Consider the following 87,500-nt stretch of genomic DNA (forward strand, 5'->3'; position numbering starts at 1 on the left):
GGCAGTGTGCATTTCGTTCATGACCTGGTAGTTGTATCGATATCGGCTGTGCGGCAACGGATTCCGTGTCACATCGACGACCGTGCCCATAGAACTATGGGCAGCTCACCTCTCGGGGTCGCGGCTAGTTTGGCCTGGCGTGTTAGCGCGATCACAAGAGAGAGTTGGTTTTCATGACACGATCGATAGTGCACGTCGGCGCGGCGGCATTCATCACCCTGGGCATCGTATTGTCCAGCGGCGCTTCGGCTTTCGCGGCACCCGCGCCGACTGCCGCGCCCGCCTACATCGATGGATCGACGGGCAGTTCGACCGGTTCGGTGCAGGGTTTGCCCGCGATCGCGCGCGGGTTCGTCTGCCTGCTCAAGACGATGTCCGGCGGGGTCGGCAGCATCTGCACGGTTTAGCGCACATTACGAGCAGGGGCCGACGGCGTACGCCGTCGGCCCCTGCCTTTATCTCGTTGCCTCAGTACCGCTTTCGCAGCAGCGTCCGCACCATCGTGCAGGTGAGATCGGACGGCGGGCGAATGCCGATCACCTCGGCGGTGTGCCGGATGCACTTGTTGTTCGCCGCACTCGGGTTGTACACCCCCGAGTCCAGCAGTGCGATGGTCAGCCGCATCGCCTTGAGTTTCCGATTGTGGCGGACATACCACGACCGCGGGCGCCCCGCGGGCAGCCGCTGCTTCTCCAGCGGTGTGTAGGGACGATCGATGAGGACGGTCTTCGTCGCGGGCACAGGCTTCCCTCCCGTTGCGATCGGGGACTCGGCGAATCCCCTCGAACACTGTTTCGATTATACCAACGAACACCGACAAAAACCGCTGGCCGCAAGGGGTTCGGCGACCCATCGGATCCGGCGGGCGCGTCCAGGATCGCCGCACGTTCGGGGCCCGATCGCTTAGATGTCGTGCAGCAGTTTCAGTGACTGCGGGTGGCCGAGGGCGGCGGCGCGTTCCAGTAGGTGCCTGGCCTCCTGCTGGGCCGGTGTGCGGCCGGTGGCGATGGCGGCGGCGGCGCGCAGGACGCCGGGTTCGGCGAGGTCGCCGGTGAACGGGATGACGTCTTGTTCGCGCAGGAACAGGGCGAGGTGGAACATCGAGTCGGGGTCGCCGGCTTCGGCGCCGCGGCGCAGCCAGTGCTCGCCCGCCTCGGTGTCGCCGTGATCGAGGTGCAGGGAGCCGAGGATCGCCATGGCGTCGGTGCGGCCGCGGCGCACCGCTTCGGCGAGTAGCTCGACGGCCCGTTCGGTGTCGCCGCGCCGGGCCATGTAGAGCCCCAGAGTTCGCATGGCCGTGGGGTTTCCGGCGCAGGCCGCACGTTCGTACCACGCCTCGGCCTCGTCGTTGCTGCCGCGCCGATTGGCGACAACGCCCATGTTGCACAACGCTTCCGGCGATCCCGCCTCGGCCGCGGGACGCAACCACCGCTCGGCCGCATCGATGTTGCCGCGCTCCAGATGCAGCAGCCCGAGTTGCAGGTCGGCGCCCGCGCAGCCCGCGGCGATCGCGGACTCCAGCCAGTGGACCGCGTCGGCGATCCGCCCGTGCGTGCCGAGCAGCAGGCCGAGATCGGCCATCGCGCTCGCGCTGCCCCGCTCGGCGGCCGTGCGGAACCAGTGCTCGGCCTCGGTCAGCTCGTGGGCGTCGCGCAGCAGATGCGCGAGCTGCTCCATCGCGCCGAGGTCACCGCGCTCGGCGATCGCGCGCAGCGTGGCGCGCCTGCGTTCGTGCGCGGTGGGCGCGGGATCCGGGCGCGGGTCGCGGAACAATTGCAGGCCGAACGCATCCACCGGATGGTCGTCGTCGGGCAGCTCACCGCGTTCCCGGCTGGCGATCGAGGCGCTCCACTCGGCGAACCGGTCGTCCTCGGGCCCGATCTCGATCATCCCGTTGGCGATGGTCCCGTCCGGCTGCTTGCCCTGCCACGGAATCAGCAGCCGCCCGTCGGGCAGCCGGCGAGCGCCAGGGGCAGGCTGCGTCATCGCGCATCACAGCGGGTCATCGCGGGCCTTTCACGCCGGGTCGGGTGTGCCGTGCCGATAGCCGTTGGCCTCGGCGTACTCGGCGAGTTGCGACTCGTAGCTGCTCAGGCTGTCGAGCAACCAGGTGTCTCCAGTGTCCTTCACGACCACGATCGGCCCCTTGGTGCCCGGCGAAAGGGCCGGTGCGGTGCCGTCGGTGTACCAGGACGTGGTCGACCACGGAAAGACGAACGCCCAGCCGACATCGGAGACGTGCCCCTGCGGACCGAGCTGGAACGGGTCGACCGGAACCGCGAACCGCGCGCTGTGCTGAGCGAGCAGATGCCGGGCGCTGTTGCGCGCGATCCGGATATCCAGCGGCCCGGTGGTGGTGTTCGGGAACGGCAGCGTCGCGTCCGGCATCGCGCTCAGCTGCCGTCCCGCGGCCACCGAGACCTGGCACGGCCTGCTCTGCAGCCGCAGGAAGATCGTGTGTGCGGTGTCGGAGAAGCGCAGCTGCACGGTGGCGTCCTCGGTGTGCCCGACCAGATGCCTGCCCAGGCTCTGGGTCAGCTCGCGCTCGTCCGGCGTCATGCCCAGATCGTCGAAGGCGCGCCGGGCCACTGTCATCAGCTCCGGCTCGGCGAGCTGGCGCGCGATGAACTCGACGCGGAAGATCTGCCCGCTGCCGTCGGCGGCCCGCCACGCGCGCAGCGTCGTCGCCGGTGCCGTGAGTCCGCCGGTGAGCACCGGCCACCAGTCCGAAAGCAGTACCGCGACCCACGACTCGAAGTCGGCGGCTCGGGCCAGCGAAATTTCGGTGTGCGGTTCGGTCATGCTGTCCCCCAGGGGGTCTCGCCCTCCTGTCGGAGTATGCGCCATCGGCCTGCGCGGCAGGTGTGATTTCGCACACCGTTGCGCGCGATCCAGGGTCGATCCGCGCGTTTTGTGCATGCTGTCCAGGCGCGCCGGGCTAGTGTCGTGGCGAAACGTCCAGCTCCGGTGCGGCGGTGCCGAAGCACCCGCCCGCCCAGGCGACGGGTGCTCGCGACAGCCACCGGCGCCGGGCGTATCGTGCGGTTATGACCGGATTGGACCGCCCGCGGCGGTTGCGCCGTACCCCCGCACTGCGTCGTCTCGTAGCCGAAACCACGCTCGAGCCACGGCAATTGGTGTTGCCGATGTTCGTGGCCGACGGCCTGGACGAGGCGCGGGAGATCAGCTCGATGCCCGGCGTCTACCAGCATTCGATGGACTCGCTACGCAAGGCGGCGGTCGAGGCGGTGACCGCGGGCGTCGGCGGCCTGATGCTCTTCGGCGTGCCCCGCCACGAGGACAAGGACGCCACCGGCAGCCAGGCCAGCGACCCGGACGGCATCCTCAACCGCGGCCTGCGCGCGCTGGCCGACGAGGTCGGCGAGTCGACCGTGATCATGGCCGACACCTGTCTCGACGAATTCACCGATCACGGCCACTGCGGCGTGCTCGCCGCCGACGGCTCGGTGGACAACGACGCCACCCTGCACCGCTATGTGGAGATGGCGCTGGCCCAGGCGGCCTCCGGCGCGGACCTGCTCGGCACCAGCGGCATGATGGACGGCCAGGTCGGCGCGATCCGGCGCGGGCTGGACGCGGTCGGCCGCACCGACACCGGCATCCTGGCCTACGCGGCCAAGTACGCCTCGGCGTTCTACGGCCCATTCCGGGAGGCTGTCGCCTCGTCGCTGGAGGGCGACCGGCGCACCTATCAGCAGGACCCGGCGAACCGCCGCGAGGCGATCCGCGAACTCGAGCTGGACCTGGCCGAGGGTGCGGACATCGTGATGGTGAAGCCGGCCATGTCCTACCTGGACATCCTGCGCGACGTCGCGGACCGCTCGCCGGTCCCGGTTGCGGCCTATCAGATTTCCGGTGAGTACTCGATGATCACCGCGGCCGCCGAGCGCGGCTGGATCGATCGCCGCGGCGCCATCCTCGAGTCGCTCATGGGCATCCGGCGCGCGGGCGCGGATTTCGTGCTCACCTACTGGGCGACCGAAGCCGCGCACTGGTTGTCGTGACGAATCCGCCGGGACCGATCGGCGCCGCGCCCGCACCCGCGCCGATGCCGGTGGACGTCGGCACCGCGCGGCAATTGTGGTGGGGCGTGGTCGGATTCGGCGTGGTGCAGCTGATCGCGTCGGTGGTGGCGGCGCTGTCGCAGCGGCACACCTTCGCCAAGGAGGTCTTCGACCAGGCCAGGGAAAAGGACCCGCAGGTCACCCTGGCCAGCGCCGAGCTGATGGTCGCGCTGGTCTACATCGTCGTGGTGTTCATCGGACTCGGCGTCGCCGCGCTCGCGCTGCTGATCGTGCACCAGTTCGCCCGCGGCAAGCTGTGGGCGCGCACCATGCTGACCATCGCCGGAGCGTGGCTCGTGGTGATCGGGGTCGGCGCGCTGTTCGCGTTCGGCTCGGTGACCGGCACCGCCTCACTGGTGGCCGGGGGTGCCGCGATCGTGCAGGCGGTGCTCGCCGGCGGTGCGATCTACCTGGCGCACCGGCCGGAATCGACGGCTTATTTCCAGGTGAGCCGACGATGAACGGTTGGTGCCCGAATTTGTCGGGGCAACGCCGGCATGTATCGTGAGGGTTGTCACAGTGGACATGGGAACCGGTAGTTGCTTGTCAGACGTTGTCACACCTCGCGTGCGGGAACTCGTCGAAAGGCTCCGGGGAATCGGAGGCATCGATGCGAGTGGTGATCCAACAGCCGCAGAGCATTCGGCGGGAATTGGCCGTGTTGAGCCTGCTGATCCTGTTCGGCGTCGTCACCGTCGCCGTGTTGCTGTTGCCCGGACTCACTCGCTGATTTCCCGTTCCGCCTTGCCGATTCGCGACGCGGTGGGCGTCGCGTGAGCGAGCGGCCGGACGATTCCGGCATTCTGTTCGCCGAACCGGGCGCGCGCTGGCGCACCGTCGCCTACGGCCCCGTGCTGTGCCTGATCATCTTCCTCGTGGAACTGGCCACCGGTAGTTCCGTGCACTGGTTCGCGCTGCTGTTCTGCGGCTCGCTGATCGCCATGTTCGTTGTGCTGCAAGTGATCGCGGGCCGGCGCCACGTCAGCGTCGAGCTCACCGCCGACACCCTGCGCGAAGGCACCGAGACCCTCCCGCTCGGCTCGATCGGCGCCGTGCTGCCCGAACGCGACGAAGACGCCTGGGACGAGGAGGACTGGGAACAGGCCCGCGCGCTCGGCGAGCTGAGCGGCGTACCCCGCCGCCGCACCGGCATCGGCCTGCGCCTGACCGACGGCAGCCTGGTGCAGGCGTGGGCGAAGGACCATCGCACCCTGCGCGCCGAATTGACCACGGCCATCGGCCAACCGCCCGAAGCGGACGAGCCGGCGACCGAGCCCGACGACAAGCACAGCGAGAACGGAGTCGACCGATGAGGGGATCGATCACGGTGGCCGCCACCGAACTCGGCGTGGTGGTGCTCGGGCTCGTCGCCGCGGTGCTGAGCTGGCGGCAGGGCATCGAGAAGACCACCTTCGCCGCCATCGGCCAGGCGCCGGAGTTCGTCGCGACCCGCTACGTCACGCCGTGGCTGCTGCTCGCCGCGGTCCTGGTCGCGATCGCGGGGCTGTGCGCCATCGACGCGGTCGGCCGCGTGGTGCGCGTGCGCCGAGACCGCTGACGCCGCACCCGTTTCGGTTCGCCGATCGCGGGAATATCGGAGCCATGAAACCGACAGTCACCTTCAAGCGGACACTGCTCGGTGCCGCCGCCGTCGGCATGATCGGCGCGGCAACGGTGGCCCCGGCGGTCGCCGCGCCCGCCGAGGTTTCCCCGGCGCCACCGGCCGCGGTGGTGCCCGCCCTGGTCCAGACACCACCGGCACCGCTGCTGCACGCGCTACCCGCCCCGCTGGCCTGCCTGGTGACCACCGGGTTCGCCCTGTGGTGCATCGGCATCACCTGAGAAATCGGTTGATGCGGAGCAGGGTCGGGCCGGCGTCGACTAGCGTGCAGGGCGCCGGGCGGCCCACTCGCGGCCGCCCGCGCGTTGTCAGGATTGTCTCTGTGGCCGTTAGTATTTCGGCCGTATTCGTGTGCCGACCAAGGAATAGGGATTGATGAACCGGCTTGCTGTGAAAGTCTGTGCCGCACTGGCGATATCCGCCGCGATCGGGATCGGCGCCGCGCCGGCGGGCGCGAACCCCGGACTTCCGCTCGAGCCCGCGGGCGCGGTCGACGTATCGACCGGCCAGGTCGACGCGCCGGTGCTGGTGCCCGACTCCGGTTCCGCGGGCCCGTACAACGCGTTCATGTGTTACCTGCACACCATTTCGGCCCAGGCGCCGTGCATGTACAGCTGAGCCCCGCTCAGCTCCAGTTCTGATACATGTCGAGCACGCGGCCGTTGCGGGTGCCAGGGGCATTGACGAAGAGGGTGATCGTTCCGTCGGAATGGTTGGCCGCTTCCATGATCGCCTGCCGCAGCGACGCGTGCACGCCGCCGTTCTCGTCCTTGTAGATCCCGGTGTCCGCCTTGAGGCCGACGCCGATCCGGTTGAGCGGCACGAACATGGTGACGATGGCCGGGATGGGCCCGTCGGCGATCGTCTGGGTCTCCTCATGACTCAGTTGCAGACCGATCCGGTCGGGCTGCGCGACCGGTTCCACCGCCGCGGCGGGGCCCGCGCCGAACGCGACGGCCGCTCCGACGAGCGCGGTGGAAACAGCAGCACTGAACAGGGCAAACCGCATAGAAATCCTCCGGGGCAGATGAATGGTGACGCCCGAGATTACGCATCGGCAATCTCACGGCGATCGAATACGGCGTAAACAGCTTCTCGGCGTGTTGCGGTCTGCGTCACCACCACTACACCCTGTCGTCGACTCGTTTCGACGGGGCTGAGACACTGGAGGTCGTGAGTTCTTCTCCGCGCGTGACCAGCGCATCGGTGCCGGTTTCCGCTCAGCTCTTCGACCGGGCTTGTTCGGCGATTCCGGGGGGCGTCAACTCCCCGGTGCGGGCCTTCAACTCCGTCGGCGGCACACCGCGATTCATCGCGTCCGCCCACGGCTACACCCTCGTCGACGCCGACGGCAACGAGTACGTCGACCTGGTGTGCTCGTGGGGCCCGATGATTCTCGGGCACGCGCATCCCGCGGTGGTCGACGCGGTGCAGCGCGCCGCGGTCGGCGGCCTGTCCTTCGGCGCGCCCACCGAGGCGGAGATCGAACTGGCCGAGGCCATCATCGACCGGGTCGCTCCGGTCGAGCGGGTGCGCCTGGTGAACTCGGGCACCGAGGCCACCATGAGCGCGGTGCGGCTGGCCCGCGGCTACACCGGCCGGGCCAAGATCATCAAGTTTTCCGGCTGTTACCACGGCCACGTCGACGCGCTGCTCGCCGACGCGGGCTCCGGCGTGGCAACCCTCGGGCTGCCGACCTCGCCCGGCGTCACCGGCGCACAGGCGGCCGACACCCTCGTCCTGCCCTACAACGACCTCGAGGCCGTCGCCGCCGCGTTCGCCGCGCATCCGGACTCGATCGCCTGTGTGATCACCGAGGCCGCCGCGGGCAACATGGGCACGGTGGCCCCGCTGCCCGGCTTCAACGAGGGACTGCGCACGCTGACCGCCGAGCACGGCGCGCTGCTCATCATGGACGAGGTGATGACCGGGTTCCGGGTGAGCCGCGCGGGCTGGTTCGGCCACGCGGGCGTCACCGCGGATCTGTACACGTTCGGCAAGGTGATGAGCGGCGGGCTGCCCGCCGCCGCGTTCGGCGGCCGCACCGAGATCATGAATCACCTGGCCCCGCTCGGCCCGGTCTACCAGGCCGGAACCCTCTCCGGTAACCCGGTGGCGGTCGCCGCGGGGCTGGCCACGCTGCGGGCCGCCGACGACGCGGTGTACGCCGCGCTGGACCGCAACGCGCAGCGCCTGGGCGCGTTGTTCGGCGAATCGCTCAGTGCCGCGGGCGTCGAGCACCAGGTCCAGTTCGCAGGCAATATGGTGAGCGTGTTCTTCGCCGAACGCCCGGTCACCGACTACGCCACCGCCAAGGCCAGCCAGACCTGGCGCTACCCCGCGTTCTTCCATGCCCTGCTCGACGGCGGCGTGTACGCGCCGCCGAGCGCGTTCGAGACCTGGTTCGTCTCCGCGGCGCTCGACGAGGACGCGTTCGACCGCATCGCCGCCGCCCTGCCCGCCGCCGCACACGCGGCCGCGGCCGCCACTCCCGAAGGATCCCGCGCGTGAGCTCCGATCACGATCAGCCCGAGGCCGACCCGCGCGAGCTAGCGCAGCCCGCCACCGATTCCGCCGTCATCGACGCGGGCGCGCAGTTCGCCGCCGCCGCGTCGGGCCCGGCCGAGCAGATTCCCGCGCTCGACGAAAATGCCGGTGCGGCAACGATTTCGGAGTCGAAGCCGAAGCCGGCGCCGGACGGCGATCCGGTCGAGACGATCGTGCACGTGCTGCGCCACGGCGAGGTGCACAACCCGAACGGGATCCTCTACGGCAGGCTTCCCGGCTTCAGCCTGTCGGTGACCGGTCGCTCGCAGGCAGGCGCGGTCGCGCGGGCGCTGGCCGATCACGACATCGCCGTGGTCATCGCCTCGCCCCTGCAACGGGCCCAGGAAACCGCGGAACCGATCGCGGCCCAGCATCAGCTGATCGTGCGCACGGACGAGAACCTGATCGAGGCGGGCAACACCTTCGAGGGCCTGCGGGTCTCCGTCGGTGACGGCGCGCTGCGCAAGCCGCGGCACTGGTGGAAGCTGCGCGACCCGTTCACCCCGTCCTGGGGCGAGCCGTACCTGCAGATCGCGCACCGGATGCTGGCCGCGGTGAACAAGGCGCGCGTCGAGGCCGCCGGGCGCGAGGCCGTGCTGGTCTCGCATCAGCTGCCGGTCTGGACGCTGCGCCGGTTCCTGCAGGGCCAGCGTCTCTGGCACGACCCGCGCCAGCGGCAGTGCTCGCTCGCGTCGCTGACCTCGCTGGTCTACCACGGCGACACGCTCGTCGACATCGTGTACTCCGAGCCCGCGGGCGGTTCGGACCCCTCGGTACACGGCGCATGATCGACCGCACCGCGTCCGCTGCTCCGCCTGCCGGTTCGGCCAGGCGGGCCGCCACCGTTCTGCTCGCCTGTGCCGGCCTGGTCGCCGCGCTGGCCGGCTGCTCGGGCGGTAGCGACGCGGTGGCGTCCGGCGGCACCTTCGAATTCGTCTCGCCCGGCGGCAAAACCGAGATCTTCTACGACCCGCCGAGCGCGCGCGGCACCATCGGCAAGCTGTCCGGGCCGGATCTGATGACCAAGGGCAAAACCACCTCGGTCGAGGATTACCCGGGCAAGGTCGTGGTAATCAACCTGTGGGGGCAGTGGTGCGGACCCTGCCGCGCGGAGTCGCCCGCGCTCGAAAAGGTTTATGCGGCAACGAAAGACAACGGCGTCGCCTTTCTCGGCATCAACGTCCGCGACCCGCAGCAGGACAAGGCGCAGGATTTCGTCGTAGACAACAAGGTCGAATATCCGTCCATCTACGACCCGTCCATGCGCACCCTGCTCGCCCTCGGTGGGAATTTCCCGACCAGTGTCATTCCCACCACCCTGATCTTGGATCGTCAGCACCGCGTCGCCGCGGTGTACCTGCGCCCCCTGCTGGCCGACGATCTGCAACCGATTGTTCAAAAAATCGCCTCGGAGGAAGCACAGTGAATCGCGATCGTCGTACCCGTAGCCTGCGTGCCTGTCGTCCCCGGCAGGGCGCCCGCCGAATCGGTGGCGCCTGGGCCGTGGACGACCGATGGAAGGGCATAGCCACGGTGCCGCGCAGTGTCGCGGCGGACTCGCTGCTCGACTTCGGTGTGCTGTTCGAAGAGACCACGGAACAGCGCGTCGTGCTGCGCGGCGACACCGACCCGGCCGCGGAGACGCCGGAGGGGGAGGGCGTGTGAATCCCCGCGTGATCGCGGTGGCCGCGTGATGGTGCTGGCCGCCGTAGGGGATTCGTTCCAGCAGACCGCCGCCACCGGACCGTTGTTGCTCGCGCTGGGCGCCTGCCTGCTCGCCGGCCTGGTGTCCTTCGCCTCGCCGTGCGTCGTGCCGCTGGTGCCGGGTTATCTGTCCTACCTCGCCGGGCTGGTCGGTGCGGAGGCGCCGCCCGCCACCGTCGCGCAAGCCCAAGGGGCGCAACCGAGTTCGGTCGCCGTCAGCTCGGCCGCGCAGGCCGCGCGGACCGGACGCATGCGGGTGGCCGGCGCGGCGGGACTGTTCGTCGCCGGGTTCACCGTCGTGTTCGTGCTCGCCACCGCGACGGTGTTCGGCGTGATCCAGACCCTGAACGTGAATCGTGAACTGCTGCAACGCATCGGCGGCGTGGTCACCATCCTGATGGGCCTGGTCTTCATCGGCCTGATCCCGGCGCTGCAACGCGACACCAGGATGGAACCGCGCAGGCTGACCAGCATCGCGGGGGCGCCGCTGCTCGGCGGGGTGTTCGCGCTCGGCTGGACGCCGTGCCTCGGGCCGACGCTGTCCGGCGTGATGGCGGTCGCCGCGGGCACCGACGGGACCACCGCGGCCCGCGGGGTCGCGCTCATCGTCGCCTACTGCCTCGGCCTCGGCCTGCCGTTCATCATCCTGGCGTTCGGGTCGGCCAGCGCGCTGCGCGGCGTCGGCTGGCTGCGCCGCAACTCGCGCACCATCCAGATCATCGGCGGCCTGCTGCTCGTCGCGGTCGGCGTCGCGCTGGTCACCGGGGTGTGGGATCAGTTCGTCGGCTGGGTGCGCGACGGGTTCGTGTCCGGGGTGACGCTGCCGATATGACCGTCACCGAAAAGCCGATGACCGCGCCGGCGCCGCCGCCCCGGCAGTCACCGCTCGGCAAGGCGTGGGCATTCGTGCGCAACACCTGGCGCGGGCTGACCAGCATGCGCACCGCGCTGGTGCTGCTGTTCCTGCTCGCGCTGGGCGCGATCCCGGGCGCGCTACTGCCGCAGCGTAGCCTGAACGCGCAGAAGGTCGATCAGTACATCCGGAACCGGCCGACGCTCGGCCCGTGGATGGACCGGTTCGAGCTGTTCGACGTGTTCGGCAGCTTCTGGTTCACCGCCATCTATGTGCTGCTGTTCATTTCGCTGGTCGGCTGCATCCTGCCGCGCTGCCTCGATCACTACCGCGCCCTGCGCACCCCGCCCGTGCGCGCGCCGCGCAACCTCACCCGGCTGCCGCACCATTACACCGGCAGCGCCGAGCGGACGCCCGACGAGGTGATCGCGGGCGTGCGGAAGGAGTTGCGCGGCTGGCGAACCGAGGTCCGGCCGGGCACCCGCGACGGCGAGATCACCCTCGCCGCGGAGAAGGGCTACACCCGCGAGCTCGGCAACCTGGTCTTCCACCTCGCCCTGGTCTGCCTGCTGGTCGCCATCGCGGTCGGCAAGCTGTTCGGCTACGAGGGCAACGTCATCGTCATCGCGAACGACGGTCCCGGCTTCTGCACCACCTCGCCCGCGGTGTTCGACTCGTTCAAGGCGGGCAACGTCAACGACGGCACCGGCATGGCGCCGATCTGCGTGCGGGTCAAGGACTTCAAGGGCGACTACCTGGAGAACGGCCAGGCGGAGATGTTCACCTCGAACATCGAATACCAGTCCGGCGCCGACCTGCAGACCGACACCTGGCGCTCGACCCGGATCCAGGTCAACCACCCGTTGCGGGTGGCCGGTGACCGGATCTATCTGCAGGGCCACGGCTACGCGCCGACCTTCACCGTCACCTTCCCGAACGGGCAGACCCGCACCGAGTCGCTGCAGTGGCGGCCCGAGGACGCGCGGACCTTCCTGTCCAGCGGCGTGCTGCGCATCGACCCGCCCGGCGGCATGTACCCCACCGACGAGGAGCGGCGGAAGAACCAGATCGCCATCGAGGGCCTGTTCGCGCCGACCGCGCTGTTCCACGGCAGCCTGCTGACCTCGTCGTTCCCCACGATGAAGGATCCGGCCGTCGCCGTCGATATCTATCGCGGCGACACCGGGCTCGACACCGGCAAGCCGCAGTCGCTGTTCGCGCTGGACCCCGAGCAGGTCAAGCAGGGACGACTGAGCAAGGAGGCCAGGGTGAACCTGCGCCCCGGCGAGTCGACCAGCCTGCCCAACGGCACCAAGGTGACCTTCGACGGCGCACAGGAATTCGCCAACCTGCAGGTGTCGCACGATCCGGCGCAGCAGTGGGTGCTGGTGAGCGCGGTGACCATGATGCTCGGCCTGCTGGTGTCGCTGCTGATCAAGCGGCGCCGGATCTGGGTGCGGGTCTACCCCGCCGAGAACGCAGCCGGTACCGTGGACCAACGACGCACCGTAGTAGAAATGGGCGGGCTGGCTCGGACCGACCAGGCGGGCTGGGGCAGCGAGTTCGACCGGCTACGCGCGCGCCTGCTCGACGTGCGGCCCGGCTCGGCGGCCGACACGAAGACCACGGGAGAGTAGACATGCCGATCAACGAGACCATCGCGCGCTACAGCGATTTCTCGTTCAAGACCGCGATCGTGGTCTACGCGCTGGTGCTCGTGCTGCTGATCTGGCAGTACGCCACCGCGCGCGGCCGTCAGGTCGCGGAGCGCGACCTCGTCTCGGCCGGCGGTCCCAGCGATCCCGCGCTGCCCGGCCGGGTGGTCGGGGCGCCGGAGAAGCCGCTGTCCGAGCGACTCGGCAACATGGCGTTCTCGGTCCTGGTCGTGGCGATCGTGCTGCACATCGGCTCGATCGTGCTGCGCGGCTTCGCCACCCACCGCTTCCCGCTCGGCAACATGTACGAGTTCGTCACCATGGCCACCGCCGCCGCGGTGCTGATGGGCGCGCTGTTCCTGCGCGAGCAGAAGTACCGCGCGATGTGGGTCTTCCTGCTCGTGCCGGTGCTCATCCTGCTGTTCCTCGCGGGCACCATCCTCTACGCCGACGCGGCCCCCGTGGTGCCCGCGCTGAAGTCGTTCTGGCTGCCCATCCACGTCACCATCGTCAGCATCGGCAGCGGCGTCTTCCTCTTCGCCGGCGTCTCCAGCCTGCTGTTCCTCTACCGGCTGCGCCAGCCCGAGGGCGAGGAGTCGAGCAACATCCTCGGTGTCATCGCCCGCCGCCTGCCCGACGCCCGCACCCTCGACCGCCTCGCCTACCAGGCCACCATCATCGGCTTCCCCCTCTTCGGCGCCGGCGTCATCCTCGGCGCCATCTGGGCCGAGGCCGCCTGGGGCCGCTTCTGGGGCTGGGACCCCAAGGAGACCTGCTCCTTCATCGCCTGGGTCCTCTACGCCGCCTACCTGCACGCCCGCGCCACCTCCGGCTGGCGCGACACCAAGGCCGCCTGGATCAACGTAGCCGGCTTCATCGCAATGCTTTTCAACCTCTTCATCATCAACATGGTGATCAGCGGCCTGCACTCCTACGCCGGACTCAACTGAGCCGGCTCGGCCGCCGCGCGCGGTCAGGAGTAGTCGCGGAAGGTCATCACGAATCCGACCAGTGCCATCGCGAGTAGGGCGAGGTATGCGGCTACGCGGAGGACGAGCCAGGGCAGGTCGGCCACGCACAGGCCGGTGATCATGGCGGTGAGCATCATCAGCATGCCGTAGAACGGTGTCCGCTGTGGATGGCTACCCATGCCTGCCGGGTACCCCGTGGCGCTGTGTCCACTCCGGCCGCGAGATCGTTCGGGTGCTCGCGGTGTGGACCCGGCCTATTCTGGAATCGATGGGTTGGGGATCGTCGGAGAGCAGGGGTGCGACGCCGTCGGGTCGGTCGAGTCGATGGTGGGTGGTGGCTGCTGTCGTTGCCGTGGTGATCGTCGTGGTTGTGGCGATTGTGGTTGTTGCGCAATCGAATCGGGGTGCGGGCGGTGGGGGCGCGGACAGCTCCACGGTGGATCGGCCGGTGGATACGACGCCGGTCTCGGCGGTGTGGAGTATCCCGAAAGCCTTTCTGGGGCAATGGGAAGGCGTGGTGCAGGACGGGGTGCGGGCGTTCGATGTGGAGTTGATCGTCAAGCCGGGCAAGAACTCCGAAGAACTCGTGCTGTGGGCGCAGACGGAGGAAGCGTCGGGTAGCCGGTGCACCCGGGTCGGGCGGGTGGTCACCGTGGACGAGGCCGAGCTGACCCTGGCCGTGCGGCCGACCGGTGGCGCGGATTGCGCGGCAGATGCCGCGACCTCGGTGATCCGGCTCCAGCCGGACGATTCGATGCAGTATCGCGCAGGTGCCGCCACCGGCATCCTGCATCGGGCGTAGCCGACGACGGCAGCCCCGCGCCTCGATCGAGATCGGGCGTGGGGCTGCCGAATTCGGGCTCCGGTGCCACCCAGGCGATGGCACGCGGCGCGGACGAGCTACACCTCGAGGTCTTCCTCGATCCCCTTGAGGCGGTGGCGGGCGAGGGCGAGGTTCGCGCGGTTGCGATCGAGGGCGAGGTAGAGGAACAGGCCCTTGGATTTGCGACCGGTCATCGGACGGATGATGTGGTACTGGCCGGACAGCGTGATGAGGATGTCTTCGATGGCGTCATTCAGGCCGAGCTGATCCATGGTGCGCATCTTGGCGCGCATGACCTCGGTATTGCCCGCCGCGGCGACCTGGAGGTCCAGCGTTTTGGAACTGCCAAGGGTGCCTAGGGCCATGCCGCTGTTGTAGTCGACGACGGCGGCGCCGACCGCGCCGTCGATCACCATCATGTCCTTCAATGACAAATCCAGGTTGGACATGTCTGTTCCTTTCATTCGGATTTCGGTGCCTGGTCTTTGCCGATGTTCGCGATGGACGCCAGATGATCGGCGATGGTGCGGGCTACCGGCCGGGATTCCAGGTGGAGCCGGCCGACGTTCACCTCGGGGCCGGCCAAGACGGTCAGCGAGGTCCAGCCCGCGGCGTAGACGACCACGTGCCCCTCGGTGCCGTGCACGACGACCTCGTGGAATCCGCCGCCGTTCGCGGTGGTCACCAGCCGGTAGGACAGGGATAGCTGGGCCGCCGCCAGCGCGGCCATCCCGGCGGGTTCGATATGCGGCGGTAGATCGTGCGCGACGAGTAGTCCGTCGCCGGACGCGACCAGCGTGCCGGTCAGCCGGGGAACCCGTCCGCGTAGTGCCTTCAGCTCCGCGAGCACCGCCGCGTTCGGTTCAGGTGCGGACATCGACACCTTGGTCAACCTTCCCATCAGATCGCCGAGCAGTTTCTTCCGCGCGGTCACGCATCCTCCAAAGCCGCCCGTAGGCGAACGAGCAAGTCGGCGTCGGGTTTCCAGCGATCCGGCGCCGGAACCGGCGTGGCCTGCCGCACCCGGCGCCGACGCACCGGTTCGACCGGTTCCGCCAGGCGAGGCAGCGGCTCGGTGGTCGCGACGGGTGCGGGTGGTTCGATGAGCCCGGCGGCGGTCAGCTCGCGCACCGCTACCAGACACCCGTAGGTGGTTCGGCCGAGATACTCGCCGATCCCGGTGACGCTGCGCCGGGCGTCGGCGGCGGCGAGGACTTCGGCCTGCCCGCCGGTGAGGACCACCCGTCGTCGCGGGCCCCGGCGGACCGGCGCGACGGGGGCGCGATCGACGAGCCGTGCGGGCCACGGCGGGGAGTCGGGATCACCCCGGCGCGCACACTCCCGGACGAGCACATGCGGCGGGATCCGGCAGACAGCGACCAGCCAATGCGGAGGCGCGGGCCGGAATTCGGGAATCGACGGGGAGCCGAGCAACAAGTACGCGGCATCGAAGACCGACAGCAACGCCAGGGTTTCCAGCCGCGGCCGGGACAGCAGACGATCGGCGTCCCCGGCCTCGGCGCGCCGCCAGTCCTCGTCGGTCGCCACGCCGGCCTCCAGGACGAGCCGGGCCAGGCTGCTGGTGCGCAAGCAGTCCGCCGAGGTGATCGCGCCGTCGGTGAGCTGGAATGCGCCGTCGCCGACGAACAGCACTCCGGTGCATTTCTCTATTTCCAGTCGCGAAAGTTCTTCGGTCAGCTCACTGATCATGGCCTGCTCCGGCGAATTCGGCGAGAATTCCGCGGAGCTGGATTCGAGCCAGCGCCAGATTTCCGGCGTCGTCGTCGAATAGCGCGTGCAGGAAAAGCCGGCCGTCGAAGTCGCCGTGCACCGGGTTCAGCAGATGAAATCCATTGGTACCGTACACGATCAGCTCGGTGATGTTCTCGCCGTCCCGGCCGGTGGTCAGCGCGGGGCAGTCGAGCACGGTACGCATGACGTCGGTGGTCGCGGCCGCGTCCTCGTGCTGGTCGACCACGTCGTGCCGGCCCGCCGCGGCGATCGCCAGGCCGCTCGCGCCGTCCACCAGGGTCGCGCAGCGCGCGCCGGGGATATGCATGATGCGTTCCAGACAGCCGTCAACACCGATCACCACGTCACCACTCGTCAAATCCGGGGTCCAAGAATTCCGAAGGCTACACACTGGCGATGGGTAACACGCGGTAAATGCCGCAAAGTTCTGCTCTAAATAATTTCGGTAAAAATACCTTTCTGTATTGAATACCCAGCGGTTTCTGTTAATCGGCCGCACCGGTCGGATTTATCTGTGCCGCCGCATTCCGTCGGCGTGCTGTTCGCCGGTCCTGCGCGGGGGTGCGGCTCGGCCGAGCCGGCGCCGGTGCGGCAATCGGGTCCGCCCGCAAACGGATGGTTAGCTCGGCTAACGCTCGGCGAGAGCCGCGGGCGTCCTACTGCCCGGCTCGACCTGTGGTCGGCGGGTGTGTTCAGTTCCGCTACATCGGAATAAGTTCGGCTCAACCAAGGGATCGCAGGAAAGTGACCGGCGTCACTTCGTCACTCGGGCGATAGGGAAAACGGCAATAGTGGTGCAGATCACGTGGTCAACGGCGTGCCGTTCGGCGAAACGCCGTGTCCTGTCTATATGCGATGCGTCTATCCGGCGCACAAACGGTTGAGGAGACGGGCCTTTGGATTCCGATTACTTCACCTATCTCCCGGCCGCGGTGGTCGACGCGGACGGGAGGTTGGTCGAGCAGTTGAACGACGGCGGACTGCGCAAGCTGGTGCAGACGGCAGCGGGGCTCTCCGTGGAGGCGCAGCACTATCTGGCGATGCTCGCGAATCGACTGCGCGCGAGCGAAGGGCTGCACGCGCGCAACCACGCCGAGGGTGAGATGTGAGCCGCGAGAGCGGGATCCGGGCCGAGCGCTCAGCGCTCGGTGGAGTCGGAGTCTCCGTTGCGGTGCTGGCGGGATAGCCGCCAGAGGAACTCGGGATCGTCGTCCGGTCCGACGACGCGCTTGCGTTGCGGTGATCGCGTGTGGGTAGCGGTCGGTCCGGCAGATCTCTCGGGGCCGAACGCCTTCCAGCACAGCACCGCGACTGCCACGACCGCGATGAGTGCCAACAGGTACGTCACGTCGCTCACCTCCTGGTTACGAGGGTAGTCCCGTGCGTAGCTCTCGCACACCGCTGACGTGAAATCGGTACGCCGGGTGGGCGCGGGCCCCGGCACGATGGGCCCGCGCGGCCCGCAGTCAGCGTGCGGTCGCCTCGGTGGTGAGCGACTTGAGCAGCTGCATTACCTCTGATTCGCGGAACCGGCGATGTCCGCCCGGTGTGCGCAGCGAGCCGAGACGCCCGGCATGCGCCCAGCGGGTGACCGTCTTGGGATCGACGTGGAACATGGCAGCAACCTGCCCTGGTGTCAGCAGGGTGTCCTGGCCGCCGACGGTGATCGCACTCATAGCAAACCTCTCCGTTCTCGACAGTTCCCTCATCAGATGGCGACATCGTTGCACTGAAACCCCTAGGTACTCGAACCACCTACTGTTGGTAAAGGGGAAGTAATAGACAAATCGGATATGCTCCCGACCTCGGCAACGGGCGCGCGCCGCGGGCGGGCAACAGCTTCGCATAGGCTGAGGCACGTGAGTGACGCAACTCCACCAGATGGTGTTCCAGGACAGCAAACCGCTGGCGCGGGCCGTCGGCTCGCCCGCAACCTCGGTCTGTACACCCTGGCCAGGCTGGTCCTGGTCGTGCTGATCACCGTGCTGATCGTGCTGGTCGCGCGGCTGGTCAAGGTGGACATTCCGCTGGTGGTGGCCGCTTTGTTCGCGCTGATCATCGCCATGCCGCTCTCGCTCACGCTGTTCAAGCGGCTGCGCGTGCGGGTCAACGAGGACATCGCCGTGGTGGACGAACGCCGCAGGCACGACAAGGCCCAATTGCGGGCTCGGCTGCGCGGCGAGACGCCTGAGGACAATCAGGGGGCATCGTGAAGTCCTGTGATCGCAGCACCCCGCGCGACTGGGTCGACAACGCGGTGCGGCTGATCGACGCCGATGCCCAGCGCAGCGCCGACACCCACCTGATCCGGTACCCGCTGCCCGTCGCGTGGAACGTCGAGCTCTATCTGAAGGACGAATCCACCCACATCACCGGCAGCCTCAAACACCGGCTGGCCAGGTCGCTGTTCCTGTACGCGATCTGCAACGGCTGGGTCACCGAGGGCACCACGGTGGTGGAGGCGTCGTCCGGCTCGACCGCGGTCAGCGAGGCGTATTTCGCCAAGCTGCTCGGCCTGGATTTCGTCGCGGTGATGCCGGCCAGCACCTCGCCGCAGAAGATCGCGCTGATCGAGGCGCAGGGCGGCCGTTGTCATTTCGTTCAGCGCCCACCCGACATGTACACCGAGGCGGCCCGGCTGGCCGCCGAGTGCGGCGGGCACTACATGGATCAGTTCACCCACGCCGAGCGCGCCACCGACTGGCGCGGCAACAACAACATCGCCGAATCCATCTTCGAGCAAATGACTTTGGAGTCGCACCCGGTACCGGAGTGGGTGGTGGTCGGCGCGGGCACCGGCGGCACCAGCGCGACCATCGGCCGCTACATCCGATACCGCAGGCACGCAACGAAATTGGCCGTGGTCGACCCGGAGAACTCGGCCTTCTACGGCGGCTACGAGACCGCCGACGCTGGCTACGAGACCGGAATGTCTTCGCGCATCGAAGGAATCGGCCGCCCGCGGGTGGAGCCGTCGTTCGTCGGCCAGGTGGTCGATCGGATGATCGGCGTGCCGGACGCGGGATCCATTGCGGCGGCCCGGTATGCGAGCAAGGTGCTCGGCCGCCGGGTGGGCGGCTCCACCGGCACCAATCTGTGGGGTGTGTTCGCCATCGTCGCCGAGATGCTCGCCGCGGGCCGCGGCGGCAGCGTGGTGACGCTGCTGTGCGACGGTGGAGATCGTTATGCCGGAACGTATTACGACGATGCCTGGGTCGAGTCGCAGGGGCTGAGCCTGGCCGAGCCGACCGCGATCCTGGACAAGTTCGCCGCCACCGGCGAGTGGGCGGGCTGACCGCACCCCGTCGCAGGGCCGATCGAAGGCCGCCGTCATCCGGGACGCAGCACCCGGCGACGGCGGCCTTCGTGTTTCTTCGCCGAGCGCGAACAGCCTCGTCGTCAATTTTTGTTGACATTTACCCGCCTCGTCAATCAAAATTGACGACATGACGGAAGCGACCACTCTGGCGGCCGCCGCGGGCAGCCCCGACCCCAAGGTCGGGTTGCGCGCGGTGCTCGCCCTGCGTCGGCTGCTCGAACGTCTGGAAGCGATCCAGGTGGCCAATGCCCGCGAACAGGGCTGGTCATGGCAGCAGATCGCCGAAGCGCTCGAGGTCAGCAAGCAGGCAGCCCACCAGAAGCACAATCAGAGAGGCAGGAACCGCTGATGTTCGAACGGTTCACCAAGACGGCGCGCAAGGCCATCGTGCTGGCTCAGGAAGACGCGCGGGAACTGCGCTCGCCGACCATCGAGGTCGAGCACGTGCTGCTCGGCCTGCTGTCGCAGAGCGAAGACGAGCTGAAGTCGTTGCTGGCCGACGCGGGCGTCACCCACACCGGCGTGATGAGCGCGCTGGCGGCGCAGCGGCAAGGCGATCCGCTCGGCGGCGAACCGCTGGGGGAGGAGGACGCCGCGGCCCTGCGGTCGATCGGCATCGATCTCGACGCCGTGCGCGAGTCGCTGGAGGCGAGCTTCGGCGAGGACGCGCTCGACCGTGCGATCCCGGAGGGCAGGCGCAGCCCGTTCGGCTGGGGCCGCGGCGGCAACTTCGGCCACATCCCGTTCACCAGGGACTCGAAGAAGGTGCTCGAGCTGTCCCTGCGGGAAGCCTTGGCCCGCAAGGACAAGACCATCGAATCCGGGCACGTGCTGCTCGGCATCCTGCGCGCGCCCAATCAGACCACCGTGCGTCTGCTCGGCGGCGCGCAGTCGGTCCACGACCTGCGGCCCAAGGTGCACGCGCTGCTCGATCGCGCGGCCTGAGCCGGTGGACATGGGTCGGCGGGGCGGCCACGAATCGCGTTTCGAGTCGACACATGTCCACCTAGCCGCCTTAGCATGGGCGCATGCAGCTTCTGATTCGGTTGATCATCAACGGGGTGGCCATCTGGCTGGCCGCCGCCTGGGTCGACAAGATCGACATCATCAGTCCGGCGGACAACGGCAACGTCGGCAAGGTGCTCGTCGTGCTGGCCGTCGCCGCGGTGTTCACGGTGGTGAACGCACTGGTCAAGCCGATCGTCAAGCTGCTCTCGCTGCCGCTGGTGATCGTCACGCTCGGCCTGTTCCTGCTGGTGATCAACGCGCTCATGCTGTGGCTGACCGCGAAGATCACCGAGACCACCGACTACGGCCTGCGGGTCGACGGCTTCTGGGCCGCGGTGGTCGGCGGCCTGATCGTCTCGATCGTCAACTGGGTGCTCGGCATCCTGGTTCCGGACGGCGACGACTAGCCCGCGCGGCTACCTCAGCCGAAGCTGATGGCCACCGCGGTGAGCGCCGACCAGGCGAGCATCGCGAGGCCGGAGTCGCGCAGCGCCGGAATGAGTTCCAGGCCGCCCTTGCCGGAGCGGACCGGCGCGTTGGCCCGCACCGCGAGCGGAATGGCCAGCAGCCCGACCAGCGCGAACGGGGTGCGCGCCAGCAGCAGCAGCGTGCCGATGAACGGGACGGCGAGCAGCGCGAGCTGCAACGTCCTGGTCCGCGGGTCGCCCAGTTTGACCGCCAGGGTGACCTTTCCGGACTGCGAGTCGGTCGGGATGTCGCGCAGGTTGTTCGCCACCAGCACCGCGCTGGAGAACGCGCCGACCGAGACCGCCAGCACCACACCGGCCCAGTCGATCCGCTCCGCCTGGACGAACTCGGTGCCGAGCACGCCGACCAGGCCGAAGAACACGAACACCGCGATCTCGCCGAAGCCGCTGTAGCCGTAGGGCTTACTGCCGCCGGTGTAGAACCAGGCGCCGGCCAGGCAGGCCACGCCGACCAGCAGCAACCACCAGGCCGTGGTCGCGGCGAGCACCAGGCCGACCACCGCGGCGATGCCGAGGCTCAGGATCGCGGCATTGCGCACCGCGGCGGGCGAGGCCAGCTTCTGCCCGACCAGCCGCACCGGGCCGACCCGCACGTCGTCGGTGCCGCGAATGCCGTCGGAGTAGTCGTTGGCGAAGTTGACGCCGATGATCAGGGCCAGCGAAACCAGCAGCGCGAGAAGGGCTTTCCACCACACGGCGCCGTCGAGCGAGGCGGCGGCACCGGTGCCCGCGAGCACGGGGGCGATTGCGTTCGGCAGGGTGCGTGGACGTGCGCCCTCGATCCATTGCGCTGCTGTAGCCATCCCCGCAGCATAGTGTCGCGGTCGGACAATGGCCGCTCAGCGCCCGTCGGCCTCCGCGACCGCCTTCAACCGGGCCAGGCCCTTCTCGAAATCCTTGCCGACCAGTTTGTCGGTCGGCAGGATCTTGGACAGCACCTTCATCAGGCCCTGCTGCTCCCCGGTCATCCGCCAGACCACCTCGGTGGCGCCGGACTCGGTCGGGTTCAGCTCGAACAGCACCTGGTTGGTGGCCTTCCACGGCTTCTCGAAGACCAGCCGGATGCCGATCTCGCGATCGGCGCTGGCGATCACCTCCATGCTGCCCGCACCGGCCTTGCGGTTGCCGACCCAGGCGTACGTGGCCCCGACGCCGGCGTCCGGGCCGGTGTAGGTGCGTTGCAACTGCGGGTCGAGGTCCTCCCAGGGGGACCATTTCGTCCACTCGTGCAGGTTGTCGATCAGCCCGTGGATGCGCGACGGCTCGGCCGAGATCACGGCCTGCCGGACCACTTCGAACTCAGCCATGCGGACAGCGTAGGCGACCGACCACCGGAAATGGAGTAAAAAACCATGTCGGCTCGACCAGCCCTGCTCGCATACGATTACCGCGGGATGTTGGCGGAACAGGGCGGCCAGGACGGTCGCGGTCACGTGGTGCGCGCGCCCGCAGGTGAACCGGTCGTGGTCGCCCTGCTGGGCGAGATCGCGCTGCGCCGCGACGGCACACTGACCGCGCTGCCCGGCGCCCGGTCCCGGCTCCTGCTCGCGGCCCTGGCGCTGCACCCCGGCCGCAGCCGCAGCGCGCAGTCGCTGATCGACGACGTGTGGGGCGAGCAGCCGCCGCGCGCGCCGATGAACGCGCTGCACACCCAGGTATCGCGGCTGCGGTCCGCGCTACCGGACGGCGCGCTGGAGATCGGCCCGGCCGGGTACCGCCTGACCTTGCCCGCCGACCAGGTGGATCTGACCCTGGTGGCCGACCTGGTCCGCCAGGCCCGCGCGGGCCGGACCGCCGGTGACGACGTGGGCTGCCTGGACGCGATCGCGCGGGCCCGGACGCTGTGGCGCGGCGAGCCCGGCGCGGATCTGCCGCCGGGCGCGGTGGCCGACGCGCTGCGCGCGGTGGCGACGAGCCGGCTCGCCGAACTGGACGCACTCGAACTCGTGGCTCGCGAGGCGACCGGGGACCTCGACGGCGCACTGCGGATCGCCCGATTCCAGGCGGGGGCGAACCCGCTGGACGAACCCGCGCAACTCACGCTGATGCGGTTGCTCGCCGTGGCCGGTCGGCCCAACGAGGCACTGGAATCGTTCGCCGCCTTCCGGTCTCGGCTGGTCGAGCAGCTCGGCGCGGATCCGGGTCCGGCGCTGGTCGAGTTGAACACCGCGATCCTGCGCGGCGATTCGCTCGGCCACCGCGCACCCGCCGGGACGGTTCCGCCGCAGGGCGGCGTGGTCACCGCCGCGGGGCACGGCACCGAAAGGCCAGGCGCGACCACGGATTTCGGCATGCCCACGGCGATCGGACTGCGTGCCGCGCCCAACGCGCTGCTGGGCCGCGAGGCCGATCTGACCGCGCTCGACGAGCTGCTGCGCACCTCGCGGGTGGTCACGGTGCTCGGTCCCGGTGGCTCCGGCAAGACCCGGATCGCCAACGAGGTCGGCGCGCGGCTGGCGCGCAGCCGCTCGGTGGTGCTGGTGGAGCTGGCATCGATCCGCGCGGAGGACAGCGACATCGTGCTCGAGATCGAGGCCGCGATCAGCGCGGTCCTCGGCCTGGGCGACACGTCGATGGGGGCGGCGTCCGCCCTGCGGAATCGCGAGGTCGTGGCCGCGAGCAGGCAGCGTCTGCGCAATGCGGTCGCGTCGCGACCGATGACACTCGTCCTGGACAACTGCGAGCATCTGATCGACGCCGTCGCGGTCGTGGTCGCCGACCTGATCGGCGTGGCTGATCTGCTGACCGTGCTGACCACCAGCCGCGCGCCGCTGATGATCACCGCGGAGGCGGTATACCCGTTGCCGCCGTTGACCATCGACGCGGCCGGGTCGCCCGCGACCGAACTGTTCGCGGCGCGGGCCAGGTCGGTCCGCCCCGGCGTCCGGCTCGATCCCGAGACCGTCGCGCAGCTGTGTCACACCCTCGACGGCCTGCCGCTGGCCATCGAGCTGGCCGCCGCGCGGGTCCGGGTGATGAGCGTCGAGGAGATCAATCTGCGGCTGACGGATCGGTTCGCGCTGCTGCGGCACGGCGATCGCAGTTCGCCGGAGCGGCATCGCACCCTGCACGCGGTGATCGACTGGAGCTGGAACCTGCTGGATGCCCCGCAGCAGGTGGCGTTGCGCCGATTGTGCCGATTCCCAGCGGGTTTCACGCTGTCCGCCGCCGAGGCGTTGGTCAGCGGGCCGGAGGTCGCCGACGTCGCGGCGGCGGTCGACGGCCTGGTGAACCAGTCGCTGCTCACCATGCTCGACGACGAGGTCCTCGGCACCCGCTACCGGATGCTGGAGACGGTGCGCGAGTACGGCGACGAGCAACTGGCCGCCTGTCCGTCCGAGTCCGACCTGATGGCCGAGCGGTTGATGGTGTGGGCCAAGAACTATTGCGCCGCCGCGGCGGCGCGCTACCTCACCGGCGATCAGGTGGAGCTGGCCCTGTCGGTGGCCACCGAGTTGGACAATCTGCTCGCGGCGCTGCGCTATGCGCTCGAACGGCGCGATGCCGGTACCGCGTACACGGTGTTCCCGGTGATCAGCATGCTGTGGGTGCTGCGCGGCTCGCACCTGGAGGTGATCGCCTGGGCGCCGCGGGTCGCCGAGCTCTACCCGGCCGATACCGGGCCGGACGCGCCGCCCGGCGACCTGGTGTTGATGAGCTATCAGACGATGTTCATGCATCTGGCCTTCAGCCGGGCCGACCCGCGTGCGCTCGCCCGGCTGCGCACCAGGGTGCGGCGGTTGCTGCGCGACCGAACCGATCTCAGCGAGGCCAACCGCTTCGTCGGCAACATCGTGCTCACCCGCTCCGACGGCCGGGGCCTCGCGCGCTACATCGCGCATTCGATCCGGGCGAAGGATCTCGAAACTCGTTCTACCGCTTTGCTGTTGCGCGCGAATATCCGGGAGAACCTCGGTGACGTGCGGGGGTCGACGGTGGACGCGGTGCACGCGCTGGACATTCTCGGCGGGGAGAATGTCTGGAGTGTGGCCATGGTGTGCAGGCACCTCGGCCAGGTGTACGGCCAGATCGCCGAGTACGAGCGGGCCGTCGTCCACTACCGCCGCGCGCTCGGCATGCTACAGCGGCTGGGGGCGTACGAGGACACCGTCGAGACCAGGGCCATGCTGGTCGCGTCGCTGCTCGGCGCGGGACGCCTGGACGAGGCGCGGCGCGAACTGGCGCTCGCGTTCGAATCGTCCCACCTCGACGGCGTGGTGGGCGGGCAGAACCATCTGCTGGCCACGATCATGCAGAGTTCCGCCGAGACCGCGCTCGCCGAAGGGGACATCGAGGGCGGCCTCGACCGCTACCAACGGGCCTTGGAGTTGTCCGGCTGGCCGGAGGACGAGGCGAATCCGGGGCCGAGCGGGCTCATGCTCGGCGCCACCGTGGTGTCCGCGCGCGTGCTGCACGACGCGTTGGATACCACCGACGATCTGATCACCAGCCTGATCGAGCTCGCGTTGCCGACCATGGCCCAGTTCCGGGACCTGCCGCAGGTCGGCGCCGTCGCCGCCACGGTCGGGCTGTATCTGGTCGCGACCGAGCAGGAGCTGGCCCGCGGCCTGGAGTTGTTCGCCCTGGCGCCGAATGCCTTCTGCCGCCAGGACTTTCCGTCGATGCGCTGGTCCACCCAGGCCGAATTGGTCGACCGGCGGCTCGGTGCGGGCCCGTTGGCCGAGGCCAGGACGAAGGTGGGGCGCATGCGCCGGAAGGACTCGGTCGACCGGATCATGCAGATCCTGGGGGAGTTGCGCGACGAGCTCTGAGCGGCACGCGGCAACGCCGGTCGACCCGTGGCCGACCGGCGTTGCGTTGCCCCTCATCGGGTTTCGGTACTCACGCCCGGCGCATGTACGCCTTCACCGCGAGCGGGGCGAAGATCGCGATCACCACGACCGAGCCGATCAACGACCAGGCCAGGTTGCTGCCGTAGCTGTTGCTGTTCATCAGCTCCTGGGCCGCGTTCACCATGTAGTAGACCGGGTTCACGTGGTTCAGGCCCTGCAACCAGCCGGGCATCTTGCTCACCGGAGCCAGCGCGCCGGACATGAAGGTCAGCGGGAACATGATCATCATCGAAATGCCTTGCACGCCGGAGGCGCTCTTGCCGGTGACGCCGACCAGCGCCCAGATCCAGCTGACCGCGAACGAGCACACGATGACCACCAGTCCGGCGGCCACGACGCCGACGAAACCGCCGCCGGGCCGGTAGCCGAGGCACAGGCCGACCACCACGGTGAGCACCGTGGCGAGGGTGTAGCGCACCATGTCGGCGATCAGCGCGCCGGCCAGCGCCGAGATGCGGGCGATCGGCAGGGATTTGAACCGGTCGAAGACGCCCTTGTCCATGTCCTCGCGCAACTGGGTGCCGGTGACCACCGAGGTCAGGATCACCGTCTGCACCAGGATGCCGGGGATGAGGGTCGGCAGGTAGTCGTGCACGGACCCGCCGATCGATCCGCCGAAGATGAAGGCGAACAACGCGGTGAACAGGATCGGCTGCACGGTGACGTCGAACAGCTGCTCCGGGTTGTGCTTGATCTTCAGCAGGCCGCGGTAGGCCATGGTGAACGAGGTCTCGATCGACCTGCGCAGGCTGATGTGATTGCTGACCTCGGGAATGTTGACGGGCGCGGCCCGGCGGGCGGGGGCGGGAGCGGTGATGGTGGTCATGCCGCGCTCCTTTCGGTGTCGGTGTCGTCGGCCGGGCGACCGGTGATGGTGAGGAAGACCTCGTCGAGGCTCGGCTTGCTGACGGTGATCTCGTCGATGCCGATCTGCCGCTCGCGCAGGCGGATCAGCAGATCGGCGGTCAGGCCCGCGTCCTGCAGCGGCGCGGTCAGCCGGCCGGCCTCCGGCGTGATCACGGCGTCGGCGGCCAGGAACTCGCTGACGATGCGGCGCGCCTCGTCGAGCTGATCCCGCTCGACCAGGGTCAGGTGCAGCGAGGAGCCGCCGACCGAGGCCTTGAGCTCGTCGGCGGTGCCGTCGGCGATCACCTTGCCGTGGTCGATCACCGCGATCCGGTCGGCGAGCTGATCGGCCTCGTCCAGGTACTGCGTGGTGAGCAGCACCGTGGCGCCCTCCCGGACCAGCCTGCGGATGGTCGCCCACATCTGGGCGCGGGTGCGCGGGTCCAGGCCGGTGGTCGGCTCGTCGAGGAACAGCAGCGGCGGGGTCGCGATCAGGCTGGCGGCCAGGTCGAGCCGGCGCCGCATGCCGCCGGAGAAGTTCTTGAGCGGCTTGGTCGCCGCCTCGGTCAGATCGAACTCCTCCAGCAGCTCGGCCGACTTGCGCCGGGCGTCGGTGCGGCTGAGCCCGAGCAGGCGGGAGAACAGGATCAGGTTCTCGGTGGCGGACAGATCCTCGTCGACCGAGGCGTACTGCCCGGTGACGCCGACCAGCGACCGTACGGCCGTCGGCTCGGCGACCACGTCGTGGCCGAAGATGCGGGCGCTGCCGCCGTCCAGGCGAAGCAGGGTGGCGAGCATCTTGATGGTCGTGGTCTTGCCCGCGCCGTTCGGTCCGAGCACGCCGTACACCGAGCCTTGCGGCACCGCCAGGCTCACACCATCGACGGCGCGCTGTTCCCCGAACACCTTGACCAGCCCGTCCGCCTCGACGGCGAGTGCTGAAGTGGGTGTGAAAGAAGTCATGGGTATGACTGTGCGGCACGCTTCTTGCACGGTCCTTGCACGACGATGACGCCGTCGCTGGCGGGCGTCAGCGGGTCGAGTCGGCGAGCAGGCTCTCCCGCAGCCGGGTGCGGTCGGGCTTGCCGGGGCCGCGCATGGGGATCTCGTCGACCAGGGTGAGTTCGCGCGGGGCGGCGATCGAATCCAGTTCGGCGATCACGTGTTCGCGCAGCTCGTCCAGGGTGGGGGTGGCGCCGGGGGCGGGGACCACCACGACCGCGACGCGCTGGCCGAGGCGTTCGTCGGGTAGGCCGAGCACCACGCATTCGCGGATGGCCGGGTGGTTCATCAGCACGGCCTCGACCACCTGCGGAATCACCAGCAGGCCGCCGGTCATGATGGCCTCGTCGAGCCGGCCGGTGATGCTCAGCCTGCCGTCGGCGAAGGTGCCCGCGTCCTCGGTGCGGAACCAGCCGGGCTCGGCGAAGGCGGGGTGGTCCGGCTGGCCGCGGTAGCCGGAGGCGATCATCGCGCCGCCGAGCAGCACCCGGCCGTCCTCGATGCGGATCCGCGTGCCGTCCAGCGGGACGCCGTCGTATACGCAGCCGCCGCAGGTCTCGCTCATGCCGTAGGTGCGAACGACGTTGATCCCGGCCGCTTTCGCGCGTTCGTAGATCGGTGGCGGGGTGGCCGCGCCGCCGACCAGGACGCCGTCCAGCTGGGCCAGCGCCGCCGCGGCGACGGGCGCGTCGAGCGCCTTGATCAGCTGGGTCGGCACCAGCGCGGTGTAGCGCCGCTCGCCGCGCATGCCGGACACGGCGCCGGCCAGCGCCTCGGGCAGGAAGCCGCCGGAGACGTCGAGAATGGTGGGCTGGGTGCCGGCCAGGATGCTGCGCAGCAGCACCTGAATGCCCGCGATGTGGTGCGTCGGCAGGGCGAGCAGCCAGCTGCCCGGGCCGCCGAGCCGGTCGTGCGTGGCGGTGCCGCTGGCCCGCAACGCGGCGGCGCTCAGCATCGCGCCCTTGGGCACGCCGGTGGTGCCGGAGGTGGTCACCACGAGGGCGACGTCGTCATCGATGGTCTCGCCGGGTGCGAGGGCGTCGCTGAGCCGCCGGGCCTCGCGCCGGTCGCTGGTCGGGATCGGCAGCCACGCGGGGCCGTTGCCCTCGAGCGCCTCGCGCAGATGCGGAAGTACCTCGCCCGCACCCGAGCCGGTCGGCATCGGCAGCGTGCGAAGGGTGCGACTCACGATTCCACCTCAGTGCCAACCCCCGCCGCCCGCGGAACAGTCACGACTCCACCTCGCCGTTCGGCCCCATCGTTCCCAGAGGCGCTGTGCCTACGGCTCGCCCACTGCGCTTGCTCACGGTAGCGATCGTGTCATGGCCGCGTCGCCGAACGCGGAACGGGTGGTCGGTTTGCCGGGGTGGCGCGAGACATGTGCGGCCACCCCCGGGAAATGGGGCTCAGGTACGCCAGGCATCGAGACTGCGATTCACTCGTCGGACGGGTTACGCACGGTGGCCTGGCCGGACATCGGCGGTCGGGGGCCATCCGAGCGCTATCGTCCTCGCCGCAGCGGCCCTTGGCAACTCGGCTCCGCCGCCCGACGGGCGGGGCGCCGCCGGTATCAGTCCTTCGACCTGCGTGTGTCCCGGCGGATCGGGTGATCGGCGGGCACTTCGACGACCACGATCGGCACCCCGTCCGGGTCACGCACCCACATCTCGATCAGCCCCCACGGCTCCCGCACCGGCGCCCGATCGATGACGATGCCCCGCAGGGCGAGCTCCGCCGCCGCGTCCGCCGCGTCGCGGACCTGGAGCCAGATGGCGCCGTCGAACACCGACGGTGTGTCCGATCCGCCGTGCGCGGCGACCTCGATCAGCGACTGTCCAGCGAAGAAAACGGTGCCGCCCGGATACTCCCGCGCGATGGCCAGGCCGAGCCCGTCGCGGTAGAAGCCGAGCGTCCGCTCGTAGTCGGCCGGGCGCAGAATGATCCGGCTGCTCAGCACGTCCATGTCAGAAATACCAGGGGTAGGGGGTCCAGTCGGGCTTGCGCTTCTCCAGGAACGAGTCGCGGCCCTCGACGGCCTCGTCGGTCATGTACGCCATCCTGGTCGCCTCGCCGGCGAACAGTTGCTGGCCCACCAGTCCGTCGTCGAGCAGGTTGAACGCGTACTTCAACATGCGTTGGGCCTGTGGGGATTTGCCGTTGATGTCGGCGGTCCACTCCAGCGCGACGTTCTCCAGTTCGGCGTGATCGACGACCTTGTTCACCGCGCCCATCTGGTGCATCTCCTCGGCGGTGTAGGGGCGGCCGAGGAAGAAGATCTCGCGGGCGAACTTCTGGCCCACCATCTTCGCCAGGTAGGCGCTGCCGTACCCGCCGTCGAAGCTGCCCACGTCGGCGTCGGTCTGCTTGAACCGGGCGTGCTCGCGGCTGGCCAGGGTGAGGTCGCAGACCACGTGCAGGCTGTGCCCGCCGCCCGCGGCCCAGCCGTTCACCAGCGCGATGACCACCTTCGGCATGAACCGGATCAGCCGCTGCACCTCGAGGATGTGCAGCCGGCCCGCGCGCGCCTGGTCGACGGTGTCCGCGGTGTCGCCGCTGGCGTACTGGTAGCCGTTGCGGCCGCGGATGCGCTGGTCGCCGCCGGAGCAGAAGGCCCAGCCGCCGTCCTTCGGGCTCGGTCCGTTGCCGGTGATCAGCACCGCGCCGACGTCCGAGGTCATCCGCGCGTGGTCCAGGGCCCGATAGAGTTCGTCGACCGTATGCGGGCGAAACGCATTGCGCACCTCGGGACGATCGAAAGCGACACGGACCGTGCCCTGTTCGATGTGCCGGTGGTAGGTGATGTCGGTCAGATTCTCGAACCCGGGGACGGGTCGCCACAACTTCGGATTGAACGTCACCCTGGTGATTATTGCCCTCGGCTCTCAGTCGGCTCGAGCTGCGTGCGAAAATCTGCCACTTGACGGTGTAAAATAACGGGTTACCGTGCATATATGAGTGATCGAGTGAAACCGGTTATCGACCGTAGCGCGGTGGATGAGTCCCGGTATGAACGGCACGGGGGATTTCCGAAGGCGTCCCGCGCGAAGATCGGGCCCCACTTCGGGCCGTTCGTCGAGGCCATGCGGACCCTGCAGGACCTCGCGGTATCCGTGGACGCGCCGGACGAGGTCTTCGGCGCCGCGCTCACTCAGGCCGAACAGCTCATCGCGCTGCTCGCGCCGCACCGCGCACCCGAACTCCAGGGCCCGGCCGGCCGGGCGGTCGAATTGCCCGGCCGCGGAAGCCTGTTGCTGCCGCCGTGGCAACTGGCCGAGGCGGGTCCGGACGGCATCCGGATGACCGGTGAGTTCCGCCGGTACCACCTCGGCGGCAATGGCGCGGTGCACGGCGGCGTGCTGCCGCTGCTGTTCGACGAACTGCTCGGGATGATCGTGCACTACGCCGGCCGGCCGATCAGCCGCACCGCTTTCCTACATGTGAACTACCGCAAGATCACTCCGCTGGAAACGCCGCTGACGGTGCGCGGTCGTGTCGATCGCATCGAGGGCCGAAAGACCTTGATCACCGGCGAATTGCTCGATGAGCAGGGCAATCTGCTCGCGGATTGTGAAGGATTGATGGTGCAATTGCTGCCCTGGCAGCCTTGAGCAGGTGAGTGCCGCGACCAGTCGCGCGGGGATGCGTATAGTTGCGCCTGCTCGTTCATCGAAACCTATTCCGGAGGACCTGAAAGTGGTTGCAGCACTGTCTGAATCCCTGCTCGACGACGCCAAGCGCCCGGCTTTCCTTGCCGATGCCGTCGAGGTTCTTGATGCCGAGGTCTCGGACAAGGGTGGTGCGTCCGGCCTGGCAGTGAAGGGTGGCTACGCGGCGGTCAAGAAGATCAGCCCGTCGATCGTGCCCGACGGCCTGGAGTCGTTGGCGCCCAAACTGGTTGCGCAGCTGGACCCGTTCTGGCAGGAATTCACCGCGGCGGGAGCGTCGGGCAAGTTCGGCGACCTGCTGGTCGCCAAGTCCGACGAGGTCGCCGAGGCGCTCCTGGCGGTCACCGACGCCCGCGCCGAAGCCTCCACCCGGCCCGCGCTGAAGAAGGTCTACTCGTCGATGCGTTCGTCGGCGAAGAAGAACGTCATCGAGGCGCTGCCGCGCGTCGGAGACCTGATTCAGAAGCACGCCAACTGAATTAACCTCGTGCACGTCGAACGCGTCGCACATCGACCGGCCGCTCGCGGCCGGGCTTTCCGATGTGCGGCGCGTTCTGCTGTCCGGCCGCCCCCGGTCGACCCGCCCGGTGTGAGCAGGGTGACGAAGACGCGGGGCGCACTGTCTGAGAGGCTGGAGGCGTGAACCCGTCTACAGCACAAGCGCAGGTCGTGGTGGACGAACTCGCGCGCGGCGGGGTGCGGGACGTCGTCCTGTGCCCCGGCTCGCGCAACGCCCCGCTGGCCTTCGCGCTGCAGGCCGCCGACGCCGCGGGGCGGATCCGGCTGCACATGCGCATCGACGAACGGACCGCGGGCTTCCTCGCCATCGGTTTGTCGGTGGCCAGCCGGCTGCCGGTGCCCGTCGTGATGACCTCGGGTACCGCGGTGGCCAATCTCGGCCCGGCCGTGCTGGAGGCGAACTACGCCCGCATTCCGCTGGTGGTGCTCAGCGCCAACCGGCCGTACGAGATGCTCGGCTCCGGCGCGAACCAGACGGTGGAACAGCTCGGGCTGTTCGGCAGCCAGGTCCGCGCGACCATCAGCCTCGGCCTGGCCGAGGAGGAGGCCGCGACCGCCGACTGCGCGGCCTACGGGCATCAGAACAGCCAGTGGCGCTCGGCCGTCTGCCGGGTCCTCGCGGCGGCCCGCGGCACCCGTTCCGGCAACGCGGGCCCGGTGCACTTCGACATCCCGCTGCGCGAACCGCTGGTGCCGAATCTCGCGCCAGGGGAACTCGCCCCGGCCGGACGCGCGGACGATCAGGCGTGGACCAAGACCCAGTACGCCACGCTGGACGTGCCGCTCGACCTCGATCTCACCCCCGACACCGTGGTGATCTCCGGGCACGGCGCCGGGCTGCGGCCGGAGCTGGCCGACCTGCCCACGGTCGCCGAACCGACCGCGCCGATGCACGGCCCCGCGCTGCATCCGCTCGCGCTGCCGCTGCTGAAGCCGCGCCAGGCGATCATCACCGGGCGACCGACGCTGCATCGTCAGGTGTCCAAAGTCCTTGCCGATCCGGCGGTTCGGGTCTATGCGCTGACCACCGGGCCGCGCTGGCCCGATGTCTCCGGCAACGTGCTCGGCACCGGAACCCGGGCGGTCACCTCCGGCGCGCCCCGGCCGGAGTGGCTGGCGTACTGCCGGGAGCTGAACGCGAAGGCGCAGCAGGTGGTGCGCGAGGAACTCGACGCCCACCCGAAGCCGACCGGCCTGCACGTGGCCGCGGTCGTGATGAACGCGCTGCGCGACGGCGATCAGCTGCTGCTCGGCGCGTCCAATCCGGTGCGGGACGCGGCCCTGGTCTCGCACCCGCGGCCGGGCATCCGGGTGCTGTCCAACCGCGGGGTCGCGGGGATCGACGGCACGGTGTCCACCGCGGTCGGGGCGGCGCTGCGGCACGAGGGCCGGACCGTCGCGCTGATCGGCGACCTGACCTTCCTGCACGACGCGTCCGGGCTGCTGATCGGCCCCGGCGAGCCGCGGCCCACCGACCTGACCATCGTGGTGGCCAACGACGACGGGGGCGGCATCTTCGAGCTGCTCGAGCAGGGCGATCCGCAGTACGCGGGCGTCTTCGAGCGGGTCTTCGGCACGCCGCACGGGATGGATCTGGCCGCGTTGTGCGCGGCCTATCGGATTCCGCACAAGCAGGTCGATCCCGCGCGGCTGGCCGTCGAGCTGGCCGGGAACGCGCACGGGACGCGGGTGCTCGAGGTGGCTACCGAGCGGTCCAGCCTGCGTGAGCTGCACGCCACGGTGCGCGCGAAGATCGCGCCCTGACAAGCGCTTTCGTCGAGCTCAGGCGTGGTCGGCCTCGTCGTCGAGGGGAACGGTGATCGATTGTTCGATCACATCTGCCGGATCGGCTTCCCAGGTCTGGGCGATGTCCGGGTCGTCCCGGTCGTCGGTGTACTCGTCGGCGCTCGGGTACGCGGGGATCGACTGCTCGGCGAGGTCGGCCTCCGGAACCGGGTACAGGTCGTCGGACGTGCTGCGATCGGTCATTGTGCGCTCCTCTCGGCAGTGGGCCTCGGTCCAGGGCGTACCCGCGCGGGCACGCCGTAATCAAGGCGGACAACGCTTCGGCACTTCGAGCATGCGCCTCGTCCGGTGCCGGAGCAACCCTGCCGGGCCTGGTTACTCGCCCGCGCGCGCCCCGTTTCCGTCGGCCGGGAATTCGACCAGCGCCAGCGTGCGGCCGGCCATGAATCGCGCGGTCCGCACGGGTGTCCCGGTTCGGGTCACCTCGGTCACCTCCACGACTCCGCGCGCGATGCGCACCTCGACTCGCCGCCCGGCTCGGGTAGCGACCACTTCGTAATTGCGAGACCCGTCGCCGAAGTCGACGACGATCTCCACTCGATCACCCTTCATCTACCAATTGTCCTCTTTTCCAGCGCTTTTCGCTGTCACGACTTGGTCGCGGCGCGGTCGCGCGGGCGGCGTCGGGCGACGGTGGCCGGGCGGTGGATTCGCTCGGGGGGCGCGGGCCCGGCTTCGATCCGGGCGGGCACCGATGAATCCCGTCGCACTGCGTCGTCTGTATCACCAGACGTCCAGCGCGCCCCCAGGAGTACCGATGAATCAGGATTTCGATTTCGAACCGGCCGCCACCGCACTCGAGACGGTGGTCTGCCGCATCGCCGACGATCAGCTCGGCGCGCACTCGCCGTGCGCCGACACCACCGTGCGCGACCTGCTCGCGCACGTGCTCGACCTGACCGAGGCGTTCCGGCAGGCCGCGACCAAGGAGGCGGTCGGCGGGTCGGTCGCGCCGTCCATCGGGGCGGAGCGCGCGCTGGCCGGCGATTGGCGCACGCGCATTCCCGCGCAGCTGAAGGCGCTCGTCGAGGCCTGGCGCGAGCCGGGCGCGTGGGCCGGGGTGACCGAGGCGGGCGGGGTCAGCGAGGCGGCGCCGGTGATGGCCAGGATCGCGTTGGACGAACTGGTGGTGCACGGCTGGGACCTGGCCAAGGCGACCGGGCAGCCGTTCAGCGCGACCGCGGACGATCTCGCCACGCTGCTCGACATGCTCGACGGGGTGCCGCCGGAGGGGACTCCCGGGCTGTTCGGTCCGGTGGTTCCGGTGCCGGCCGAGGCGTCCGCGCTCGAGCGCGTGCTCGCGCTCACCGGACGCAGCGCCGACTGGAGCGCGTAGGCGAGCGGGCCTGCGCGCCGGCGCACCCGGAATCGGCGGCGAATTCCGGTGCGGGACATCAGGAGGCGTGCGTCGATGCCGCGGTGGCGAACGTGCCCGCGGTGACGGCGTCGACGGCGGCGCGGGCGGCCGCGGTCGCGGCGTGGTCGTCGATCGGGTCGCCGCTGGCCAGCAGGCGGTAGTACAGCGGGGCGGACACGGCCGACAGGACGGCGCGCGCATCGGTGCCGGGCGGCGCCTCGCCGCGTTCGATGGCGCGCTCGACGCAGGGCGACCATTCGGTGAGCCGGACGTCGTAGAACCGGCGCAGCGCCGTCGCGGCTGCCTCGTCGCAGGTGGCGGCGGCGATGACGGCCTGAAAAAGCCTGCCCTGCCGTGGATCGGTCAGCGTTTTCGCGACCAGGCGGGCATTGGCGGTGAGGTCGCCGAGCAGCGATCCGGTGTCGGCATGCGCCACGGACTGCTCGGCCATGTCGACCAGCAGATCGGTGACCAGGCCGGTCGGCGTGCGCCAGCGCCGGTAGACGGTGGTCTTGCCGACCTCGGCGGCGGCGGCGACCTCGGCGAGGTCCAAATGCGCGAAGCCGCGCTCGGCAAGCAGATCACCTGCGACCCGCAGCACGGCCTCGCGGACGCGAGCCGTGCGTCCACCTGGGCGAACCGAACCCGGCGCGGCGTCATCTTCAGTCATAATGGGTCTCCGGTTTCATTTAGTGTCGATAGGGTGTACCGTTCGACGGGTTAACGGAACTATAGACCCTTTAGGAGTCACGATGGACTACCGGCGGCTCGGCGCATCAGGTCTGCTCGTCCCGGCCCTCAGCTTCGGCGCGGGCACGTTTGGCGGGCGCGGCGAACTGTTCAGCGCCTGGGGCGATACCGATGCCGGGCAGGCGCGGCGGTTGGTCGACATCAGCCTGGAGGCGGGCGTCACCATGTTCGACACGGCCGACGTCTACTCCGACGGCGCCTCGGAGGAGGTGCTCGGCGCGGCCATCAAGGGCCGCCGCGATCAACTGCTCCTCTCCACCAAGGCTTCGCTGCCCACCGGACCCGGTCCGGCGCAGGCCGGTTCCGGGCGGGCGCGGCTGATCACCGCGGTCGAGGCCGCGCTGCGCCGGCTCGGCACCGACTACATCGACCTGTTCCAGCTGCACGTCTTCGACGCGGGCACCCCCGTCGAGGAAGTCGTTGCCGCACTGGACGATCTGGTCCGCGCAGGCAAGATCCGCTACCTCGGCGCGTCCAACTTCGCCGGCTGGCAGCTGATGAAATCCCTTGCCGCGGCGGACAAGCACGGCCTGACCCGCTACGTCGCCCACCAGGTGTACTACTCCCTGGTCGGCCGCGACTACGAATGGGAGCTGATGCCGCTCGGCCGGGATCAGGGCGTCGGCGCCGTGGTCTGGAGTCCCCTCGGCTGGGGCCGCCTCACCGGCAAAATCCGTCGCGGCCAACCCATTCCCGCAGGCAGCCGCCTGCACCGAACCGCCGAGGCGGGCCCGCCGGTCGACGACGACAAGCTCTACGACGTGGTCGACGTCCTGGACGACCTGGCCGCCGAAACCGGCAAAACCGTCCCCCAGATCGCCCTCAACTGGCTCCTGCGCCGACCCACCGTCGCGACCGTCATCGTCGGCGCCCGCGACGAGACCCAGCTCCGGCAAAACCTCGGCGCCATCGGCTGGGAACTGACCTCCGACCAGATAGCCCGCCTCGACAAGGCCAGCGCCACCACCCCGCCCTACCCCTACTACCCGTACTACCGCCTCCCCGACTTCACCCGCCTCAATCCCCCTGCGGTGTAAGCGGTGTCGGGTCACGAAGCATGGAACCTCCTGCGTAGCAGGGTCAATCCTCGGCAGCCGAGGTGACGGTAAATCCGGTCCGGCCGATCGTGATGGCACACGGTCGGCCGACCCGCCCCAGTTCGTCCAGAGCCTCGACCAGATGCGTCGACATCAACGTCATCCACCAATCCCAAGGCCCTTCCGGCGCGATTCCCCGCTCGGCCTCATCCGCGATCCGCCGGTAGTACTCCAGGATCTCGTCCTCGGTGAACCTGATCTCTACCGCCGGTTCCACCGCAACCTCGCGCCGCCTGACGATCCGCAACACCCCGTCGGCACCCGCAGTCACCTCCACCCCCCAATCCCGCCCAGCCCGAATCACGGAATCGGCCAGTTCCCCGCTCGTCGGCTCGGTCATCGGCACCCACCTCCCGGATAGGCCGTCAGGATAGTTCCGTCGCCGCCGACAATGATGGTTGGCTGAATGGTCTTGGCGATTTGTCCGGTCACATGGTTGACGAGATAGATCTGACCGGAATAGCAGGTCTTGCTGCCGCCTGCGGGCCCGCTCTGATCCGGTGCGTCGAGTGACTTGGCGATCGCCAGATCAGCGATGTCGCGCCAGTTCCGATTCTCGATGGCCCCCAACGCTTCCCATTCGGTTTGATGGCGTTGCTGGATGTGTCGGTAGCCCCAGTTGTCGGTGCCGCACTGCAACCGCGCCTTGCTGTAGGTCGCAACTACTTTGGTCTCGGATTTCGTTCGCTCATTGGGTTTGATGCGGTCGGCGGTGCAACGGTTCCAAGGTGTGACTGCGGTCACTTCAGTAGACGTCGCGGACGTAGCGTTTCTGGGTGATGAGGTGTTTGCGGAAGGCGTGGGCGGCGGGTTCGTCGAGGTTGCCGTGGACGCGGGCGATGCGGAGGAGGGCGTCGTCCACGTCCTTGGCCATTCTGGTCGCGTCGCCGCAGATGTAGAGGTGGGCGCCGTCGGCGAGCCAGGACCAGAGTTCGGCGCCGTGCTCGATCATGCGGTGCTGCACGTAGATCCGTTCGCGCTGGTCGCGGGAGAAGGCCAGGTCCAGGCGGGTGAGGAAGCCGGAGCGGAACATGTCCTCTAGTTCGGTGCGGTAGTAGAAGTTCCGGGCGGCGTGCTGTTCGCCGAAGAACAGCCAGTTGCGGCCGGTGCAGCCGAGTTCCCGGCGTTCCTGCAGGAAGCCGCGGAACGGGGCGATGCCGGTGCCGGGGCCGACCATGATCATCGGGGCGGCCGGGTCGGCGGGCGGCCGGAAGTGCGGGGCGCGGTGCAGGAAGATCGGCACGGAGCCGGGGTCGGCGCCCGCGCGGTCGGCCAGGAAGGTCGAGCAGACCCCGCCGCGCCGGGCGGCCGAGCCGGTGGCGGCGGGATCGCCGTAGCGCACGATGCCGACGGTCAGCTGCACCTCGTCGGGGCTGACCAGCGGGCTGGAGGAGATCGAATATTGGCGCGGCTGTAGCTTTTTCAGCGTGCCGAGCCAGTCCACCAGGTCGGCGCGCACCGGGAAATCGCGCAGCACGTCGACGGCTTGGCGGTCCCACAGGTAGTGGTCGAGCTCGTTGCGGTTGTTCTGCCGCAACAGTTTCGCCAGCCGGACGTTCGCATTGCGTTCGGCGACAAAGCCGAGCAGGTCGTTGCTCACCTTGCTGATGTCGTAGTGCGTGCGCAGCGCCTCGGCCAGCGGCAGTTCCCGATCGTCGACCTCGATGATCCGCCGGCCGTCGAGGCCGGTGGCGGCCAGCCATTCGTCCACCAGCATCGGGTCGTTGGTCGGCCAGACGCCGAGGGAATCGCCGACCTCGTAATCGGCTTCGAGCCCGCGCAGGTCGAAGCCGAACTGCCGCACCTCTTTCGCGGATCCGGCGCGGGTGAGCGCTTCGTTGCGCACCAGCGGCGCCGGCACCGGCGCCTGCCGGGTGAACGGCGCGATCTCCCGCCGGGTCCGTCCCGGCGCGGGGGCGGCGGCCCTGGCGAGCACCGCCGTCAGCGTGCTGCCCCGGGTGCGAGCCGTCCGGTCCGGCGGCGCGGGTCTCGGATCATCCTCCGGCACAACGCCTTCCATCGACTCGCCGAGCACGCCCACGATCGAGTCGAGCCAGCGTTCGGCGGGCTCCTGAAAATCGGGTTCGCTGTCGACCCGCGCGAGCAGCCGCGTGGCACCGTATTCGGCGAGCTTCTCGTCCAATCTGCGGCCGTGCCCGCAGAAGTCGTCGTAGGCGGAGTCGCCCAGCGCGAACACCGCGTAGCGCACGCCGGTGAGCCGAATCGCGGTGCCGTCGAGCCGGTTCCAGAAGTCGGCGCCGTTGTCCGGCGGCCCGCCGTCGCCGAAGGTGCTGCTGATCACAAGCACGTCCCCGGCCAGCGCGTCCACCGCACACGAATCCATGTCGAGCAGCCGTGGCGCGAAACCACATTCGGCCAGCCGCGCGCCGACCGTCGCGGCGAGTTCCGCCGCGGACCCGGTCTGTGACGCCCACAGCACGGTCACCGGGTGCGCGGGCGCGACGTCGGCCGCGGCCCGGGAGTACATCCCCGCGAGCACGCCGTCGACCCACAACCTGCTCTGCGCGGACATCGGCGCGGCGGCGGGCAGCACCGGCAGCCCGGTCACCGGAATCGCCTGTAGCGCGGCGAGATACCCGCTGAGGTAGATCCGTTCGGTCTCGGTGAGCGTCGGTGTCGCGGCCGCGTCCAACCCGAACGCGGCGGCCAGCGGATGCGCGGCCGCCATCGAGGGCGTCGGCACGGCGGGCGAGCGCGGCGCATCGGTCTCCGGCACGGCCACCCGGCGCAGCGACACCGCGCACGCCTTGAACTCCGGCTGCAAGGAGGCCGGATCGACCGCGTCATGGGTGACCGCGTTGATCGTCAGATACTCACCGTGCTCGTCGTTCCAATGGAACGGCGCGAAGCAATCACCCGGCCGCACCCGATCGCTGATCTGCACCGGCAGCACGGCCCGCCCACGCCGCGAGGCGATCTCGAGCTGATCACCCACCCGCAGCCCGAGCCGTTCGGCGTCGGCCGGATGCACCTCGACGAACGGCTGTCCGTTCAGCTTGTTCAGCTTGTCGATCTTGCCGGTCTTGGTCATGGTGTGCCATTGATGCTGCAACCGGCCGGTATTGAGCAGGAACGGGAAATCGTCGTCGGGCATTTCCGCCGGCGGCAGGTGCGGGCGCGGCCAGAACACGGCCCGCCGGCTCGGCGTGGCGAACGCCAGCCGCGGCCGGTGACCGTCCGCGTCGACGTGCAACTGCTGGCTGACCCCGTCGTTGACGTACCTAATCGGATTACGCGGGCGCGCAGCGTCCGGGCAAGGCCACTGCATCGGCCCTTCCCGCAGCCGCTCGAAATCCATGCCGCGCAGGTCATATCCGGTGGCCGGATTGGCGAACCGCTTGATCTCGGCGAAAACCTCGGCGCTGGAGGCGAACTCGAACCCAGCGAAGCCCATCGCGGTCGCGACCTGCGCGATCAGCTGCCAATCCGGGCGAGCGTCACCCACCGGATCGACCGAGCGCTGCAACAACGTGACGTTGCGCTCCGAATTCACCATCACCGCATCGGCTTCGGCCCACAGCGTGGCGGGCAGCAGCAGATCGGCATACGCATTGGTGGCGGTCTCGAGGTAGGCGTCCTGGGCGATCACCAGCTCGGCGGCCTCCAGCCCGTCCAGTACCGTCTTGCGATTGGCCACGCTGGCAACGGGATTCGTGCAGATGATCCAGGCGGCCTTGATCTTGCCCGCGGCCAGTTCGCGGAACATCTCGATGGTGCCCGGCCCCACCTCGTCGCGCACGGTCCCCGGCGTGAGCCCCCAGGCGGTCTCGACGAACGTGCGGTCGGCGGGGGAGAGCACGCTGCGCTGGCCGGGCAGTCCGGGCCCCATGTAGCCCATCTCCCGCCCGCCCATCGCATTCGGCTGCCCGGTCAGCGAGAACGGCCCGCTGCCCGGACGGCTGATCGCGCCGGTGGCCAGGTGCAGATTGCAGATCGCGTTGGTGTTCCAGGTGCCGTGGGTGGACTGATTGAGCCCCATCGTCCACAGCGACATCCACTCGCCCGCCTCGCCGATCCACTGTGCGGCCGTGCGGATATCGGCTTCGGCGAGTCCGGTGAGCGCGGCGACCCGCGCGGGCGGATAGTCGGCGAGGAACTCGACCATCCCGTCCCAGCCCTCGGTGTGCTCGGCGATGAAATCCCGGTCGATGTCACCGTTTTCGACAAGCAGGTGCAGCAGGCCGTTCAGCAGCGCCAGATCGGTGCCCGGCGCGATGTGCAGGAACAGGTCCGCACGCGTCGCGGTGTCGGTGCGCCGCGGATCGACGACGATCAGCCTGGCGCCTGCCTTGAGCCGATCGGCCATGCGCAGGTACAGGATCGGATGGCAGTCGGCCAGGTTGGCGCCGATCACGAAGAACAGATCGGCGTGCTCGAAGTCGTCGTAGGAGCCGGGCGGCCCGTCCGCGCCGAGTGACTGCTTGTATCCGGTGCCCGCACTCGCCATGCACAGCCGCGAGTTGGCCTCGATGTGCACGGTCCGCAGATAGCCCTTGGCCAGCTTGGTGGCCAGGTATTGCGCCTCGAGCGACAGCTGCCCGGAGACGTACAGCGCGATCGCGTCGGGTCCGTGCTCGTCCAGGATCGCGCGCAACCGATCGGCCGCCTCGCGCACCGCGTCGTCGACCGGCACCGGTATCGGTTCCCGACCGCGCTCGGGTCGCCGGTACGCGGTCGCCATCCGGCCGGGCGTGCGCATCAGTTCCAGGTGGGTGGCGCCCTTGGTGCACAGCCTGCCCGCGTTCGCCGGATGCAGCTTGTCCCCGCTGACCTTGGCGATGACCGGCGCTCCGTCGGCGCCCGCCCGGGTCTGCACCGTGATGCCGCACCCGACGCCACAGTACGAGCATGCCGTCCGCGCGGTGCCGACCGCGGTTTTCGTGCCTGCGTCCACCATGCTCCCGATCATGGCCATCGCCGATTGCGGCGGCTTTACCGCGCGTTATCGATAGGTGACAATGACCCTCACCAGCGGAAAAGCTGTCGGTGAGGTGCGCTGCGGAGCGCTGCTCAGCCGAGCTTGTACGCCCGGTGCAGCGCGACGATCCCGCCGGTCAGATTACGCCACTTCACCGACGACCACCCGGTGTCGGCGATCCGCAGTGCCAGCTGGCGCTGATTCGGCCAGGCCCGAATCGATTCGGCCAGATAGACGTACGCGTCCGGATTGCTGCTGACCGCCCGCGCCACCTTGGGCAGCGCCTTCATCAGGTACTCCATGTACACCGTGCGGAAACCCGGCACGATCGGGGTGGAGAACTCGGCGATGACCAGCCGCCCGCCCGGCTTGGTGACGCGCAGCATCTCGCGCAGCGCGGCGTCGGGATCGGCGACATTGCGCAGGCCGTAGGAGATGGTCACCGCGTCGAACGACTCGTCGACGAACGGCAGCGCCATCGCGTCCGCCGCCACCATCGGCACCTTCCGGTGCTTACCGGCGGCCAGCATGCCCTGGGAGAAGTCGGCGGCCAGGCACCAGGCGCCGGACTTCGCCAGGTCGACCGTGGACACCCCGGTGCCCGCCGCGAGGTCGAGCACCCGCTCGCCCGGCCGCGGCGCGAGCGCCTTGCGCACCGCCCAGCGCCAGTAGCGATCCTGGCCACCGGAGATCACCGTGTTGGTCAGGTCGTACCGGCGTGCGACACCGTCGAACATGGTCGCGACCTCGTGCGGCTGCTTGTCCAACGAAGCCCTGGTCGTTTCTGTTTTCGCCACGCTTGACCCTAACGCTCGCGGTATGCCGTGCCGAGTCAGGTGCGGGGAATTCCCGGTCACATTCGAGCGCGGGCGGACGCGCCCCTCATGCGGTATGCGGTAACCGCATTCGGGTGCCGGTCACGTCGGCGTAGTGCCCCATCAGCTCGGTGCAGATCGCCGGCCAGGTGCGGTGCAGCACCGATTTGCGTGCGGCTCCGGCGAATCGGGCGCGCAGCACCGGATCGTGCAATGCCGCAACGGCACTCGGCAGCAGTTCGGCGAAGCGGTCGACCGGGAGCAGATATCCGTTGCGGCAGTGCGCGATCAGGTCGCGCGGGCCGCCCGCGTCCGGCCCGATCACCGGGATGCCGGAGGCGAGCGCCTCCTGCACGCCCTGGCAGAAGGTCTCGTGCTCGCCCGCGTGCACCATCACGTCCAGGCTGGCATACGCCGCGGCCAGGGTGTCGCCGCCGAGTTCGCCGGTGAAGACCGCGGTCGGCATCATGCGCGCGAGCCGATCCCGCTCCGGCCCGTCGCCGACGATCACCAGCTGGATGTCCGGATCGCCGTCGAGCACCGCGAGCCGCTCGACGTGCTTCTCCGGCGCGAGCCGCCCGACGAAGCCGACCACCAGCTTGTCCTCGGCCCGCCAGGCGTCCCGCAGGTCGGCGCGGCGCGCGGCCGGGTTGAACCGGGCGATGTCCACGCCACGACCCCACCGGTGCACCCGCGGAATGCCGTGCTGGGCCAGGTCTTCGGCGGCCGCGGTGGAGGGGGCCAGCGTCCTGGTCGCGCCCTCGTGGATGCGCCGGGTCCAGGCCCAGGCGGCCCGGCTGGCCAGTGCGAGCCCGTAACTCTTGGCGAACCCGGCGACATCGGTCTGATAGATCGCCACCGTCGGCAGGTCCAGCCGCATCGCCGCCCCGAGACCACCGGCGCCGAGCAGGAACGGCGAGGCCAGATGCACCACGTCCGCGTCGAAGTTCTCGATCGCCGCGACGATGCCCGGCTGCGGCAACCCCACCGGCAGCGAACTGATCTTCGGCACCATCACCGCTGGCACCCGGTGCACCCGGAACCGCTCGTGCCAGCGCGCGGCCGGCGGCAGTCCGCGCGGGGTGTCCGGCGCGATGATCAACGCGTCGTGGCCGTGCCGGTCCAGGTGTTCGACCACCCGCAGCACGGAGTTGACGACGCCGTTCATATTCGGCAGAAACGACTCCGCAACGATCGCTACACGCACCCGTTCAGGGTGCCGCCCGCAGCGCGCCGAGTCGCCACACGAGCGTGAAGGACACCTAAAGATCGAGCGAACACCTCGGGCCGGGCGGCGTCGCTCAGCTCGATGCCTGCCTGCGCCGGCTGAGCCGGGCCAGCAGGTACAGGGTCGGCAGCGCGATCAGCCACACCACGACGATCACCGACAACGCGGGCGGAATGGCAACGCGCACATCGCGTCCCTCCACCCGCACCAGATCGGGATCCGCGCGGTTGTACTCGACCCGGATGCGCTCACCCGCGGTGAGATTGGTCGGGTACAGCACGCCGACCTTCGGGTTGTGCGTCTCCCCGTCCGGGGTGACGTACATGACCGCCGAGCGCAGCCGCCCGGCCGAGAGCACCTCGGCGCTGGTCACGCCCTTGTCCGAGCTGATCAGGTAGTCGTTGCGCCAGGCGGCGAAGACCAGCAGCACGACCAGCACACTGATCACCGTCGCAGCCGTGAGCACGCCGATTCTGGCCCGCCGCAGGCGGATAGACCGCCGATCAGACTGCGTGGTTTCCAACACCGCAACAAGCCTACTGACCGTCTCGGCTACGGTGTCGCGCATGTCCCGAAAATTCAGCTTCACCGTGCCTTATGCCGTCCCGGTCGAAGATCTTCACCGGGCACTTACCGACGACAGGGTCTGGCAGGCGCGTTTCGCCGACGCCGAGACCGCAACCCTGGACCTTTCGCACCCCGAGGGCGAAGGCACCATCCGCATCCATATGACCGAAAAAGCCTCGGAAGACAAGATTCCCAGCGTGGTGAGCAAGGTGCTCAAGAGCCAGCTCACGCTCGCCCGCACGGACAACTGGCAGCCCCTGGTCGGCGAGGTCGCCAAGGGCACCTTCGCGGGCGAGACCACCGGCATCAGCACCGAGATGTCGGGCACCTACGAGATGCGCTCGACCGCGGAGGGCTCCGAGATCGAGGTGGTCGGCACCGTGCAGGTCAAGGTGCCGGTGGTGGGCGTCGCCATCGAGCCGCTGGCCGAGCAGCTGCATCACCGGGTGCTCAACAGCGAGCGCACGTTCGTCGAGGAGTGGGTCGCCGCGCAGGCGACTGCCTGATCCCCGTCCCGCCCCGTCGTTCCGGTGTCCGCCGGAGCGACGGGGGCCTCGGCTAGGCGAAATCCGCGAGGTCGCGCGCCCGCCGCGGATGCGGCAGCAAGGACAACGCGGGCAGTCCACCTGCTGGTTGTCCGCCCATGGCCGGTCACCTGTTCCTCGCTCGGTAAGGCCGGTGCCAGCGTACCGCCCGGGTGGGCGAAACCGCAGGTCCGAGGCGTCAGGCGAAGGGCGCGAGCTGGTCGGTGCGCATCGATATCCGCCCGGCGGCCCGCCAGGCCCGCGCGGTCAGGTCGACGTCCTCGTCGGTGACCAGGTTGCCCATCACCCGAACCGCCGTGCGCTGCAAGTACTTCGACCGCATCACCGGCGGCCCGCCGATCGGCACCATCCGCGGATGGGTGGCCAGCGCGGCGATCCGCCTGGCCACCGAGAAGGTGCGGCCGTATTTCGCGCGCAACAGCTCGGGCCAGACGCGGGTGAGATCCGGCTCGTCGAGGAGTTCGGCGAGCATGTGCCCACCCTCCAGGCCGTAGTCGATGCCCTCGCCGTTCAGCGGGTTCACGCAGCCCGCGGCATCGCCGACCAGCACCCAGTTGCGTCCCGCCACGTTCGACACCGCGCCGCCCATCGGCAGCAGCGCCGAGGCCACCGCGCGCAGCGAGCCCTCGAACTCCCACTCGTCGAACCGCAGCTTCGTGTAGTGCTCGAGCAGCGGCTTGAGCGCGATGTGCGACGGGCGCTGCTCCGTGGCCAGCGAGCCGACCCCGATATTGACCTCGCCATTGCCGAGCGGGAACACCCAGCCGTAGCCGGGGACCAGCTCGCCGTCGGCGTTGCGCAGTTCCAGATGCGAGGTGATCCACTGATCGTCGCTGCGGCCGGACCTGATGTAGGCGCGGGCGGCCGTGCCGTAGGCGTACTGCCGGTGCCAGGTGCGGCCGAGCAGCCTGCCGACCGGCGAGCGCACCCCGTCGGCGACGATCAGCGTCGCGCATTCGATGGTGTGGCTTCCGGCCGATGTCCGCACGATCACACCGGTGATCCGATCACCCGCGCGGGTGACATCGACCACCTTGGCGCCGTCGATCATCCGCGCGCCGGACTTCATCGCGGTCTCGCGCAGCTTGTCGTCGAGTTCGGTTCGCGGGACGGCACTTCCATAGGTCGGGAAGGAACCGGCGGGCCACGGCAGCAGCGCCTCCCGGCCGAAGCCGGTCATCCGCAGGCCGTGGTTGACCGTGTGCGCGCGCAGCCAGTCGCCGAGCCCGAGGTGTTCCAGCTCGGCCGTCGCGCGCGGGGTCAGCCCATCGCCGCAGGTCTTGTCCCTGGGGAAGACGGCGGAGTCGAGCAGCACCACATCGCGGCCCGCCCGCGCGGCCCAGGCCGCGGACGCCGAACCGGCCGGGCCCGCGCCGACGACCAGCACCTCGGCCCTGGCGGGCAGCGCGTCCCCGACCGCGGGGGTGACATCCGGAGAACCCATGCGCTCAATACTTGCAGGGCAATCTTGTTCGTGTCGACGGCGGGCGACGCGGGCGCGCCGAGGCACGCGGGCGACGGCGTGCAAAAGTGTCTGATACACCGCATAGTGATGGTGTTCATGGGCCATCGGCTGGGGACACGCTAGGTTCTCTATCGTGGGGTCGGACGGATCGGTGGGAGAAGAAATGAGCACATCGGCTGTGAAGGACGAGAGCACGGTGGTGGCCGGGGTCGACCTCGTCGACGCCGAACTCGCGGCGACCGTGCGCAACGGCCTGGAAGAGGTCGAAAAGCTCCTGGTCACCGAGCTGTCCGACGGGGAGGAATTCCTGCAGGAGGCGGCGCTGCACCTGGCCAAGGCCGGCGGCAAGCGGTTCCGTCCGCTGTTCACCATTCTCACCGGCCAGCTCGGCCCGAACCCGACCGATCCCGCGCTGATCACCGCGGGCACCGTGGTCGAACTCGTGCACCTGGCGACGCTGTACCACGACGACGTGATGGACGAGGCGACCATGCGCCGCGGCGCCCCGAGCGTGAATTCGCGCTGGGGCAACAACATCGCGATCCTGGCCGGGGACTACCTGTTCGCGCATGCCTCCCGGCTCACCTCCACCCTCGGCCCGGACGCCGTGCGGATCATCGCCGAAACCTTCGCCGAGCTGGTCACCGGCCAGATGCGCGAGACCATGGGCGCGCGCGAATCCCAGGACCCGGTCGAGCATTACCTGCGCGTGGTCTGGGAGAAGACCGGCTCGCTGATCGCCGCGTCCGGCCGCTTCGGCGGCACCTTCTCCGGCGCGGACACCGAGCACGTCGAGCGGCTGGCCCGGCTCGGCGACGCGGTCGGCACCGCCTTCCAGATCTCCGACGACATCATCGACATCTCCTCGGCCGCCGAGCAGTCCGGCAAGACCCCCGGCACCGACCTGCGCGAGGGCGTGCACACGCTGCCGGTGCTGTACGCGCTGCGCGAGGACGGCGCCGAGGGCGATCGCCTGCGCAAGCTGCTCGCGCACCCGCTGCAGACCGACGCGGAGGTGGAGGAGGCGCTCGACCTGCTCGCCCGCTCCCGCGGCATGGTGCTGGCCAAGGAGAAGCTGCAGGGCTTCGCCGACATCGCCTACGCCGAGCTGTCGAACCTGCCCGCGGGCCCGGCCAACGACGCCCTCGAGCACCTCGTGCGCTACACAATCGAGCGTGTCGGCTGAGTTGAGCAGGAACTTTGGTTCGTGCTCCTATCGTTGACCTGTTGTCAACACTCATCGATCGGGGAGTGGGCAAAGGAGACGTATGCACGGGCACGGGTATGCGAACGGGCTCAAGACGTTCGGTTTGATGGTCGGCCTGTCGGCGCTGATCGTGGCCGCGGGCGCGTTGTTCCGCAGCCCGACGATCCTGATCATCGCCATCGTGCTGGCCGTCGGCATGAACGCGTACGCGTACTTCAACAGCGACAAACTCGCGTTGAAGGCCATGCACGCGCAGCCGGTGAGCGAGCTGGAGGCGCCGGTGATCTACCGGATCGTGCGCGAACTGGCGACCACCGCCCGCCAGCCCATGCCGCGGCTCTACATCAGCCCGACCACCGCGCCCAACGCGTTCGCCACCGGCCGCAATCCCCGGCACGCCGCGGTCTGCTGTACCAGCGGCATCCTGCAGATTCTCGACGAACGAGAGCTACGCGCGGTGCTCGGCCATGAGCTATCGCACGTCTACAACCGCGACATCCTGATCTCCTCGGTGGCCGGCGCGCTGGCCGCGGTCATCTCCGGTCTGGCCAACCTCGCCTACTTCGCCTCCGCGTTCGGCGGCAACCGCAACGGCGAGGGCCCGAACATCCTCGGCGTGCTGCTCATCTCGCTGCTCGGCCCGATCGCCGCCAGCCTGATCAAGCTGGCCGTCTCCCGGTCCCGCGAATTCCAGGCGGACCAGTCCGGCGCCGAACTCACCGGCGACCCGCTGGCCCTCGCCTCGGCCCTGCGCAAGCTGGAGCGCGGCGTGCAAGCCGCCCCCTTGCCCCCTGAGCCGCAATTGACCGCTCAGTCACACCTGATGATCGCCAACCCGTTTCGCGCGGGGGAGCGCGCCGCCCGCTGGTTCTCCACCCATCCGCCGATGGCCGAGCGCATCGCCAGGCTGGAGGAAATGGCCGGCGGGCGAAGGGACTACTGAGCGTCCTCGCCCGCCAACTCCGCCTCGAACGCGCGGAAGGTGTCGACGAACAGCCTGCGCTGTTCGGGCGTCAGCGGTTCGAGCACCCTGCGCCACGCGCGGGCGCTGCCGCCGAGCCATTCGTTGACCGAATCCGTATGTGCCGCAGCGATTCCCACGAACGTGCGGCGACGATCCCGGTCGTCCGCGGTGCGTTCGAGCAACCCGCTGCGACTGAGTTCGCCGACCATCAGGCTCACCGTCGTCGGTGCCACCTCCAGCCGTGCGGCGAGGTCGTTCACCGTCTTCGGACCCTCGAAGACCAGGATCGCCAGCAGCGACAGGTGCCGGGGCGCGAGCGAGAACTCCCGGAGCTCGTCCGGAACCCGTAATCGCTTGGCGCGCCCGACCACCCGCGGCATGAGCAGCAGCAGGCTGCGGATCCCCTCGTCGACGCCGAGCCCGGCCCGCTGCTGTTCGGACGACATCGCCGGAACTCGCGAGCCCGCTATCGGTAGTTGACGAACTGCAGGGCGATGCCGAAATCCTCGCCCTTCAGCAGCGAGATGACGGCCTGCAGGTCGTCGCGCTTCTTGCTGCTCACCCGCAGTTCCTCACCCTGGATCTGCGCCTTCACGCCCTTGGGGCCCTCGTCGCGGATCTTCTTGGTGATCTTCTTCGCGTGCTCGGTGTCGATGCCCTGCACCAGCGTTCCGGTGATCTTGTAGGTCTTGCCGGAGGCCACCGGCTCGCCGGCGTCGAACGCCTTGAGCGAGATGTCGCGGCGAATCAGCTTCTCCTTGAACACGTCCAGCGCCGCCTTGACCCGCTCCTCGGCCTCGGCGGTCAGCACGATCTTGTCCTCGCCGGACCACTCGATGGACGCGCCGGTATTGCGGAAGTCGTACCGGGTGGTCAGCTCCTTCTCCGCCTGATGCAGCGCGTTGTCGACCTCCTGACGTTCGACCTTGCTGACGACATCGAATGACGAATCGGCCACACTTCGCTCCTGTCCTGGCGGTCCAACTGCTCGCTCGACCGGTTGATCGGTCACCGTTAGTTGTACCCCGGAGGGCGACGGTAGTCCCGCCGCATGGCCGATGGCCAGCCGGTTTGCATTCAGGGTGGAGGTGCGATGTATTCTGCTTTCCGCACTCAGTGCACGGCAGATTGCCCGAGCGGCCAATGGGAGCGGACTGTAAATCCGTCGGCGAAAGCCTACGTAGGTTCGAATCCTACATCTGCCACCGAAAGCCCCCGTGGATCGAAGTTCCGATCCGCGGGGGTTTTTCGTTGCGGGCCGCCGATCCTCGGCCGCGGTGCGCGCCATGGGCCGGATCGCTCGCGGAAAAAGGCTTCTGACCACCCGGTTTGGAGCTCTGACCGTTAGGTGTGTAACCTCGTTCAAGACTTCGCCGCGCCGGGGTCGGATGTTCGGAGCCTGGTGCGAAAGTAGTCATGCCCCCTTAGCTCAGTCGGCAGAGCGTTTCCATGGTAAGGAAAAGGTCAACGGTTCGATTCCGTTAGGGGGCTCGCCGGATTGCCGGTGGTGACCGACTCGGCATCGCATATAGTTCCCACTCTGGTGGGACTAGCTCCCACTCGTGGGGCCGGGCGCGGCACTACAGCAATGCGACCCCGTGGCGGTGTAGCTCAGTCGGTAGAGCAAACGACTCATAATCGTTGTGTCGCCGGTTCAAGTCCGGCCATCGCTACCAAAACCGATCAGACCAACTGGTTGACCCGAAAGAAGGAATATCGTGGCCGCGAAGTCCACCGATGTCCGGCCAAAGATCACCTTGGCCTGCGAAGAGTGCAAGCACCGCAACTACATCACCAAGAAGAACCGGCGCAACGACCCGGATCGGCTGGAACTGAAGAAGTTCTGCCCGAACTGCGGCACGCACCGGGGACACAAAGAATCCCGCTAGTCCGCCACGCGTGATGCTGCCGCGTGGATCGGCGTCGAGAGCCTGACCGCTCTCGGCAATCTGGATCGTGACAGTGCGAGGGCCGGACGGTTGTCCGGCCCTGACGCATTTCCACGGTTGAGTGCGGTAGTAGACGCTCCGCCGACTCCGGGCCTCGGGGTCAGATAGGTACAGTCCTCCCGTGACAATCAACACCGGTACAGACGATGCGGTTCAGGCGGTCGAGTCCTTCGACGCCGCAGCACACGCGGCCGCCATGGTAGGGCACCACTACCGCGTCGACGACTACTACGAGGTCGGCCGCGAGAAGGTGCGCGAATACGCGCGCGCCGTGCAGGACTACCACCCGGTGCACTGGGACGAGGACCTCGCGCAGGAGTACGGCTACGATGGCCTGCTCGCGCCGCTGACCTTCATCTCCCTGGTCGGCATTCTGGCCCAGCGCAAGCTCTTCGAGCAGATTGTCACCGGCTACGACCTGAGCCAGATCCTGCAGACCGACCAGATCCTGGAATTCCACCGGCCGATCCGGGTCGGTGACCAGCTGGTCTGCGACGTCTACCTGCACTCGTTCCGGCAGGCGTTCGGCGGCGACATCATCGTCACCAAGAACATCGTCACCGCGCAGAACGACGAGCTGGTGCTCACCACCTACACCACGCTGATCGGCCGCAGCGGCGGCGACATCGACCCGAACCTCAACGACGTCGTGCGCAACGTGCTGATGCACGGCATCGGCGAGGACGCCCCGGATCACCGTCCGCGCGCCAACGTGCCCGCCCCCGTGGTCGCCGCCAAGGTGCCCGAGGTCGCGCCGAGCAAGCGCGCGCGCAGCTTCGACGACATCGCGGCCGGTGACGAACTCCCCACTCGGATCGTCCGGCTGACCCGTGGCGACCTGGTGAACTACGCAGGCGTCTCCGGCGACGCCAACCCGATCCACTGGAGCGACGAGGTGGTCAAGCTGGTCGACCTCGAGGACGTGGTCGCGCACGGCATGCTCACCATGGGCCTCGGCGGCGGCTTCGTCACCTCCTGGCTCGGCGATCCCGGCGCGGTCAAGGAATACAACGTCCGCTTCACCAGCCCGGTCTATGTGGGGACGGGTGAGGCCGCCGAGATCGAGTACACCGGTAAGGTGAAGTCGGTCGATCCGGAGACGCGGACCGCGGTCATCGCCATCGTGGCGAAGTCGGCGGGGCGCAAGATCTTCGGGCGCGCTACGGCTACCGTCCAACTGTCCTGAGCGGTCAGGCGCGGAAGCGGTAGCTCGCGTGGTCATGAAGGGCACCGATCAGGCCAAGTGGATACTGCCTGACCTGGTCGCTTGACCCTGATTGGCAAACGACGCGGACGGTAACGTACACTCAGGTTTCTGGGGTCACCAGCCGTTGCGCGCTGCTCTGTAGAGCCGGTTCCGGGCGAGTTCTCGAGGATTCGCCGAAGGAATCGGCAACTGCCAAGCAGCGCGCGTGTTATGTGACACCAGAAGAACAACTGAATACCGAACAGTGGTTGGACGGCCAACACGGATCCAACCGAAGGGGCGTAGCTCAACTGGCAGAGCAGCGGTCTCCAAAACCGCAGGTTGCAGGTTCAAGTCCTGTCGCCCCTGCCCTGGATGCCAGCGACGAAAGGATCGACGTGAGCGAGCGGGAAGATCGCCTGGGCGCACATGCGACCGACGACGGCGATGACACCGCCGGCGGAGTTCGTCCGAGTGGCAAGCGAACCGCCCGGCGGACTCGCAGCGCGTCGTCCGACACCGGTTCGATCGCCACTCTGGATCGACCCACGTCGCGCAAGGCAACCAAGACCGATCGGGCCGAACGCGGAACGCGTAATCCGTTCAAGCGTTTGATCAAGTTCCTGCGTGAGGTAATCGCGGAACTGCGCAAGGTGATCTGGCCCAACCGGAAGCAGATGGTCACCTATACGAGCGTTGTTCTGGTGTTCGTGATTTTCATGGTCGCGTTCATCAGCGGGTTGGATGTGGCGTTCATCAAGGGTGTCAACTGGCTGTTCGGCTAGAGCAGAACGAGCCGACGCCGGCCGATCTCCGGGGCAGACCCGGGCGGACTGGTTCCGCCGCGCGCCCGGCCCCGGCACGCAGAGGATGTACGTGACGACACAGGAAGCGAGTGCCCCAGTGAGCACCCCGGAGAACGACACAAACGAAGAGTTCCCGGTCGAGGACGCGGTGGTGGATCCCACGACCGAGGACGCCGCGACCGTCGAAGACTCCGAGGACGTGGACTCCGAGGGCGCCGTCGACTCCGAGTCGGAGACCGACGAGGAAGCCGCTGCCGCTCCGATCGATGCCGAACCCGCCGATCCGGTCGCCGAGATGAAGTCCGCGCTGCGGCGCGCCCCCGGTGACTGGTACGTCATCCACTCGTACGCCGGTTACGAGAACAAGGTGAAGGCCAATCTCGAGACCCGCGTGCAGAACCTCGACCTCGAGGAGTACATCTTCCAGGTCGAGGTGCCGACCGAAGAGGTCACCGAGATCAAGAACGGCCAGCGCAAGAACGTCAACCGCAAGGTGCTGCCCGGCTACATCCTGGTCCGGATGGAACTCAACGACGAGTCGTGGGGCGCGGTGCGCAACACCCCCGGCGTCACCGGTTTCGTCGGCGCCACCTCGCGCCCGTCGCCGCTGTCCATCGATGACGTGGTGAAGTTCCTCGTCCCCGCCGCCCAGCAGAAGAAGGCTCCGGCCGCCGCGGGCACGGGCACGTCCGAGTCGTCCACCGAGTCGGTGTCCAAGCCGGCCATCGAGGTCGACTTCGAGGTCGGCGAGTCGGTGACCGTCATGGACGGCCCCTTCGCGACGCTGCCCGCCAGCATCTCCGAGGTCAACGCCGAGCAGCAGAAGCTCAAGGTGCTCGTGTCGATCTTCGGCCGCGAGACCCCGGTCGAGCTCGGCTTCACCCAGGTCGCGAAGATCTAAGACGTTCCGTCCCCGACGGAATGAATCGGCCCGGTTCACGGGTTGATTCACCAGGACTTGCAAAGAGCAAGGAAAACAGACACCTAGGAAAGAAAGATGCCCCCCAAGAAGAAGAAGCTCGCCGGGATCATCAAGCTTCAGATCCAGGCCGGCCAGGCGAACCCCGCCCCTCCGGTGGGTCCCGCGCTCGGTCAGCACGGCGTCAACATCATGGAGTTCTGCAAGGCGTACAACGCCGCGACCGAGTCGCAGCGTGGCAACGTCATTCCGGTCGAGATCTCGGTCTACGAGGATCGCTCGTTCGACTTCAAGCTGAAGACCCCGCCCGCCGCTCGGCTGCTGCTCAAGGCCGCCGGTGTGCAGAAGGGCTCGGCCGAGCCGCACCGCACCAAGGTCGCCAAGGTGACCATGGATCAGGTGCGCGAGATCGCCAAGACCAAGCAGGAAGATCTGAACGCCAACGATCTCGATCAGGCGGCGAAGATCATTGCGGGTACCGCGCGTTCGATGGGTATCACCGTCGAGGGCTGAGCGAACTCGCTCCAGGTGGGAGGGCCGGCCAGGCCCGGTAACCACGGCTGAACCAGAAACTAAGGACAGAGAATCATGGCAAAACGAAGCAAGGCGTATCTCGCCGCGGCCGAGAAGGTCGATCGCGACACGCTCTACTCCCCGCTCGCCGCGGCGCGGCTGGCCAAGGAGACCGCGACCACCAAGACCGACGCGACCGTCGAGGTCGCCGTTCGTCTCGGCGTCGATCCCCGCAAGGCGGACCAGATGGTTCGCGGCACGGTCAACCTGCCGCACGGCACCGGTAAGACCGCCCGCGTCATCGTGTTCGCGGCAGGCGAGAAGGCCGCCGAGGCCGAGGCCGCCGGTGCGGACGCCGTCGGCGCCGAGGACCTGATCGAGCGGATCCAGGGCGGCTGGCTCGATTTCGACGCCGCGATCGCCACCCCGGATCAGATGGCCAAGGTCGGCCGGATCGCGCGTGTCCTCGGACCGCGTGGCCTGATGCCGAACCCGAAGACGGGCACGGTCACCAACGACGTGACCAAGGCGGTCAACGACATCAAGGGCGGAAAGATCAACTTCCGCGTCGACAAGCAGGCCAACCTGCACTTCGTCATCGGCAAGGCCTCCTTCGCCGATGCCGCGCTGGTGGAGAACTACGGCGCCGCGCTGGAGGAGATCCTCCGCGTGAAGCCGTCGACCGCCAAGGGCCGCTACGTCAAGAAGGTGACGGTTTCGACGAACACCGGACCGGGCATCCCGGTGGACCCGAACCGCACCCGCAACCTCCTCGATGAGGATGCGTCCTAAGTAGCACCCAGCACGTCCGTCCGGGCGGGAACGCGAATCGCGTTCCCGCCCGGACGCGTTCGTGGGCCGGACTAATTCCGGCGGCGGCGTCGTTGGTCGTGTCGTGACGGTTGTCCTGCTCATCTCCGGGAGCACGCGCGGTGCTTCGACCAATTCCGCCGCCCTGCGCACGGTTCAGGCGCTGGCCGCCGACGACGTGGACGCGCGCTGGTTCGACGGGCTCGCCGCACTGCCCGCCTTCAACCCGGATGACGACGGCACCGGGCACCCGGCGGTTCTCGCACTGCGCGAACAGCTTTCGCAGGCCGACGCGGTGCTGTTCTGCACCCCCGAATACGCAGGCACGCTCCCGGGGAGCCTGAAGAACCTGCTCGACTGGACCGTCGGCACCGCCGATCTGTACGAGAAGCCGACCGCCTGGATCACCGTGGCCGCACCCGGCCGTGGCGAAGGCGCCGCCGCGACGCTGGCCCTGGTTCTCGGTTACGTGGGCGCGGACGTGGTCCCCGACGACTGCGCCCGGCTGCCGGTCGGCCGGGACGACGTCGGACCCGACGGGCTGGTCGCCACCGCGGAGTTCCGTACCGGCGCCGTGGCGGCGCTGAACCGGCTGGTCGCCCGGGCGACCGCCTGACCCACGGCACTAGGCCGGGATCCGCCCGAATCCCGACCGCCGGTGCGACAATTCGACCTCAGTCGGCCGAATCCTCCTGCGGTCGTGTCCCTTCCCGCCAGGCGAGCAGCACCGACTCGCCCTCCGGCGCGCCCCACGGCAGGAAGATCGCGACCACGACCGCGCACACCACCACCGCGCTCGCGGCGACCAGCGACGCGGTGTGCGAGCCCTGCAGCGCGGCCGTTTTCATGGCGACGATGAGGTTTTCCCGCTGGCTCTCGAAGAACGGGGGGAGCGGGCGCTTACGGATCTCCAGCACGCTGAGCGGGCTGGACTTCACCAGCTCCTTCTCGTTCGCGCTCATCAGGCCGGTCGGCAACGCGTCGATGCGCGGGGCGATCCTGGTCGTGTAGTACGACGCCACGATCGAGCCGAGCACCGCGACGCCGAGGGTGCCGCCGATCTCCCTGGTGGTGTCGTTCACCGCGGATCCGGCCCCCGCCTCGTTCAGCGGCAGCGATCCCATGATCGATTCGGTGGCCGGCCCCTGGACGATGCCGACGCCGAGCGCCATGAACACCATGGCGGGCAGCACGTCGGTGACGTAGGGACTGTCCACCGTCACCTGGCCGCCCAGATACAGCCCGAGCCCGGTGCTCAGCAGGCCGGTGACGATGACCGGAGTAGGCCCGAATCGCTGCGCGAGCAAGGTGGCGATCGGTGCGCCGACGGCCACCGAGAACGCGAAAGGCAGTGAGGCGATACCGAATTCGAGCGGCGTGTATTCACGCACCCCTTGGAAATACTGGGTGATGAGGAAAAGGAATCCGAACATCGAGAAGTAGCAGATCGCAATCGACAGGGCGGGCATCGAGAATCGCCGATTGCGGAACAGCGTCATATCGAGAATTGGTGCGGCAGTGCGCAATTCCCAGACAACGAAGGCGACGAGCAGGATAAGGCCGACCGCGCCGGTGCCCAGCGTGGTGGTGGACAGCCAGCCGAAGCGCGGCGCCTCGATGATGGACCAGACCACCAGCGTGATGCCCGCGATGGACAGTCCGATGCCGGGCAGATCGAGCCGGCCGACGGTGGTGGAGCGCGATTCCGGTACCCAGAGCAGCGTCGCCACCAGTGCGACCGCGGCCAGCGGCACGTTGATCCAGAAGACCGAGTGCCAGGTGAAGTGCTCGAGCAGCCAGCCGCCGGAGATCGGGCCGATCGCGATGGCGAAGCCGGCCATCGCGGTCCACGCCGCGATGGCCAGGGCGCGTTCGCGTTTGTCGTGGAAGATGTTGATGATCAGGGCCAGCGTCGCGGGGAACACGGCCGCGGCGAACACGCCCATCGCGGCGCGCGCGGCGATCACCCCGCCCATCGAGCCGGACAGCGCGCCGGCCACCGACATGGCGCCGACGCCGACCAGGCCGACCATCATCACCCGGCGGCGGCCGAGCCGATCGCCCAGGTTGCCGAACGCGAGTAACAGCCCCGCGAAGGTGAGGGTGTACGCGTCGACGACCCATTGCAGGCCGCTGACGCCGGTGCGCAGCTGTACCCCGATGGAGGGCAGTGCGACGTTCACGATGGTGTTGTCCAGGACGACTAGCAACTCGGCGAGGCAGATCACGGCCAAGGCGAGAAAGCGCTGGTTACGTCGTTCCAGCAGCACCGGTGGATCGACTATGGAGGTTGCCATAGTTCAGCAGTCAAACAGTAACTGTCACCGTTGGTAACACCTTCGGCTGGCGATCTCGGCCACATCGCGGAGTCGATTGTGATGAGTAGCACATCGATTCGGCTGCCGAATGGTGCCGATTCCGCGTGGGTGTACCCCGTTTTGGCAGTTGGGGGGTGGTCCAGGTACATTGGACAACAGTTATCGACTAGTTCGATTCCTACCCAATCCGTTCTACCGAAGACCGTTGGTCGTCGAGCCCGCATGGGTTCGATCGAAGGTCCGGCGACATTGCCGGCGGCCCACGCAGGGAGAACCGAGGCCGTGAGTTGTTTGTGCGCCCCGGAACGCCCTGCGTCCGGGGCGTTTGTTTTGTCGCCGTCCCCTGATCGGTAGTCCGTTTCGAACCGACCATCAGAGAGGAGGCGAAGTATGGCAAAACCCGAGAAGGTCACTGCGGTCGAGGAGATCGCGGAGCAGTTCAAGAGCTCCACTGCCACCGTTGTCACGGAATACCGTGGACTGTCGGTCGGCAAGCTCACCGAGCTGCGCCGCGCGCTGGGCGCCGAAGCCACGTACTCCGTCGCCAAGAACACCCTGGTCAAGCGCGCTGCTGCCGAAGCTGGCGTGGAAGGCCTCGACGAGCTGTTCGTCGGACCGACCGCGATCACCTTCATCAGCGGCGAGCCTGTCACCGCGGCGAAGGCGCTCAAGACCTTCGCGAAGGACAACAAGGCGCTCATCATCAAGGGCGGCTACATGGACGGCGCGCCGCTGTCCGTGTCCGAGGTCGAGAAGATCGCCGACCTGGAGTCCCGCGAGGTCCTGCTGGCCAAGCTGGCCGGTGCGATGAAGGGCAACATGGCGAAGGCCGCCGGTCTGTTCAACGCTCCCGCATCGCAGGTGGCTCGCCTTGCCGCCGCGCTCGTGGAGAAGAAGCAGGCCGAAGCCGGTGGCGAAACCGCTGCCGCGGAATAACCCACGCGGCCTGAGCATCAGGCCCGGAGGCGGCAGCGCCAGCGTAACCACGCAGGGCCAGTGCAGGCCGCCAATGAAAGACATGGGTGATTCGCGTGCGCGTCGCCCTCATAGACAACAACTACCGAAAGGAACAACATCATGGCCAACGTTGACGAACTGCTGGAGACCTTCGGCAACATGACCCTGCTCGAGCTGTCGGACTTCGTCAAGAAGTTCGAAGAGAAGTTCGAGGTCACCGCCGCGGCTCCGGTCGCCGTCGCCGGTCCGGCCGGCCCGGGCGCCGTTGCCGACGCCGTCGAGGAGCAGGACGAGTTCGACGTCATCCTCGAGGGTGCGGGCGACAAGAAGATCCAGGTCATCAAGGTGGTCCGCGAGATCGTCTCCGGCCTGGGCCTGAAGGAAGCCAAGGACCTCGTCGAGGGCGCGCCGAAGGCCATCCTGGAGAAGGTTGCCAAGGACGCCGCCGAGGCTGCCAAGGCGAAGCTGGAAGAGGCCGGCGCCAAGGTCTCGGTCAAGTAATTCCCGACCGAATCGCCGACGGGCGGTCCCCATTGTGGGGGCCGCCCGTTTGCTATTTATGGCGACCTGCACCAACAATGCGGAAATAGCGAATGAAACGGGGTTACTCTTCAGTCAGGTTGGGGTGTGCCCCGTCTCGCTCTTGAGATACAGTGGCCCGACCCACTGTGACGTGACACACCGCGAGACCGAGCACGCGGTTAGCTGGTGGGCAGCTCGCTGAGAAATTGTGGAGGTTGGCGTGGGCGTCGAGGTCAGAACCGAAGGTATTACCAAGTCCTTCGGATCCCAGCGAATTTGGCAGGATGTCTCCCTGACCTTGCCGACCGGTGAGGTCAGCGCACTGCTGGGCCCGTCGGGCACCGGTAAGTCGGTCTTTCTGAAGTCGCTGATCGGCCTGCTGCGCCCGGAGCGCGGCTCGATCTTCGTCGGCGACACCGATATCACCACCTGCTCGAACAAGGATCTCTACGAGATCCGCAAGCTCTTCGGCGTGCTGTTCCAGGACGGCGCGCTGTTCGGCTCGATGAACCTCTTCGACAATGTCGCGTTCCCGCTTCGTGAGCACACGAAGAAGCCGGAATCCGAGGTCCGCAAGATCGTCATGGAGAAGCTGGAGCTGACCGGTCTGCTCGGGGCCGAAGGCAAGCTGCCCGGCGAGATCTCCGGCGGTATGCGCAAGCGCGCCGGGCTGGCCCGCGCCCTCGTGCTGGACCCGCAGATCATCCTCGTCGACGAGCCGGACTCCGGCCTCGACCCGGTGCGCACCGCCTACATCAGCCAGCTGCTGATCGATATCAACGCGCAGATCGACGCCACCATCCTGATCGTCACGCACAACATCAACCTGGCCCGCACCGTGCCGGACAACATCGGCATGATGTTCCGCCGCCAGCTGGTCATGTTCGGCCCGCGCGAGGTCCTGCTGACCTCCGACGAGCCCGTGGTCAAGCAGTTCCTCAACGGACGCATGCAGGGCCCGATCGGCATGTCCGAGGAGAAGGACGAGGCCCAGATGGCCCGCGAGCAAGCGATGTTCGACGGCGGCCATCACCACGGCGGCGCCGAAGAGGTCGAGGGCATCATCCCGCAGATGCAGGCGACCCCCGGCATGCCGGTCCGGCAGGCGGTCAACCGGCGCAAGGAGCGGGTCCGCGAGATCATGCACACCCTGCCGCACGCGGCGCAAACCGCGATTCGCGAATCACTTGATCAGAACGACGAGACGCAGGTGCTCGCGTACAACAACAGCGACCTGGGTGGTTACCAGGGCGGCGCGTACGAGACCACCACTCGACACAACACAACTAACGGGTAACATCTGCGATCGTGAATTCCTCCCTGGCGCGATTGCGGACTCCACTGGAGTCGGGGTTTGGCCAGGCCGGCAACATCTTTGCGCTGTTCGTGGACGTGCTGCGCAAGACGTTTCGCCGGCCGTTCGAGTGGCGGGAGTTCATCGAGCAGTCGTGGTTCATCGCGAGTGTCTCGATCCTGCCCAGCGCACTCGTCGCTATTCCCTTCGGCGCGGTCGTCGCGCTGCAGACCGGCTCGCTCATCAAACAGCTCGGTGCCGAATCCTTCACCGGCGCAACCAGTGTGCTCGCCACCGTGCAGCAGGCGGCGCCGATCGTCACGGCGTTGATCATCGCGGGCGCGGCCGGTTCGGCGGTCGCGGCCGACCTCGGCTCGCGCACCATCCGTGAGGAGATCGACGCGCTGGAGGTGCTCGGCGTCGATCCGGTGCACAAGCTGGTCGTGCCCCGCGTGCTCGGCATGACCGTGGTGGCGCTGCTGCTCAACGGCCTGGTGTCGGTGGTCGGCATCGCGGGCGGTTACTTCTTCAATGTGCTGCTGCAAGGCGGCACGCCCGGCGCGTACCTCGCCTCGTTCTCCGCCCTGGCGCAGCTGCCGGACCTGTGGATCGGTGAGTTCAAGGCGCTGGTGTTCGGTCTGATAGCCGGTGTGATCGCCGCATACAAGGGTCTGCACCCCAAGGGTGGCCCGAAGGGAGTAGGTGAAGCGGTGAACCAATCCGTGGTGATCACGTTCTTGGTGCTGTTCTTCGTGAACCTCATTCTCACCCTGGTGTACCTGCAGGTCGTCCCGGCCAAGGGCGCCTGACCGGTGGCCACCCAGTACCGCAACCCCGCTCTCGCCAAATCGCTTCGCCGGGCGGGAAGTATCGCCCGTTCACCACTGAAGGTGATCGATCGGGCCGGCGAGCAGATGTCGTTCTACACCCGCGCCATCGCCTGGATCCCGCGCACCGCCGTGCATTACCGCAAGGAAGTCATGCGGCTGCTCGCCGAGGTGACCTTCGGCAGCGGCGCGCTCGCGGTGATCGGCGGCACCATCGGCGTCATCGTGTTCATGTCCGGCTCGGTCGGCGTCGTGGTCGGCCTGCAGGGCTTCAAGGCGCTGGACGCGCTCGGCAGCTCGGTGCTGACCGGCTTCCTCACCGCCTACATCAACACCCGCGAGATCGCGCCGCTGGTCGCGGCTTTGGCGTTGTCGGCGACGGTGGGCTGTGGTTTCACCGCGCAGCTCGGCGCCATGCGGATCTCCGAGGAGATCGACGCGCTCGAGGTGATGGCGGTGCCCGGCGTGCCGTTCCTGGTCACCACCCGGGTGATCGCCGGCTTCCTCGCGGTGATCCCGCTCTACATCGTCGGCCTGCTCGGCACGTTCCTGGCCTCGCGGATGATCAGCATCTGGTTCAACGGGCAGTCCAGTGGGTCCTACGACCACTACTTCAGCCTGTTCCTACCACCTGAGGACGTGCTCTATTCGTTCGTCAAGGTGCTGGTGTTCGCGTTCGTGATCATCATGGTGCACTGCTACTACGGCTTCCACGCCACCGGCGGACCGGCGGGCGTCGGCGTCGCGGTGGGGCGTGCGGTGCGCGCGGCCATCGTGCTGGTCAATGTGCTCGATTTCTTCCTCAGCCTGGCCATCTGGGGGACGACAACGACGGTGCGGGTGGCCGGATGAGTCGCGGTGTGCAGGCGTGGCGGTCCACCGAGAAGCTGCGCGTGCGGCTGCTCGGCATCGCGTTCTTCGTGGTGGTCGCGCTGTTTCTCGCGACCACGATCGCGATCTACAACAAGCAGTTCGTGAAGACGGTCGACGTCGACCTGGTCACCGACAGCGTGGGCAACGCGCTCACCAAGAACGCGGACGTGAAGGTCCGCGGCATCACCGTCGGCGATGTCCGGTCGAGCGATTCCGAGAACGGCAAGGTGACCCTGCACCTGGCCATCCACCCGGACAAGGCCGATCAGATTCCCGCCAACGCGACCGCGCGGCTGCTGCCGAAGACGCTGTTCGGCGAGCGATACGTGGACCTGATGATTCCGGCCGATCGCAGCGCGAAGCACCTGACCGACGGGGTGACCCTGCAACAGGACAAGAGCGGCAACGCGATCGAGCTGAGCAAGCTGCTCGACGACCTGATGCCGCTGCTGCAGGCGATCCCGCCGCAGGATCTGGCCGCCACCCTCGGCGCGCTGTCGCAGGCGCTGTCCGGTCAGGGGGTGGCGCTCGGCGAGAGCGTGGACAAGCTGGACAACATCTTCCGTCAGGTCAACGGCGTGCTGCCGGACCTGCAGGCGGACCTGCGCAGCTTCGCCGAGGTGGCCGCCACCTACGCCGACGCCGCGCCGCAGCTGGTGAACGCGCTGGACAACCTGCGCACCACCAACGCGACCATCGTGCAACGGCGCTTCGACATCGACTCGCTGTACGCCGTGCTGACCCCCGCCTCCTCGAACAGCGCCGATTTCCTGGTGGCCAACCGGGACAACATCATCGACCTGTCCGCCGACTCCCGCCCGTTGCTCGAGCAGCTGGCCACCTACTCGCCGACGTTCCCGTGCGTGATGGCGAACTTCGCTCAGCTCAAGCCGCGCATCGACGAGATCCTCGGCAAGGGCACGAAGAATCCGGGCACCCGGGTGAGCATCGAGCTGACCAACCCGCGCGGCAAGTATCTGCCGAACCAGGACGAGCCGCGCTGGCTCGACGACCGCGGTCCGTGGTGTATTCCGGAGAAGCCGCTCGGCGTCGACCCCGGCCAGTACACCGGCGGCGCGAACAACGACGGCTCCTACGCGGTGCCGAGCCGCAATCCCGGCGATCTGGAGACCGGCAAGCTGTCGCCGCCGCAGTTCGGCGTCTACCCGGCCGGCCGGGTGCCGACCATCGCCGGTTCGCCGGTCGAGCAGCAGTCGCTCGGCGCGATCTACGGCGCCGCCAATGGTGTTGCGCCCGACCAGGTGCCGAGCTGGGTGACCAGGGCAGGCGCGCCCGCGTTCCGGGGTAGCGAGGTGAGCGTTCGATGAAGCAGCGACTCCGTGGCCTCGGTGGCCCGCTCACCAAGCTGGTCATCTTCGTCCTCGTGACCGTGTTCGCGACCACCGTGCTCGCGCTGTCCATCGCCAATTACAGCGGGAACGGCACGAAGTTCAAGGCTCGTTTCACCGATGTCACCTCGCTCAACAAGGGTGACGAGGTGCGCGTCGCCGGCGTGCGGATCGGCAAGGTCACCAATATCGCGATCGTGGACAAGCGCCTGGCCGAGGTGAGTTTCGAACTCACCGACCGCAATTGGCTGCCCGCCTCGACCACCGCGAGCATCCGCTACCGGAACCTGGTCGGCCAGCGCTACATCGCGCTGGAGCAGGGCACCGGCGAGCAGGGCCGAAAGCTCAACGAGGGCGGCACGATTCCGCTAGAGCGCACCAATCCCGCGCTCAACCTCACCACGCTGTTCAACGGCTTCCGCCCGCTGTTCCGCACGCTGACCGCCGATGACGTGAACAAGCTCTCCTTCGAGATCATCCAGGTGTTCCAGGGCGAGCAGGGCACCATCCACGACCTGGTCGCCACCACCGCGAACCTGACCAACAAGATCGCGGACAAGGACGCGGTGATCGGCGAACTGGTGCGCAACCTGACCGCGGTGCTGGACACGGTCAATCAGCGCGACGATCAGTTCGACAAGCTCATCGTCAATACCGAGGCACTGGTCAGCGGCCTGTCCGCGGAACGGGACACGATCGGCCGTTCGGTCACCTCGCTCGGCAACCTGGCCTCGGCCACCGCCGATCTGCTGGTGCCGGTGCGGCCGACGCTGCAGGGCTCGATCGCCGGACTGAGTCAGCTGGCCGGCACCATCAACGATCGCCAGGACGACGTGAACGACGTCCTGCGCAACCTGCCGATCAAGATGGAAAAGCTCGGCCGGGTAGGCAGTTACGGTTCCTGGTTCCAGTTCTATCTGTGCGGTATCGACATCGTCGTCGGGCCGGGCACGGCGGACGCCCCGAACCTGAACCTGCCCGCCGCACTGCCGACGATCAACCAGCCCATCTACACCAATGCCGCGCCGCGCTGCTCCGGGAAGGCCCGCTGATGGACGACCGGATTCTGCTCGGACGCCGCAGTCCCGTCTTCATGGGCGTGCTCGGCCTGGTCATGGTGTTGCTGGTGACGGTGTCCGCGTTCTTCCTGGACCGGCTGCCGATCATCGGCGCGGGCACCAAGTACACCGCCGAATTCTCCGAGGCCGCTGGGCTGAAGAAGGGCAACGAGGTCCGGATCGCGGGGGTGAAGGTCGGTTCGGTATCCGACGTGCGCCTCGACGGCCCCAAGGTGCTCGTCGACTTCCGCACCCAGGACGCCTGGATCGGCAGCGAGACCACCGCCTCGATCCAGATCAAGACCGTGCTCGGCCAGAAGTATCTGGCGCTGGACCCGAAGGGCTCCCGCGCCGCCGACCCGGCGAGCCGGATTCCGTTGTCCCGCACGGTCGCTCCGTACGACGTGGTGGACGCGTTCACCGACGCGGCGAAGAACATCGACCAGATCGACACCGCCCAGCTGGCCACCAGCATGCGGGTGCTCTCGGACGCGTTCGCCACCACACCGCCGGAGCTGCGCGGCTCGATCGACGGCGTCGCCCGGCTGTCGGAGACGCTGGCCAAGCGGGACGAGGAGCTGAAGAAGCTGTTCGCCGCGACCAGGCAGACCACCCAGGTGCTGGCCGACCGCAACGCGGAGTTCGAGCGGCTGCTGGCCAACGGCGGGCAGTTGCTGGCCGAGCTCAACATTCGCCAGCAGTCGATCGCGCAGCTGCTCTCCGGCGCCAAGACGGTGTCCGCCGAGCTCACCGCGCTGGTGCACGACAACGAGGAGCAGATCGGCCCGGCGCTGAAGAACCTGCGCGGCTCGATCGATCTGCTGAATGCCAACCAGCAGAACATCTCCAAGACCCTGGAGCTGGCGGCCCCGTTCTACGGGATCTACGCCAACGTGCTCGGCACCGGCCGCTGGTTCGACGCGGTGATCGTCAACCTGATCCCGCCCGCGCTGCCGGAGATCCCCGGCGCCCGTCCGCCGATCCGCAACATGGGAGGTAACTGACATGGCGGACCGGTTGCAGGCGCTGCGTACTTCGGGGCGCGGTACCAAGATCACCATCGCGCTCGTCCTGGTGGTGGCCGTGGTCGCCGCCGGCGTGCTGTGGTGGACGGTCGACCGGCTGACCACCACCAAGATCACCGCGTACTTCGATCGCTCGGTCGGCATCTACGAGGGCTCGGACGTGCGGGTGCTCGGCGTGCCGGTCGGCAAGGTGGATTCGGTTGAGCCGCAGGGCGATCAGGTCAAGATCGTGATGAGCGTCGATCGCTCCTTCGACATCCCGGCGAACGCCAGGGCCGCGCAGATCACGCCGTCGATCGTGTCCGACCGCTACATCCAGCTCACCCCGGTCTACACCGGCGGGGACAAGATGCCGCGCACCGCGACGATTCCGCGCGACCGCACGGTCACCCCGGTCGAGGTGGACCAGCTGTACAAGAGCATCACCGAGCTCTCGGACGCGCTGGGCCCCAACGGCGCCAACAAGGACGGCGCGGTCAACCAGCTGGTGCGCACCGGCGCGGCGAACCTGGACGGCAACGGCGAGGCCCTCGCCAACAGCCTCACCCAGCTGTCCAAGGCGGCCAAGTACCTGTCCGACGCGCGCGGCGACATCTTCGACACGGTCAAGAACCTGCAGAACTTCGTCACCATGCTGGCCGACAACGACGCGCAGGTGCGCCAGTTCAACGTCCAGCTCGCCGACCTGTCCAGCTTCCTGGCCAGCGAGCGCAGCGACCTCGGCGCCGCGCTGAACCTGCTGTCGGTCGCGCTCGGCGATGTCGCCCGGTTCATCGACAACAACCGCGACCTGATCGCCAGCAATGCCGAGGGGCTGGTCACGCTGACCAAGACGCTGTCGGATCAGCGCGACGACCTGGCCGCCGCGCTGCCGGTGCTGCCGCTGGCGCTGAGCAACCTGATCAACATCCACAACGCCGAGTCCGGCACCCTCGACATGCGCGCCAACTTCACCGACCTGCAGGATCCGTTCGGAGTGATGTGCAAGCTGATCGACGTGTCCAAGCTGCGGCCGGGCGATCCGCAGTTCGAGGCGCTGGGCAGGCAGATGCGCCCGATCCTCGATCACTGCAAGGAGATCGCCGATCAGATCACCGCCGGCGTGCAGACGCCGACGCTGATCCTGCCGTTCGGCGTGCTCAGCGGGGAGAACGAGCAGCGCGCTCCGGTGCCGGGCACGGTGCCCGGCATCCCGTCCGACCGGCTTCCGCCGTCGCAGGGAGGTGCGCGGTGAGTAGCCGAATCCGTTCCGTCACACGCGGTCTCGGTGCCGCGCTGGCCATCGGGGTGACCGCCGCCCTGGTCACCTCGTGCGCCTCCGACGGCATCTACAGCGTGCCGCTGCCCGGCGGCGCCGACGTCGGCGACCATCCGATGTACATCGATATCCAGTTCGACGACGTGCTCGACCTGGTGCCGCAGTCCGCGGTGAAGGTCGAGGGCCTGCCGGTGGGCCGGGTCGAGGACATCAAGATCGGCAAGGACCAGTGGACGGCCACCGTGCGGGCCGTGGTGAACTCCTCGGTCGACCTGCCCGCGAACGCGCGAGCCGAGGTGCGGCAGTCGAATCTGCTCGGCGAGAAGTTCATCGAGCTGTCCAAGCCCGCGGCCGAGCCGGAGACCAGGAAGCTGACCGACGGGTCGGTGATCCCGGTCGACCACACCCGGCACGCCACCGAGATCGAGCAGGTGCTCGGCGCGATGTCGTTGCTGCTCAACGGCGGTGGCGTCGCGCAGCTGCAACCGATCGTGACCGAGCTGAACAAGACCATCGGCGGCCGCGAGGACCGGGTGCGTTCGCTGCTCGATCAGGCGAACATCCTGATCAAGGGCCTCGATGACCAGGTCGACGACATCACAAGGGCGCTCGACGGTCTCGATGTGCTGAGCAGCCGGGTGAGCAGGCAGACCGATCAGATCGGCAAGATCCTGGACCAGCTGCCCCAGGGCGTCAAGATCTTGGAGGAGCAGCGCCCGCAGCTGGTCGGGCTGCTCACCCAGCTCGATCGGGTGGGCCAGGCCGGTTTCGACGTGCTCGATCACTCCAAGGACGACCTGATCCGCGACCTGACCGCGCTGCGTCCGACGCTGCAGGAGCTGGGCAAGTCCGCGCCGGATCTGATCACCGCGCTGCCGCTGATCCCGACCTATCCGTTCCCCGACTCCACGCTGGAGTCCACCTTCGGCGGGTCGGTCAACACCTGGCTGTCGGTGGACCAGCAGATCGGCGTCACGCTGAGCAATCTCGGTGTGGGCAAACCGGATCCGGTGTACACCCCGCCGCTCGGACCGCCGGTGCCGGTGAATCCGACCAACCCGTACTACAACGGCAACGGCCCGCGGCCCGGCTGGCCGACCGTGTCGATCCTGCCGCTGCCGCCGAACATGGCGCAGCCGCCCGCGCCGGGTGTGCCGCCCAATCCGGTCGGGGCGATTCTGGAGCAATTGGGAGTGGGTGGAGCCCGATGACCAGGCTGGTTCGTTGGCAGTTGATCGCCTTCGTCATCGTCGCGGTGGTCGGCGTCGTCTTCGTCGGCGCCAAGTACATCCGGCTCGATCACATGGTCGGTCTCGGTCAGTACGAGGTGAAGGTGCAGGCCGCGCAGACCGGCGGCATCTACAAGGGCGCCGAGGTGACCTACCGCGGCGTGCCGGTCGGCCGGGTCGGCGAGCTGGAACTCACCGGTGACGGCGTGGTGCTGCACCTGATCGTCGATTCGAGCTCGCCGAAGATCCCGGCGAGCGCGAAGGCCGTGGTGGCCAACCGCTCCGCGATCGGCGAGCAATACGTCGATCTGCAGCCCGACACCGACGGTTCGCCCTACCTGCACGACGGTTCGGTGATCACCTCGGCGACCACGCCGGTGCCGGTGGAGCAGCTGGTCGCCAGCGTCGACACGTTCACCCGCTCGGTCGATCTCGCGGCGTTGAACACCACCGTGCGCGAGCTCGGCAAGGCGTTCGACGGCAAGGGCGACGACCTGCAGGTCTTCGTCGATTCGCTGAACAAGTTCACCACCACGTTCAACGAGACGCTGCCGCAGACCCTGCAGCTGATCCGGGACAGCAAGATCGCGCTCGGCACCCAGGCCGAGCAGTCCGGCGCCATCCGCGAGTTCAGCGACGGCCTGGACAAGCTCACCGCGCAGCTGCGCTCCAGCGACCCGGACATCCGGCGGCTGATCGGCACCGGCAACGACGCGGGCCAGCAGATCGACGCGCTGCTGCGCGAGAGCGGCGGCGCGCTCACCCAGGACCTCGGGAACCTGCGCCAGCTGCTGCTGGCCATCTCGCCGAAGTTCTACGCGATCCGTCCGCTGCTGCAGTTCCTGCCGCAGTTGTCCATCGGCGGCTCGTCCACCGCGCCCGGCGACGGCACCACGCACTTCGGTTTGGTGCTGGAGGCCAACAATCCGCCGGCCTGTACCGTCGGCTACGAGGGAACGCAGCGGATCCTCGAGCAGATGAAGGCGCAGAATCCGGACTTCGACGACACCCGCGACGAGTTCCCGTTCAACAAGGACGCGAAGTGCACTGTGCCGCAAGGTAACCCGACCACCGTGCGGGGTGGCTCGAAGGCCGATCTCGCCGATCCGAATGTCGTGCAGCCCTGGGATTCCACCCCCAAGACCGATCCGGATCGACTGAACCTGAATCCGATCGCCGTGCAGATGGCAACCCTGATGGGGGTTACGCCGAAGCGGTGACCAGGAACGACGACGTTAGGGTGTCTGGCGTGACCTCAGATTTGACCAAGCAGCTCGATTCGGCCGAGCCGCAGGAATCACCGGACCCCGCGGACGGCGTGCCGGCCTCCGACGTGGTTGCTGACGTCGCGGCCGAGCGTGCCGACGAGGCACCCGGCCCGGACCGCGGCGGGCTCGTCCGCACGCTGGCGCTGGTCGGCTCGGCGGGCCTGCTGGTCGTCGCCCTGGTCGCGGCCATCTGGTTCGGCACCGGTTGGGTCCGCTCGGCGGTCAGCGACGCCCCGCGCGCCGACGCCCGCGACACCGCGCTCGACGCCGCTCGCCAGGCCGCGCTCAACATGACCTCGATGAACCTCGACGACGTTCCCGGCTCGCTCGCGCTGGCCCGCTCCTCGATGACCGGCGCGCTGCTCGACTCGGCGAACAAGAACAAGGACCAGGCCGAGACGCTGGCCAAGCAGACCAACACGGGCATGACCTCCAAGGTGCTCGGCTCCGCGCTCACCACGCTGAACAGCGAGAAGGACAAGGCGTCCGCGCTGGTCGTGCTGCAGGTGACCGAGCTGGCCAAGGACAAGCCGCCGGCCGAGTACCGCTACAGCTGGAACGTCGACGTGACCAAGACCGGCGACGTCTGGAAGGCCGAGCAGATCTCCTCGCTGAGCCAGCCGGTGCTGCTGAGCGGCGGCCAGGGCCAGTCGCCGCAGGCGCCGCCCGCCGACCAGCCGCCCGCCGCGCCCAAGCCGGGATCGTAGGAGACCCAGTCATGACCTCTCGTAAGCCGATCAACCGGGTCACCTCCAAGCGCCGTCCGTCCGGTGAGCAGCCGGCCCGCGCCGCCGCCCCGCGTACCACGCAGGCCCGCAAGCCGCGGGTGACGAGCACCACCCGGCCCGCCGCCGCGCGTCCGGTGCGGGAAGCGCAGCGTCCCGAGCAGCAGCCGACCGGCGGGCGGAAGAAGATCCTGGGCGGCCTGCAGCGGCCGTCGCGCGGTTCCGGCGGCGCGACCTCGGGTCGTTCGTTCTGGTCGCTGGTCGCCGCGCTGCTCGTCGCCGCGCTGCTGCTGGGCGGATTCGCGGCCGTCGCCGCGTCCCGTCCCGGCGTCGACGACTCGAACAAGGCCTTCGTCGACAACAAGGCCACCGAGGAGGTGCGCGCGGCCGCCGATCACGCGTTGAAGACCGTCTACGCCTACGACGTGAAGAACATCGACAGCTACCGCGAGACCGCCAAACAGGTGCTCACCGGCAAGATGCTGGCCGATCTGGACAAGTACGCCGACACCACGATCTCGGCGGTAAAACAGGCGCAGACCAGCGCCGATGCCAAGGCCGATCCCATCGCTGTGACCTTGCTCACCGACGACCGGGCCGAGCTGCTGGTCAACCTGGTGGTCAGTGCGACCAAGAACGGCGCCGCGCAGCAGAGTGTCGCGGGTCCGATCGTGCTGCACATGCAGAAGGTGGGCGATCGCTGGCTCGCCAGCGACATCGTCGACCAGTGATCTTCCAGCGGCCCAGGGGATCTCATGGCGCCCTGGTCGGGGCCGCCTACTTGACGAGTTTCGCTGGAGCCGTCACGCTATTCACAACAGCGGCAGCTGTCACAGTGGCTCCATTACGCCCCGTCGTCCTCGACGCAGCCAGCGATTCGGACACGGCGCGCCAGCCACGTGAATGTGCGCACGGATGGTAGGTTGACACCCCCGTGACGGTTGGTGTACGGTTGGACGTTGCGCTGGCTGCCTCCTGTCCATACCTCGATTTGCACACGTAAGTTCCACCCTTCCGGTGTTACTTCCGTTGTTGCCTGTTCGGGTTTCGTTCGGGTTGTAACCAGCGGAATTCGTAGCAGACAAGCGACGGTCGCGGACCACCACGCGGCGCGCGTGAGGTGCTGGAAGGACGCATCTTGGCAGTCTCCACCCAGACCAAGGCAGTTGCCGGAATCCCCGGAGCCCCATTGCGGGTGTCTTTCGCGAAGATCCGTGAACCCTTGGAGGTGCCCGGACTTCTCGATCTACAGACGGACTCATTTGCATGGTTGATCGGTTCGCCGTCATGGCGTGAAAAGGTCGCCCTTCGCGGCGATGTCGGGCTAGTCGGGGGACTCGAGGAGGTGCTCGAGGAGCTTTCGCCGATCGAGGACTTCTCCGGCTCGATGTCCCTGTCTTTCTCTGACCCTCGGTTCGAAGAGGTCAAGGCCTCCATCGACGAGTGCAAAGACAAGGACATGACCTACGCGGCGCCGTTGTTCGTCACCGCGGAGTTCATCAACAACAACACCGGTGAGATCAAGAGCCAGACGGTCTTCATGGGAGATTTCCCGATGATGACCGACAAGGGCACGTTCATCATCAACGGCACCGAGCGCGTCGTCGTCTCGCAGCTGGTTCGTTCGCCGGGTGTCTACTTCGACCACTCCGTCGACAAGACCACCGAGAAGGACCTGCACAGCGTGCGCGTCATTCCGTCGCGTGGTGCCTGGCTGGAGTTCGACATCGACAAGCGCGACACCGTTGGTGTCCGCATCGACCGCAAGCGTCGCCAGCCGGTCACCGTGCTGCTGAAGGCGCTCGGTTGGACGAACGAGGAGATCGTCGAGCGTTTCGGCTTCTCCGAGATCATGATGTCGACCCTGGAGAAGGACAACACCGCCGGTCAGGACGAGGCGCTGCTGGACATCTACCGCAAGTTGCGTCCGGGCGAGCCGCCGACCAAGGAGTCCGCGCAGACCCTGCTGGAGAACCTGTTCTTCAAGGAGAAGCGCTACGACCTGGCCCGCGTCGGTCGCTACAAGATCAACAAGAAGCTCGGCATCCACCTCGGCGAGCAGGTCACCGGATCGGTGCTCACCAAGGAAGACATCGTCTCCACGATCGAGTACCTGGTGCGTCTGCACGCGGGTGATCGGGTGATGACCGCGCCCGGCGGCGAAGAGGTCCCGGTCGACGTCGACGACATCGACCACTTCGGTAACCGTCGCCTGCGCACCGTCGGCGAGCTGATCCAGAACCAGATCCGGGTCGGCCTGTCCCGGATGGAGCGCGTGGTCCGCGAGCGGATGACGACTCAGGACGTCGAGGCGATCACGCCGCAGACCCTGATCAACATCCGCCCGGTGGTCGCCGCGATCAAGGAGTTCTTCGGAACGTCGCAGCTGTCGCAGTTCATGGACCAGAACAACCCGCTGTCGGGTCTGACCCACAAGCGCCGCCTGTCGGCCCTTGGCCCGGGTGGTCTGTCCCGTGAGCGCGCCGGCCTGGAAGTCCGCGACGTGCACACCTCGCACTACGGCCGCATGTGCCCGATCGAGACCCCGGAAGGCCCGAATATCGGCCTGATCGGTTCGCTGTCGGTGTACGCGCGGGTCAACCCGTTCGGCTTCATCGAGACGCCGTACCGCAAGGTGGTCGACGGCCGAGTCACCGATGAGGTCAAGTACCTCACCGCCGACGAGGAGGACCGCCACGTTCGTGCGCAGGCCAACTCGCCGGTCGACGCCGACGGTCGCTTCCTCGAGGACCGGGTGCTTTGCCGCCGGGGCAACGAGGAGAACGAGCTCGTCTCCGCCGACGAGGTCGACTACATGGATGTCTCGCCGCGCCAGATGGTGTCGGTCGCGACGGCCATGATCCCGTTCCTCGAGCACGACGACGCCAACCGTGCCCTCATGGGTGCGAATATGCAGCGTCAGGCCGTGCCGCTGATCCGTTCCGAGGCCCCCGTCGTTGGCACCGGCATGGAGCTGCGCGCCGCCGTCGACGCCGGCGATGTCGTGGTCAACGAGAAGGCCGGCGTGGTCGAAGAGGTTTCGGCCGACTACGTCACCGTGATGGCCGACGACGGCACCCGCAAGAGCTACCGGATGCGCAAGTTCGCCCGCTCCAACCAGGGCACCTGCGCGAACCAGCGGCCGATCGTGGACGAGAGCCAGCGGGTCGAGGTCGGCCAGGTGCTGGCCGACGGTCCGTGCACCCAGAACGGTGAGATGGCGCTGGGCAAGAACCTGCTCGTCGCGATCATGCCGTGGGAGGGCCACAACTACGAGGACGCGATCATCCTGTCGCAGCGCCTCGTGGAAGAGGACGTGCTCACCTCGATCCACATCGAAGAGCACGAGATCGACGCCCGCGACACCAAGCTCGGTGCCGAGGAGATCACCAGGGACATCCCGAACGTCTCCGACGAGGTCCTCGCCGACCTCGACGAGCGTGGCATCGTGCGCATCGGCGCCGAGGTCAGGGATGGCGACATCCTGGTCGGCAAGGTCACCCCGAAGGGCGAGACCGAGCTGACCCCGGAGGAGCGCCTGCTGCGCGCCATCTTCGGTGAGAAGGCGCGCGAAGTGCGCGATACCTCGCTGAAGGTGCCGCACGGTGAGTCCGGCAAGGTCATCGGCATCCGCGTGTTCTCGCGTGAGGACGACGACGATCTGCCGCCCGGGGTGAACGAGCTGGTGCGCGTGTACGTGGCGCAGAAGCGCAAGATCCAGGACGGCGACAAGCTCGCCGGCCGCCACGGCAACAAGGGTGTCATCGGCAAGATCCTGCCGACCGAGGACATGCCGTTCATGCCGGACGGCACCCCGGTCGACATCATCCTCAACACCCACGGTGTGCCGCGTCGTATGAACATCGGCCAGATCTTGGAGACCCACCTCGGGTGGATCGGCAAGGCGGGCTGGGATGTCGGCGTAGGCGAAGACGGGTCTCGTCCCGACTGGGCCAAGGCGCTGCCGGAGGAGATGCTGGCGGCACCGTCCGACTCGAACATCGCCACCCCGGTGTTCGACGGTGCCCGCGAGGAGGAGCTGACCGGTCTGCTCGCCTCGACCCTGCCGAACCGTGACGGTGAGCGCATGGTCGACGACAACGGCAAGGCCACGCTGCTCGACGGTCGTTCCGGCGAGCCGTTCCCGTACCCGGTCGCGGTCGGCTACATGTACATCCTGAAGCTGCACCACCTGGTCGACGACAAGATCCACGCCCGCTCGACCGGTCCGTACTCGATGATCACCCAGCAGCCGCTCGGCGGTAAGGCCCAGTTCGGTGGCCAGCGCTTCGGTGAAATGGAGTGCTGGGCCATGCAGGCCTACGGCGCGGCGTACACGCTGCAGGAGCTGCTGACGATCAAGTCCGACGATGTCGTCGGTCGCGTCAAGGTTTACGAGGCGATCGTCAAGGGCGAGAACATTCCGGAGCCGGGCATTCCGGAGTCGTTCAAGGTGCTCCTCAAGGAACTCCAGTCGCTGTGCCTCAACGTCGAGGTGCTGTCTTCCGACGGCGCCGCGATCGAGATGCGCGACGGCGACGACGAGGATCTGGAGCGCGCCGCGGCGAACCTGGGCATCAACCTGTCCAGGAACGAAGCGGCCACCGTCGACGATCTGGCGAACTAGGCGGTCGGCCGGATGTCGTTCGTACACAACGGCATCCGGCCCCGCGTTCCACCAACTAGTGAACTTTTTGCTCGAATTCGACCCGAATAGGGGAAAGGAAGTTACGTGCTAGACGTCAACTTCTTCGATGAACTCCGGATCGGCCTGGCCACCGCGGACGACATCCGCCAGTGGTCCTTCGGCGAGGTGAAAAAGCCGGAGACCATCAACTACCGCACGCTCAAGCCGGAGAAGGACGGGCTCTTCTGCGAGAAGATCTTCGGTCCCACCCGGGACTGGGAGTGCTACTGCGGCAAGTACAAGCGTGTCCGGTTCAAGGGCATCATCTGTGAGCGCTGTGGCGTCGAGGTGACTCGCGCCAAGGTGCGCCGTGAGCGGATGGGCCACATCGAGCTGGCCGCACCCGTCACCCACATCTGGTACTTCAAGGGCGTGCCTTCGCGCCTCGGGTACCTGCTCGACCTGGCGCCGAAGGATCTGGAAAAGATCATCTACTTCGCCGCCTACGTGATCGTCGCGGTCGACGACGAGCTGCGCCACAACGAGCTCAGCACGCTCGAGGCCGAGATGGAGGTCGAGAAGAAGGCGGTCGCCGATCAGCGCGACGCCGACCTCGAGGCCCGCGCCCAGAAGCTCGAGGCCGACCTGGCCGAGCTCGAGGCCGAGGGTGCCAAGTCCGACGTCCGCCGCAAGGTCAAGGACGGCGGCGAGCGCGAGATGCGTCAGCTGCGCGATCGGTCCCAGCGTGAGCTGGACCGGCTCGACGAGATCTGGACCACCTTCACCAAGCTGGCGCCCAAGCAGCTCATCGTCGATGAGGTGCTCTACCGCGAGCTGATCGACCGCTACGGCGAGTACTTCACCGGCGCCATGGGTGCGGAGTCCATCCAGAAGCTGATGGAGAACTTCGACATCGACGCCGAGGCCGAGAGCCTGCGGGAGACCATCCGCAGCGGTAAGGGCCAGAAGAAGCTGCGCGCGCTCAAGCGGCTCAAGGTCGTCGCGGCCTTCCAGACCAACGGCAACTCGCCGATGGGCATGGTGCTCGACGCCGTTCCGGTGATCCCGCCGGAGCTGCGCCCGATGGTTCAGCTCGACGGTGGTCGTTTCGCCACCTCCGACCTGAACGACCTGTACCGCCGCGTGATCAACCGCAACAACCGCCTCAAGCGACTGATCGACCTCGGCGCGCCCGAGATCATCGTCAACAACGAGAAGCGGATGCTGCAGGAGTCCGTCGACGCGCTGTTCGACAACGGCCGTCGCGGCCGCCCGGTCACCGGACCGGGTAACCGCCCGCTGAAGTCGCTGAGCGATCTGCTCAAGGGCAAGCAGGGCCGGTTCCGGCAGAACCTGCTCGGCAAGCGTGTCGACTACTCGGGCCGTTCGGTCATCGTGGTCGGCCCGCAGCTCAAGCTGCACCAGTGCGGTCTGCCCAAGCTGATGGCGCTGGAGCTGTTCAAGCCGTTCGTGATGAAGCGCCTGGTCGATCTCAACCACGCGCAGAACATCAAGTCCGCCAAGCGGATGGTCGAGCGTCAGCGTCCCCAGGTGTGGGATGTCCTCGAAGAGGTCATCGCCGAGCACCCGGTGCTGCTGAACCGCGCGCCCACCCTGCACCGCCTCGGCATCCAGGCGTTCGAGCCGCAGCTCGTCGAGGGTAAGGCGATCCAGCTGCACCCGCTCGTCTGTGAAGCGTTCAACGCCGACTTCGACGGTGACCAGATGGCCGTGCACCTTCCGCTGTCCGCGGAGGCGCAGGCCGAGGCCCGCATCCTGATGCTGTCCTCGAACAACATCCTGTCGCCGGCCTCCGGCCGCCCGCTCGCCATGCCGCGTCTGGACATGGTGACCGGCCTGTACTACCTGACCCGCCTCGAAGAGGGCGCGAAGGGCGAGTACAAGGCCGCGGGCAAGGACAAGGCCGAGTTCGCCGTCTACTCCTCGCCCGCCGAGGCGCAGATGGCGGTGGACCGCGGTGAGCTCACCGTGCGTTCGCCGATCAAGGTCCGGCTCACCCACCAGCGCCCGCCGAAGGACATCGAGGCGAAGCTGTTCCCGGAGGGCTGGAACCGCGGCGACGCGTGGCTGGCCGAGACCACCCTCGGTCGCGTGCTGTTCAACGAGCTGCTTCCGGCGGACTACGCGTTCATCAACGAGCAGATGCCGAAGAAGCGTCAGGCGACGATCATCAACGATCTGGCCGAGCGCTACCCGATGATCGTGGTCGCGCAGACCGTCGACAAGCTGAAGGACGCGGGCTTCTACTGGGCCACCCGTTCCGGCGTGACGGTCTCCATGTCCGACGTCCTCGTGCCGCCGGAGAAGACCGAGATCATGGAGCGCTACGAGGCGCTTGCCGATCAGATCGAGAAGAAGTACCAGCGTGGTGCGCTCGATCACCAGGAGCGCAACAACGCCCTGGTCAAGATCTGGCAGGAAGCGACCGAAGAGGTCGGTACGGCACTGCGTGCGCACTACCCGCCGGACAACCCGATCATCACGATCGTCGAGTCGGGCGCCACGGGTAACTTCACCCAGACCCGTACCCTCGCCGGTATGAAGGGCCTGGTGACGAACCCGAAGGGTGAGTTCATCCCGCGCCCGATCAAGTCCTCGTTCCGTGAGGGCCTGACCGTGCTCGAGTACTTCATCAACACCCACGGTGCGCGTAAGGGTCTGGCCGATACCGCGCTGCGTACCGCCGACTCGGGTTACCTGACCCGTCGTCTGGTGGACGTTTCGCAGGACGTGATCGTGCGCGAGCACGATTGCGCCACCGAGCGCGGCATCATCGTGCACATCGCGGACAAGCAGGCGGATGGCTCGCTCATCCGCGACGCGCACGTGGAAACCTCCGCGTACGCTCGCACGCTCGCTTCGGACGCGGTGGACGCCGACGGCAACCTCGTCATCGCCAAGGGCGCCGACCTCGGCGACCCGGCGATCGACGCGCTGCTCGGGGCAGGCATCACCGAGGTTCGGGTCCGCTCCGTGCTGACCTGCACCACCGGTACCGGTGTCTGCGCCACCTGCTACGGCCGTTCCATGGCCACCGGCAAGCTGGTCGACATCGGTGAGGCCGTCGGCATCGTCGCCGCGCAGTCCATCGGTGAGCCCGGTACCCAGCTGACCATGCGTACCTTCCACCAGGGTGGTGTCGCGGGCGATGACATCACCGGCGGTCTGCCGCGGGTGCAGGAGCTGTTCGAGGCCCGCGTGCCGAAGGGCAAGGCTCCGATCGCCGAGGTCAGTGGTCGCGTGCGGATGGAAGACGACGACCGCTTCTACAAGATCACCATCATCCCGGATGACGGTGGCGAAGAGGTTGTCTACGACAAGCTCTCGAAGCGTCAGCGTCTGCGTGTCTTCAAGCACGACGACGGCACCGAGCGTCTGCTCTCCGACGGTGATCACGTCGAGGTCGGCCAGCAGCTGCTGGAAGGCGCGGCGGACCCGCACGAGGTGCTGCGCATCATGGGTCCCCGTCAGGTGCAGATCCACCTGGTCCACGAGGTCCAGGAGGTCTACCGCTCGCAGGGTGTGTCGATCCACGACAAGCACATCGAGGTCATCGTGCGCCAGATGCTGCGTCGCGTGACGATCATCGATTCGGGCGCCACGGAGTTCCTGCCTGGTTCGCTCACCGAGCGGTCCGAGTTCGAGGCCTCCAACCGTCGCGTCGTCGCCGAGGGCAACGAGCCCGCGGCCGGTCGCCCGGTGCTGATGGGTATCACGAAGGCGTCGCTCGCGACGGATTCGTGGCTGTCGGCGGCGTCCTTCCAGGAGACCACTCGAGTGCTGACGGACGCGGCGATCAACTGCCGCTCCGACAAGCTCATCGGCCTCAAGGAGAACGTGATCATCGGCAAGCTGATCCCGGCCGGTACCGGTATCAACCGCTACCGCAACATCACGGTGCAGCCGACCGAAGAAGCCCGTGCCGCCGCGTACGCGGTGCCGTCCTACGACGACACCTACTACAGCCCGGACAGCTTCGGCCAAACCACCGGCGCCGCAGTCCCGCTCGACGACTACGGTTTCAGCGACTACCGCTGATCCGGTACCGCGCAACCACATTCGGCCCCCGCTCCCTTCGGAGCGGGGGCCGTTTGCGTTTCTACCGCTCGATCAATCCCACCAGGCCGTCAGTACCCCTTCGGTGTACGGCCAGCTGCCGAGCGCATTACCCATCTCCTCGGGGTTCTCCTGCACGGTCACCTCGGTCGCCAGCCAGCGTTCTTTCTCCGCCACCTGGGCCAACTCCCTTGCCTTGTCCAGGCTTTCGGTGAGCACGAACAACGTGTCCACGTTCCACGTGTCGTCGGGCAGATCGCGCAACTTGATCAACGACAGCGGCGCGAACCAATCGGGATGCTCCACCGAGGCCACGCCGAGTCGGTCCATGCAGACCGCCACCCACAGCTCCCGATGCCGCTCCAAGCTGGCGACGACCAGCTCGCCATCGAAGTCGTTGAACCGCCTACGCCGAACCAGCTCCAGCTGAATCTGCTGCACACTCGCCTCGGAAAGCCGCAGATCACGCACAGACCACTCCCTCCCACCGACACCCGAACCGGACCCGCCCACCGTAGCCAAGCCCGACGCCCTTCCCGGCTTGTCCGGCCGGGAAACGGTGCGGCCGGAGTGTCGAAAGAGTGATGGGAAATTTACTTTCGGGGGAATATTTTCTGTCAGAATATTTTCAATTGAAGCGGTTGGGTGGTGCGTGAGCGCGTCGGCCGCCTGCCGAATCCTGTTCCGCCCGTTGCGAAAGCGAGTCGCTTCATGCCCGAGCACCACCAGATCTTCGATCTCGGTGACTTCACCACGCAGCACGGCGCCACCTTGCGCGGCGCCTTTCTGGCGTATGCCACGTACGGCGAACTCAATGCCGACAAGAGCAACGCGATCGTCTATCCGACGTGGTATTCCGGGCGACATTGGGACAACGAGTGGTTGATCGGCGCGGGCATGGCGCTGGATCCGGCCGAGTATTTCATCATCGTGCCGAACATGCTCGGCAACGGCCTGTCCAGCTCGCCGAGCAACACCCTGCAACCCTACGATCGCGCGCGCTTCCCCGACCTCACCGTCTACGACCAGGTGGCCGCGCAATACCGTTTGGTGACAGAGCATTTCGGCATCGAGCGGCTCGCGCTGGTCACCGGCTGGTCGATGGGCGCTGGCCAGACCTATCAGTGGGCGGTGAGCCACCCGGAGATGGTCGAACGGATCGCCCCGTTCTGCGGTTCGGCCCGAACGAGCGTGCACAACAAGGTCTTCCTGGAGGGCGTGAAGGCGGCACTGACCGCCGACTCCGCGTTCGCCGGCGGGTGGTACGGCGAGAACTGGCCGACCACCGGATTGCGCGCCCTGGCACGGGTTTACGCGGGCTGGGGCTTCTCCCAGGCGTTCTACTGGGAGCACGAGTACGAGAAGCTCGGCTACACCTCGCTCGAGGACTTCCTCATCGGCTTCTGGGAAGGCTTCTTCCTCGACGACCGCGACCCCAACAACCTGCTCACCATGCTCTGGACCTGGCAGCACGCCGACGTCGGCCGCACCCCCGGCTTCGACGGCAACACCGAGGCCGCCCTCGCCTCGATCAAGGCCACCGCCCTGGTCCTGCCCGCCGAGAAGGACCTCTACTTTCCGCCGGAGGACGAAGCCTGGGCGGTATCGCACATCCCGAACGCCGAACTCCGGGTCATCCCCGGCATCTGGGGCCACTTCGCCGGCCACGGCAAGAACCCGGACGACACCCGGTTCATCGATACCGCGCTAACCGACCTACTAGGCAAACCCGGTGGCCTGGCCTGATTCCGGGCCGTGCATTACACACTCGCGGTCGCGCTCGGCGCACTGCTACTCATCGGCATCGTCGTGCTCGCAGCCTGGGATGACCTGCGCGACCGCGGCGAGGACAGGTCCGGCCAAGCCGACGAGGAGCGGATAAAGCATCGCTGAGGGTTCATGCGAGAGTCATCGCCACGTCGGCGGCGGCGGTCACAATGGAGGGATGCGTCGAACGTATGCGGCGGTCGTCGCGACGATCCTGCTGGCCGGTGTCCTGAACGTGGGTGCGGCGTCGGCGGACGGCCCGCCGCCGTTCGATCTCCAGGCGCATCGCGGCGGGGCGGCGCTGGTGGTGGAGAACACGGTGCCCGCCTTCGCGAATGCTCTGGAACTCGGCGTCAGCACACTGGAATTGGACGTGCAGATCACCGAGGACGGGTACGCGGTGGTGACCCATGACCGTGACCCGAGTCCGGACAAGTGCGTCGACACGCTGCCCGCCTTTCTCGGCGACCCGAAGTTCCCCTATGTGCCGGGCACCAGGTTCATCCGAGATCTGACCTTGGCGCAGGTGCGCACCATCGATTGCGGCTCGAAGCGGTTGGCCGCTTTCCCGGAGCAGCGGACGGTGCCGGGCGCCCGAATGCCCTTGCTGTCCGAGGTTTTCGACCTCGTACACGCCTATCACGCCGACGAGGTCATGCTGAACGTCGAATCCAAGGTCGAAGCCGCAGCGCCGGAACAAACCGCGCCGCGCGAACAGTTCGTGCAGGTGATCGCCGCGGAAGTGCGACGCGCACACCTCGAAAACCAGGTCACCATCCAAAGTTTCGACTGGGGCTCGCTGATGCGCATGCGCGAGGTGGCACCGGAATTACCCCTCGTCGCGTTGACCAACGGGCAGCAGTTCCTGCAGGCGGGCAGGCCGGACGCGTCCCCCTGGCTGGGCGGCCTCGACATCGACGACTTCCCCGGCACGCTGCCGGAGAAATTCGTCGGCGCGGCAGCGTCTTTCGGCGCCGACGCGGTGTCACCGGTGCACGGCGACCCGCAGAACGGCAGCGTCGAAGACGCCGGCTACGAACCCTTCACCACCGGCGCTCTGGTCCGGGCCGCTCACCGGCAGGGCATGCGCGTTGTGCCGTGGACCGTCGACGACCGGCCCACCATGACGGCGCTGCTCGACCTCGGCGTGGACGGCCTCATCACCAACCGCCCGGACCTGTTGCGCACTCTCCTCGCCGAACGCGGCTATCGGCTGCCGAAGGCCTATCCCCGGCCTTGAGTCCTTCGCGTGGACAACGCGCACTCCGCACGGTATGAAATTGGAACACGTTTCAGTTATTGGTGGGAGATGCGATGGACACGGCGGCCATGGGCGAATTGGTGATGGCAGGGTTCCAGAAACTGGGGTTCATCCAGTACACCGGGATCGAGGGCGTGGAGTTCGACGCGGGCCGCAATGTGGTGCGGATGGCGCCGTGTCCCGAGCATCTGAACCACAATGGTGACCTGCACGCGGCGGTGTTGTTCGGCCTGGCCGAGACCGCCGCGATGGGTGCGTCGGTCTCGGGCATCGTCGACCTGATGGGGGAGACCTTCATCGTGGCCAGGGACGGGCGAATCGAATACCGGGCGCGCGCCAAAGGCGATGCGGGACCGTACTTTGCGACGTCCGAGCTGTCCGGCGAGGTACTTCGACAGGTGCGCGCGGATATCGCGGCCCGGAGTTCGATCGACCTGGAGGTTCCGGTGAACATCACCGACAACACCGGAAAGTCCGTCGCCGTCGCGACATTCACCGCGGTCATCCGCCCGCGCCGCTAACGGGTGCGCTCGACGGCCCGAGCGCACCCCACCCGCTCAGCGCTCGCTGTCGAGCATCGCCATCTGTTCCGCGGCATAGCGTTGCCCGGCGACCTGATCGCTGGGCACCGCCGCCTCGATGGTGGCCAACTCGTCCGCGCTCAGCGAGACCTCCAGTGCGCCTGCGGCTTCGGTCCAGCGCTCGCGCCTGCGCGCGCCGACGATCGGTACGATGTCCGCGCCGCGGGTCAGCACCCACGCGATGGCCAGCTGGGCAACCGAGACATCCTTGCCCGCCGCGATCTCGGCCAGCGCGTTGACCAGCTTCAGATTCCGGCTGAGGTTCTCCCCTTGGAAGCGCGGGCTGTGCGCCCGGAAATCGTTGGCGGCGAACGTGGTTCCGGCCTGCACCGAGCTGCTGAGCAGCCCGCGCGACAGCACGCCGTACGCGGTGATGCCGATGCCGAGTTCCCGGCACAGCGGCAGGATCTCCGCCTCGATGCCCCGCGAGATCAGCGAGTACTCGATTTGCAGATCGGCGATCGGATGCACCGCCGCGGCCCGCCGGATGGTGTCCGCGCCGACCTCGGACAGCCCGACGTGCCGGACATACCCCGCCTCGATCAAGTCGGCGATCGCGCCGACGGTGTCCTCGATCGGGACGTTCGGATCGAGCCGGGCCGGCCGGTAGATATCGACGTAGTCGACCCCGAGCCGCTGCATGCTGTAGACGAGGAAGTTGCGCAGGGCCTCGGGCCGGGTGTCCACGCCGCCCCAGGCGCCGCCCGGCCCGCGCAGCGCGCCGAACTTCACGCTGAGCACCACGTCCTCGCGCGGCCGCTCGGCGATTGCTTTGCCGATCAGTAGCTCGTTGTGCCCGGCGCCGTAGAAATCGCCGGTGTCGATCAGGTTCGCGCCGGCCTCGAGCGCGGCGTGGATGGTGGCGGTGGATTCGGCGTCGTCCGCCGTGCCGTACATGCCGGACATACCCATCGCGCCGAGCCCGATCCGGCCGACGGCGGGCCCGGTCTTACCGAGCTGAACTGTGGAGATCCTCGATGTCGTCATAGGGCAAGCCTGCACCTCCCACGGCGGAATCGGCAGAGATCGCCTATCGGGGGATTGCCGATCCCTGGCTGCCCGGCCCGATCCGGGGGACAGTGGAGGCATGGACCGAACCGAGCTCGCCGACTTCCTCCGTCGCCGCCGGGAGCAGCTGACGCCCGCCGACGTGGGTTTGCCACCCGGTGTCCGGCGGCGCACCCCCGGCCTGCGCCGGGACGAGGTGGCGATGCTGGCCGGCATGTCCACCGACTACTACACCCGCCTGGAGCAGTCCCGCGGCCCGCGACCGTCCACCCAGGTGCTGGCCGCGCTGGCCCGCGCCCTGCGCTTCAGCAGCGACGAACGCGATCACCTCTACCACCTGTGCGACCACGCGGCGCCGGTCCGCGAGTTCTCCGACAGGCATGTCGGTCCCGGGCTGATGCACCTGCTGGCCAAGCTGGACGACACCGCCGCCACCGTGATCACCGACCTCGGTGAGGTGCTGGTGCAGAATCGCATGCACACCCTGCTGCTCGGCGATCTGGCGAGCCGCCGCGGCTGGGAACGCTTCTACGCCTACCGCTGGTTCACCGACGTCGAGTCGCGCGCGACCTTCCCCGAGGAAGACTGGGATCGACTGGGTCGCAAGCACGTCGCCGATCTGCGTGCGACCGCCGCGCGCCGGGCCGGCGACGCGGACGTCACCGAGTTCATCGCGAAACTGCGTTCGGTCAGTACGGAATTCGACGTGCTCTGGGACGAACACGAAGTAGCGGTGCGCCTTTCGGACACCAAGCGCATCCTGCATCCCCAGGTCGGTCTGGTCGACACGATCTGCGAAACGCTGCTCACCCCGAACGCCGCCCAGCGCCTGCTCGTCTACCTGCCGCAGCCGGGTACGGACGCGGCCGAGAAACTGGACCTGCTGCGCGTCATCGGAACGCAGACCATGGACTCCGCAGGCGAAGTCGAGGCTCGCGCACGCCGACTCTGACCTCGGCCCGGTGGTCTCGAGCGAGCGGACACCCGCCCGCTCCCGGATCAGGGTGCGCCGGAGACGTAATCGAGCGCCGCGTCGATCGCCGGCTGACCACCGGCCATCGCGAGTCCGGCCGCCGCGCCGATGGCCGCGCCGAGCACCGTGGTGATCGGCACCGTGATGAAGTCGATGACGAACAGCCCGAGCGGGAACCCGACCACGAAGCCGATCGCGGCGCCGATTCCCGCGCCCGCCAACACAATCGGCATCGCCTTCTCCACCTCGGCGAAGAAGCGTTCCTGGCTGCTCACGTCGCGCAGCGGCGCCTGCGACATGTGGTCGGGCACCAGGGTGAGCCGATGACCGGCCTCCTCGATGACCGGATTCAGCGCCACCCGCTTGTCGCCGACGCGCAGCGCCATCGGTAACGCGGCGACGACGCTGCCGTCGCGATCGGTCAGCGTGACCACCCGGCCGTCGTGGACGAGTTCGAAGCGTCCGTCCTGGATCGTCGTCACCGCGGCGCGCCGATCCTCGGATGCGGCGACCTGGTAGGCGATGTCGGCGAACGACCCGCGTACGTCGAGTGCGGTGTCGGGCGTGGTGGTGGCGGGATCCGCGTGCGTGGCGCTCGTGCTGATGACGGTGGCCGCCAAGGCCAGCAGTGCGGTCGCGGTGATTCTGGAGAATCTCATCGTGCTCTTTCGGTAGCGCTGCCCCCTGCGCAGTGTGTTCGTCGGCGACAGTATCAGGCGCGGACGAGTACGGCTCGGTGTTCGGGCGCAAGCCAACTCGGCTCAGAGCTCGAGTTCGTTACTCAATCGACGCAGATATCCGGCGAATCGCTGCCGATCGGCGTCGTCCCAGTCGGCGGTGAGCTCGGTGAAGACCTGGCGTTGCCAGTCGCGGGCCTCGGCGAGCAGGCGCTCGCCACTGGCGGTCAGCGCCAATGCCGTTCGGCGCCGGTCGTGTTCGGATTCCGCGCGGGAGAGAAAGCCCGCCGCGGTCGCATCCCGCACCATCCGGCTCGCCCCCGAATGGTCCAGTCCCAGTTGATGAGACACCGAGGTGATGGTGGCCTCGGCGCCCTGCTCGACGGTGGCCGCCACCGCCTCGACCACCTGGACGTGCTGGGCGTGCCGTAGTTCGTCGGGCAGATCCGCCGAGGTTCGGTTGATCCAGCGTCGGGACCAGAACCGGACCAGTCGAAACAGCGCCGGCCCGCCGTCGGCGGCGGCTCCCGGCCTGCCGGTTGCCCGTCTGCTCATGTCGTCAGCCTAACCCGTCGCCGACAATCGCATGCGATACGCATGTATATTTCTATGTGAATCGCATACATCAGGAGATAGTCATGACCATCGTCTTGAATCACACGATCGTGCCCGCGACGGATCGGCAGGCTGCCGCAACGTTTTTCGCCGACCTACTGGGCCTCGAAGTAGGCGTGCCCGCCGGTCCGTTCACGCCGGTGCAGGTGAACGCCGATCTCACCCTCGACTTCGACGACCGTGGCCGCGTCGAGCCGGGCCACTACGGATTCCTCGTCGACGACGAGACCTTCGACGCGGTCCTCGAACGGCTGAACCGGTGGCCTGCCGTCGCCTTCGGCTCCGGTCCGCAGCACGGCTGGGACCGGACCGTCAACCATCTGGGCGGTGGCCGCGGCGTCTACGTCAACGCACCCGACGGCCACAGCTACGAGCTGTTCACCGCGGTCCCGTAACCCCTCGTCCGAATCAGGTTCTGGCCGGACCGATCCGGCGCTTACGCGGCTTGAGATGCAGTCCGGGCAGCGGCGGCGCGGGGATACGCTGCTCGGGCGGATGACCGGCGATGTCGGCGAAGGGCCCGAGATCGTGGTTCTCCCAATCGTTTCGGGCTGCCACGATCTCTTCGTGGCTGCGCCCGACGAAGTTCCACCACATCACCAGTTCCTCGCCGAACGGCTCGCCGCCGATCAGCGCGAAATGCGCTCCGGCAGTGCTGCTCAGCGAGATCTCGTCGCGATCGGTGCCGAGGTAGAGCAGCGGACCCGCGGTCAGCGGCGTGCCGTCGACCGTCACCTCACCCTCGATCACCATCAGCGCGTGCTCGAACCCGCGCTCCAGCGGCAGGGTGGCCTCGCCCGCCTCCAGCCGCACGTCCGCGCCGACGATCGGCGTGTATGCGGTTGCGGGCGAGGTGATTCCGGCCAGCGTGCCGATCAGCACGATGGCGCGCAGGCCCGGCGCCGAATAGACCGGCAGCTCGCGATGCTGCTCGAAGTGCGGAGCGATCCCGGTCCGGTTGCCGGGCAGGGCGATCCACAATTGCAGGCCGTGTCCCGCGTGCGCGCCCGCGACGCCGTATTCGGAATGCGCGATGCCGCGCCCCGAGGTCATCAGGTTCAGTTGGCCCGGCTCGATCTCCACATCGGAGCCGACCGAGTCGCGGTGCCGGATCCGCCCGTCGAACGGCCAGGTCACCGTTTGCAGGCCGATGTGCGGATGCGGATCGATATCCGGCGACGCCCCGGTGTCGGTGACCGTCGGCGAGCCGAAGTGATCGAGGAAGCACCACGCCCCGACCGTCGGCAGATCCCGTTGCGGCAGTACCCGTTCCACGAAGACGCCGCGCACGCCGCCGAGCGGCACCTCGCGCGAGGGATAGAGCTCCGCGACCGGGCCCGGGCCGGGCGCCGGCTCGCACAGCGCCTCCGCCGGATGCGGATCCAGGTCGCTCACCGAGTGATGCCCTTGCCGATGACGTGCGCGTCGTACTGGGGGTGCTTGTCCAGGTAGGCCCGGATGAACGGGCACAGCGGCCGGATCGCCCGCTTGCGCTCGACCGCGTCCTCGATGGCGTGCTTGGCCAGCGTGCTGCCGAGTCCCTTGCCGGAGAACGCGCCGTCGATCTCGGTGTGGGTGAACACCGTCTCGTCGTCGCGCTCCTCGTACTCGGCGAATCCGGCCAGGTCGCCGCCGTAGAACACCTCGTACCGGTGCTTCTCGTCGTTGCGGACAACCTTGGATTCCGAGGCGGCTGTAGTCATGGTCGACTTCTCCTTCGATGCGCGTACCGGATGTCTGCTGAGGATCGACACGCGATTGAACGCGCCGATCGTGGTGGCGGCCCAGACGACGACCGAGAGTTGATCGTCGGTCAAAACCTTGCGTGCGAGCGCGTATTCACGCTCCAGCGTGTGCTCGTCCGGCAGTGTCGCGGTGGCCTCGGCCAGCCCGAGCGCGGCCTGCTCCAGCGGTGAGTACAGCTCGGTGCGCCGCCACGCGGGCAGCACGGCGATCTCCTGTTCGGTGTTCCCGGCGGCGAGCGCGGCGCGCTGGTGCGTGTCCAGGCAGAACGCGCAGCCGCTGATTTGCGAGACCCGCAGGTTGACCAGCTCGATGAGCTTGCGGTCCAGGCCTGCCGCGGCGGCCGCGGCGTGTACTTCGTTCGCGACCCGGATGAGGGCGCGGAACGCGGCGGGCGTCTGTTTGTCGATCCAGACGCGGTCGTGCGGGGCATCGGGCTTCACTCCATTGGATGGTAGTAGCCCGCGCGGCCGAACATCCGGTGGGGTCGGGTTTAAACGGACCGGGGTCCGAGTCTATTTACACCGGCATACAGAACTCGTAGAGATCGTCCGCGACGGCTGTCGCGGTCCCGGGCGCGGGACAAATATGGAGGTCCATCGAAGGAGAAAAACGTCATGAGGTTCCGCAACCGCACCGCCCCCACCCTGGTCGCCGCCTGCCGCCGCAGCGCGCACCGCATCTGGGCCAGGCAGGATCTCACCCCGCAGGAGCGCGCGAATCTGATGGTCGGCTGGACGCCGCCGGCCATCATCAGCGCCTCGCTGGGCGGGCGCACGTTCCACTGACGTGCCGCGGCCCCGGGGACCCGAACCGGGTGGCCGGGGGCGCGCG

The 87,500-nt window shown here is 68.1% G+C and carries 96 protein-coding genes and 4 tRNA genes; 63 read left to right on the forward strand and 37 right to left on the reverse strand.

All coding sequences use genetic code 11. From position 1 onward, the window contains the following. Positions 1-173: 173 nt before the first annotated feature. Positions 174-407, forward strand: coding sequence for a hypothetical protein (locus tag ACFQ9K_RS20315; RefSeq protein WP_378724799.1), 234 nt, complete (start codon positions 174-176; stop codon positions 405-407). Positions 408-468: 61 nt separating this feature from the next. Here the strand turns inward: ACFQ9K_RS20315 and ACFQ9K_RS20320 are convergent, their stop codons facing one another. The 3 genes from ACFQ9K_RS20320 to ACFQ9K_RS20330 form a co-directional block, all read right to left on the reverse strand. Continuing rightward, positions 469-741, reverse strand: a complete 273-nt coding sequence (locus ACFQ9K_RS20320; RefSeq protein ID WP_378723263.1) for a hypothetical protein — start codon at positions 739-741, stop codon at positions 469-471. A gap of 162 nt (positions 742-903) precedes the next feature. Continuing rightward, positions 904-1,986, reverse strand: a complete 1,083-nt coding sequence (locus tag ACFQ9K_RS20325) for a tetratricopeptide repeat protein (RefSeq protein WP_378723264.1) — start codon at positions 1,984-1,986, stop codon at positions 904-906. Between the two features lie 30 nt (positions 1,987-2,016). Beyond that, on the reverse strand, positions 2,017-2,802 hold the full coding sequence (locus ACFQ9K_RS20330; protein ID WP_378723265.1) for a hypothetical protein: 786 nt from the start codon (positions 2,800-2,802) through the stop codon (positions 2,017-2,019). A gap of 245 nt (positions 2,803-3,047) precedes the next feature. Between ACFQ9K_RS20330 and hemB the strand changes: the two genes are divergently transcribed. The 6 genes from hemB to ACFQ9K_RS20360 all read left to right on the forward strand — a co-directional run bounded on the left by hemB (position 3,048) and on the right by ACFQ9K_RS20360 (position 6,324). Next, entirely contained in the window at positions 3,048-4,025 is a 978-nt protein-coding gene (gene hemB / locus ACFQ9K_RS20335) for a porphobilinogen synthase (protein ID WP_150399819.1), read from the forward strand. Then, positions 4,022-4,546: a hypothetical protein gene (locus tag ACFQ9K_RS20340; RefSeq protein ID WP_378723267.1), complete on the forward strand. Its 525-nt coding sequence runs from the start codon at positions 4,022-4,024 to the stop codon at positions 4,544-4,546. The genes hemB and ACFQ9K_RS20340 overlap by 4 nt, the downstream gene beginning before the upstream one ends. 312 nt (positions 4,547-4,858) lie before the next feature. Then, positions 4,859-5,398, forward strand: a complete 540-nt coding sequence (locus tag ACFQ9K_RS20345; protein WP_378723269.1) for a hypothetical protein — start codon at positions 4,859-4,861, stop codon at positions 5,396-5,398. Next, positions 5,395-5,643 carry a hypothetical protein gene (locus ACFQ9K_RS20350; protein ID WP_378723271.1) on the forward strand — a complete coding sequence of 83 codons (249 nt, stop codon included), beginning with the start codon at positions 5,395-5,397 and terminating at the stop codon, positions 5,641-5,643. The genes ACFQ9K_RS20345 and ACFQ9K_RS20350 overlap by 4 nt, the downstream gene beginning before the upstream one ends. 44 nt (positions 5,644-5,687) lie before the next feature. Continuing rightward, the gene (locus ACFQ9K_RS20355) at positions 5,688-5,927 is read left to right on the forward strand and encodes a hypothetical protein (RefSeq protein ID WP_378723272.1); all 240 of its coding nucleotides are present in this window, start codon (positions 5,688-5,690) and stop codon (positions 5,925-5,927) included. A 154-nt stretch (positions 5,928-6,081) separates the two neighbouring features. Next, positions 6,082-6,324, forward strand: coding sequence for a hypothetical protein (locus tag ACFQ9K_RS20360; protein WP_378723273.1), 243 nt, complete (start codon positions 6,082-6,084; stop codon positions 6,322-6,324). A gap of 7 nt (positions 6,325-6,331) precedes the next feature. Here ACFQ9K_RS20360 and ACFQ9K_RS20365 read toward each other — a convergent pair whose 3' ends face one another. Next, positions 6,332-6,715, reverse strand: coding sequence for a hypothetical protein (locus tag ACFQ9K_RS20365; protein WP_378723275.1), 384 nt, complete (start codon positions 6,713-6,715; stop codon positions 6,332-6,334). Positions 6,716-6,879: 164 nt separating this feature from the next. Here ACFQ9K_RS20365 and hemL point away from each other — a divergent pair, with 164 nt between their 5' ends. The 7 genes from hemL to ccsB all read left to right on the forward strand — a co-directional run bounded on the left by hemL (position 6,880) and on the right by ccsB (position 13,415). Beyond that, positions 6,880-8,217, forward strand: a complete 1,338-nt coding sequence (gene hemL / locus ACFQ9K_RS20370) for a glutamate-1-semialdehyde 2,1-aminomutase (RefSeq protein ID WP_378723276.1) — start codon at positions 6,880-6,882, stop codon at positions 8,215-8,217. A 155-nt stretch (positions 8,218-8,372) separates the two neighbouring features. Beyond that, entirely contained in the window at positions 8,373-9,041 is a 669-nt protein-coding gene (locus tag ACFQ9K_RS20375) for a histidine phosphatase family protein (RefSeq protein WP_378723293.1), read from the forward strand. Further along, positions 9,038-9,679: a TlpA disulfide reductase family protein gene (locus ACFQ9K_RS20380; RefSeq protein ID WP_378723277.1), complete on the forward strand. Its 642-nt coding sequence runs from the start codon at positions 9,038-9,040 to the stop codon at positions 9,677-9,679. Before ACFQ9K_RS20375 ends, ACFQ9K_RS20380 begins: the two co-directional genes overlap by 4 nt. Then, positions 9,676-9,918, forward strand: a complete 243-nt coding sequence (locus ACFQ9K_RS20385; RefSeq protein ID WP_378723278.1) for a hypothetical protein — start codon at positions 9,676-9,678, stop codon at positions 9,916-9,918. The genes ACFQ9K_RS20380 and ACFQ9K_RS20385 overlap by 4 nt, the downstream gene beginning before the upstream one ends. 28 nt (positions 9,919-9,946) lie before the next feature. After that, positions 9,947-10,789: a cytochrome c biogenesis CcdA family protein gene (locus tag ACFQ9K_RS20390; protein WP_378723294.1), complete on the forward strand. Its 843-nt coding sequence runs from the start codon at positions 9,947-9,949 to the stop codon at positions 10,787-10,789. Further along, entirely contained in the window at positions 10,786-12,447 is a 1,662-nt protein-coding gene (locus ACFQ9K_RS20395; RefSeq protein WP_378723279.1) for a cytochrome c biogenesis protein ResB, read from the forward strand. The genes ACFQ9K_RS20390 and ACFQ9K_RS20395 overlap by 4 nt, the downstream gene beginning before the upstream one ends. A 2-nt stretch (positions 12,448-12,449) precedes the next feature. Beyond that, positions 12,450-13,415, forward strand: coding sequence for a c-type cytochrome biogenesis protein CcsB (gene ccsB / locus ACFQ9K_RS20400; protein ID WP_378723280.1), 966 nt, complete (start codon positions 12,450-12,452; stop codon positions 13,413-13,415). Between the two features lie 23 nt (positions 13,416-13,438). On the opposite strand, the gene ACFQ9K_RS20405 is transcribed toward ccsB, so the two are convergent. Next, the gene (locus tag ACFQ9K_RS20405) at positions 13,439-13,615 is read right to left on the reverse strand and encodes a hypothetical protein (protein ID WP_378723281.1); all 177 of its coding nucleotides are present in this window, start codon (positions 13,613-13,615) and stop codon (positions 13,439-13,441) included. 155 nt (positions 13,616-13,770) lie between these two features. Between ACFQ9K_RS20405 and ACFQ9K_RS20410 the strand changes: the two genes are divergently transcribed. Next, positions 13,771-14,238 carry a hypothetical protein gene (locus tag ACFQ9K_RS20410; RefSeq protein ID WP_378723282.1) on the forward strand — a complete coding sequence of 156 codons (468 nt, stop codon included), beginning with the start codon at positions 13,771-13,773 and terminating at the stop codon, positions 14,236-14,238. A 98-nt stretch (positions 14,239-14,336) separates the two neighbouring features. Here ACFQ9K_RS20410 and ACFQ9K_RS20415 read toward each other — a convergent pair whose 3' ends face one another. Genes ACFQ9K_RS20415 through ACFQ9K_RS20430 form a run of 4 tightly spaced genes read right to left on the reverse strand, consistent with a single transcriptional unit; the run spans position 14,337 to position 16,354 of the window. Beyond that, the gene (locus tag ACFQ9K_RS20415) at positions 14,337-14,708 is read right to left on the reverse strand and encodes a hypothetical protein (protein ID WP_378723283.1); all 372 of its coding nucleotides are present in this window, start codon (positions 14,706-14,708) and stop codon (positions 14,337-14,339) included. Positions 14,709-14,719: 11 nt separating this feature from the next. Next, complete coding sequence (locus tag ACFQ9K_RS20420; protein WP_378723284.1) at positions 14,720-15,193, reverse strand: roadblock/LC7 domain-containing protein; 474 nt, start codon at positions 15,191-15,193, stop codon at positions 14,720-14,722. Beyond that, positions 15,190-15,969: a hypothetical protein gene (locus ACFQ9K_RS20425; protein WP_378723285.1), complete on the reverse strand. Its 780-nt coding sequence runs from the start codon at positions 15,967-15,969 to the stop codon at positions 15,190-15,192. The genes ACFQ9K_RS20420 and ACFQ9K_RS20425 overlap by 4 nt, the downstream gene beginning before the upstream one ends. Further along, a complete protein-coding gene (locus tag ACFQ9K_RS20430; RefSeq protein ID WP_378723286.1) occupies positions 15,959-16,354 on the reverse strand; it encodes a hypothetical protein in 396 nt (131 codons plus the stop codon). Before ACFQ9K_RS20430 ends, ACFQ9K_RS20425 begins: the two co-directional genes overlap by 11 nt. Positions 16,355-16,907: 553 nt before the next feature. Between ACFQ9K_RS20430 and ACFQ9K_RS20435 the strand changes: the two genes are divergently transcribed. Then, on the forward strand, positions 16,908-17,120 hold the full coding sequence (locus ACFQ9K_RS20435) for a hypothetical protein (protein WP_378723287.1): 213 nt from the start codon (positions 16,908-16,910) through the stop codon (positions 17,118-17,120). Between the two features lie 29 nt (positions 17,121-17,149). Here the strand turns inward: ACFQ9K_RS20435 and ACFQ9K_RS20440 are convergent, their stop codons facing one another. Both ACFQ9K_RS20440 and ACFQ9K_RS20445 read right to left on the reverse strand, forming a co-directional pair. Continuing rightward, positions 17,150-17,359, reverse strand: coding sequence for a hypothetical protein (locus ACFQ9K_RS20440; protein WP_378723288.1), 210 nt, complete (start codon positions 17,357-17,359; stop codon positions 17,150-17,152). Between the two features lie 118 nt (positions 17,360-17,477). Then, positions 17,478-17,687 (reverse strand): BldC family transcriptional regulator, encoded by a 210-nt coding sequence (locus ACFQ9K_RS20445; RefSeq protein WP_040739417.1) that lies wholly within the window; start codon positions 17,685-17,687, stop codon positions 17,478-17,480. A gap of 183 nt (positions 17,688-17,870) precedes the next feature. Between ACFQ9K_RS20445 and ACFQ9K_RS20450 the strand changes: the two genes are divergently transcribed. From ACFQ9K_RS20450 to ACFQ9K_RS20470, 5 genes are all read left to right on the forward strand, one after another. Then, entirely contained in the window at positions 17,871-18,224 is a 354-nt protein-coding gene (locus tag ACFQ9K_RS20450; RefSeq protein WP_378723290.1) for a DUF4229 domain-containing protein, read from the forward strand. Next, the gene (locus ACFQ9K_RS20455; protein WP_378723292.1) at positions 18,221-19,306 is read left to right on the forward strand and encodes a PLP-dependent cysteine synthase family protein; all 1,086 of its coding nucleotides are present in this window, start codon (positions 18,221-18,223) and stop codon (positions 19,304-19,306) included. Before ACFQ9K_RS20450 ends, ACFQ9K_RS20455 begins: the two co-directional genes overlap by 4 nt. A 151-nt stretch (positions 19,307-19,457) precedes the next feature. Further along, positions 19,458-19,679, forward strand: coding sequence for a helix-turn-helix domain-containing protein (locus ACFQ9K_RS20460; RefSeq protein WP_150399788.1), 222 nt, complete (start codon positions 19,458-19,460; stop codon positions 19,677-19,679). Beyond that, a complete protein-coding gene (locus ACFQ9K_RS20465) occupies positions 19,679-20,275 on the forward strand; it encodes a Clp protease N-terminal domain-containing protein (protein WP_378720631.1) in 597 nt (198 codons plus the stop codon). The genes ACFQ9K_RS20460 and ACFQ9K_RS20465 overlap by 1 nt, the downstream gene beginning before the upstream one ends. Positions 20,276-20,358: 83 nt before the next feature. Next, the gene (locus ACFQ9K_RS20470; protein WP_378720632.1) at positions 20,359-20,745 is read left to right on the forward strand and encodes a phage holin family protein; all 387 of its coding nucleotides are present in this window, start codon (positions 20,359-20,361) and stop codon (positions 20,743-20,745) included. Positions 20,746-20,759: 14 nt separating this feature from the next. Here ACFQ9K_RS20470 and ACFQ9K_RS20475 read toward each other — a convergent pair whose 3' ends face one another. Further along, positions 20,760-21,629, reverse strand: a complete 870-nt coding sequence (locus ACFQ9K_RS20475; protein ID WP_378720633.1) for a 1,4-dihydroxy-2-naphthoate polyprenyltransferase — start codon at positions 21,627-21,629, stop codon at positions 20,760-20,762. A 36-nt stretch (positions 21,630-21,665) separates the two neighbouring features. After that, positions 21,666-22,133: an SRPBCC family protein gene (locus tag ACFQ9K_RS20480; RefSeq protein ID WP_378720634.1), complete on the reverse strand. Its 468-nt coding sequence runs from the start codon at positions 22,131-22,133 to the stop codon at positions 21,666-21,668. Between the two features lie 87 nt (positions 22,134-22,220). Between ACFQ9K_RS20480 and ACFQ9K_RS20485 the strand changes: the two genes are divergently transcribed. Next, complete coding sequence (locus tag ACFQ9K_RS20485) at positions 22,221-25,598, forward strand: BTAD domain-containing putative transcriptional regulator (RefSeq protein ID WP_378720635.1); 3,378 nt, start codon at positions 22,221-22,223, stop codon at positions 25,596-25,598. Between the two features lie 70 nt (positions 25,599-25,668). On the opposite strand, the gene ACFQ9K_RS20490 is transcribed toward ACFQ9K_RS20485, so the two are convergent. The 5 genes from ACFQ9K_RS20490 to ACFQ9K_RS20510 form a co-directional block, all read right to left on the reverse strand. After that, positions 25,669-26,505, reverse strand: coding sequence for an ABC transporter permease (locus tag ACFQ9K_RS20490; protein ID WP_378720636.1), 837 nt, complete (start codon positions 26,503-26,505; stop codon positions 25,669-25,671). Next, positions 26,502-27,488: an ATP-binding cassette domain-containing protein gene (locus tag ACFQ9K_RS20495; protein ID WP_378720637.1), complete on the reverse strand. Its 987-nt coding sequence runs from the start codon at positions 27,486-27,488 to the stop codon at positions 26,502-26,504. The genes ACFQ9K_RS20490 and ACFQ9K_RS20495 overlap by 4 nt, the downstream gene beginning before the upstream one ends. Before the next feature lie 67 nt (positions 27,489-27,555). Then, positions 27,556-28,689 (reverse strand): o-succinylbenzoate--CoA ligase, encoded by a 1,134-nt coding sequence (gene menE, locus ACFQ9K_RS20500; protein WP_378720660.1) that lies wholly within the window; start codon positions 28,687-28,689, stop codon positions 27,556-27,558. Between the two features lie 408 nt (positions 28,690-29,097). Further along, the gene (locus tag ACFQ9K_RS20505; RefSeq protein ID WP_378720638.1) at positions 29,098-29,490 is read right to left on the reverse strand and encodes a VOC family protein; all 393 of its coding nucleotides are present in this window, start codon (positions 29,488-29,490) and stop codon (positions 29,098-29,100) included. A gap of 1 nt (position 29,491) precedes the next feature. After that, complete coding sequence (locus ACFQ9K_RS20510) at positions 29,492-30,385, reverse strand: 1,4-dihydroxy-2-naphthoyl-CoA synthase (protein ID WP_378720639.1); 894 nt, start codon at positions 30,383-30,385, stop codon at positions 29,492-29,494. 93 nt (positions 30,386-30,478) lie between these two features. On the opposite strand from ACFQ9K_RS20510, the gene ACFQ9K_RS20515 reads away from it, so the two are divergent. The 3 genes from ACFQ9K_RS20515 (at position 30,479) to menD (ending at position 33,475) form a co-directional block, all read left to right on the forward strand. Beyond that, positions 30,479-31,135, forward strand: a complete 657-nt coding sequence (locus ACFQ9K_RS20515) for a PaaI family thioesterase (RefSeq protein WP_378720640.1) — start codon at positions 30,479-30,481, stop codon at positions 31,133-31,135. Between the two features lie 85 nt (positions 31,136-31,220). Further along, complete coding sequence (locus ACFQ9K_RS20520) at positions 31,221-31,670, forward strand: DUF6918 family protein (protein ID WP_378720661.1); 450 nt, start codon at positions 31,221-31,223, stop codon at positions 31,668-31,670. 161 nt (positions 31,671-31,831) lie between these two features. Next, the gene (menD, locus tag ACFQ9K_RS20525) at positions 31,832-33,475 is read left to right on the forward strand and encodes a 2-succinyl-5-enolpyruvyl-6-hydroxy-3-cyclohexene-1-carboxylic-acid synthase (protein ID WP_378720641.1); all 1,644 of its coding nucleotides are present in this window, start codon (positions 31,832-31,834) and stop codon (positions 33,473-33,475) included. 18 nt (positions 33,476-33,493) lie between these two features. Here the strand turns inward: menD and ACFQ9K_RS20530 are convergent, their stop codons facing one another. Both ACFQ9K_RS20530 and ACFQ9K_RS20535 read right to left on the reverse strand, forming a co-directional pair. Beyond that, complete coding sequence (locus ACFQ9K_RS20530) at positions 33,494-33,700, reverse strand: hypothetical protein (protein WP_378720642.1); 207 nt, start codon at positions 33,698-33,700, stop codon at positions 33,494-33,496. Positions 33,701-33,832: 132 nt separating this feature from the next. After that, positions 33,833-34,069: a hypothetical protein gene (locus ACFQ9K_RS20535; protein ID WP_150399775.1), complete on the reverse strand. Its 237-nt coding sequence runs from the start codon at positions 34,067-34,069 to the stop codon at positions 33,833-33,835. A gap of 205 nt (positions 34,070-34,274) precedes the next feature. Here ACFQ9K_RS20535 and ACFQ9K_RS20540 point away from each other — a divergent pair, with 205 nt between their 5' ends. Further along, the gene (locus ACFQ9K_RS20540) at positions 34,275-34,853 is read left to right on the forward strand and encodes a TIGR03086 family metal-binding protein (RefSeq protein ID WP_378720643.1); all 579 of its coding nucleotides are present in this window, start codon (positions 34,275-34,277) and stop codon (positions 34,851-34,853) included. A 58-nt stretch (positions 34,854-34,911) separates the two neighbouring features. Here the strand turns inward: ACFQ9K_RS20540 and ACFQ9K_RS20545 are convergent, their stop codons facing one another. Beyond that, on the reverse strand, positions 34,912-35,544 hold the full coding sequence (locus ACFQ9K_RS20545; protein WP_378720644.1) for a TetR-like C-terminal domain-containing protein: 633 nt from the start codon (positions 35,542-35,544) through the stop codon (positions 34,912-34,914). 82 nt (positions 35,545-35,626) lie between these two features. Here ACFQ9K_RS20545 and ACFQ9K_RS20550 point away from each other — a divergent pair, with 82 nt between their 5' ends. Beyond that, the gene (locus ACFQ9K_RS20550; protein ID WP_378720645.1) at positions 35,627-36,661 is read left to right on the forward strand and encodes an aldo/keto reductase; all 1,035 of its coding nucleotides are present in this window, start codon (positions 35,627-35,629) and stop codon (positions 36,659-36,661) included. 43 nt (positions 36,662-36,704) lie between these two features. Here the strand turns inward: ACFQ9K_RS20550 and ACFQ9K_RS20555 are convergent, their stop codons facing one another. From ACFQ9K_RS20555 to ACFQ9K_RS20580, 6 genes are all read right to left on the reverse strand, one after another. Further along, positions 36,705-37,061, reverse strand: a complete 357-nt coding sequence (locus tag ACFQ9K_RS20555; RefSeq protein ID WP_378720646.1) for a hypothetical protein — start codon at positions 37,059-37,061, stop codon at positions 36,705-36,707. Then, positions 37,058-37,465, reverse strand: coding sequence for a hypothetical protein (locus ACFQ9K_RS20560; RefSeq protein ID WP_378720647.1), 408 nt, complete (start codon positions 37,463-37,465; stop codon positions 37,058-37,060). The genes ACFQ9K_RS20555 and ACFQ9K_RS20560 overlap by 4 nt, the downstream gene beginning before the upstream one ends. Position 37,466: 1 nt before the next feature. After that, positions 37,467-41,639, reverse strand: a complete 4,173-nt coding sequence (locus ACFQ9K_RS20565; RefSeq protein WP_378983430.1) for a molybdopterin-dependent oxidoreductase — start codon at positions 41,637-41,639, stop codon at positions 37,467-37,469. A 113-nt stretch (positions 41,640-41,752) separates the two neighbouring features. Next, complete coding sequence (locus ACFQ9K_RS20570; protein WP_364723478.1) at positions 41,753-42,457, reverse strand: demethylmenaquinone methyltransferase; 705 nt, start codon at positions 42,455-42,457, stop codon at positions 41,753-41,755. A gap of 85 nt (positions 42,458-42,542) precedes the next feature. After that, the gene (locus ACFQ9K_RS20575; protein WP_378720649.1) at positions 42,543-43,682 is read right to left on the reverse strand and encodes a glycosyltransferase family 4 protein; all 1,140 of its coding nucleotides are present in this window, start codon (positions 43,680-43,682) and stop codon (positions 42,543-42,545) included. 94 nt (positions 43,683-43,776) lie between these two features. Further along, positions 43,777-44,229: a DUF3592 domain-containing protein gene (locus tag ACFQ9K_RS20580; protein ID WP_378720650.1), complete on the reverse strand. Its 453-nt coding sequence runs from the start codon at positions 44,227-44,229 to the stop codon at positions 43,777-43,779. On the opposite strand from ACFQ9K_RS20580, the gene ACFQ9K_RS20585 reads away from it, so the two are divergent. Further along, positions 44,162-44,776: a DUF2505 domain-containing protein gene (locus ACFQ9K_RS20585; RefSeq protein ID WP_378720651.1), complete on the forward strand. Its 615-nt coding sequence runs from the start codon at positions 44,162-44,164 to the stop codon at positions 44,774-44,776. The genes ACFQ9K_RS20580 and ACFQ9K_RS20585 overlap by 68 nt on opposite strands. 217 nt (positions 44,777-44,993) lie before the next feature. Here the strand turns inward: ACFQ9K_RS20585 and ACFQ9K_RS20590 are convergent, their stop codons facing one another. Then, on the reverse strand, positions 44,994-46,259 hold the full coding sequence (locus ACFQ9K_RS20590; RefSeq protein ID WP_378720652.1) for a geranylgeranyl reductase family protein: 1,266 nt from the start codon (positions 46,257-46,259) through the stop codon (positions 44,994-44,996). A gap of 184 nt (positions 46,260-46,443) precedes the next feature. Between ACFQ9K_RS20590 and ACFQ9K_RS20595 the strand changes: the two genes are divergently transcribed. Next, positions 46,444-47,466 (forward strand): polyprenyl synthetase family protein, encoded by a 1,023-nt coding sequence (locus tag ACFQ9K_RS20595; protein ID WP_378720653.1) that lies wholly within the window; start codon positions 46,444-46,446, stop codon positions 47,464-47,466. 82 nt (positions 47,467-47,548) lie between these two features. Then, entirely contained in the window at positions 47,549-48,430 is an 882-nt protein-coding gene (gene htpX / locus ACFQ9K_RS20600; RefSeq protein ID WP_378720654.1) for a zinc metalloprotease HtpX, read from the forward strand. Here htpX and ACFQ9K_RS20605 read toward each other — a convergent pair. Together ACFQ9K_RS20605 and ACFQ9K_RS20610 are read right to left on the reverse strand one after the other, a co-directional pair. After that, positions 48,424-48,897 (reverse strand): MarR family winged helix-turn-helix transcriptional regulator, encoded by a 474-nt coding sequence (locus ACFQ9K_RS20605; protein ID WP_378720655.1) that lies wholly within the window; start codon positions 48,895-48,897, stop codon positions 48,424-48,426. The two genes, htpX and ACFQ9K_RS20605, sit on opposite strands and share 7 nt — an antisense overlap. Before the next feature lie 20 nt (positions 48,898-48,917). Further along, positions 48,918-49,409 (reverse strand): YajQ family cyclic di-GMP-binding protein, encoded by a 492-nt coding sequence (locus ACFQ9K_RS20610; RefSeq protein ID WP_378720656.1) that lies wholly within the window; start codon positions 49,407-49,409, stop codon positions 48,918-48,920. Positions 49,410-49,573: 164 nt separating this feature from the next. On the opposite strand from ACFQ9K_RS20610, the gene ACFQ9K_RS20615 reads away from it, so the two are divergent. The 11 genes from ACFQ9K_RS20615 to ACFQ9K_RS20665 all read left to right on the forward strand — a co-directional run bounded on the left by ACFQ9K_RS20615 (position 49,574) and on the right by ACFQ9K_RS20665 (position 55,250). Continuing rightward, positions 49,574-49,656, forward strand: a tRNA-Tyr gene (locus tag ACFQ9K_RS20615). A gap of 213 nt (positions 49,657-49,869) precedes the next feature. Next, a tRNA-Thr gene (locus ACFQ9K_RS20620) sits at positions 49,870-49,942 on the forward strand. Positions 49,943-50,051: 109 nt separating this feature from the next. Continuing rightward, a tRNA-Met gene (locus ACFQ9K_RS20625) sits at positions 50,052-50,127 on the forward strand. A 42-nt stretch (positions 50,128-50,169) separates the two neighbouring features. Further along, positions 50,170-50,340, forward strand: coding sequence for a 50S ribosomal protein L33 (gene rpmG, locus ACFQ9K_RS20630; RefSeq protein ID WP_150399758.1), 171 nt, complete (start codon positions 50,170-50,172; stop codon positions 50,338-50,340). Positions 50,341-50,527: 187 nt separating this feature from the next. Further along, a complete protein-coding gene (locus ACFQ9K_RS20635; protein WP_378720662.1) occupies positions 50,528-51,586 on the forward strand; it encodes a fused (3R)-hydroxyacyl-ACP dehydratase subunits HadA/HadB in 1,059 nt (352 codons plus the stop codon). Between the two features lie 296 nt (positions 51,587-51,882). Then, positions 51,883-51,955: transfer RNA gene (locus ACFQ9K_RS20640), tRNA-Trp, on the forward strand. A 29-nt stretch (positions 51,956-51,984) separates the two neighbouring features. Further along, positions 51,985-52,371, forward strand: coding sequence for a preprotein translocase subunit SecE (gene secE, locus ACFQ9K_RS20645; RefSeq protein ID WP_378720657.1), 387 nt, complete (start codon positions 51,985-51,987; stop codon positions 52,369-52,371). 118 nt (positions 52,372-52,489) lie between these two features. Beyond that, positions 52,490-53,293: a transcription termination/antitermination protein NusG gene (gene nusG / locus ACFQ9K_RS20650; RefSeq protein ID WP_378720663.1), complete on the forward strand. Its 804-nt coding sequence runs from the start codon at positions 52,490-52,492 to the stop codon at positions 53,291-53,293. A 96-nt stretch (positions 53,294-53,389) separates the two neighbouring features. Then, on the forward strand, positions 53,390-53,824 hold the full coding sequence (gene rplK, locus ACFQ9K_RS20655) for a 50S ribosomal protein L11 (protein WP_378720658.1): 435 nt from the start codon (positions 53,390-53,392) through the stop codon (positions 53,822-53,824). A 75-nt stretch (positions 53,825-53,899) separates the two neighbouring features. Beyond that, positions 53,900-54,616: a 50S ribosomal protein L1 gene (gene rplA, locus ACFQ9K_RS20660; protein ID WP_378720659.1), complete on the forward strand. Its 717-nt coding sequence runs from the start codon at positions 53,900-53,902 to the stop codon at positions 54,614-54,616. 103 nt (positions 54,617-54,719) lie between these two features. Then, positions 54,720-55,250, forward strand: coding sequence for an NADPH-dependent FMN reductase (locus ACFQ9K_RS20665; RefSeq protein WP_378983433.1), 531 nt, complete (start codon positions 54,720-54,722; stop codon positions 55,248-55,250). A gap of 58 nt (positions 55,251-55,308) precedes the next feature. Here ACFQ9K_RS20665 and ACFQ9K_RS20670 read toward each other — a convergent pair whose 3' ends face one another. Then, a complete protein-coding gene (locus ACFQ9K_RS20670; RefSeq protein WP_378723421.1) occupies positions 55,309-56,931 on the reverse strand; it encodes an MFS transporter in 1,623 nt (540 codons plus the stop codon). Between the two features lie 411 nt (positions 56,932-57,342). Here ACFQ9K_RS20670 and rplJ point away from each other — a divergent pair, with 411 nt between their 5' ends. From rplJ to ACFQ9K_RS20745, 15 genes are all read left to right on the forward strand, one after another. Then, the gene (gene rplJ / locus ACFQ9K_RS20675; protein WP_378723420.1) at positions 57,343-57,888 is read left to right on the forward strand and encodes a 50S ribosomal protein L10; all 546 of its coding nucleotides are present in this window, start codon (positions 57,343-57,345) and stop codon (positions 57,886-57,888) included. 141 nt (positions 57,889-58,029) lie between these two features. Then, positions 58,030-58,410, forward strand: a complete 381-nt coding sequence (gene rplL, locus ACFQ9K_RS20680) for a 50S ribosomal protein L7/L12 (RefSeq protein ID WP_378723419.1) — start codon at positions 58,030-58,032, stop codon at positions 58,408-58,410. 241 nt (positions 58,411-58,651) lie between these two features. Then, entirely contained in the window at positions 58,652-59,728 is a 1,077-nt protein-coding gene (locus tag ACFQ9K_RS20685) for an ABC transporter ATP-binding protein (protein WP_378723418.1), read from the forward strand. A gap of 11 nt (positions 59,729-59,739) precedes the next feature. Then, on the forward strand, positions 59,740-60,534 hold the full coding sequence (locus ACFQ9K_RS20690; RefSeq protein WP_150399750.1) for an ABC transporter permease: 795 nt from the start codon (positions 59,740-59,742) through the stop codon (positions 60,532-60,534). 105 nt (positions 60,535-60,639) lie between these two features. Further along, complete coding sequence (locus ACFQ9K_RS20695) at positions 60,640-61,404, forward strand: ABC transporter permease (protein WP_223884852.1); 765 nt, start codon at positions 60,640-60,642, stop codon at positions 61,402-61,404. Further along, on the forward strand, positions 61,401-62,753 hold the full coding sequence (locus ACFQ9K_RS20700; protein ID WP_378723417.1) for an MCE family protein: 1,353 nt from the start codon (positions 61,401-61,403) through the stop codon (positions 62,751-62,753). Before ACFQ9K_RS20695 ends, ACFQ9K_RS20700 begins: the two co-directional genes overlap by 4 nt. Further along, a complete protein-coding gene (locus ACFQ9K_RS20705) occupies positions 62,750-63,826 on the forward strand; it encodes an MCE family protein (RefSeq protein WP_378723415.1) in 1,077 nt (358 codons plus the stop codon). The genes ACFQ9K_RS20700 and ACFQ9K_RS20705 overlap by 4 nt, the downstream gene beginning before the upstream one ends. Beyond that, positions 63,826-64,836: an MCE family protein gene (locus ACFQ9K_RS20710; protein ID WP_378723414.1), complete on the forward strand. Its 1,011-nt coding sequence runs from the start codon at positions 63,826-63,828 to the stop codon at positions 64,834-64,836. Before ACFQ9K_RS20705 ends, ACFQ9K_RS20710 begins: the two co-directional genes overlap by 1 nt. Before the next feature lies 1 nt (position 64,837). Continuing rightward, on the forward strand, positions 64,838-66,091 hold the full coding sequence (locus ACFQ9K_RS20715) for an MCE family protein (protein ID WP_378723412.1): 1,254 nt from the start codon (positions 64,838-64,840) through the stop codon (positions 66,089-66,091). Next, positions 66,088-67,326, forward strand: a complete 1,239-nt coding sequence (locus ACFQ9K_RS20720) for an MCE family protein (RefSeq protein ID WP_378723411.1) — start codon at positions 66,088-66,090, stop codon at positions 67,324-67,326. Before ACFQ9K_RS20715 ends, ACFQ9K_RS20720 begins: the two co-directional genes overlap by 4 nt. Further along, entirely contained in the window at positions 67,323-68,564 is a 1,242-nt protein-coding gene (locus ACFQ9K_RS20725) for an MCE family protein (protein ID WP_378723410.1), read from the forward strand. Before ACFQ9K_RS20720 ends, ACFQ9K_RS20725 begins: the two co-directional genes overlap by 4 nt. 29 nt (positions 68,565-68,593) lie before the next feature. Continuing rightward, positions 68,594-69,319 carry a hypothetical protein gene (locus tag ACFQ9K_RS20730; RefSeq protein ID WP_378723409.1) on the forward strand — a complete coding sequence of 242 codons (726 nt, stop codon included), beginning with the start codon at positions 68,594-68,596 and terminating at the stop codon, positions 69,317-69,319. A gap of 11 nt (positions 69,320-69,330) precedes the next feature. Further along, entirely contained in the window at positions 69,331-70,068 is a 738-nt protein-coding gene (locus ACFQ9K_RS20735) for a hypothetical protein (RefSeq protein WP_378723408.1), read from the forward strand. Between the two features lie 389 nt (positions 70,069-70,457). Beyond that, positions 70,458-73,964 carry a DNA-directed RNA polymerase subunit beta gene (locus tag ACFQ9K_RS20740; RefSeq protein ID WP_378983436.1) on the forward strand — a complete coding sequence of 1,169 codons (3,507 nt, stop codon included), beginning with the start codon at positions 70,458-70,460 and terminating at the stop codon, positions 73,962-73,964. Between the two features lie 105 nt (positions 73,965-74,069). Then, entirely contained in the window at positions 74,070-78,023 is a 3,954-nt protein-coding gene (locus ACFQ9K_RS20745) for a DNA-directed RNA polymerase subunit beta' (RefSeq protein WP_378726570.1), read from the forward strand. A 72-nt stretch (positions 78,024-78,095) separates the two neighbouring features. Here ACFQ9K_RS20745 and ACFQ9K_RS20750 read toward each other — a convergent pair whose 3' ends face one another. Beyond that, a complete protein-coding gene (locus tag ACFQ9K_RS20750) occupies positions 78,096-78,512 on the reverse strand; it encodes a hypothetical protein (protein WP_378725982.1) in 417 nt (138 codons plus the stop codon). Between the two features lie 240 nt (positions 78,513-78,752). Between ACFQ9K_RS20750 and ACFQ9K_RS20755 the strand changes: the two genes are divergently transcribed. From ACFQ9K_RS20755 to ACFQ9K_RS20770, 4 genes are all read left to right on the forward strand, one after another. Continuing rightward, positions 78,753-79,787 carry an alpha/beta fold hydrolase gene (locus ACFQ9K_RS20755; protein WP_378725984.1) on the forward strand — a complete coding sequence of 345 codons (1,035 nt, stop codon included), beginning with the start codon at positions 78,753-78,755 and terminating at the stop codon, positions 79,785-79,787. A gap of 9 nt (positions 79,788-79,796) precedes the next feature. After that, positions 79,797-79,934 carry a hypothetical protein gene (locus tag ACFQ9K_RS20760; protein ID WP_378725986.1) on the forward strand — a complete coding sequence of 46 codons (138 nt, stop codon included), beginning with the start codon at positions 79,797-79,799 and terminating at the stop codon, positions 79,932-79,934. A 52-nt stretch (positions 79,935-79,986) separates the two neighbouring features. Continuing rightward, positions 79,987-81,048 (forward strand): glycerophosphodiester phosphodiesterase family protein, encoded by a 1,062-nt coding sequence (locus ACFQ9K_RS20765; protein ID WP_378725988.1) that lies wholly within the window; start codon positions 79,987-79,989, stop codon positions 81,046-81,048. 74 nt (positions 81,049-81,122) lie between these two features. Further along, positions 81,123-81,590 (forward strand): PaaI family thioesterase, encoded by a 468-nt coding sequence (locus ACFQ9K_RS20770; protein WP_378725990.1) that lies wholly within the window; start codon positions 81,123-81,125, stop codon positions 81,588-81,590. A gap of 36 nt (positions 81,591-81,626) precedes the next feature. On the opposite strand, the gene ACFQ9K_RS20775 is transcribed toward ACFQ9K_RS20770, so the two are convergent. Further along, a complete protein-coding gene (locus ACFQ9K_RS20775) occupies positions 81,627-82,637 on the reverse strand; it encodes an aldo/keto reductase (RefSeq protein WP_378725993.1) in 1,011 nt (336 codons plus the stop codon). 100 nt (positions 82,638-82,737) lie between these two features. Here ACFQ9K_RS20775 and ACFQ9K_RS20780 point away from each other — a divergent pair, with 100 nt between their 5' ends. Further along, positions 82,738-83,610 carry a helix-turn-helix transcriptional regulator gene (locus ACFQ9K_RS20780; protein ID WP_378725995.1) on the forward strand — a complete coding sequence of 291 codons (873 nt, stop codon included), beginning with the start codon at positions 82,738-82,740 and terminating at the stop codon, positions 83,608-83,610. Between the two features lie 47 nt (positions 83,611-83,657). Here ACFQ9K_RS20780 and ACFQ9K_RS20785 read toward each other — a convergent pair whose 3' ends face one another. After that, entirely contained in the window at positions 83,658-84,290 is a 633-nt protein-coding gene (locus tag ACFQ9K_RS20785; protein WP_378725997.1) for a hypothetical protein, read from the reverse strand. 102 nt (positions 84,291-84,392) lie between these two features. Beyond that, complete coding sequence (locus tag ACFQ9K_RS20790) at positions 84,393-84,863, reverse strand: MarR family winged helix-turn-helix transcriptional regulator (RefSeq protein WP_378725999.1); 471 nt, start codon at positions 84,861-84,863, stop codon at positions 84,393-84,395. A gap of 83 nt (positions 84,864-84,946) precedes the next feature. Between ACFQ9K_RS20790 and ACFQ9K_RS20795 the strand changes: the two genes are divergently transcribed. Further along, on the forward strand, positions 84,947-85,318 hold the full coding sequence (locus tag ACFQ9K_RS20795; protein ID WP_378726000.1) for a VOC family protein: 372 nt from the start codon (positions 84,947-84,949) through the stop codon (positions 85,316-85,318). Between the two features lie 13 nt (positions 85,319-85,331). Here ACFQ9K_RS20795 and ACFQ9K_RS20800 read toward each other — a convergent pair whose 3' ends face one another. After that, positions 85,332-86,318, reverse strand: a complete 987-nt coding sequence (locus ACFQ9K_RS20800) for a pirin family protein (RefSeq protein WP_378726002.1) — start codon at positions 86,316-86,318, stop codon at positions 85,332-85,334. Next, entirely contained in the window at positions 86,315-87,109 is a 795-nt protein-coding gene (locus ACFQ9K_RS20805; RefSeq protein WP_378726004.1) for a GNAT family N-acetyltransferase, read from the reverse strand. The genes ACFQ9K_RS20800 and ACFQ9K_RS20805 overlap by 4 nt, the downstream gene beginning before the upstream one ends. Before the next feature lie 174 nt (positions 87,110-87,283). Between ACFQ9K_RS20805 and ACFQ9K_RS20810 the strand changes: the two genes are divergently transcribed. Next, positions 87,284-87,454 (forward strand): hypothetical protein, encoded by a 171-nt coding sequence (locus ACFQ9K_RS20810; protein WP_375912535.1) that lies wholly within the window; start codon positions 87,284-87,286, stop codon positions 87,452-87,454. Positions 87,455-87,500 lie beyond the last annotated feature (46 nt).

Source organism: Nocardia sp. NPDC056564 (assembly GCF_042793755.1).
In the GTDB taxonomy this organism is placed as follows: domain Bacteria; phylum Actinomycetota; class Actinomycetes; order Mycobacteriales; family Mycobacteriaceae; genus Nocardia.

Bases quoted from the DNA above. Each gene is read 5' to 3' on its own strand.
- ACFQ9K_RS20315 (WP_378724799.1), top strand. From the start codon at position 174: ATGACACGATCGATAGTGCACGTCGGCGCGGCGGCATTCATCACCCTG.
- ACFQ9K_RS20325 (WP_378723264.1), bottom strand. From the start codon at position 1,986: ATGACGCAGCCTGCCCCTGGCGCTCGCCGGCTGCCCGACGGGCGGCTG.
- ACFQ9K_RS20330 (WP_378723265.1), bottom strand. From the start codon at position 2,802: ATGACCGAACCGCACACCGAAATTTCGCTGGCCCGAGCCGCCGACTTC.
- hemB (WP_150399819.1), top strand. From the start codon at position 3,048: ATGACCGGATTGGACCGCCCGCGGCGGTTGCGCCGTACCCCCGCACTG.
- ACFQ9K_RS20350 (WP_378723271.1), top strand. From the start codon at position 5,395: ATGAGGGGATCGATCACGGTGGCCGCCACCGAACTCGGCGTGGTGGTG.
- ACFQ9K_RS20355 (WP_378723272.1), top strand. From the start codon at position 5,688: ATGAAACCGACAGTCACCTTCAAGCGGACACTGCTCGGTGCCGCCGCC.
- ACFQ9K_RS20360 (WP_378723273.1), top strand. From the start codon at position 6,082: ATGAACCGGCTTGCTGTGAAAGTCTGTGCCGCACTGGCGATATCCGCC.
- ACFQ9K_RS20365 (WP_378723275.1), bottom strand. From the start codon at position 6,715: ATGCGGTTTGCCCTGTTCAGTGCTGCTGTTTCCACCGCGCTCGTCGGA.
- ACFQ9K_RS20380 (WP_378723277.1), top strand. From the start codon at position 9,038: ATGATCGACCGCACCGCGTCCGCTGCTCCGCCTGCCGGTTCGGCCAGG.
- ACFQ9K_RS20390 (WP_378723294.1), top strand. From the start codon at position 9,947: ATGGTGCTGGCCGCCGTAGGGGATTCGTTCCAGCAGACCGCCGCCACC.
- ACFQ9K_RS20395 (WP_378723279.1), top strand. From the start codon at position 10,786: ATGACCGTCACCGAAAAGCCGATGACCGCGCCGGCGCCGCCGCCCCGG.
- ccsB (WP_378723280.1), top strand. From the start codon at position 12,450: ATGCCGATCAACGAGACCATCGCGCGCTACAGCGATTTCTCGTTCAAG.
- ACFQ9K_RS20405 (WP_378723281.1), bottom strand. From the start codon at position 13,615: ATGGGTAGCCATCCACAGCGGACACCGTTCTACGGCATGCTGATGATG.
- ACFQ9K_RS20415 (WP_378723283.1), bottom strand. From the start codon at position 14,708: ATGTCCAACCTGGATTTGTCATTGAAGGACATGATGGTGATCGACGGC.
- ACFQ9K_RS20425 (WP_378723285.1), bottom strand. From the start codon at position 15,969: ATGATCAGTGAGCTGACCGAAGAACTTTCGCGACTGGAAATAGAGAAA.
- ACFQ9K_RS20445 (WP_040739417.1), bottom strand. From the start codon at position 17,687: ATGAGTGCGATCACCGTCGGCGGCCAGGACACCCTGCTGACACCAGGG.
- ACFQ9K_RS20460 (WP_150399788.1), top strand. From the start codon at position 19,458: ATGACGGAAGCGACCACTCTGGCGGCCGCCGCGGGCAGCCCCGACCCC.
- ACFQ9K_RS20465 (WP_378720631.1), top strand. From the start codon at position 19,679: ATGTTCGAACGGTTCACCAAGACGGCGCGCAAGGCCATCGTGCTGGCT.
- ACFQ9K_RS20470 (WP_378720632.1), top strand. From the start codon at position 20,359: ATGCAGCTTCTGATTCGGTTGATCATCAACGGGGTGGCCATCTGGCTG.
- ACFQ9K_RS20475 (WP_378720633.1), bottom strand. From the start codon at position 21,629: ATGGCTACAGCAGCGCAATGGATCGAGGGCGCACGTCCACGCACCCTG.
- ACFQ9K_RS20480 (WP_378720634.1), bottom strand. From the start codon at position 22,133: ATGGCTGAGTTCGAAGTGGTCCGGCAGGCCGTGATCTCGGCCGAGCCG.
- ACFQ9K_RS20485 (WP_378720635.1), top strand. From the start codon at position 22,221: ATGTTGGCGGAACAGGGCGGCCAGGACGGTCGCGGTCACGTGGTGCGC.
- ACFQ9K_RS20490 (WP_378720636.1), bottom strand. From the start codon at position 26,505: ATGACCACCATCACCGCTCCCGCCCCCGCCCGCCGGGCCGCGCCCGTC.
- ACFQ9K_RS20495 (WP_378720637.1), bottom strand. From the start codon at position 27,488: ATGACTTCTTTCACACCCACTTCAGCACTCGCCGTCGAGGCGGACGGG.
- menE (WP_378720660.1), bottom strand. From the start codon at position 28,689: ATGCCGACCGGCTCGGGTGCGGGCGAGGTACTTCCGCATCTGCGCGAG.
- ACFQ9K_RS20505 (WP_378720638.1), bottom strand. From the start codon at position 29,490: ATGGACGTGCTGAGCAGCCGGATCATTCTGCGCCCGGCCGACTACGAG.
- ACFQ9K_RS20515 (WP_378720640.1), top strand. From the start codon at position 30,479: ATGAGTGATCGAGTGAAACCGGTTATCGACCGTAGCGCGGTGGATGAG.
- ACFQ9K_RS20530 (WP_378720642.1), bottom strand. From the start codon at position 33,700: ATGACCGATCGCAGCACGTCCGACGACCTGTACCCGGTTCCGGAGGCC.
- ACFQ9K_RS20535 (WP_150399775.1), bottom strand. From the start codon at position 34,069: ATGAAGGGTGATCGAGTGGAGATCGTCGTCGACTTCGGCGACGGGTCT.
- ACFQ9K_RS20540 (WP_378720643.1), top strand. From the start codon at position 34,275: ATGAATCAGGATTTCGATTTCGAACCGGCCGCCACCGCACTCGAGACG.
- ACFQ9K_RS20545 (WP_378720644.1), bottom strand. From the start codon at position 35,544: ATGACTGAAGATGACGCCGCGCCGGGTTCGGTTCGCCCAGGTGGACGC.
- ACFQ9K_RS20550 (WP_378720645.1), top strand. From the start codon at position 35,627: ATGGACTACCGGCGGCTCGGCGCATCAGGTCTGCTCGTCCCGGCCCTC.
- ACFQ9K_RS20555 (WP_378720646.1), bottom strand. From the start codon at position 37,061: ATGACCGAGCCGACGAGCGGGGAACTGGCCGATTCCGTGATTCGGGCT.
- ACFQ9K_RS20565 (WP_378983430.1), bottom strand. From the start codon at position 41,639: ATGGTGGACGCAGGCACGAAAACCGCGGTCGGCACCGCGCGGACGGCA.
- ACFQ9K_RS20590 (WP_378720652.1), bottom strand. From the start codon at position 46,259: ATGGGTTCTCCGGATGTCACCCCCGCGGTCGGGGACGCGCTGCCCGCC.
- ACFQ9K_RS20595 (WP_378720653.1), top strand. From the start codon at position 46,444: ATGAGCACATCGGCTGTGAAGGACGAGAGCACGGTGGTGGCCGGGGTC.
- htpX (WP_378720654.1), top strand. From the start codon at position 47,549: ATGCACGGGCACGGGTATGCGAACGGGCTCAAGACGTTCGGTTTGATG.
- ACFQ9K_RS20605 (WP_378720655.1), bottom strand. From the start codon at position 48,897: ATGTCGTCCGAACAGCAGCGGGCCGGGCTCGGCGTCGACGAGGGGATC.
- rplK (WP_378720658.1), top strand. From the start codon at position 53,390: ATGCCCCCCAAGAAGAAGAAGCTCGCCGGGATCATCAAGCTTCAGATC.
- rplA (WP_378720659.1), top strand. From the start codon at position 53,900: ATGGCAAAACGAAGCAAGGCGTATCTCGCCGCGGCCGAGAAGGTCGAT.
- ACFQ9K_RS20670 (WP_378723421.1), bottom strand. From the start codon at position 56,931: ATGGCAACCTCCATAGTCGATCCACCGGTGCTGCTGGAACGACGTAAC.
- rplJ (WP_378723420.1), top strand. From the start codon at position 57,343: ATGGCAAAACCCGAGAAGGTCACTGCGGTCGAGGAGATCGCGGAGCAG.
- rplL (WP_378723419.1), top strand. From the start codon at position 58,030: ATGGCCAACGTTGACGAACTGCTGGAGACCTTCGGCAACATGACCCTG.
- ACFQ9K_RS20695 (WP_223884852.1), top strand. From the start codon at position 60,640: ATGTCGTTCTACACCCGCGCCATCGCCTGGATCCCGCGCACCGCCGTG.
- ACFQ9K_RS20700 (WP_378723417.1), top strand. From the start codon at position 61,401: ATGAGTCGCGGTGTGCAGGCGTGGCGGTCCACCGAGAAGCTGCGCGTG.
- ACFQ9K_RS20705 (WP_378723415.1), top strand. From the start codon at position 62,750: ATGAAGCAGCGACTCCGTGGCCTCGGTGGCCCGCTCACCAAGCTGGTC.
- ACFQ9K_RS20710 (WP_378723414.1), top strand. From the start codon at position 63,826: ATGGACGACCGGATTCTGCTCGGACGCCGCAGTCCCGTCTTCATGGGC.
- ACFQ9K_RS20715 (WP_378723412.1), top strand. From the start codon at position 64,838: ATGGCGGACCGGTTGCAGGCGCTGCGTACTTCGGGGCGCGGTACCAAG.
- ACFQ9K_RS20725 (WP_378723410.1), top strand. From the start codon at position 67,323: ATGACCAGGCTGGTTCGTTGGCAGTTGATCGCCTTCGTCATCGTCGCG.
- ACFQ9K_RS20735 (WP_378723408.1), top strand. From the start codon at position 69,331: ATGACCTCTCGTAAGCCGATCAACCGGGTCACCTCCAAGCGCCGTCCG.
- ACFQ9K_RS20755 (WP_378725984.1), top strand. From the start codon at position 78,753: ATGCCCGAGCACCACCAGATCTTCGATCTCGGTGACTTCACCACGCAG.
- ACFQ9K_RS20765 (WP_378725988.1), top strand. From the start codon at position 79,987: ATGCGTCGAACGTATGCGGCGGTCGTCGCGACGATCCTGCTGGCCGGT.
- ACFQ9K_RS20770 (WP_378725990.1), top strand. From the start codon at position 81,123: ATGGACACGGCGGCCATGGGCGAATTGGTGATGGCAGGGTTCCAGAAA.
- ACFQ9K_RS20775 (WP_378725993.1), bottom strand. From the start codon at position 82,637: ATGACGACATCGAGGATCTCCACAGTTCAGCTCGGTAAGACCGGGCCC.
- ACFQ9K_RS20780 (WP_378725995.1), top strand. From the start codon at position 82,738: ATGGACCGAACCGAGCTCGCCGACTTCCTCCGTCGCCGCCGGGAGCAG.
- ACFQ9K_RS20785 (WP_378725997.1), bottom strand. From the start codon at position 84,290: ATGAGATTCTCCAGAATCACCGCGACCGCACTGCTGGCCTTGGCGGCC.
- ACFQ9K_RS20790 (WP_378725999.1), bottom strand. From the start codon at position 84,863: ATGAGCAGACGGGCAACCGGCAGGCCGGGAGCCGCCGCCGACGGCGGG.
- ACFQ9K_RS20795 (WP_378726000.1), top strand. From the start codon at position 84,947: ATGACCATCGTCTTGAATCACACGATCGTGCCCGCGACGGATCGGCAG.
- ACFQ9K_RS20810 (WP_375912535.1), top strand. From the start codon at position 87,284: ATGAGGTTCCGCAACCGCACCGCCCCCACCCTGGTCGCCGCCTGCCGC.